The sequence below is a fragment of the Chryseobacterium tructae genome (assembly GCF_030409875.1).
Classification (GTDB): Bacteria; Bacteroidota; Bacteroidia; order Flavobacteriales; family Weeksellaceae; genus Chryseobacterium; species Chryseobacterium tructae.
Genome location: NZ_JAUFQR010000003.1, coordinates 173,015 through 288,357, shown reverse-complemented (window position 1 = coordinate 288,357; position 115,343 = coordinate 173,015). Strand labels below are relative to the sequence as shown.

Below are 115,343 nucleotides of genomic sequence, written 5' to 3'. Positions count from 1 at the left end.
CCAAGGTAGGGTGATATGGGCATCGATATGCAATGAAGCTCCAAACTGTTGTATTTTCATGTTATGAACATCAATCCATTCTGTATGTCTGTTTTCTTCAAGGATTTTGATCACTTGATGTAAAATTTCCGGATCCTGTTCGTCCATAATACCACTCAATGATTTCCGAACGATTTTATAGCCTACAAAGATGATGTAAAGCCCGAACGTTAAAGCTACTACGGAATCCAGCCAGTAGATCTTTGTAAAGTAGACAATAATTAAACTGGCTACTACTCCGAGGGTTGTGACTGTATCAGACTGAAGATGTTTTCCTGAAGAAATAAGAACCAGAGAGTTTTCTCTTTGGCCTTTTTTTATGGAAATATAACCCAGCAGATAATTGATAACAGCAGTAGCAGCAATAATCCAGATTCCCAAATCAATTTTGCTTAGGGTTTTTCCAACAATAAGGCTGTAAATACCCTCATAAATGATCATAAGACCTGCGATGGCAATCAAGGCTCCTTCGATACCGGAAGTAACGAATTCTACCTTTCCATGGCCGTAAGGATGATCTTCATCTTTAGGTTTTGCTGCAAGATGGAGTGAATATAATCCCATAAATGCACTGATAACATTTACAATGCTTTCCATGGCATCGGAGAATACTGCATCAGAATTAGTAAGCTTCCATGCAATGATCTTTCCAATGAAAAGAATAATTCCAAATATGGCAATGATTTTCTGGAATCCTATTTTTTCTTTGTGGGTATTCTTCTGGGTACTCATACTATGTTTGATAAAAAAAAGAATCTCAATTCTGAGACTCTTTTTTATTTTGTTAGTTTATACTAAGTTGTTTGCTACAAGGTATTCTGCGATTTGTACAGCGTTTGTTGCTGCTCCTTTCCTCAGATTGTCTGCTACGATCCAAAGGTTGAGCGTTTTCGGCTGTGACAGGTCTCGTCTGATTCTTCCTACAAAGACTTCGTCTTTTCCTTCTGAATATAATGGCATCGGGTATTGGTTGTTTTTCACATCGTCCATTACGATGACTCCAGGAGTTTCAGATAATATCTTTCTTACTTCATCCAACTCAAATTCATTTTCAAATTCAATGTTTACACTTTCTGAGTGTCCACCCTGAACCGGAACTCTTACTGCAGTTGCTGTTAAATTGAATGTATCGTCACCCAAAATTTTCTTAGGCTCTTTCATCAATTTAATTTCTTCTTTAGTATAATCGTCTTCAGCAAACACATCACAGTGTGGCAATGCATTTTTGAAAATCTGATATGGATATACTTTAGCAGCAGAATCATCACCGTTGATTTCTCCGTTTAATTGGTCAACAGCTGCTTTACCTGTTCCTGTTACAGATTGGTATGTAGAAACAATTACTCTTTTTAAATCATATTTTTTGTTCAAAGGCCCTAAAACCATCACCAATTGAATGGTAGAACAATTTGGATTTGCGATGATCTTGTCTTCTTTAGTCAGTACATCTGCATTAATTTCAGGAACGACTAATTTTTTATCAGGATCCATTCTCCACGCTGAAGAGTTGTCAATTACTGTTACTCCAGCCTCTGCAAATAGAGGAGCAAATTCAAGAGAAGTAGAACCTCCGGCAGAAAAGATGGCAATATCCGGTTTGGCAGCTATAGCGTCCTTCATGCTTACAATCGTAAATTCCTTCTGTTTATACTTCACCTTTTTACCTACAGATTTTTCGGAAGCTACCGGAATTAATTCTGTTACAGGGAAGTTCCTTTCTTCCAAAACTTTAAGCATAACTTGTCCAACCATTCCTGTTGAACCTACTACAGCTACTTTCATTGATTTAATTAAAAATTTTAAGATTAAACTATTTAGAAATTATAATGCATATAATTTCTTTATCTATTTTAAGCCCCAAAGACTCTTGCCCAAGGGAACGCGAATGCAAATAAAGCTACCGCGATTAATCCCATAATGGTAATTCCCAAGGAAATGGTATCGCTTGATTTTACTTTTTTGTTGATAATGGTCATTAATACTGCTGCGATAAGCATAGAGAATGGATGTTCAACATATTGGAATCTTAATGCTGCATTTTTCATTACTTCCCCCATATTTAAGCCTTTGCTAAAAGTAGTCACTAACATAATGATTCCTATCAGAAACTGAACGTGGAAGAAAATCATTGTGAAAAGGGTAGTTTTCTTTAAAAACTTATTTACTTTTCCGCTGAAACCGAACATGGTAGCTAAAAGTGCAATGATAAATAATGCAACCAAAAGAAGTTCGAGATACCCAAATCCTTTGTGGGCACTCAACAAAATCTTGTAAAAATCCATAATCTATTTTTTTTGTACACAAAGATAACAAAAATCCCGGCTCAAAGCCGGGATTCATATTTATAAAATCTAATATTGTGATAATTAGAAGTTGAATGATAAGGTTGCAGTCCAAGTTCTACCGAATCCAAAGAATACCTGGTTAGATGCATCCAATCCTTTGTAGAAGTTTTTAGGATTGTTGATATAAGCATCATATTGTTGTTGAGCCGTAGCTGTAGAAGTAGCTGTAAAATCACCTACTGTTTTAATATGGTTACTTGTATTAGATTCTGCAATATAAGTTGTATCAAACAAGTTATATACATTTCCTCTAATTGTAAAGTACTGCTTATTGTTTAGATTTATTTATAAGAAAGACCTAAATCAAATAAGTTAAAGCTTGGTAATTTTAATGTTCCTCTATTAGCAGCAGCCTGAGTTCTAAAGTTGAAAGCATCTAAACTTGCATATAAATTGTTGGTATTTCTCCATGTAGCATCAAAGCTTAGATTTTTAACAGGTCTTACAGTAAGCCCTAATGAAGCTGTCATTTGAGCAGCATCTCCTACTTTTACTTTATCTAAGTATAATGTAGTTTCGTTGCTTGTACTTCCTGGGAAGTTAAGAGGTAAATTTGTACTGTCTTCAAAAAGAGCTGCAGTTGCATTTCCTTTATAATACCAATCTCCAAGAGAGAACATACCATTAACTGTTAATAGCTTGTTCAGGTTATAGCTTGCATCAACTTCTACCCCCATGTGAACCTCGTTTAATCCGTTCATTTCTACATAGGCTGTTTTTCCTGCTACAACATCTCTTACACCGCTTCTTCTAAGATATCTGTCATCCCAAGAAGTTCTGTAAAGGTTAACGTTAGCATTGAAGTTTGAAGATCTGAATCCATATCCGATTTCTGCACCAAATATTTTTTCATTTTTAAGATCTGAAGAAACAATATTTTCATTACTTCTGTATACTGCATTGAAGAAAGGTTGCTTTTCGTAGTATCCAATATTTCCGAAAACATTATGCTGCTCGTTGATGTTATAGTTAACACCTGCTTTAACATTATATCCAAAAAGATTTTTGAATCCTGTTTTAGTATTCATGATCTCTCCTTTTTTAGATTTTGAAACTCCATCTATAATGAAGTTATCAATTCTTTGGAATCCTTGGTTAGATACTGACCCCTGAATGAATGCAGAGACTTTGTCGCTTGTGTATTCAAACTGACCGAAAGCTCCGTACCAAAGTACTTCACCATCGTTACTATAACCAATTTGATTGTTGATATTATCGATTTTTCCTCCGAATGGGTTCCAGCTAGCTTCTGGCTTAGATACTGCTGTTACTAAGTTAGGTGGAATGTTTTTGTTGTTTTTATCAAGATATCCGCTTGCTCCCAATAAATCAGTTACTGACTGATAGTGGTAACCATAGTAATATCTTGCATCAATACCTGCAGAAAACTTAAATTTATCGTTGATTGTATGATTGAAACTAGAAATTACACCAAACCAGTTGTGTGAGTTGATAGATGCGTTTCTGATAAGAACACCTTTGTCAGGAGTTGAAGCCTGGTTAGCAGCAAAAACATCATCCATATTATACAAACCTGTGGTTTGATTTCTAAAGCTGTTTAAACTTTTTCCATTTGCAGTACCAGTCGTGTTTGTTCCACCACCTCTACCAAAAGATGCATAGAATACTGTATTAAGTTTTGATTTTTCACTCATTGACCAGTCCCAGTTTAGAGACATTACAGGCTTATGGTAATAGTTAACTCTTGTCGCGTATTCTTTTCCATTAAGGTATCCCCAATCTGAGTTATATCTTCTGTTTGGAGTTCCGTCATTATCAGGATTGAATTTTATATAGTCTGAAATAGTAATTGCATATGATCTTTGATTGTGCCATTGAGGAGCACCAGTAATTGTAAACTGGAAATCATGGTTACCGCCCGGCTTTTTATATCCTAATGCAAAATAATAATTGTATCCTTCGAATTTTGTTCCGTCAGCATACATAGATCCTGCAGTTCTACTCATTAAGAATGAAGAAGACCATCCTTTTTCAGATCTTCCGGTATTGTAAGCAAAAAGAGATTTTACATAGTCATTATTTCCAACTGCTAGAGAAACTATTCCACCTTGCTTTTTGTCAGCAGCTCTTGTAAGAATGTTTACAGTACCTCCTACAGAAGCAATTGCTAATTTGGATGATCCAAGACCTCTTTGTACCTGCATTGCAGAAGTTACATCAGATAGTCCAGCCCAGTTTGACCAGTAAACTGATCCTCCTTCCATATCGTTTACAGGCATACCGTTTACCATTACGGCAATATTGTTTTGGTTGAATCCTCTAATATTTAATTTAGAGTCTCCAAAACCACCTCCACCTTTTGTAGCATAAACGGATGGAGTTGTGTTTAGGATCTCAGGAAATTCCTGATTTCCTAATTTTTCAACAATTTGAGCTTCTTTAATTGTTGAAACTGCTACTGGTGTCTTTCTATCTTTAGCGATATCGGCAACACCAGTTAAAACAACTTGTTCAATATCATTGGATTTTGTTTTAACAGTATCCTGAACTTGTTGAGCATAATAGACACTAGCTGTAGATAAAGTAATTACTGCAGAAAGCATCGATTTGTTGATTAATTTCATAATCGTTAGTAATAATTAGATTTAATTTTCTGCAAAATTCGCAAAATATATTTTAACTATTATTAACTCAATGTTAATTTTTAATCAGTCTTAATAATGTTAAGTGTCTGGATGTCAGTAAAATGAATGAAAAACGACTTTTTGTATGAAAAAAGTCATGTTATTGAATTTTTAATAAAGAGGTAGTGTTTTTGTTAAAAATTCAACGCTATTTCACTGCTTTGAGACTCAAATCTATATTCTCAGCCGAGTGTGTTAAAGCCCCTACAGAGATATAAGTTACCCCTGTTGCTGCAATTTTTTTTAGCATATCACGAGTGATTCCACCTGAAGCTTCAGATTCCGTAGAGCCGTTTATCATTTTTACAGCTTGCTTCATGGTTTTAACATCCATATTATCAAGCATGATTCTGTCTACTTTCGCATTGATTGCCTCCTGTACTTCTTCCAAATTTCTGGTTTCAACTTCAATTTTTAACTTTTTCTTGGTTTTTTTAACATAATCCTTGGCCATTTTTACGGCATTGGTAATGCTCCCATTGTAATCGATATGATTGTCTTTAAGCATGATCATATCATAAAGACCATATCTGTGATTGGTTCCGCCACCAATAGCAACAGCCCATTTTTCACACATTCTAAAGTTTGGAGTCGTTTTTCTGGTATCTAAAAGTTTGGTTTTGGTTCCCACTAATCTTGAATCCCAGTCATGAGTAAGAGTTGCAATCCCACTCATTCTTTGCATGCAATTAAGAACAAATCTTTCTGTAGAAAGGATGGATCTTGCACTTCCGGTAACAATCAGAGCCACATCTCCTACTTTACAAGGAGTCCCATCTTTAATGAAAGTTTCAATTTTAAGATTTTTATCAAATGTTTTGAAAATGATTTCTGCTAATTCTACCCCTGCAAGGATACAGTCTTGCTTTACCAACAGTTTTGCACTTTGCTTAAGATCTTCAGGAATTGTGGAAAGAGTAGAGTGGTCTCCGTCCTGGATATCTTCTTCAAGGGCTGTTTTTATAAATGTTTTTAATGCTTTATCTGTAACGTAGGCTGGTCTTTTCATGATGGTATGCTTTTAGGCTAAATCTTTATTGTAAAATGCTCCTTTGTTTTCTGTCATTTCCATAGATTGGATGATGATGAGGTGAGCAACGGTGGTCAGGTTTCTTAATTCTGATAACTGTGGAGAAAGAATAGAGTAGTGGTAGATCTCATCAACGGCTGCTGCAATCTCCTGATGCTTTTGTAAAGCCATATTCAGACGTCTGTTGCTTCTTACAATTCCTACCAGGTCGCTCATCATTTCTTGAAGCTGCTTTCTCAGGTAGCTAACGATGACCATTTCATCCATGATCTTCATTCCTTCTTCGTTCCATTCCGGAACAGCTTTCAAATCATCGAAGTTGAATAGATTTTCATTAAGAAGAGATACCGTCTTCATGGCAGCATTATGTCCGAAAACCAATCCTTCCAGTAAGGAGTTGGATGCGAGTCTGTTGGCGCCATGTAATCCGGAATTGGTACATTCTCCTACGGCAAAAAGATTTCTGATGGAAGATTGCCCGTCTCTGTCTACTTCAATGCCTCCCATAAGATAATGACAGGCTGGTACAACGGGAATTAATTGGGTGAACGGATCAATGCCTTCGTCTTTACACTTCTTATAAATATTCGGAAAATGTTCTAAAAATTTTTCATGATTCATTTCCTTGCAATCTAAACCGACAAATTCGTCTCCGGTAATTTTCATTTCGGCGTCAATAGCTCTTGCAACAATATCCCTTGATGCAAGTTCTTCACGTTCATCATATTTATGCATGAATTTTTCGCCTCTTTTGGTTCTTAATTTAGCTCCGTCTCCACGAACAGCTTCTGAAATTAAAAACAACATTCCATCCATTTTGCTGTACAAAGCTGTCGGGTGGAACTGATAATACTGCATATTGGAAACCATTCCTTTGGCGCGGGCTACAAAAGCGATTCCGTCGCCTGTGGCAATAGTGGGGTTGGTTGTATTTTTATAAACATGTCCGGCACCTCCTGTGGCTACCAATGTGATTTTGGAAGTGATTTTCTTGATAGTTTTGGATTTCTCATCCAGAATATAGGCACCATAGCAATGAATGTCTCCTTCATTAAGTTCTTTTCCCGGAACATGGTGCTGGGTAATGATATCAATTACATAGTGGTGATCCAGAATTTCAATATTGGGACTGTTTTTGGCTGTTTCCAATAATGCTCTTTCGATTTCAAAACCTGTGATATCTTTATGGTGGACGATTCTGTTTTCGGTATGACCTCCTTCTCTTCCCAGAGCGAATTTCCCGTTTTTCATATCAAACTGGGCGCCCCATTCTACAATTTCATTGAATCTTGCAGGAGCTTCTTTTACCACCATTTCCACTACGTCGCGTTTGTTTTCTCCATCACCGGCACGCATAGTGTCTTCTATATGTTTCTCAAAATTGTCATTCTGAAAATCGGTAACTACAGCAAGGCCACCCTGTGCATATTTGGTATTGCTTTCGTCTTCATCAGACTTTGTGACAATAATGATTTTGGCATCAGGGAGTTGTTCAGAAACTTTAATGGCATAGGAAAGTCCGGAAATACCGGAACCGATTACTAATACATCCGCTTTTATCATGTGCTTGCTTTAGGTACAATCATTTAAATATTAAATAAATTTAAACAATTTTTCGTTTGGTTTTCTTACTTTTTTCATATGCTGAAAGGAGTCTTCTTCAGAACGGTAACCTAAAGCGAGGGTAACGGTTACTTTTTCTATTTCGGTGTTGATATCCAAAACTTCTTCTATTACATCCTGTCTGAAGCCTTCCATTGGGCATGAGTCTATATTTTCGATAGCAGCAGCATACATGAGATTGGCCAATACTATATAAGACTGCTTTTCTGCCCAGTTGAAAATTTCATCTTGTGTTTTTTGATTAATATGCTGGCTGATACTGTTTTTGAATGGATTCAGCGTTTCAAGAGGAATTTCTCTTACTTCTGAAATATGTTTAAAGTAACCACGGATGTAGTTTTCCTCAATGACTTTCTTAGAAACAATAACAATCAGATGGGAACAGGTGGATATCTGAGAAGGATTGTAAAAAGCGGGAATCATCTTCTGTTTCATTTCGTGACTTTCAACAATGATAATTTTGTATGGCTGAAGCCCCTGTGAACTGGCAGACAGCTTCCCTGACTCAAGAATATTATGAAGAGTTTCCTGAGGAATAATTTGATTATTAAATTTTTTCACAGAATACCTTCTGCTTAAAGCTTCCAAATAATTCATAGCACAAATTTAAGAATTGAATATGAATAAAGGGTCTTTAAAATGAAATATATCCTGCTAATTTAATGCAAAAATCACCCCGTAAAACGGAGTGACTCTTTTAATATGAATAATGAACGTGTTAATTTCTGTTTTTAACAATAATCCAACCTGCAAAGTTAACTGGAGTGTTATGCCTGTTATCTTCATTCCACGAAATTGAATACCAGTAGCTTCCTGTAGGAACCTTTCTTCCGTTGGCCGTACCATCCCATTTGTATCCATTGGTTTTGTCAGCTTTAAAAACCTGTAAGCCATATCTGTCGTAAATATTCACTTCCAGATTGGGCTTGATAGCGAGTGCGGAATAATCTATCATATCATTGATGCCATCATCATTAGGTGTGATAAGATTAATAAGATTAGGTACTGTGATATTGATTGTAATAGGTTCGCAGTTGTAACTGTCTTTTACATATATTTTAGCAACACCTCGTGTGACATCGGTGAATACATTGGAATCCTGCCAGGTGATCTTATCTGTTGAATATTGATAAGGAGGCATTCCACCATTTACGTTTACGGTGACTGTTCCTCTGGAAATGTCTACACTTGAGATAACAGGGTTCTCTGCGGGAAGTACCATAACAGGCTGTATGGTGAAACAATCTCCGGTTTTTAGTTTTACCCAGTATGTTCCTATTCCTACATTTTTAATGGATTGAGTGGTGGCTCCTGTGCTCCATTCATAGCTTTTGAATCCTGGGCCGGCATCCAGGGTTGTTGTGCTTTCCATACAGATGATTTTATCTTTTAAAACTCTGGATGGTACCGGAGCTTTTACTGTTAATGTAAGCTTGGCAATTGAAAAACATCCGGTTGTGTTGAAAACTTTTACATATGCAACACCATTAGGAGCAATATATCCACTAGGATTATTTATTTCATTGGTTCCGTTAAGAGCGTCAGTTAAAGACGGGTAATATTTTTTTGTAAATCCTGCTGGATTTGGAACAACAGCGGCATTGGTGAGATTAAAAGATGCTGTCAACGGATTGTTCTCAATAAAACATGATTCTATTGGGACATCATAAACGGTTACCGGTGGATGGGTGTTTAGGGTAATTTTGGCTGTGCTAACACATCCTTGTGATGTGATTACTCTTACGTATATTGTCCCGGGAGGAGAGACGTAAGCTGAGGGATTAGGAATCTGATTGGTACTCGCATTCAGATCATATATACTTGGATAGAATTCTTTAGTGACCCCTGTTAAGGTTGTGACCGCAGCTGTATTGAGATCAAATATACCAACTCCACCATTATTATTGTTACATTCGGTAAGACTTGCATCAGTGGCAGCAAACGGAGTAGGTTCCAGTTGTATCACGCCATCTCCATTATCGCAAAGTGTTGAGGTAGGATCTTTGACCACTACTTTAATGGTGGTATTCCCAGTGTACTGGAAGCTGGTAGGAGTAGCAATTGGGGTAGCGCTTCCCAATACGTAATAAGTGAAAGTGTAATTTCCGGGATTATTTACAAATTGTGTATTGTAGGAAGTAAGATCTACGGTTCCGTTTCCTGTGGTAGGATTGGTACACACAAAAGGTTTGATTGTATTATTTAAAATAGGGACTTTATCTACATATACTTTAGCATTTTGAATGGAGTGTCGGGCGCTTGCGCCTCCTGTTGCTGCAGAAAAACCAAAATATCCCTGTGTCATTCCTACAGCATTTCCGGAAGGTGCAAATGACTGATCAACAATAAGTACACCATCTATTTTAATTTTAATGATCCAGCTGGTTGGATTGGAAAGGTCGGTTTCTCCGTTTACTTCCACGTGTTTATAAGTAGCACCCACAAACGGTTGTGTAGGGTTTAAATCTGGAGAATGAAACGTACTTCCTGGAGTGTTATTATATTCTATATTATTTCCGGCAGTATTATTTGTGCCATACAAAACATGTATTTTACTCATTTGGCCTTCTGTAGTGTTGTTGAATATATCAAAACCTACCATTAACCCTGATGCATTAGCTGGGATACCAAGGCCGCCGCCCGATACAAATCCTGTGGGAGGATTAGCAAGATACCAAAATGTAAAGCCATCTCCACGGCCAAACTGTGTGGTTCCATTTCCGTCAATTCTGAAATCAAATTCCACTTTCCACTTGTCACAATAGCTTAAAGTGATGGGGGTAGATAGCTTTATGGCTCCGTACTTGCTTGTCTGATCTGTGGTAAGCCTAATGAAATCTCCGCTTACAATAGCATCTGAAACAAGATCCCAGCCTGTTGTATTTACTGGATTTCCGGTAAGTTGATAGGTCTGTGAAGATGTTTTTTCAGGGAGGCATAATAAAATGCCCAGTAAAATAAAGAGTAGATTTTTTTTCATAGTGGAAGGTTGTGATGTTGCTGCATGTTTAATGTCTTATTCCTGGTTCTTTACCAATACCCAGCCGGAGTATTTCGTTTCGGTGTTGTTTTTATCATTTTCATTCCATGAGATCGTGTACCAATAAGTTGCCGTAGGGATTTTTTTACCATAAGCTCTTCCGTCCCACGTATAGTTTCTTATTTTGCTGGCTTCATAAAGTTTGTTTCCGTATCTGTCGTATACAGTGAAGACTAAGTTTTTTTTGTAAGCCAATGCGGTATAATCAATGAAATCATTTTTATTATCTCCATTAGGTGTAATCGCATTGATGAGGTTGGGGACTGTGATCTGAACGCCCATAGGAGTACAGTTGTAAAAATCTTTAACAAAAACTTTTACTTCTCCTCTGGTTAGTCCGGTAAAAGTATTTGAGGTCTGCCAGTTGACTCCGTTTAAGGAATATTGATAAGGTGATCTTCCGCCTACAACATTTACCGTGATTGTGTTGTTTTGAATATCAATACTTGAGATGACGGGATTAGGAGAGGGCTTTACATATACAGTTTGTGTAGTGACGCAGTTGCCTGTTTTTAATTTAACCCAATAAGTACCTACGCTTACATCTTTTATAGAGGGAGTTGTGTCTCCTGTACTCCATAGGTATTCATCAAAGCCAGGGCCTGCATCGAGGTTGGTTTTGTCTTCTATACAGATCGTTTTATCTATGAGAATTGATGATTTAACAGGAGGAAGTACTATAAGATTGATCTTGGCGACAGCAAAACAGCCGTTAGTGTCTGTTATTTTTGCATAAACGGCAGTGCTTGTTGAAATATATTGATAAGGATTGATGATCTCGTTGGTATCATTAATAGCATTGGCAACTGTGGTGTAATATCTTTTAGTGATACCGGTGGTAAGTGGTGTTACATTAGCTGCTGTTAAATTAAATTCAGCATTGAGTATGTTGTTTTCAATAAAACAAGATTGAATGGTGGCTTCTTTTACTACAGTATCAGGATAAAAGGCAAGAGTAATCTTTGCAGTACCAGTACATCCCAATGGAGTGGTTACTTTTACATAAACCGTTCCAGGGGCGGAAAGATAGTTGTCGGGATTGAGAATTTCATTAGTTCCTGCATTTAGATCATTGAGTGTCTTGTAATAGTTCTTTGTGACTCCGGGAACATTTGTTACATTAGCAGAGTTAAGGTTGAAAATTGCAGTTCCTGCTTTATTGTTATTGCATTGGGTTAATGTTTTATCATCTGCTTTAAAAGCGGCGAGGGTTAATTGAATTTTTCCATCAGGGTTATCGCAAAGTATTCCAGCACTATCTTTGATGACAATGGTTACGGTTGTATTGGTGTTGAATTGATAATTGGCAGGATTGGAAATAGGAGTTGAGCTGCCTTGAGGATAATAAGTGAAGGTGTAGTTTCCGGGATTGGCAACAAACTGAGAATTAAAGTCAGTTAAATTTACACTTCCAAGGCCTGTCGTAGGATTGGGGCAGAAAGATTGGGTTACCAGAGGGGTTAAAATGGAAACTTTATCTGTAAAAATTTTTACATTTTTAATGGAATGTTTAGCGCTTGCAGCTCCTGTAGATGCTGAAAATCCAAATATCCCTGGGTCATAGTAGCTGCTCCGGCTGACGGAGCGAATGATTGCGAGGTAATGGTATTGCCATCTATCTTTACGGTGATGATCCAGTTGGTAGGAACTGTGGGATCAGTTACTCCGGTAACTTCTACATGTTTGTAAGTAGCTCCTACAAAGGGTTGAGTAGAGTTTAGATCAGGGGAGTGAAATGAACTTCCTGCCGTATTGTAATATTCCAGCCCATTGGTGTCTGCTGTATTGGGAACTACTCCGTAGGCAACATGAACTTTGCTCATCAGGCCGCCGCCTGCCATATTATTGTAGATGTCAAAACCTACAATCAGACCCGTAGCATTTTGTGGGATTCCCAGCCCTGCACCTTGTTGACTGGTAACCGGAGGATTAGCGAGGTACCAGAATGCAAATCCATCTCCTTTGCCGGATGAGGTTCCATTTCCGTCAATCCTGAAGTCAAACTCAACCCTCCATTTGTCACAATATTTTAAATTGATGGGATCATTTAGTTTTATGGCACCAGCATTATTGGTTACGTCATCAGTAAGCATGATGAAATCTGTGTTTGCAACTGCACTAGGTACTATAGTCCAACCTGTAGTGTTGATAGGATTTCCGGTGAGTTGATAGGTCTGGGCAAAGGAAGTTCCAGACAAGCATAGCAAAAGAATAGAGAAGTAAAATAATAAAATTTTATTCATTTCACTGGGAATTTAATTCGTGTAAATATATTAAATCCCAATTAAAAAATGGATATTTTATGTTAATTTTGTTAAAAAAATCAATTATTATTCAGAAAATAATATTTTTTAAGATAAAGTAACGAGAGTTGTAGGTGTTGTATTGGATTTTTGTGAATGAAATTAAAAGAGTGAATTGTTTTCTAATCCTTCAAAATAAGTGTCAATCTCAAGATCCGGAGAACTGGCAGCTGCTACTGCTAATTTATCACAAAGTTCATTTTCAAAATGCCCGGCATGGCCTTTCACCCAATGCATAGTGGGGGTATGTTTGTTGTATAGTTCAATGAATTTTTTCCAGAGATCAGGGTTTTTTACATTTTTCCAGCCTCTTTTAATCCATCCGGTGATCCAACTCTGATTGACGGCATCTGCTACATATTTACTGTCCGTGTAAACATGAATATCATTGTCTGTAGATTTCAATTTTTCCAAAGCAGAAATTACTGCCAAAAGCTCCATTCTGTTGTTGGTGGTCTTTCGAAATCCTTTAGAAAAAGTTTTCTGATAATTTTTTTCGGGAACACGCATGAGAATTCCATATCCGCCTTTTCCGGGGTTTCCACTGCAAGCACCATCTGTGTAAATTTCGATTCTCAAACCTGTCTTGTAAAAATTGAATTGTATTAAACTAGTAATATTAAGTTACCCAACAATGGGAAGTATTTTAATGGAGAATTATCTCTTTTAAATATTTAAAAAGGGAAATCATCATCATCATCAAAATCATTCATCGATGATCCTGAAAGCTTTGAGCTGTCGGGAAGGTCAAATGCTGCTCCTGGTTGGATTGTAGTTTTGATTTTGTCAAAACCACTTGGCTCACCAAAGTTAGAAGGGTAGCCGCCTCCCATGCCGCCATCAAGAGCTGCTTCAATATCACCAAATTTTGCAAAATGCTTTAAGAATGATAATCTGACATCAGCCGTCGCACCATTTCTGTGTTTTGCAATAATCAATTCAGCTTGATTTTCTGTAGAGGTTTCTTGTCCTTCTTCATCATTGTCCCATACCGTAATTTTGTAGTACTCGGGTCTGAAAATAAAAGAAACGATATCCGCATCCTGCTCAATCGCTCCGGATTCCCTTAGATCCGAAAGCTGAGGTCTCTTTCCGGGACGCGTTTCCACACTTCGCGAAAGCTGAGAAAGTGCAATTACCGGTACATTCAATTCTTTTGCAATAGCTTTTAAGGAACGTGAGATCATCGAGATTTCCTGTTCACGGTTTCCAACTCCTTTTCCGCCACTACCTGCGGTCATCAGCTGAAGGTAGTCGACCATGATCAGTCTGACACCGTGCTGCATAACCAGTCTTCGGCATTTTGCACGGAAGTCGAAGATGGAAAGTGATGGTGTTTCATCAATATATAAAGGAGCGTTTTCCAGTTCTGATACATTGGAGAAAAGTCTTTGCCATTCTTCATCATCAAGGGTTCCTTTTCTGAGTTTTTCAGAAGAGATTCTTGTTTCGGAAGCAATCATTCTGGTGATAAGCTGTACAGATGCCATCTCGAGGGAGAATAGAGCCATTGGGATTTTGTGACCTACAGCAATATTTCTTGCCATGGAAAGAAGGAATGCTGTTTTTCCCATCGCCGGACGTGCAGCAATAATGATAAGGTCAGAATTCTGCCAGCCTCCGGTTTCTTTATCCACATCTCTAAATCCCGAAGGAACTCCTGAAAGTCCTTCTTTATCCTTTAGAGATTTGATGGTGTCAATAGCTTGTTTTACTAATGAATTAGCGGTATCAAATCCTTTTTTTATAGTTCCGTTGGTGATCTCAAAGAAAGATTGTTCTGCTTTATCCAAAAGTTCAAATACGTCGGTTGACTCTTTGTAGGAAGAATCAATCACATTGGCAGAAACATTAATAAGACTTCTTAAAATGTATTTTTCAAGAATAACACGAACATGATATTCAATATGGGCAGATGAGCTTACTCCCATGGTCAGATCAATGATATAATGATCACCACCTGCCTGGCTTAGCTTGTCATCTTTTTTTAGATTCTGAATAATGGTCATTAAATCTACGGGGTGGTTACCTTCGTAAAGCTTTAATATAGTAGAAAAAATAACCTGATGCCTGGGATCATAAAATACTTCCGGGGTAAGAAGGTCAATGGAATGGTCAAGACCTTTTTTGTCAATCAAAAAAGTTCCGATAACAAGTCTTTCGAAATCCACTGCATTAGGAGGCATTTTTCCATCCGCAATAGAGAGCTCTTTTGCAAAGTTTCCGTGGGTAAGGGATGATAATGTTTCTTTCTGCGCCATGGTGCAAAGATAGCTTATTTAAAAAATATCAAGGAAATAGTATTCAACAAATTATTAGCAGTCTTTGTGGAAATGCGGCTATTAGGGGATTGGGTATGTTGATAAAAAAAATCACCCCAATTGGAGTGATTTTTATGATATGACTGAGAGGTTATTCTCTGTTTTTCAAGATGACCCATCCTGAGAATTTGAAAGGCGTGTTCTTTTTATCGTTCTCATTCCAGGTTAGAGTGTACCAGTAAGTACCAGTAGGTATTTTCTTGCCGGCAATGGTTCCGTCCCATTTGTATCCGTTGGACTTATCGGCCTGGTGAATTTTTACACCATATCTGTCAAAAATACTCAATGTTAGATTTTGTTTCCCTGCAATCGCTGAATAATCCATAATGTCATTAACGCCATCTCCATTTGGTGTAATAACATTTACGATGTTAGGTACCAATACTGAAACTTCAATAGGATCACAGTTATAGGCATCTCTTACATAGATTTTGTAACTGCCTCTAGGAACATTGCTAAATACATTGGAGTCTTGCCATACAACATTATCTATAGAGTATTTGTAATCAGGAGTTCCGCCTATTACATTTACTGTTATTGTAGTCGTTGCTACGTCGATGCTTGCTATAACAGGTTGTTCAGTAGGGTATACTTTTACGGTTTGCGTTGTAACGCATTCTCCGGTTGTTAATTTTACCCAGTATGTTCCTACTCCTGCATTGTTAATACTTTGTGTAGTTGCTCCTGTGCTCCATTCGTACTTTTTGAATCCAGGGCCTGCATCCAGTGTGGTTTTGTCTTCCATACAGATGATTTTATCCTGAAGTACTGTTGATTTTACCGGAGGAAGTACTTTAAGAGTTACTTTAGCAACTTTGAAACATCCTTGCGGGTTATACACTCTTACATATACTACTCCATTGGGAGCAATATAAGTTTAGGATTTGGTATTTCGTTTGTTCCATCTACAGCATCAATCAAAGAAGGAAAGTATTTTTTATCTGTACCTGAATTTTGTGGTACAACCGGAGCGTTATCAAGGTTAAATAAACCTGTAGAAGGGTTTGATTCTATGAAACAAGCTTCTATTGCAGCGTCGTATACTGTAATATCTGGGTAGAACTTTAGTTTAATTTCTGTAATTGCAATACATCCATACTCATTGGTTGCCTTTGCAAAGGCTGATCCTTCAGATGCAACGTACTGATAAGGGTTGGTGATCTCGTTAATGTTATGATCAAGGTCATACATTGAAGGGTAGTACTTCATAACAAGATTAGGGGTTACACCTATAGTTGCAGATGTCAGATCATACATTGCTGTTCCTGCATTGTTGTTATTACATGATGTAAGTGTTGCAGGGGTAAGTGTGAAAGATCTGTCAAAGAAATTGATCTCTCCAAATTTTCTACATTGATTTAAGAAGCTGAGAGGCTTGGTAGGATCAACATAAGAAATGGAATAGGCGTACTTGGTAGTTGTGTTAACCGGGATAGGAGTTGTTATAGGATCGTAATCATTCTGTGCATCCGCTTCGCTATGAAAATATTTTATAACAAAATTAGGGTTGTTATTTCTGATGTGATTAGATAACGTACCAAAATCAAACGTAACAGGGTTACCACAAATATCAATGTTTCCATCATTGTTTGCTCCAGGCTCTAAAAATGGAAAAGGCTGATAGATCTTTAATGAGTTATTGTCAAAAGGTGTAAGTAATGTTGCTGTTCCTCCGAAACTTAGTTTAAAGGAGCAATGTCAGTTGAGAAGTTGTTTAGAAGTAAATGATATACCTCTCCTGGAAGTACGTCAATATATTTAACAAAGCCAATACCGCCAGCGCCTTCTGTGGTTTCTGTTGCGGTCATATTAAGGCCTGTAAGAGGTCTGCTTAGTAAGTTACCCATTCCTGCATAAGAGCATCTCAGAGGGGTTTCTCTAGGGTTGCTGCAGCTGTGATTAGGGCCATACAAGGCGAAGTCATAATCAATGTCATAGGCTTTGGGTCCCATGGGGGTGATCAGGAAGGTTAAGGTTCCTGCTGTTTGTATGCTGAAGGTGAACCAGATGGAGTTACTTTCAGTGCTTAGACAGCCGCTTCCTTCTTTTACACTTCCGCTTCCGTTAGGTTTTAACGAGATTTCTGAATCACTACATATTGGTATAGCGGTGATACAGTCTTGTTGTGCAAAAACCATTTGGGTGATGAAAATTAGAAAAACCAGTAGATATTTTTTCATTTTGACCGATTTAAAATTGAATCCTTAGAGTGAATTATTTGTTGCTTGGGATAAGTTGTTTACCCCATCCCGGTAAAGAACCCGAGGTTGTGAATCCTGTTGCTGCTTTTTGATATTGAACTTCAGCTTCAGCCATATTGCCGGATCTTTCTGCTGATTTTGCTTTTAGGATTGCTAGTCTTGGATTATTTGGGTCAGAATTTTCCGCTTTTGCAATATATTCTGAAACAGATTGTATTGCTTTTGCTGGATTATTGTAGACATTCATTTGTATGCTTCGCAATGTGATGAGACCCAAAAGGATATTGTTTTCTGGGTTTTCCGGCTGGGAAAGTGATACTCCAAGAGCAAATTTTTCAGCTGTGCCAATAGGGTAGATGTCAGAAGCAGCAGATTTTTTTGATAATAATTCCGCTTTAAGATACATAGAAACAGCAGCGTAGTAAAAAGCTTTCCATTGTTCAGAGGTGTTGTTCTCTGTGAATTTCTTAAACAGTTTGTCGTAATCACCTTCAGTATTAACGGTGTTGAGCTGTGTAGCACTTTGTTGTAACGCTTTGTCTGTGAAAGTTTGGGCGCTTACCCATAAGCCCGTCACGAAAAAGCTTAAAATAAGTAAAATTTTATTCATAAAGAAGATATTTGTTACAAATATATGAAATTAATAACGTTTTGGTATTCTGGTTTAGTATATATTTAAAGAATACTATATTTTGTATTTGGATGTGGTATTTTTGGTGGTTGGTTGGATTATGTCAAGATTGTAATGGTTGTTGGATTTTTGGTTTTATTTGTAATTAAATTTGAATATTGTTTTTAGATTGAATAGGTATAAAAATAAAATAAGGATAGAAAATGTTCTATCCTTATTTTGTGTATTTTTGATTTTAATTTGATTTAATTGTTTTTGAATCAATTGGTAATAAGTTTGTTAATATTGCATTTTTCTTAGCTTTGGATTGGTGCTTCCAACAATTAAGGCGATCAGAACGGTCATGCATCCTCCGAATACTACCGAACGTACTACACCTAATGCTTTGGCCATAACTCCACTTTCAAATTGTCCCATTTCATTACTGGACATGATGAATATTGAATTAACACTTAAAACTCTTCCTCTTATATGATCAGGAGTTTTTAATTGTACAATAGTTCCTCTGATCACGACTGAAATACCATCAAGCATCCCGCTTAGCACCAAGAACATAAAAGAAAGCCAGTAAAGTTTCGATAATCCAAATCCGATGATGCAGATTCCAAATCCGGTCACTACAGCAAGTAATACCTTTCCTTGATTTTTTCGTAAAGGAACAATAGATAGAATGGTAATAATACACATTGAGCCAATATCTGAAGCTGCATTCAATAGACCAAACCCTTCTGCCCCGGAATTCAGGATGTCCGTAGCGAATACAGGAATCATAGCTACCGCACCTCCAAAAAGTACAGCAAACATATCAAGGCATAAAGCTCCCAGGATTTCTTTTGTTTTAAAAATATAAGAGATTCCTTCACGCATGCTTTCCACAACATCTACTGTTTCTTTCTTATTTTCTGAATGTTGTTGATTCAGTTGCCAGAAAAAGAGAGAGGCAATAAATATTAACGATAAAATAGCAACCAATGTCCATTGTACTCCTATATATCCAATAAGGATTCCTCCGATAGCGTGTCCGCATACTGAAGAAATAAGGAATGTTGCCTGATTAAGAGTAACGGCATTCGGGAGATTCTCTTTCTTTACAATTTTAGGAATCATAGAAGGAACGATAGGGCCTATAAAAGCTCTTGCAATACCTGTGAAAAATATAACTCCATAAATGTAATAAGTAATCTCGTGCCCTGTAAAATGCATTTGAACATTAAAAAAAGCAGGAATTAAAAGCAATCCGATCAGAAATACATAAGCATAATTACAGATGAGTAATAATCTCTTTTTTTCATTCATATCTATAACATGGCCAGCGTATAAAGCGCAGCTCACTGCCGGAATTACCTCTGAAAGCCCAATAAGCCCAATTGAAAAAGGGTCTTTGGTTAATTGATATACCCACCATCCTAATAAGGTAGCAAGCATTCTGAAGGCTAAAACAATAAAAAATCTCCCAGTGAGAAGATTTCTGAACTCAACATTTTGTAAGGTTTGTAACGGGGTAAAGGAAATCATGAACAAAAATAGCCCTAAAAATTTATTTAGGGCTATCTGTATGTCGTTTTTTAAAAGATATATTAAATATATATCAAAAGATAAAATCTATTTTAGTCAGCTCTTGAAGAACTGATCACAATGGCAGCAACTCCTGCCGCACCAATAAGAGTGGCACCTGCTACAATTCTTGCTTTTCTTCTGTCTTTCACTGCAGCCACATTGGATTTAGGGATAACTACTTCTGTACTGTCTTTTTTTCCAGCTGTACCTACAAGGTTATCTCCAACAATGTTTCTGAATAATATTTTTTGTTTCGGAGATCCGTCTCTCATAGTAACTTTGTAAATCTTTCCGGCTTCCAGGTTGGAATAATTATTTTTTGAAATATCTTCGCTATATTTTGTTGTAGCGCAAGAGGTAATCACAAATAAAGACGTTAATAAAGATGATTTCAACAGTACAGATGCTTTCATTATTTTCGTTTAGTTTTTCAAATTTATAATTTTTTTCGAATATACGTTTTCGGAATTGAAAAAATATCTTTAAAGTTTGTAAATTTCTAATAAATCTGCGATATTTCTGTCGTTAGCCAATCTTGGGGTCTTATTTTGACCACCTAGTTTTCCCTGAGATTTTGCATATTCATGGAACGCATTCTTCTTAAGTCTAGTGATATGAAGCTTTTGTAAAATATTTCCGGAAATCAGATCATCATAATATGTATTCTTATTTCTAAGCTGCTGATCCAGCTCATTTCTGAAGGTTTCCAAATTTTCAGGATCTTTTTCAAATTCAATCAGCCATTCATGATAAGGAAGTCCTTCTGTTGGGTTTACCTGTGGAGCAAGATGGAATTCTGTAATTTGGGCAGGATATTTTTCAAGAGTTGCTTTCAAGGCTTCCTCTACTTCGAACGCAATTACATGTTCTCCAAATGCAGAAGTGAAATGTTTCGTTCTTCCGCTTACCAAAACTCGATATGGTTTTTTATCAATAAACCTGACAACATCGCCGATGGAGTAAGCCCACAACCCGGAATTGGTGGTAAGAATCAATGCATAGTCCTTATTAAGCTCAATTTCTTTTAATGGTAATCTTCTGGCATTGGGTTTTCCATACTCTTCTAATGGAATAAACTCATAGAAAATACCATGATTGGTAAGTAACAAAAGTCCTTCTTTTGTATAATCATCCTGAAAAGCAAAGAATCCTTCAGATGCAGGAAAAGTTTGAATGATGTCTACCTTTCCGCCTAATAGATCTTCCATTTTATCACGGTAAGGTTCATAATTTACACCACCCGTTACAAGGAGTTGCAAATTAGGAAAGAGTTGTTTTATCTTTTTTCCATGTTTCTCTGTTAGTTTCTCAAAATACATGATCAGCCAAGGAGGTATTCCCGAAATTAAAGTCATATTCTGACTTTCCGTTTCTTCAACAATCTTATCTACTTTAGCTTCCCAATCTTCCATGATATTGGTTTCCCAACTTGGTAGTCTGTTTTTTTGAAGATAATTAGGAATGTGATGGGCAACAATTCCGGAGAGTCTTCCGGTTTTAATTCCAAAAACTTCTTCTAATTCCGGACTTCCCTGTAAGAAGATCATTTTTCCATTCACGAAATCTGCATTATTCTTTTTGCTGATATAATGAAATAGGGCACTTTGTGCTCCGGCAATCTGATAAGGCATTCCTTCCTTAGATATAGGAATGTATTTTGAACCAGAAGTCGTCCCTGAAGTTTTGGCAAAATATTCAGGGGTATCTGTCCAAAGAATATTTCCCTGCCCTTTTTTTACCCTTTCAATGTATGGTTTTAAATCTTCGTAGTCGGCAATAGGAACTTTTTCCTGAAAATCCTTTACAGAGCGGATGTTTTCAAAATCATGTTCTCGCCCAAAAAGAGTTTTCTGAGCTGTGTTGACAAGAGAAATCAATAGATCCTCTTGGTTTTTTTCTGCGTTTTTTTTGAATTCCTCCGCCTTTTGGACATGTTTTTTTGCCCAGATAAGTGCCACATTTTTCTTGAAGAAGTTTAACATGCTTCAAATTTATAAATAAGTAAAGAATTGTGGAACCATTTTTAGCAGGTATGGCATAAAAAAAACCGATGAAACGAATCCATCGGCTTTTCTCGAAATTTGATTATGAAAATAACAACTATATGTTAATGTTATGCTTTATTTGTTTTCTTTGTATCTCTTGTCCGGAGTACCATCTTTTTTCAGATGCTTATTATCTTTGTATCTCTTATCCGGAGTACCATCTTTTTTCATTTTAGCTGCTGGTTGAGCTGGTTTTACCTCTGCTGGCTTAGCTGTTTTAGTCGCCATAGGCTTAGCTGCTTTTACTTCTACAGGTTTAGCTGCTTTAGCAGTAGTTTTTACAACCGGAGCGTGAGGTGTGCTTGTAGCGGGAGCAGTCTGCTGAGCAGTAGCAAGGCCTAATCCTAAGATTAATGACATTGCTGATAATAATTTTTTCATAGGAATACTGTTTATTTTTTGTTGAATAAAGATATACAAAAAGCAGGCTAGAAATTTTGGTTTTTTAAACTTAACTAAAGTTTATTACAGCTTAAAAAAAAATTAAAGCAATTTTCTAAATAATAAAAAAAGCCTGCTTTCCGATTGGGAGAACAGGCTTTTACATCAATAAGAGATGGTTTAACGAGTACAGTTGGCTGTCCATGTTTTGCCATCCTGGATGTATAAAATTTTCAATGTATTATTATCAATTCTAATATAAGATGTCGCAGTAGATCCCACCATAACTAAGGTATGATCTCCTTGTTGGCTAAACTCTACTCCGTTTAGACTTGGAATACCGTTTGAGAAGGTAAAGTTATACTTTGTGCCACTGGCAATCTTCGTTACAAATACACTTCCGTCGTTAGTACTTGTATTGGTGGAGCCACCATCATTATACGATACGCTTCCTTTATAGGTTCCGGCAAAAAAGTCATTGTCTACAGGGTCGTCATCCTTGCTGCACGACCAAAAAGATAATGCTGTAAAAACAAACAGCATCAAAACTCCTAAAATTTTCATTGCTTTTTTCATAATACTACTTTTAATGTTTGGTTGATTTAAAGTCCCAAACACTATGCCATGAGAAAATATCTGTTTTTTTTTAACAGGTAATTAAATAAATTAGTAAAAAATTAAGATTTAAATAGCTAAGTGGTTCATTTTAAATCTGAAAGTTCCTGTTCTTTAGGCTCGGAGAAAAAATATCCTTACCTTTGTAAAGTATTTAAACGGTTTCGGAAAACTCCCGAAATCGCTTTTGTCGTTTATACCATTACTATTTATGCAGTTAAAATCCATCAATGAAAAGTTTCTTCCGAATCTGATGCAAAAAGAATTCGGGAAAGAAATTTTTACTCAGTTAGAAAATAGTCAGCATATTGCCGTGAAAGGAAGCGCGGGATCTTCCGTTTCTGTTTTTGTCGCTGAACTTTTTTTGGTTCAGAAAAGAAATATTCTTTATCTGGTAGATGATAAAGAGGATGCATTGTATGCCAATACCGAAATGGAAGATCTGCTTGGAAAAGATAAAGTATTGTATTTTCCGGCGACTCACCTTGAGCCTTATCAGGTAGAGAAAACACAAAATGCGAATCTTGTACTAAGGACAGAAGTTCTGAATAAGATCAATTCAGGGAGATCTCCAAAGGTTATTGTTGCTTATTCAGGAGCTTTATCCGAAAAAGTATTGAAGAAAGAAGATTTCAAAGCGATTTCTCATCATATAAAAGTAGGAGATCAGTTAGATTTTGATTTTGTAGACGAATTGCTTACTCATTACCATTTCCAACAGACCGATTTCGTCTCAGAACCTGGCGAGTTTTCTGTAAGAGGAGGGATTGTAGATGTCTTTTCTTATTCCTATGAAAAACCTTACAGGATTACCTTTTTTGGAAATGAGGTAGAAAGCATTAAGACATTTGATATAGAAACCCAGCTTTCAGTAGACAAAGTGAAAGATTTTCAATTGGTGTCCAATATGAATTTTTCGGTAACGGGAACCAGAGTTTCATTACTGCAATTATTGCCTAAAGAAAGTTATGTGATTTCTAAAAATGGGATGGTGGGAATGCAGAAGATTAAATCATTCTATGAAAAATCCCTTGAAAAATATGACACGCTAAGTAAAGATATTTCACATAGAGCTCCACAGGAACTTTTTATTTCCGATCAGGAATTTTTATTTGATTATAAAAAATTTAAAACGGTTGATTTCGGAAATATAGTCCTGGAAGGAGTGAAAGAAATTGCTGAAATTAAAATGGAACAGCTTCCACAACCTTCTTTCCATAAAAACTTCGAACTCTTGATCGAAGATATTGAGGAAAAACAGAAAGACGGATTCGATACGTGGATTTCCTTTTCAACGGAAAAACAAAAAGAAAGACTGGAGTCTATTTTTGAAGAGCTTGAACATGAGCTTCCTTTTAAAAGTTTTAAATCTGAACTGCATGAAGGATTTGTAGATAATGGACACAAACTGTTAGTATATACTGATCATCAGATTTTTGATCGTTATCAGAGATATAAAGCTAAAAATACCTTTGCAAAATCAGAACAGCTTACTTTGAAAGATCTGATGTCCTTGAAAATTGGGGATTATATTGCTCATATCGATCATGGAATCGGGAAGTTTATGGGATTGGTGAAGGTAAATAATGATGGGAAAATTCAGGAATGTTTTAAACTGACCTATAAAAACGGTGATTTATTATATGTAAGTATTCATTCGTTACATAAAATATCAAAATATAATGGGCCGGATGGAAGAGAAATTGTTTTGAGTAAGCTAGGTTCTCCAACATGGAAATCTCTAAAACAGAAAACCAAAGCTAAGGTAAAACAGATTGTATTTGACCTTATTCAATTATACGCTCAAAGAAAAACGGCAAAAGGATTTGCTTATACCCCAGATTCTTATCTGCAGAATGAGCTGGAGGCAAGCTTTATTTATGAAGACACTCCGGATCAGGAAAAAGCTACTGTAGATGTGAAAAAAGATATGGAAGCGGATACCGTAATGGATCGTCTGGTTTGTGGAGATGTAGGTTTCGGGAAAACGGAAGTAGCAATCCGTGCTGCATTTAAAGCTGCAACAGATGGGAAGCAGGTAGCCGTGCTTGTTCCTACTACTATTTTGGCATTTCAACACTATAGAAGTTTTAAGGAAAGGCTTAAAGATTTTCCAGTCAATGTTTCTTATGTCAATAGATTCAGGACAGCTAAGCAAAAGTCTGAAACTCTGGACAACCTTAAGAATGGTAAAGTAGATATCATTATTGGAACCCATCAGTTGGCGAGCAGTTCCGTTAAATTTAAAGATCTTGGATTATTAATTATTGATGAAGAACATAAGTTTGGTGTTTCTGTGAAGGATAAGCTAAAGACGCTGAAAAATAATGTGGATACTCTTACACTGACCGCAACCCCAATTCCGAGAACATTGCAGTTCTCATTGATGGCAGCAAGGGATTTATCAGTAATTAAAACCCCACCACCCAACAGACAGCCGGTAGATACACAGTTGGTAGGATTCAACGAAGAAATAATTCGTGATGCTATTTCCTATGAAATTCAGAGAGACGGACAAGTGTATTTTATCAATAACAGAATTGAAAACCTTAAAGATATTGCCGGGCTTATTCAGCGTCTGGTTCCAGATGCCAGAGTCATCACAGGGCATGGTCAGATGGAAGGGAAGCAATTGGAAAAGAACGTTCTGGATTTCATGGAAGGGAAGTATGATGTACTTGTTTCTACCACTATTGTAGAAAGTGGAGTAGATGTTCCGAATGCAAATACCATTTTTATTAATGATGCTCAACGATTTGGAATGGCAGACCTTCACCAGATGAGAGGAAGGGTAGGGCGAAGTAACAGAAAAGCTTTCTGTTATTTAATCACTCCTCCTTATGATATGATGACTTCTGATGCCAGAAAGAGATTGGAAGCCATTGAACAATTCTCTGATTTAGGGAGTGGTTTTCAGATTGCAATGAAGGATCTTGAGATTCGGGGTGCTGGAGATTTGTTGGGAGCAGAACAAAGTGGTTTTATCAATGAGATGGGATTTGAAACCTATCAGAAACTGATGCAGGAAGCGCTTGAAGAATTGAAAGATGATGTTGATTTCGAAAATCTATTTGATAATGAAGAAGATAGGCAAAAGCTTTTCAAATCTGTAAAAGATGTCAACATTGATACAGATCTTGAATTAATGCTTCCCGATTTCTATATTTCCAATACGGAAGAAAGATTGTTGCTGTATCAAAAAATAGCTGAGATCAATAATGAAAAAGATCTTCATCAGTTTGAACTTGAATTGATAGATAGATTCGGTGCATTGCCGAAAGAAGCAGTCAATTTATTGAAAAGTGTTTCTTTAAAATGGCTAGCTGCAGATATTGGTTTTGATAAAATTGTGATGAAAAATGGGGTCTTTTTAGGCTACTTCCCAAGTAATCCTCAGGATAAATTCTATCAGACTGACAGATTCAGACATATTATTAATTATTTGACAAGAAATCCTGCCGAAGCACAGCTTAAGGAGAAATCCGGTAAGGAAGGAAATCAATTGATGATGAGAAAAGAAAGAGTGAAAAACGTAGATGAGGTAAATATTCTATTAAAAGCTATCATTGAGCATAATTAAAACATAGTCTATAAAAATTAATAAGTTTCTGTAAATAATGCTTAAACCATGTAAAAAAGTAAATTTTTACATGGTTTTTTTATGATTGTTATCATGTTTTTTGCTTGTAATATTCCTTTTTAAGAGAATTACCCTTATTTAAGCATGTCTGAAGTCACTTCTTAATGAGAAAATACTATTGAGTAAACTGCGGTGCATAAGTGGTTTATACGTTTTTTATATTTTAATCTCTTTTAAAAAAAATATAAATGTAGAAATAATTCTACTTTTTTATATAAATAATTCTATCGTGTAATGTGTTTATTTCTATAGGTTTAACTGTTGTGCCCGGGATTTTTTCGATTCGTAATTTGTACATTTGCAGTCCTTATTATGAAAAAAATTATTTTTAGTTGTGTAGTTGGACTTCTATCTTTCTATGCCAACGCACAGGTGGGAATCGGGACCACAAAGCCAAAATCAATGCTCGATGTGAATGGAAAAACTACTTTGAGAAGAGAACTTAGAGTGGGGGGAACTTCTACTACAACGGGAAATGCAGGTCTTAATGGACAGGTATTAGTATCCCAGGGAGAAGGAAAAGCTCCTGTTTGGAAATCATTAACTCTTACTTTTATGGAAGAAGGTCAGTATAACTGATCAATTCGTATTTATCATCTGATCAGGTAGGAATTACAGGGCTTTCTAACACTGTTAAGGGTGATGGTGTTGCTAGAAATAGTGTTGGAGATGACATCAATGACACTTCTAAAGGTAAATGGGTGAAAATTGATGGTCTTAAAAATACATTTACTATTAAAAATGGTAAAAACAGGCTTACTTATCAGTTCCAGACCGGAATTGAAATGAAAGCTCCCCAATCTACTACTTCAGAAAATATTCGTTTTGCGTGCGCTGTTTTTAGAAATGATAGACTGGTAGCGATGCGTCCTGATAGAGTAGCTTCCACTAATAATAGTGGGAAAGCAGGAATTCAGGATTATATTTTTACTCTTAATTATACGGAGCTTAACGTTCCTGTTGGAGTACAGAATCTTGAAATTGCATGCAGAAAGATCAGTACCTCAAATGTGAATTCTCAATTTGCTATAGGTCGTGATGTTCAAAGTTCTAATGGAGCGTCCAATGCATTTACATTAGAATCTAATATGAAGATTGATGTCATTGAGTATGTAACTTATAAATCCAATTAAGACGAACTGATGAAAAATATATTATCGACTTTATTTCTTGCCTCGGGACTGATGCTTTCTGCCCAAGTGGGTATTAATACTGAATCTCCAAAAGCAAAGCTAGATGTAAACGGAGACCTAAATTTAAGGGAAAAAATTGCTGTACTTGACGCTACAGATAATAGCCTTTCTTTAGGAAATAATGACCAGTTATTAGTTTCTCAAGGGGAAGGATATGCTCCTATTTGGAAAACTCTTCGTATTCCTGAATATGAACCGAATAAATTTTATTTGATCTTTAATAACTCCTTTTCAGACAAAGTTGGGGTTGATTTTACATTTAGTGAGCAACCTCCATCAACGAATACGGGTAAAGCAGCAGCTTTTGTGAAAGGAGCTGATTTTTCTACTCTTACTGCATTTAAAAAAATTACAGGTCTGTCTCAGAAAATCCAGGTTTTCAGTACTGAAAGCAAGGCGTATTTTCAGTTTGAGACGGTAGTGCAAGCCAATTTTGCTGCCAATGGAAATCCTGATACCTCAATAGATTATGCCTGCGGTATTTTTGTAGATGATAAACTGATCAGTTTGAGACAGAATAATCTGAAAGCAAGTAGTGCACAGTATACCTTCCTTACCCATAATCAAATCGGAATGATTACCAATCTTTCCAAAGGAGAGCATATGGTGAGTGTAGGATGCTCAAGAATTTCATCCTATGGAGATGCCCAAAACAGAAAATTGGCTATAGGAACAAATACAAGTACCAACCTTAATAGCTTTATTACTCAATCATCTTTGAAAGTAGATGTATATGAGATTCCACAAGTGTTTAACACGATTATAAAGTAAAAACCAACTATGAAAAAAATATTTTTTGTTCAATTTTTATTAATTATTGGACTTATGGAAGCGCAGATAGGTATTAATACTCCAAATCCTGTTAATAAGTTAGATGTAAATGGAGATATCAATGTAAGAAAAGAACTAAGAACTAATGGTACTGATCTTTTGAAAGGATCTGCAGGTAATAGTGGAGATATCTTTCATAATAATTCGACAATGCCAGCAAATGACTGGAAAAATATTAAAATAGCTGATGGACAGGGAAGTATGTCTCTGTTTTCTATTAATACGGTTGCAGATCAAACAGGAGTTGCATTTTATAGTAATGGGAACCCTGTACCATACAATGAAAATGATGATTTGACGAGCAGCTGGACCGTGATCCCTCAAGCTGTGGATACTTTTTCTGTAACAAATGCGATCAATAAAGTAACATTTTCATTTCAAACTACTGCTCAAAAAGCGAATAATGGTACATCTTCTGCAGGTTTTGCCTGTGGTGTATTTGTAGATAATAAACTGAAAGCAGTAAGAGCTGACGTATTGCAGGGTGATAGTGGGGCTTATAAGATCTTTAATCTTAATGCAACACTTGAGAATCTTACCCAAAAAAACAAATATTCGGTAAAGTAGCCTGCACAAACAGAACGTTGAATAATAATGCACTTGGAATAGGTACAGCAGTAGATACTGCAGCGCTTAATGCTGATATGGCTCAATCTGTTTTAACTACATCTGTATTGCAACCTTATTAATTTTCATATCGATATAATAAATAGGAATCTAAAAACGTTATGTTTTTAGATTTTTTTATTTATTTGCTATATTCTTTGTGAATTTACAGGTTTGAATACTCTGTATTGTGTAAAATTGAATTATATTTGAACAAATTAAAAATATATGGTAAAAAACTATTTTCTTAAAGTATTCGCTGGTATTACTCCTTCCGGGCTGCTGGCTTCATCTTATACAGGACAAAAACTTCGAAAACAGATCAAATTTTGATGACAAGTCTCAAAATCTGATGTTTACCTATAAAAATTATAGGCAGACTTTTATTGTTAATCTTATCAGAATATAAATAATCATATAATTTCTTTGCAAAAAAAAATTATATTTGTCAAAAAATAATCAATTACCAGGAAATGAAACAAATTTTCTATATTATCTTATTAATTGCAGGCTTTTCTTCAATACATTCCTGCAAAGATTTATTGGATGAAGATGGGAATCCCCTTTTGGATCTGAATAATACAGAAGGACTGAGTGGTCCAAGAGCTTTATATAAAGAAATTACAGATAAAGGCACCATTGCAGAATATCAGTATAGCGGGCTGCTTGTAAGCAAAGTGATCACAGATAGCGCTTCTATTACAGATATCATGTATAGTGGTGATAGAATCAGTCAGATTAATTTTAGAGGTTTTCTTGATCTTGACGGAAATGGTAAACTGGATAAAGACAGTATATCTTATAACCGTCAATTCAATTATGGGAATAATAGCAGATTGCAATCAATTTCTGAAACACGTTCTGTTTTCAGAAGACCAGCACCGGTTCCGCCTTCTACTAAACCAGGTCCACAAACTTTATTGGCTGAAGAAAGATATATTTATACTTTAACATACAATACGGGAAGCTCAAAACTGGAAACGATCACTATGATAAAGGGACTAGAAAAAGGAGGTGCTCAAATTAAGTATACAGACTATTCAAAAACAGATTATACCTATGCAGGAGATAATGTGTCTAAAGTGCTTAGAGTGTATGGCCCAATAACATCTAATAATCCAGATGTCTTCGGAACTCCTACTGAAAAATACAGCTATGAGTATTATGCTTATGACCAACAGATCAGCCCTTTTACATTATTGCCAAATACGTATAAAATTTCAAGGCTGTTATCTACTGCACGTAATGATAAAGAAAGTTTAATTCTATCTCCTAATAATCCTAAGAGATGGTCGGTAACAGATATTACAGTACCTATTCCGGTACCTATTGTACAGAGTACAAATTATGTATATGATCCGCAAACTTACATGACAAAAGGATATGGAATCAACTATATTTATAAACCACAATAGAATAGTTTTTTAACAATATTTAAACTCAATCTTCCTAAGGTTGAGTTTTTTATTTTTTATGCCTTAATTTTGCAAAAAATTTCTGATGAAATATTTAATCGTTGGGCTTGGAAATAAAGGCTCAGAATATGAAAATACACGACACAATATAGGCTTTAAAATTGCTGAGAAAATAGCAGAAACACTTGATGCATCATTTAATACTGCTAATTTTGGCTGGATGGCAGAAGGGAAGTATAAAGGGAGGAAAGTTTTTGTTCTTAAACCGGATACCTATATGAATTTATCAGGGAATGCAGTGAGATACTGGATGCAGAAAGAAAATATTCCTTTAGAAAATGTACTCATTGTAACGGACGATTTAGCATTACCTTTCGGAACTTTAAGAATGAAAGGTAAAGGCTCTGATGCTGGCCACAATGGGCTTAAGAATATTAATGAGGTATTGCAAACCCAGAATTATGCAAGGCTTCGTTTTGGTATTTCAGCGGATTTTACTGCAGGACGCCAGGTAGATTACGTATTAGGAACATGGAATGAAGAGGAAACTGAGAAGCTTAAGGAAAGGATAGAAACTTTTTCTAAAGCCAGTCTTTCCTTTGTATTTGCAGGAATTAGTAATACAATGTCCGGATTTAATGGGAAGTAGATTACTGTTGCATTATTTCGGTTTTATAAAATAAAGGCCATCGGATGTCCGATGGCCTTCTGTTATGCATTTAAATTAATTTCCAATCAATTTATCTGAGCTATTTTTTAGTAAATAGCTAAATAGGGTTCTTGATTATTTTATAACCAGTTTACGGCACCTGTTTCAACATCATAGTTAGCTCCAACGATCTTAATTTTACCTTCTTCTTCAAGTCTTTTAAGGGTTGAACTTTGTTTACGAATGTCTTCGATGGCACTTTTTACATTCTGGTGGTTAAGTCTTTCTAAAAGAGAACTGTTTTTTGATGAACGTTCTTCATTTTCTTCAATTACTTCATTGATAATTGGGTCAAAATGATTGATAAGGTGGTTTAGGTTATCCATTCCCATTCCTTCAATTTGTGCTGCATCAAGACCTCCTTTCAGAGCTCCGCATTTAGTATGTCCTAACACTACGATGAGTTTAGAACCTGCTACGTTACAGCCAAATTCCATAGAACCAAGGATATCCTGGTTTACAAAATTACCGGCAATTCTGATACTGAAAACATCTCCCAATCCCTGGTCGAAAATCAATTCTGCAGAAGTGCGGCTGTCTATACAGCTTAACACTACTGCAAAAGGCCATTGTCCTTCGCGGGTTGCATTTACCTGCTCCAAAAGGTCTCTGTTGGCTTTAAGATTATTAACGAACCTTTGGTTTCCTTCCTTTAAAAATTCTAATGCTTTTTCAGGAGTAATGGTAGACTGAGTTTCGTATGTATGTGCTTTCATATAATTTTAATTGTTTGTTGAATTGTTAAGTTTAAAATAATTGTTTTGAGCTTACATAGCTCTTTTGTGAGTAATCAAAATGTGAGAATCCTGGCTTCTTTCATAATCTTTGTATGATGTTTTAAAGCCTAGAAGTTCTACATTGATATCTTCTTCTTTTGCACGGATATTGGCAAAATCCTGAATCATTTCCAGTACATCTGTTGTGATGTATGAAGTTTCTCTTGCATCGATAATTACCGTAGAGTTAGATTTTATGTTTTTTAGTGTTTTTTTAATGGCGGCTTTGTTTAAGAATGAAACTTCTTCAGCCAGCTTTATTTTGATCCCATCCGCATCATCCAGTTTCTCTCTGCTCAGATAATAAGCTCTTTTCATATTTCCCTGAAGGATATAGAATACAGAAATGGCAAGACCAATTCCTACTCCTTTTAACAGGTCGGTGGCTACAACAGCTACAACAGTTGCAACAAATGGTACAAACTGGAATTTTCCAAGATGCCAGAAATGTTTGAAGGTAGCAGGTTTCGCCAGTTTATATCCTACCAGGATCAATACAGCAGCAAGGGTTGCCAATGGGATCAGATTCAGAATGAATGGAATCGTAAGTACACATACTAACAAAAGAACACCGTGGATCATTGCTGATGATTTAGACGTTGCTCCGGCGCTTGCATTCGCAGAACTTCTTACTACTACAGACGTCATAGGAAGTCCACCGATAAACGAACTTATCAGGTTTCCAATTCCCTGCGCTTTAAGCTCAAGGTTAGTGTCAGTAATTCTTCTTTGCTTATCTAATCTGTCTGAGGCCTCAATACAAAGTAATGTTTCGATAGAAGCTACAATGGCAATAGTGGCTCCTACGATCCATACTTTAGGATTGGTAAATCCTCCGAAATCCGGCATTGTAATCAGATTCTTAAAATCATCCAGTGATTTGGGAACGGGTAGTGATACCAAATGTTCTGTACCAATAGCTAAAGCACTTCCTGATAATTTGAACATTTCATTTAACAATATTCCGATCACTACTGCGACTAATGCTCCTGGAAGCATTTTCATTCTTTTAAGAGCCGGAATTTTATCCCAGGCAATAAGGATTCCCACAGAGACTAGTGTGACAATAATAGCTCCAATGTGAATGGCTCCAAAGAGTTCTGTAAAATATCCAAAATTCAATCCGTTACTAAAAAGAGACTGATTCCCTTCGTAATCTTTATCGAATCCCAATGCATGGGGAATTTGTTTTAAAATAATAATGATACCTATGGCAGCCAACATTCCTTCAATAACGTTATTGGGAAAATAATTGGAAATACTACCTGCTTTTACAAAACCTAAGACCAATTGAATAAGACCTGCAATGATTCCGGCACATAAGAACAGTTCAAATGCTCCAAGGTCGGTAATGGCAGTCAATACAATAGCAGTAAGACCTGCAGCAGGCCCGGAAACTGATATGTTTGAATTACTAAGAAATCCTACCACAAGACCCCCTACGATTCCGGCAATAACTCCAGACAATGGTGGTGCTCCAGATGCTAAAGCGATCCCTAAGCACAAAGGTAGTGCTACTAAGAATACAACGAGCCCGGAAGGGAAATTCTCCTTGATTCCTCCTAATAATGATGTTTTTTTCATGATATTTTTGAAAATATTATAACCGATTTATTTATTCTTAAATAATCAATTATAAAAGATTGGAAAATTAATTTTAAAGCATAAACAGCTTACTCAGTACCTGAAAAAGGTATGAATAACTATAAAAAAATCTAACTACTACTTTAAAATTAAGCTTCCGGAGGCGGAGAAAATATGGTAAGTAAAGGGGATAGATGAAAAGAATCATCTACCAGTACAAAAGACATAGACTGAGGTGCAGGCTCAGAAAACTTCAGATAGTCGAAAACATCCAAAGGTTTTGGAATTGTCTTTTCATACACAATAAAGGATGAAGGGTGAGAATGCGGCTCTTCTTCATTGATTATTATATTCGTTCTAAGAATGTCCCAGCCTGCCACCGCAGCAATGCTTGGCAGCGCTGTAAAATTCAGAAAAAACGTTAATACAATAATACTCCAGAATTTCATTTTACATTCTTTTTTGGAAAGACTATTTAGTCTTTCTGCTCATTACCCAATCGGAACCGGTAAGGTTGTAGATCTTTTGGATGTCTTTTAGAGTTTTCTCAAAGTCAATCTCTAGATCAATGATTTTACCTGTTCTAAGGTCAAATACCCAGCCATGTACAATAGGTTGTTCTTCTAAAATATACCTTTCCTGTACACAAGCCATTTTAATTACGTTGATGCATTGTTCCTGAACATTAAGCTCAACAAGCCTGTCATAGCGCTTATTTTCATCTTCGATAGAATCAAGCTCTGCTTGGTGTAATCTGTAAACATCACGAATATTTCTCAACCAAGGATTCAATAATCCTAAATCCTGAGGCGTCATCGCTGCTTTTACACCCCCGCAATTGTAATGCCCACATACGATAATGTGTTTTACTTTAAGATGCTCTACAGCATATTGAATAACTGCTGTGGAACTCATATCTAAAGTATTGACAACATTGGCGATGTTTCTGTGAACAAATACTTCTCCCGGTTTTGCACCCATCAATTCTTCCGCTGTAGCTCTACTGTCTGAACATCCTATATAAAGATAATCAGGGTGTTGAGTTTTTGCCAGATCATGAAAGAAGTTGGGGTCTTGTGCAATTTTAGATTCTACCCATTTTCTATTGTTCTCGAAAATAACTTCGTACGATTGTGACATAATTTTAAATTTTTTTAAAAAAGGTTTATAATTATTTATTTCGTTTAAATTATTTTCGAAATCAATAGACCGAATCAATAATTATGCAAAAATATACTTTTTGCAGAAAAACTATCCACTTTTAACAAAGTTTAATATTAAAATATGCTTAAAATCATATCTAATATCCCTATATACTTTGCTTTATAGTGAATGAAGGCTTCTCAATAATCCAAACGTTTAAAAAACTAAGCTAAAATTACAAAGTAAAAATCATAAAATAGACTCTGAAGATTAAAATATTTTTAAATTTTTGCATTCTCCAAAGAAAGCAGATAACCTATTAAAAATAAATAGTCATTACTGTGGAAAAAATGAATAATTTAAATCCCTGATTTTAATTTTATAGTTTGAATGGCTGATTTTGACTTGGGAATATTGTATTGGGCAGGAGTTTTTATTGCCTTTTTTTCATCTTTTCTGATATTGGGAAAACGGAAGAAGAAAACACAAGATTTTCTTGTGGCAATTTGGTTTTTGATTATCGGAGTTCATCTGATTTTTTTCGTGTTATTGCGTTCTGGGGGATATTTAAAATACCCTTGCCTTATTGGATATGAACTGATTTTTCCCTTCTTGCATGGGCCTATGCTATATTTGTATATCTTATCAGCAACAGGTAGAAATCTGGGTAAAAAGGTTTGGCTGTTACATTGGATTCCTGTTCTGATGATCTTTATGATTTTGTTTCAATTTTTAATGCTGTCTCCCCACGAGAGAATGATGGTTTACCAGAATAAAGGGAAGGGATATGAAACATTAAGTGATGTACTCAAATTTTTAATGAATCTTTCGGGTGTATTGTATGTAAGCCTTAGCCTACTAGCTATTAGAAAATATAAGCAGAAAATATCTGACCAATACTCTAATATTGAAAAAATTAATCTGAATTGGTTATACTATTTAATTACCGGAATTGCCTTCATCTGGATTGCCGTTATCTTAAGAAATGATATCCTTATTTTTTCCATGGTTGTTCTGTTTATTCTGGTAGCTGCTTACTTTGGAATCAGCCGTGTAGGTATTTTAGATTTATCTGCTTTAGAAAATGTTCCGGAGGAGAAGAGTTCTGATAATGAAGTGATAAAGTATCAGAAGAATTCTCCGGGAGACGATGTGATCCAAGCTATTTATCATAAGCTTATTGATAAGATGGAGCATGAGAAATTGTATACAAATCCAGAACTGAATCTAAACCATGTAGCAAAAGTCCTAGATGTGCATCCTAATATATTATCTCAGGTGATTAATTCAGTGGAAGGGAAAAATTTTTATGATTATATCAACCGACAACGGATTGAAGAGTTTAAAAGAATTGCTGTACTTCCCGAAAATCAAAAATATACAATTCTTTCTCTGGCATTGGAAAGTGGGTTCAATTCTAAGACTTCATTTAACCGGAGTTTTAAAAAATATATGGATTGTTCACCAAGAGAGTTTTTAAAGAGTCTGAATTCTGATATAGAATAGGGTTTTTTTTCTAAGTGTTTGTTGTATAGTGTTTTGTAATATGTTCCACCTTTCATTTTGGAATAGTTGAGTTGTTTTTTTGCCGCATTTTTGCAAGAAATTGAACAATCTTATGAAACAATTCTTATTTGTTCTTATCTGTATTCTTGCATTGATAATAGGGCTGTATCCTTTAATTTATGTTTTCGTTGAACACAAATACACTTTTCTAGGATCTAAATCTTCGGAAGTTCTCCAAAACCAAATCTGGAAACTTGCTTTTTTTTTACACATTTTTTTTGGTGGAGTCTCTCTCTTTATTGGCTGGCGTCAGTTTGGCAATCAGTTTCGAAATAAGCACCTGAAACTTCATCGGATCATCGGGAAATCCTATGTCTTTTCTGTATTGATAAGCTCGGTTGCTGCAATCTATATGGGAATATATGCTAATGGAGGAATGATATCATCCATAGGATTTATCACTCTGGGATTGGTATGGTTCATCACTACGTTGTCGGCAGTTATTCAAATTCGAAAAGGAAATGTGGTGATGCATAGACAACTTATGATTTATAGTTATGCGTGTACCTTTGCTGCGGTAACACTACGACTTTGGTATCCCTTGCTAAAAAGTATTACCCAAGATTCAGATACCTCTTATCTTGTGGTAGCATGGCTATGTTGGCTTCCCAATTTGTTGGCAGCTTATCTTATTAATAAAAAAATTGAAGCCAGTTAAAGAACTTTGTTGTTAATGTAGCCGTACGTGGCTTCTAAGCTAGGATATACTTTACCTGGATTTCCCATGACCATAGAGTTTTCGGGTACATCAAAATTGACGTATGCATTGGGAGCAATTAGTACGTTATCTCCTATATTCACATTGCCAACAATAACCGCGTTAGGGCCTATCCATACTTCATTTCCGATAACAGGATAGCCTTCGTTTTTCCCCCGGTTTTGCTGTCCAATAGTGACACCCTGTGCAATATTACAGTTTTTACCGATTTTAGTTTTAGGATTAATGACCAAGGCTCCCCAATGTCCCAGATACAATCCTTCCCCAATTTGAGTTTCAGGATAGATCTGGAAGCCATATTTTATCTGGTAATGCCTTAAAACAAATTTCCAAAATAGCCCCGAAATAGTTTTTTTCTGATATTTCTGAGCTTTCCTGAAAATGTAGAGATAATGAAGATTAGGATTAATGCATTTTTTCCAAATCTCAAAAGTAGAAAGCCATTGTCCGCTTTCTCTATAAAAATCTTTCTGTATCGTTGTATACTCTGGCATAGTACAATATCTTATACATGATCAATAATTTCCTGAAGATGAGCCACCGATTTGTCAAGTACAAACGGTAGATCTGTTTGTGCTATTTCCTTCTCGTATTGTCCGGCAAGATCTCTATTGGTAAGGAATTTTTTCATTCCTTCATAAATTCCGTCTTCTGAATTGGGAGTAATAATACCTAGTTTCCCATCCTGAAGCAGATCTTTTATTCCTGAAACATCAGTAGAAACAACAGGTTTATTCAAAATAAGTGCTTCAGCAATAATGGTAGGAAATCCTTCATGTCGGGAGGACATTACATAAAAGTCTGATTTTTTAAGATAAGGATAAGGATTGCTTCTAAAGCCAAGCATTTTTACCGTCTCCTGAAGCCCAAGTTGATGAAGCTTTGTCTGGATATTTTCAAAATCAAACCCATCACCGATAATAATGATTTGATGGTTCAGTCCCTCATCCATTAATTTTTTATGAACATCCAGAAGCCTATCATAACCCTTTTGGGGATATACCGTACCTATGGTTACAAAGGTTGGAAGATCTTTAGAAAAGGGATAATCATTAATCTCAATTTCAGCCTTTTGCAGAGTGTCTTGTGAATCGATAGGATTGAATATTTTAACAACAGCCTGTTTTTCTCGGTCATCATGTGCCAGCTTCTGCATTTCTTCTTTCAGTTTATTGGAGATAACAAGTATTCTGTCAAACTTAAAAAGTTGTCTGATGACATCCGGAGTATATTCTTTTAGGTTAAAAATATCATTCTGAATCCAGATGATTTTTTTAGAATCCTTTTGTGGGCTGGATAGCAGTTCTTTGTACATTCCATGAATAGCTGCTATTTCTACGTCGTATTTTTTATTCTTTAGTACAAATGTATAGAGAAGGAAAGGGAACCACAGAAACATTTTCTGATAAAGGACTCTGAATGCTTTTACCGGAATTTCATGAGGTTTGTTGGTGGTGATCATTTCTCCTTTCAAAAGATAATGTAAATTTACCCATGATGGAACTTCCTTGATGTACATTCCTGTATAGAGATTGATCAATAAATCAACTTCATATTTGTCTTCAGGAAGGTTTTTAAGAAAATTTACTAAAACTTTTTCTGCACCACCATGGCGGAGGGATCCAATGCGTATAAGAATCTTTTTTTTCATTCAGAGGTCTTTATATTCCACAAAAAAATAATTACCGGATGTTTCATGATCAATAAAAAAACAATTTTTTAGTAAAGATTTTCTGTTATGCACTCCAAAGATTTTTTTGGGATGCCTTACAAAAATATAAAAAAAACGAAGCTTCAGTCCAGAAAGAATATAAAATATTGTTAAACAAAGGATATTTTGAAGGAAGTATACCGGAATGATGGGTAGTGGAAAATTGTAATGCTAATAAAAAGACAGCATATCTTATTTCAGAAGACAGGTTTATTTGATCCTTCTTGCTTTCTTGTATTTATGAGGAAGGTTTGCTTTGATATATTCATCAAGCTTTTTACGGTCTTTTTCAAGCTCTCTTGGGTAATCAGGATTATTTTTCAAAACAATATCACCATAATCCTCAATGGTACAAAGAAACTGAGCGGGATTGCCGATAAATACAGTATTATCAGGCATCGATTGAGATAAAACAGAGTTTGCTCCAAGGATGCAGTTGTTCCCAATCTGTACATCCTGCGTAATAACACAGTTGATTCCTATGGTACAATTATTTCCGATTTTAATTCGACCCATAATTCTGGCATCCTCATATCCGGGAAGTTTTCTCAGAAGAGTAGTTGTACCACCATGGTTAACGAATCTTACTCCGGCAGCTATATTGACATCATGACCAATTTCAATAAGATAAGGCTCTGTACCAAAATAAATTTTGTCAGGCATATTGAAATTTTTCCCTACTTTCATACCACGATATTTTGCCACCTCCAAACTCGCCTTATTTAAAAAGGTATGGTAGGTAGAATGTATTTTCAGTACTATTCGGTATATGAAGATCATTATTGTAAATTTGTTTTTTACTTTTGCAAAGAAAAAGAATTTATATGATAAAAGTTTCCAAAATAGAATATTATTTGCCGGAGCTGGTGCTTACCAACGAGGATTTGGAAAAAGAGTTCCCTGAATGGAGTTCCGAAAGAATCCAGGAGAAAGTAGGTATCACACAACGCCACATTTCATCAGAAAACGAAACAGTACTGGATCTTGCCGTGAGATCGTCCGAAAAAATATTTGAGAACTATGACAGAAATAAAATAGACTTTATTCTCTTCTGTACCCAAAGCCCTGATTATTTCCTTCCCACAACAGCCTGTATTTTGCAAGATAAACTTGGTTTGAGAAAGAATATCGGTGCTATGGATTTTAATCTTGGATGTTCAGGATTCGTATATGGATTAGCATTTGCTAAAGGATTGATCGCTGCAGGAATTGCAGAACATATTTTATTGGTTACTTCAGAAACTTATACCAAACATATTAACCCTAAAGATAAAGGAAACCGAAGTATATTCGGGGATGCCTCTGCTTCTGCAATCATTGAAAAATCAGAAACAGGACATGATTATAAATTCTGCCTGGGAACAGACGGTAGTGGCGCTGAAAATCTTATTGTTAAAAAAGGAGCATTCAGAACTGATTTTGAACTGAACTCAGAAAATGAATTTGCACCGGAAAACCTTTATATGAACGGCCCCGAAATCTTCAATTTTACGATTGAAAATATTCCGGGACTGGTAAAAGAAACAATGGAAGTGAATGGATTAACGATGGAAGATATTGATCACTTTGTTTTTCATCAGGCCAACTCGTTCATGCTGAACTATTTGAGAAAAAAGACCAAAATCCCGACAGAAAAGTTCTATATTGATATGGAAAAAACAGGAAATACCGTCTCTGCAACCATTCCAATTGCTCTGAAAAATATGATGGATAAAGGAATGTTGAAAGAAGGAGATAAGGTTTTACTGGCAGGTTTTGGAGTAGGATATTCCTGGGGAGCAACGATATTGGAAATTTAATTATAACATCATAAATAAAAAATATATGAAGACATCCGTTTTTTTGGAAAAATTACAAGAAGAATTAGAAGAAGATGAAACGCTTACATTAGATACGAATCTGAAAGCATTAGAAAGCTATGACTCTATCAGCTTACTTTCCGTTATCGCTTTTGTAGACGAAAATTTCAATAAAAAAGTTGATACAAAACATTTTAAAGACATTGAAACGGTTTCAGATCTAAGAGATCTTATTGGTAAAGAAAACTTTGAAGATTAATGAATCAGTTTTCATTAAAAGATAAAATTATTCTTATTACAGGGGCTTCTTCCGGGATCGGGAGAAGCTGTTCTGTAGAATGCAGCAAGAGTGGGGCAAATCTCATCCTTATTGCAAGGAATGAAGAAGAGCTACAGAAAACAGTCTCTATGCTGGCTCAGGATACTCAAGTAGAAACTATCATTGCTGATATTGCTCAGTGTGAGAACCTTGAAGAGCTGATCGCTGAAAAAGTTTCGGTATTGGGTAAGGTCTCAGGCTTTATTCACTGTGCAGGTGTTGAAAAGACATTGCCGCTTAAAAAACATACCCCGCAGCTATATCACGATATTTTTGCCGTGAATGTTATTGCCGGATTTGAAATTGCCAAGATTTTATCCCTTAAAAAATACAAGACCGAAACAGCTAGTTTTGTATTTATTTCTTCCGTAGCAGGTATGGTGGGAGAAATTGGGAAAGCTGCTTATTCTTCCAGTAAAGGAGCTGTTATTTCAGGAGCACGTTCTATGGCTATGGAACTTTCCAGAAGCAATATACGGGTAAATAGTATCAGCCCTGCCATGGTCAATACTCCAATCTTGGAAAAAATGTTTGAAAATATTGGGGAAGCTGCTGCTGAGGAAATCCTTAAAAAGCATCCACTTGGAATCGGAAAACCCGAAGATGTGGCGAATGCTTGTATCTTCCTGCTTTCTGATGCTGCAAGATGGATCACAGGTTCTAATTTGGTAGTAGACGGCGGGTACTCTGCTCAGTAATTATTTTTGATAAAGATTTTCGATGATCTCTTCAACGGTGTTGAAAATCTTCTGATTATCAAATTGATCTTCTATGGTTTCCAGGTTTTTTCTGATATGAGCGATAAGTTCAGTATCTGTCAGAAATGTTTTCATGGCTTCATACATTTCATTCGTGTCATAATTGATGAGGTATCCGGTTTCTTTATCTCTTATCATTACTCCTACATCTCCGGTATCCGTAGCGATAATAGGAGTCTGAAGGATCAATGCTTCTGCCACTACTAGCGGCCACGCCTCTGATTCGGAGGAAAGAATGAAGTAATCTGCATTCTTTATGTAAGGATAAGGATTCATCCTATTGCCCAATAGCATAAAGGTATTCTGTACGTTATTAGCCTGAATTTGTTCTGTCAGGTTTTTCATCTCTTCACCGTTACCAACAATCACAATACTGTGCTTAAATCCATCATCAATCAGTTTTTTGTGAGCATCGATAAGTTTATGATACCCTTTTCTGGTGTGAAGACGACCTACGGAAACAAAAACCGGCCCTTGTGGAAAATCTTGTATTTTTTCTTCTGCTTTCTTTTTGATTTCCTCAATAGGAATCGCATTAATGACTACACTTTCTGCCGGATATTGCAGATCCGGATAAGATAGGTGCATAATGTCTTTGATCTTTTGAGAACAATAGATCATGTGGTCAAACTGTGGAAAGTTTTTAAGAATATCCGGAACCAAAGGCTTCATTCCAGGGATATTGATTTCGGAATGAAACCATCCTATTTTTTTGGAAGCGTGATTGCTGGAATTGATAACCGATGAGAAGGCGGCATAGGTGGGAGCAATCTCGATATCAAATTTTTTATTTCCCAGAATATGATCCGATACTGTATGGTCTTTTAATGCCTTTGAAAGTTTTAGTCTTCGGCGAACAAGCTGAAGCTTATGAACAAGAGGATTTTGAGAGAAGCTTTCTTTTCCTTCCGTTAGATACACTTTTTTTACATGCTTTGGAAATTCATCCTTCAGTTCACCCTGATTCAGGTTGAGGCAAACCGTAATGTCAAACTTATCAGGATTAAGATTGTTAAGCATACTTAATATTACTTTTTCTACTCCTCCCATTTCCATAGAACGGTGTCTGAAAAGAACCTGTATTTTTTTGTTTTCTGACATTATCTGAAAAGTTTTTGTAATGTAATGACTATATTTTTCTTTATCCTGTACCAAATTCCATGCTGATATTCCAACAATGCGAAAATCTCCTGATGAGTGGTGTATTTTTCCGGAATCTTTTTCCCATTGATGCTGGTGAGGTTTCTTCTCTTCATAGTTGCCAAAACAACCTGAGCAAAGTAATCATACGATTTTCCTTTGTTGTCGTTTTGAGAAATACCTCCGGAATGGGCTCTGTAAAGATAATTGGTATCCTCTATAAAATAAACATCACCTTTTTCATACATTTTGAGGTACAGATCCTGATCTTCTGCAATCCTTAATTCCGTATTCATCTTTTCTGTTTTTTCATAAACATCCTTTCTGAACGTTACAAAATGATTGATCTGATTGGGATAATTAAAGAAATAAGGGTCCCCATTCCTTACCTGCATGGCAGATTTAAAAGGGGTAATAGGTTTCAGATCCTTGTCACATCCCATAAAACGGGAATAAGTAAGGACTACTTTTTTTTTATTTTTAAAAATCTGTATTGCCTTTTCGATAGCTGTAGGAAGTATGGCATCATCAGGGTCTACAAAACCACAGATTTCTCCGGTAGCCAATTCTATAAGTCTGCTTTTGGTAACACCGACACCGCTGTTTTTTTCATTTTCAAAAAACTTGAATCTTTCATCTCCTGCAATAAGAGCTTTTACTTGTTCTCTTTCATTTTCTGAAGATGCATCATCTACTACAACAGCTTCCCAATCTGGGTAGGTTTGTTTTGTAAGGGAATCGTAACAGTCCCTAAACAACGCGGCATTATTGTAATGAGCAATAAGTACGGAAAACTTCATATTGTTTTTATAATGAGTGTTGATCATTTATTCCTGTCTGATAATTACAGTACTTTGCATTTTTATCAGGTATTGCAGACGAATACTTCAGGAAATATACGGAAAGAAAATTGTTCATTGAAAAATGAAATTCTGATGACAAACTGGCATTTTTCATAATAGGGATAGAGGCAATGCTTTTTTTTCACTTGGGTTACACAAATATAATCTGTTTTTATATAAATGAAAAAAAAATCTTTATTTTTGCTTTATTAAAGGCAACACAGTGAGTGAAATAACAAGAGTTCTCAAAACATTTATCGGATATCTGAAAAGACCCGACCTTTATCCGGAACTGGGCCGGAAAATTATTAAAAATACTGTTAACAGAGGCAATGCCTTTAAGGGAAAGGAAAAGACCAATTCCTGGGCAGCTGGAAGAGCAGTATCACAGAAAGAAGCAGTTTTAAAGTTGTTTGGACTTGAAATAGATGCTTTTCGTAATGATTATCAAGATATTTTGGCTACAGCAGCACAAAGAGAAAAGGATTGTCCCGTGAAAATGGGTGGGCCTGGTGCTTTGGAGCTGATCTATTATGCATGTGAGTTTGCTAATGCTCAGCATGTTGTGGAAACAGGAGTTGCATATGGATGGTCTTCATTGGCTTCCCTTTTATCTCTGGTAAAAAGAAACGGAACACTGTATAGTTCAGACATGCCATATCTTGCTCAGGATGGAGACCAATATGTAGGATATGTAGTCCCTGAGACTCTTAAAGGCAATTGGAAATTATTCCGTTTTGCAGATAGAGAATCCTTACCAAAGATCTTTTCTGAAAGTGCTACGTTTGACGTTCTTCACTATGACTCTGACAAGAGTTATAATGGAAGAATGTGGGCTTATGATGAGCTTTACAGCCATTTAAGAAAAGGAGGTGTTTTCATCAGTGATGATATTGGTGATAATTCTGCTTATCAGGATTTCTGTGAAAAGAATAATATAGAGACTACGGTAGTAGAATACGAAGGAAAATACATTGGTGTTTTCATTAAATAGTTTTTTAGAAAGATAATTATTGATCTCTTTTCTAATGCATTTCAATGAAAATAATATTAGCTCTTTAGTTGAAGATTTCTGGATGAAAAAATGTGCATATAAAATGTATAGTACAGTTGTTTAAGCGGTTTTTATGAAAATAAGCCAGATTACATTTACCAGATTTCTTGCGGCTATGGCGATTGTTATTTCCCATTTCAATAAAGATCTGTTTTTATATAAAATTAATTATATATCCAATATATTCCTGAAAGCTAATGTAGGAGTGAGCTACTTCTTCATTCTTTCAGGTTTTATTATGATTGTGGCTTATCACAAAAAAAATAGAATCGAATATTTTGATTACTATAGAAATCGGTTCGCCAGAATCTACCCTTTGTATGTATTGGGACTTTTGTTGTATTTGGTAACCCGATATTCCAATTTCAGTATCTATAAAGGTTTTTTGTATTTGTTTGGACTTCAGAGCTGGATTCCCGGTGAGGCGATGATCCTGAATTTTCCCGGGTGGTCTATTTCGGTAGAATTTCTATTTTACCTGTTGTTTCCTTTACTGTATAATTATTTTTATTCCAAAGGAAATAAAAGTATTTGGGTAGTAACGGTTATTATCTGGATCATGACCCAGGTATTTTGCAGCCTTTATGTAGATTCTTCTTATTATAAAGGGCCACATACAGAAAGCCACGAGTTATTGTACTACTTTCCACTGATGCATATTAATGAATTCCTGGTTGGGAATCTTGCAGGATTATTTTTTGTGAAGAACTCAGGTCAGAAGAATTATGATGTACCGGTAATTATTATCTTCGGGCTCATATTATTGTCATTGATTTTTCTTCCATGGTTTTATCATAACGGATTGATGGCATTACTTTTTATTCCGCTCATTGTTTTAATCTCTAAAAATAACGGAGTTTTGACGAAGGTATTTTCTTTGAAACCTCTGGAATATCTTGGGGAGGCTAGCTATGCTGTATATATTACCCATATTCCTGTTCTTTACATTCTGAGAGAAGTGGTAGGTAAATATAATTTTTCCATTGACACTGTATTCGGGATTTATATAATCGTTGTTATCCTGACTTCTATTTTGTTTTATCAATGTATTGAAAAGCCATTAAGAGATTATCTGAAAAAGGTGAATATCAGATAAAAATCTTTATTTTTGTAGCAAAGCAACACAATTATGGAAATGAAAATTGTTCCCAATACCTATATTTCAGATGATGATCTGATACAGAAATTTACTTGTTACGAATATTATAAAAAAGGGCTTTCAGCTGAAGAAGAGGATACATTGATGTTTTAATAAAAAGAATATTTATGTATAAAACATTTTCGGAGCTTAAAAAAGAACTTCGTAAAGATTCCAAAGAATTAAAAAAAATAAAGATTGCCCTGTTGGGTGATACGGCAACTCAATTCCTGAATGTTGCTTTAAAAGGAACAGCAATAGGCGAAGGTTTTGAGTTTGATATTTTTGAGGCTGATTTCGGTCAGATCTCCCGCCAGATTCTGGATCCAACATCTGAATACTATGAGTTCAATGCTCATTATACGATTATTTTTGAATCCTCGCATAAGTTGTTGGCTCAATATTACAAATCATATGATCCACAGGTTTGTTTTGCAGAAAATAAGCTTGCTTATGTGACAGAGTTATATCAAACGATACAGGAACGAAGCAAAAGCAGGGTAATCTACTGTAATTTTCCATCGATCAATAATCAGGTTTTTGGAAACTTTTCCAATAAGGTAGAATCTTCATTCGTTTTCCAGCAGAATAAACTTAATTATCTTCTTTCGGCAGAAATTGCTTTTAAAAATGATAATTTTTTTATTGCTGATCTGGTTTCCATTCAGAATAAATGGGGAAGAGATTTTATGTTTTCTCCTAATATCTATGTGAATACGGAAATGGTGCTGTCTCTTGATATACTACCTATTGTAGCTCATCATATTACCGGAATTATTTCATCACTGGAAGGAAAATTTAAGAAATGTCTGATTCTTGATCTGGATAATACTACCTGGGGTGGGATTATTGGTGATGATGGTCTTGAAAAAATACAGATCGGAAGTTTTGGGATCGGAAAAGCATTTACAGAATTTCAATATTGGGTGAAGGCGCTTCAGCAAAGAGGAATAATCCTTGCGGTCTGCAGTAAAAATGATGAAGATAAAGCCAAAGAACCTTTCGAGAAACACCCTGATATGGTTCTAAAGCTTGAAGATATTGCTGTTTTTGTAGCCAATTGGGAGAATAAGGCGGATAACATCAGGAAAATTCAGGGAATTTTGAATATAGGATTAGATTCTATGGTGTTCCTGGATGATAATCCGTTTGAAAGGAATATTGTAAGAGAAAACCTGCCTGAGGTTTGTGTTCCGGAACTTCCGGAAGATCCGGCAGAATATCTGGAATACCTTTACAGCTTAAATCTTTTCGAAACAGCAAGCTTTTCAGAAAATGATACTGAAAGAACGAAACAGTATCAGGTAGAAGCTCAAAGGGCTGTTGATGTAGAGCGATTCACCAACGTTGAAGATTTTCTAAAGAGTCTTCATATGGTTTCTGATGTTCAGGCATTCAACAATTTTTCAAAACCGAGGGTTTCACAATTGACACAACGTTCTAATCAGTTTAATCTGAGAACAGTACGGTATACAGAACAGGATGTTGAAGAATTGATGAATTCAGATACTCATTATACCATTTCTTTTACTCTTGAAGATAAGTATGGTGATAATGGACTGATCTGTGTAATTGTTCTTGAAAAGAAAGATCAGGAAACGCTCTTCATAGATACATGGCTAATGAGCTGCCGTGTTCTGAAAAGAGGAATGGAAGACTTTACTTTAAATACAATCATAGATACAGCCCGTAAAAATGGATATAAATATGTAGAAGGAGAGTTTATTCCAACGGCTAAAAACCAAATGGTGATGAACCATTATGAAGGACTGGGTTTCACTGAAAAAGATGAACGATGGGTACTGGATGTAGAGAAATACGAAAACAAACAAGTATATATAAATCATAAACTATAAAACATATTACAAACTATTATGAACAAGGATGAAATTTTAATTAAACTGACTGATATTTTCCGTGATGAATTAGACAATAATGAAATTGTATTGACTCCAGAACTACAGCAGAAGATATTGAAGAATGGGATTCACTTTCTCATATTCAGTTAATTGTAGCGGTAGAAAAAGGCTTTGGAATCCGTTTTACTTCATCGGAAATCAGAAGCTGGAATGATGTAGGTGAAATGATAGACTCTATAACTTCTAAATAACAACTGTTGTATGCTTCTTAATTCATACAGCTTTATATTATTCTTTATTGCGCTTTATTTTATTTATTATCTAAGCGGGAAAACCTCAAAGATCCAAAATATCATTCTGCTTGTGGGAAGCTATGTCTTTTATAGCAGTTGGAGCTGGGAGTTTTTATTTTTATTGATGGCTACAACAGGGGTTACCTATTTTGTTGGAAATAAAATAAAATCTGCTTCAAAAGATACCTCTAAAGTATGGTGGCTGAGGTCAGGGGTTTTTATTGTCCTGATTCAGCTTTTATATTTTAAATATTTTAATTTTTTCATTGAGAACTTCAATGATTTCCTGCATCTTTTTGGAGTTGAAAATCAATTAGGAGTATTGAAAATTATCCTTCCGATAGGGATCAGTTTCTATTCGTTTAGAATGATAAGCTATTTGTTGGATATCAGAAATAATAAATTGAAGGAAATTCCATCTCTGTTGGATTATGCGGTTTTTATTGCCTTTTTTCCATGTATTATTGCCGGGCCAATCGACCGAGCTACCCCATTTTTGAAGAATCTGAAAATAAAAAGAGAATTTTCTTCCCCTCAATTTACAGATGGATTGAAACAAATTTTATGGGGGCTTTTCAAGAAGCTGGTAGTAGCAGATAATATTGCAGGAATTACCTCTCCGCTATTTGAGTCTTATCATACCTTAAATGGAAGTGCTTTATTCGTTGGGGCAATATTATATTTTATCCAGTTGTATTCAGATTTCTCAGGATATACAGATATGGCAATAGGGATTTCCAAGCTGTTAGGGATTAAAATTCAGCCTAACTTTAATTATCCATTGTTTGCTCAAAATGTGGCTGATTATTGGAGAAGATGGCATATTTCTTTAACCTCCTGGCTTACTGAATACGTTTTCACTCCTTTATCTATTCATTTCAGAGATTATGATAAATATGGATTGATTATGGCCATCATTATTAATTTTCTGGTGGTGGGCTTCTGGCATGGGGCAGAATGGCATTATATTGTTCACGGGTTGGTAAGCGGAATCATGTTTATTCCATTGATTTTGAGTGGGAAAATGAATAAAAAGGTGAAAACATCTAACAACTTCATTCCAACAAAAGACGAAATAAAGAATATTCCGGTAACGTTTGTTCTTTTTACTCTATTAATGATTCTTTTCTTTTCAAAAGATATGGAAATGGCTGCGAAATATTATCAGGGAATTTTCTCATTATCATTTTTCCAGTTGCCCAATTTTCCAATCCAAAAAGAAGTTATATTGGTAATGGTATTTATGGTATTGCTGGAATGGGGGAACCGGGATAAAGAATATGCCATTAAAGAGATTTTTGTAAAGAGAAACATTGTTTTACGATGGGGCTTTTATTATATATTGGTGTTTTTAGTTTTTCTGTTTTATATTGCTCCTAAAGGGTTTATGTATGCTATGTTTTAGCAGATTAACGGAAATAATAGGAAGAACTTAGTAAGCTCCGGCATAATTTGAATTATGAAGAAATCACTTTTAAGATTGGCGATGTTTTCTATACTACCTTTGTTGGTATTAGGATATGCCGTCTATTTTTTAACACATAATACTGATGATTTTTATAAGAGGTTTACATCTCCTCAGCAGAACTCTTTTATATTGGGGAGTTCCAGAGCTGCGTTGATGGATCCTTTCATCATGGATCGTATTTTACATCCAAAATATCCCAATACGGCTATATATAATTATTCCTTTACGTGGGCACATTCCCCTTATGGACCTAAATATCTGGAGTCTATTGAGAAAAAAATAAAGCCAGAAACAAAGGATGGTGTTTTTATTGTAACAGTTGAGCCTACAGCTTTAATGGTTGACAAAAAGAAACCGGATAGTCCGGAATTTTATATTGAAAATGATAAAAGCGTTGCAAAGACTTCTATGGTGGCTATCAGTCCCAATATCGAATATCTGTTTGAAAGTTACGATCCATCCATTACCAATGAGCTCAATAAAAAAATACTACCTCCTAAAAACGTAGTGGGAGTTTCTACGATCCTGGACAACGGAAAATATGATTTGAAAATCATAAAAAAGGTTGCACCGGAAAAGCAGGAGATGTCCAACAAAAAGAATATGATAAAATTTCAGGAAAGGATTGACGGATTGAAAGTGTCTGAAAATAGAATTCTTTATCTTGAAAAAACAATTGAGTTTCTTAAGCAACACGGAAAGGTGATGGTCATAAGAATGCCTGTTAATAAAGCACCTTATTCAATAGAAGAAAAAGCATTTCCGGATTTTGATAACCGTATGGAAGCTGTTGCCTTGAAAACAAAAGTCTCCTATATCAATTATAATAAATTGGAGAATAGCTACCAGTGGCTGGATGAGGTTCATTTGGATAAAAAATCTGTGGAAGCTTTTTCGGGAGTTGTAGCAAGGAATGTTTTATCTCATTGAATAATGCCGAGGTTATTTTAAGCGGTTGAAAGTAGATTATTTTTAGAAAAAAAAGATAATATATAAGGTTTTAGTAATAAGAATTGTAAATTTAATTTCAGAATTTACTGAAAGTGTCAGGAGAGTAATTAAGATCAGAAAACAAATCGTGTAACCTAAAACACTTACAATGATTGAAATAATAAATATTCCCCCATTAATAAAGAGTATTCCATCGGAGAAAGACTTAATATTTGTATTTTTTTGTAAAAAGAATCATATGAAAGTAGAAACAATCGGTTTCAGAGAATTGTTATAATCCATATCTTCTAATTACTATGTTATTCAATTCAATAGGATTTCTTATTTTTTTACCAATAGTATTTTGTCTTTATTGGTTTGTTTTCAATAGAAAATTTCAGGAACAGAACAGGTTGCTGTTATTGGCCAGCTTTTATTTTTATGCCTGTTGGGATTGGAGATTCCTTTTTTTGCTAATGTTTTCTATCGGATTGGATTATTTATCAGGAATTAAAATTGAGAACAGTAAGACGAATCGGGAAGCTAAATTCTGGCTTACTTTAAGTATTGCTATCAATCTAGGCTTTCTAGGATTCTTTAAATATTATAATTTCTTTGTGGAGAGCTTTGCAGATCTTCTTAGCGGTTTTGGTTTTAAGGTCAATGTTTGGCTACTCAACGTTATACTTCCTGTAGGAATTTCGTTTTACACATTTCATGGGCTCTCTTATGTGATTGATGTCTATAAAAAAAGAATAAAAGCAGAAAGAAGCTTTACAGACTATGCTGTTTTTGTAAGTTATTTCCCTCTTCTTGTAGCGGGTCCTATCGAAAGGGCAACGCATCTTTTGCCCCAGATACAGCGGGAAAGAGTTTTCAATTATGAGCAAGCTGTAGATGGAATGCGGCAGATTCTATGGGGATTTTTCAAAAAAATGGTTATTGCAGATAACTGTGCTCCGCTGGTGAACGAGATATTTAATAATTATCAAACGGAAAGTCCCGGAACTCTTGTGATAGGAACTGTATTGTTTGCTTTTCAGATCTACGGAGATTTCTCAGGATATTCAGATATTGCACTGGGAGTTTCAAGATTATTTGGGATTGAATTGTTGAAAAACTTTGCATTCCCTTATTTTTCCAGAGATATTGCCGAATTCTGGAGAAGGTGGCATATTTCGCTTTCTTCCTGGTTTAGAGACTATTTATACATTCCATTGGGTGGAAGTAAAGGCGGGATTTTGATGAAGATCAGGAATACATTTATTATTTTCCTGGTTTCGGGGTTCTGGCATGGAGCAAACTGGACATTTATGATCTGGGGAGGACTTAATGCTCTGTATTTTATGCCTTTACTGATCATGAACAGAAATCGTCAGAATATAGAAGTTGCTGCCCAGGGAAAATTTTTACCCTCTTTTAAGGAGTGTTTTCAGATGCTGCTTACTTTTTTGATCACCTGTATCGCCTGGATTTTTTTCAGGGCAGAATCTGTAACACAGGCGATTCATTACATCGGAAGAATCTTTAGTCGTGAATTACTTTCTATTCCACATCCATTGCCGATAAAAGTATTAGCATTGATAGGATTTATGCTAATTGTAGAATGGATCAACAGGGAGAGGTTTCACGGATTGGAAATTAAAAGATTTGGCTCATGGATAAGGCATATTTCTTATCTCGTTATTATTTATATCATTCTCCGTTATGCCAACTTCGGGAATAATGAATTTATTTATTTTCAGTTTTAGCATGAAGAAGTTTTTAATTAAAATAGTGCCTTATTTTGTTGCTGTACTTATTGTATTGGCCATTCTTGGTTCTTTTGCAGATGGGAATACAGATGATAATTATATGCATTTTGCGGTTAAAAAACCACAGAATATGATATTGGGAGATTCTCGTGGCTCTCAGGGAGTGGTTCCGGGAGTATTGAAAAATAAGCTTTCCACAAATTTTGATAATTTTTCTTTAAATATTGTAGAATCACCCTATGGACAGATCTACTTTAAAGCCTTAAAAAGAAAATTAGATCCTGAAACCAAAAATGGAATTTTCATTTTGACCGTAAGTCCATGGAATCTATCACTAAATAAGAGTATCAAAGAAGAAAAAGATTTCCCTGAAGAACACTCTCCATTGAATGATATGTTTTTTTATGATCAGTCTCCTAATTATGAATATCTGCTAAAGCATTATACACGAAGCTGGTTCAAGATTTACACCGAAAGAGCAGAACTGGGACGATCCAATACTTTTCTTCATCAAGATGGATGGCTGGAAGTAAATATCAATATGCATAGAGACTCTGTAGCAGTGAGAACAAATAAAAAAGAGCTTTTTTATAAGGATCTGGCTAATACGGTAGAGCTTTCACCGGAGCGTATCAAAGCTATCAATGAAATGATTAATTATCTAAGAACAAAAGGTAAGGTTTATCTGGTTCGTCTTCCTACATCAAAAGGACTCATAACTATTGAAAATCAAAAGTATCCTTCTTTTAATAAATTGCTTAAGGATATGGCAAGGAAGCAGAATGTGAAGTTTTTTGACTTCTCAGAAAATTACTCAGAATATAATTATACGGATGGAAACCATTTGTATAAAGAATCAAGTAGAAAGATTACGGGCCGCATTGCAGATTCTATTCTTGCAAGCAGAGGGAGATAGGGGGTATAACTTACAATAAATTATTCCTGAAATTAATGTTATAAATTCCAGATCTGATGCTTTTGTAGTCTGTTATAAGATATTTCATGATCATCCCCCATTTTTTTGAATTGGAAGCATTAGCGATCTGAAAACTTCTGTACATTCTTTTGATATGAAGCTTTATATGTTCAGGAAGAGTAGGTTCATTTTCTGCCCAGATATCTACTTCTTTCCATAAAAGAACGCGCGTTGTAGCCGGATTTACTTTTTTAGAATCTACCTGAGTAATTCTGTTGTCTTCATGTACACCACGTATAGCCACAGCTTTGTCTAAAATTCCGGGATATAGATTAAGGTAATAAGATAGCCTAAACAGAAATTCTGTATCCTGATGTAGTCGTAAGCTAGCTTTAAATAAAGGATCCATTTTTTTAATTAAACAATCTTTACGGATCGTTAAAGCATCTATACTGAATAAGCCAAAGCTGCCCAGCATATAGATTTGCCCAGGGAAAACATCTTTAGGCTCATGTCTTTTATAAACAGTAGTTAGCCGGTCTCCAAATAAAGAATAATATTGTTGTTTCGCCTTTTCAGTATAATAATGAACACCAAGTGCACCATATACACCTTCTACTTCTGGCTTTTTGAAAAGTTCTCTTTCAGCATCAAATCTATTGGGAAGAAAATAATCATCCGCATCCAGAAAAGCAATAAAGTCTCCGGTAGATTTTTCTATTCCTAAATTCCTTGTAGGTCCTGCGCCATGATTTCCTTTATCAGTATGTTGATAAAGTTTTACCCTGGCATACTTTTCTGCAAGCTGCTGACAAACCTCCAATGCATTATCAGGTGATTTGTCTTCAATCAGGATGATTTCATAGACATCATCGAATTGCAAAGCAGATTCCACCGCCTGGGAAACATATTTTTCGGCGTTGTAAACGGGAATAATTACTGAGATTTTCATTTTTTGTCAACTTAATTTTTTTATACCATTCGTGTGTGTAAAAGCTTTGCAAGATAATCAATTATAAAGACTTATGTCTAAATTTTTTTATGGAAAAAAAGATATATTGTTTCTTTAATTTTTGATTCAAAAATTCTGCCGAATTAAAGGAAATAAATGATTTTAACAGAAATTTTTAATGCATTCTTTTTTTGATTTTGTGTTTTAATTTAAGTTGTAATCTATGGTTGTAGTTTTTAAGAGATTAATGAATGTCTGAAATTAATATTATATAGTCCAGACCTTATGCTATGATAATCGGTAAAGAAGTTTTTATGATCATTCCCCATTTTTTTAGCAAAGGAGCTTTTGCAATTTCAAAGCTGCGGTGCATCCTTTTAATGTGAATCCTGACATCTTCGGAAATCTCGTTTTCAGTCTGCGACCAAAGATCTACTTCTTTCCAAAGTATAGCCCTTGATACTGCAGGATTTATGACACGTAGATCTACTTTTGTGATTCTATTATTCTCATGTACCCCTCTTATAGCTATTGCTTTATCTAGAATTCCAGGATAAAGATCGAGATAATAAGAAAGACGAAATAGAAATTCCGTGTCTTCATGAAGTCTTAAATGAGGTTTGAATAATGGTTTTACTTTATTCATTAAAGACTCCCTGCGTACTGTTAAGGTATCAATACTAAACAGTCCAAAACTTCCCAACATGTGAAGCTGTCCCGGAAAAACATCTTTGGGTTCGTATTTTTTATAGACTGTGGTTAGCCTGTCTCCAAATAACTGGTAGTATTGTTCTTTGGCTTTTTCAGAATAGTAATGTACTCCAAGGGCTCCATAAACTCCTTCGACTTTTGGATCCTTAAATAATTCCTTTTCAGCATCGAATCTATTGGGTAGGAAATAGTCGTCTGCATCGAGAAAGGCAACAAAGTCACCGGTTGATTTTTCTATTCCCAAGTTTCTGCTTGGGCCGGCACCATGGTTTTCCTTATCCGGGTGCTGGTAGAGTTTTACTTTTTCATGTTTTTCGGCTAGCTGGTGACATATTTTTAATGCGTTGTCCGGGGACTTATCTTCAATCAGAATGATTTCGTGTACTTCATCAAACGGAAGAACAGAGTCTACTGCCTGAGAAACAAACTTTTCTGCATTATAAACGGGAATAACTACTGAGATCCTCATTTCTTCTCCTTTTTACAATAAATTTAGAATTACAATTGCGTTTTATTAGTACCTTTTGAATTCGAAATTTAAGCTTTTAATTTTATTTTAAGGTATTAAGATTTTGTTTTTTTCTATAAAATGGCCGACACACACCATAGATGTAATCACAGCAGTGATTTATGTCAAAAAATTCTTCATTTTAAAGTGAAAAAATAAAATAAAATCCTCTTTTGTGGGAATTATTATTGCTGGTTTTGGAAAAGAAAAGCCCAATACATATTATGAATGAGAATAGGTGAATCTATACTTTGTTTTTAATATATTAGGGTTTTTAAAAATAGCAGCCAACAATCCCATTGTTTTTGATACTCCTTTTTTTCCTGAAAGTTCGAATGCTTTTTTCTGAAGATAGATGTGCTGCGCCACATCTGTTTCAAGAGCTAGAGTAGTAGACCATTCGTAAAGGGAATTCCAAAAAAGAAACTGTCGTTGATTATATTGTGGAGAATACTTTATTATTTTGGTGATCCTGTTATCATCATGCATTCCTCTCATAGCCACCGGGAGATCTATAATGCCGGATTTTAAATGACATTGATGGGCGAGTTTAATAATAAAATCTGAATCCTGATGAAGGCGAAGAGCTTCATTAAATCTTAATTTTTTAGATTCAAGCGAATGTCTTCTCACGGTAAGAGCATCTAAAGTAAAAAATGAACCAAAGACTCTGGAAGTAAGTCCTAATAGGCCTCTGAACACTTCATTGCCTTCTGCTGCATAATTAACAGTTAAAAGTTCACTATCATTGATATTGGATATAAACTCTTCCTTCCCTTTTTCAGTTAAATATTCCGTGCCAATGGCATTAAAAACACCGTCTATTTTTGGATCTTTAAAAAGTTCTTTTTCAGCAGTAAACCTATTAGGTAAGAAATAATCATCTGCATCCAAAAAGGCTATAAAATCTCCGGTTGCTTTTTCTATTCCCAAGTTTCTACTGGCTCCGGCACCATGATTCCCTTTATCCGGATGTTGGAAAAGTTGTACCCGATCATATTTTTGGGCTAGCTCACGACATACCTGAAGAGCATTATCAGGAGATTGATCTTCTACCAAGATGACTTCATAGACTTCATCAAACTGTAAAGTAGATTCTACAGCTTTTGATATATATTTTTCTGCATTGTATACAGGAATAATTACGGAAATCTTCATGTTATCTATTGGAGTAAGTGAAACGGTATTTGGTCTTTAATATTTCTGGGTTTTTAAGGACTTCTCCTAAAATATTAAAGTATTTGAGAAGGCCTTTCTTTAAGGACAGATCAAATGATTTATAAAGTAAATAGATTCTTTTTCTGGGTTCTGTGGGAATCTGATTGGAAATCGCCCATTGATTGAGAGATTGCCATAAAAGAAACTGTCTCTGGTTATATTGCGGAGAATATTTTACAATTTTAGTGATCCTGTTATTGTCATGAATACCTCTCATAGCAACAGCTTCTGTGATATTTCCTGTTTTTAAATAACAATGATATGCGAGTTTGATAATGAAATCTGAGTCCTGATGTACACGAAGATCCTTATTGAATCGTATATGGTGAGACTCCAGAGAAATCTTTCTAATCGTAAGTGAATTGAGATGGAAAGAAGTACCGAAAGTTTTAGTTGATAGGCTTAAGAGTCCTTTAAATACTTCTTCACCCTCGGCAGGATAATTAACTGTACTTAGGGATATTTCTTTAAATTTAGATTGAAACTCTTCTTTCCCTTTTTCTGTTAAATATTCAGTACCAATAGCATTGAATACCCCATCTATCTTTGAGTCTTTGAAAAGCTCTTTTTCAGCATCAAATCGATTAGGAAGGTAATGATCGTCTGCATCAAGAAAGGCAATAAAATTACCTGTGGCTTTTTCTATACCAAGGTTTCTTGATGCTCCTGCACCATGGTTTCCTTTATCCGGATGTTGGAAAAGTTTTACTTTACTATATTTTTGAGCCAGTTCGCTGCATATCTGAAGTGCATTATCTGGTGATTGATCTTCTACTAAAATTACTTCAGAAACTTCCTCAAACTGTAAAGCAGATTCTACAGCTTTTAAAATATATTTTTCGGCATTGTATACGGGAATAATTACGGAGATCTTCATGAACCTAAAGGGGAGTAATAATTAAGTTATCATTAACGAACAATTCCTGTTCGATAGCAAAAAATTCTTTTTTATGTACTCTGCTGTATACTTTAAACTGATTATCAAAAAAGAACTGAAGCAAGTCCTTAGAAGTATGCTCTCCCTGTTCATCAATAGCAGCCGGACAAAATTCCATAAATAAAATAGGTCTGTTTTTTAGGAAGATATCTTTGTTTTCCAGAATGACAACCGCTTCATATCCCTCAACATCCATTTTCACAACATCAAACTTAGCATCAGATATCATTTTTTTAAGAGGCTCTATCTGAACATTGATCAATTTTTTTCCAGGATTCTTGCTTTCAATAAATGAGCTCATTCCTGCATGTCCTGCAACATAATTAAATGACTTTACTTCTGAAGAACCTCCAATAGCTGTATTGAAGAGCTTAATGTTTGTATAATTGTTTTTTTTGATACTTTCGTTAAACTCATGATAGACATCGGGAATAGGCTCAAATGAATAGACCTGTTTACAATAAGGAGCTAGAAGTAAACTATGTTGCCCAATATTGGCTCCTATGTCCAACAATACTTTGTCTTGGGTAAGAACAGATCTTATATCATCAATAATATACTTCTCATAGATGCCATTTTCAAAAATATACAGATCAACAAAACCAAACTTTTTATTAAGATAAATCCTGGTTTTTCTGTTATTATAATGAATGGTGAAAAGTTTACGGTTATCAAGATAGGAAATGTTCAGCTTTCTTTTGATGAAGCTGATAGGTGTTTCTTTAAATAAGATACTATGAAGGGATCGCAAGTAGTTAGGCATATGAATTTTTTTTAGGCTTTGTGTTTAAAAATAATTATTGAATTATAAATATGATTTGTTATTATCCGCCCATAAAGCAAGTTGTAATAGATTCCAATGTCTCTCATCCTTGTCAAGGAAATTTTGAGCAGCTTTGAAGTCTATAAAATTAAATACCTTATGATTAGGGTCTTTTAACAGATCATTTGAAAAATTCATCAGGTTTTCTTCAGCAAACCAGCTTTTTACCCCAAGACCAAATCCTTGTTTATGACGTTTTCTGATTGTTTCCGTCCAGTAAGAACCCATGGCTTCACGTAGGATAATTTTATCATTATTATCATTAAGCTTCAGCTGATCAGGTAATTGGATGCAGAATTCTGCAAAGTCCAGATCCAGAAATGGTGTTCTTACTTCAAGAGAATTGGCCATCGCCATTCTATCTGATTTTACCATCATATTAGCTGGAACATAATTCTCCAGATCTACTCTCATAATATCGTTTAAGGAATCAGGATCGGGAGTAAAGCTATACGTTTGCAGATAATCAGATGAAACCCCTAAAAGATCACGCTCTTTCTTATTGAAGGCGTTCCTCACATCATTCAGATGGAAATCCATAATGGATGAAAATTCCATGTTTTTCCGGGTAAGGAATGAAGTTGGTTTTATTTGCTGATAGAGTTTTAACCCAAACTGAGCAATGATATTTTTATAGCTGAAATGTTTCTTTAATTTATTTTCAACGGTATAGAAATGGTACCCTCCAAACAATTCATCGCCTACATCTCCAGATAATACAACGGTAAGGTTCTTTCTTGCGGCTCTGCATATTTCATAATGAGGAATAAAGGAAGCATCTGCAAAAGGCTCATCGAAGAACGGCGATATTTTTAAAAGGGAGGTCACAAGATCAGATTTCTTCTCATGAACTTCAATGTGGTTGGTTTTGTATTTGTCTGCAATTTCCTTTGCATATTTCAGTTCGTTGTCTTTATGATCATATCCGAAACTGATCGTAGTCTGATGGGGTAAAAATTCATCTACCAATGCTACAACAGATGAGGAATCTAATCCTCCACTCAGGAAACTTCCTACTTCTACATCTGCGATAAGCTGTTTCTTGACCGCATTTTTCAATAGATACAAAAACTCTTCCTTAGCATCGGAAAGGTTGATGGCTCTATCTTTTGCAGGGATGCTATAGTAGCGAGAAACCGTAAATTTTCCATCTTTCCAAACAAGTTGATGGGCTGGTGGAAGTGTATAAATGTTGTTATAAATACTCTGATGAGAGCTTACATATCCATATTGAAGATAATGGGAGAGAGCCTGTGAACTTACTTTGGGCTGAATAAGTCCTGAAGCTAAAATGGCTTTAATTTCTGAAGCAAAAATAAATTCATTGTTTTTACCGATGGCATAATAGAAAGGTTTTTCTCCGAAACGATCTCTTGCACAGAAAAGCTGTTGTTTTTGTTCATCCCAAATAGCAAATGCAAACATCCCGGGAAGATCATGGATGAGGTTTTCCTGTTTTCTCTGATACATGGCAAGAATGACTTCAGTATCAGAACCTCCATGATAAGGATATTCTGCATATTGTTTTTTGATGTCCTGATAGCCATATATTTCACCATTGAGAACTATACATTCATTTTTGGTATTGGAAAACATAGGTTGCTTCCCATTGTCAGAAAGATCTATAATGGAAAGTCGGCGGTGGCCTAGTGCGGCATTATCATAAAATTCATAGTGAGAAGAATCCGGGCCCCGGTGCACCAGCGAATCTGTCATCTTTCGGATTTCTTCCTGGTAATTTCTGGCATTACTGCTTATAATTCCCGCTATTCCACACATAATATTTTATTTTTCATCATTAATTTTCACTTTTTGTACAGCTAATTTACGATAGATTCAGAAAACTAGACCCTGGTTGGGTCAATTGGTTTCGTAAGCTGTTTATCTTTTCACTATCTCGCGCTATTTTTTTATACTTCAGAGATAATTCTTTGTACTTGCTGATATTTCCTGTAACCAGATTTTTAAACATACTTTGTTTTAATGCCTTCTTTTCTTGTTGTAAAGCGTTAGGAAGGCTAGGATTCAGCGTGTTGATCTCGATACGGACATCTTCGTATTTGGTAAAATCTATTTTGTGAAGCAGCTGTACACCATCATGAACTACTTTACTCCCTGGAACCAGCAGTACTTTCTTTTGATGAAAATGAACCCTGTTCACATATTCATCATCTTCTCCATAATGGAAAAAGTAAGGGTTGAAACCGCCTATCGTTTCTATTGTTTTCTTTGGCAGCAACCAATGAGCAGCATTTACAAAATGAATTTCGTAATAAGGCTTTAAAGTCTGAAAATACAGATCAGAGATCATTCTTGTTTTTTCGTAGTTCTTGGCAATATACTGATCTAAGAAAATATCAAGATATTTTTCAGAGCCATCAATATGAATAGGGCTTATGATACCAATTTCGTCTTTGTTGGGATGGCTATTATATACTTCAAGCATTTTTTCCATGCTGTTTTCATACAGCCATGCATCCTGATTCATCAAATAGAAGAACTCTGCCCCGTTTTTATAAGCTTTCTCAATCCCTATATTATTGGCTTTTCCAAATCCAAGATTAGATTCAGACTGGGTGAGATCTACTTCAGGGAAATGCGTTTTTATGTATTCCTGGGTTCCGTCTGTAGATCCGTTATCTATGACGATACATTTTATGGGAACAGACGATTTTCTTAAACTGTTAAAACACCGTTCCGCCCATTTCATGGCATTATAGGTAACAATGATAATATGAATCTCAGGCATTTTTTATTTTAATATTATTTGAGGACTGATGAAGCGCCCATATTTTAAAGCAAATTAGTGATTCTAAAATACAAAAAATAGTACAGACGTTTAAGAAGGTCATCAAACATGGAGAAAGTTAAGAATCCCTGAAGGATCAACATCATTCTCCAGGAAAGATTAAATAAAATTAATATAACAGCAGTGATTTCCTGTTTTCTGCTTAGAACAGCCTTTGCTTCCAAGGCAAGGAATATTGTTAAAAGTGAGAAGAAAATATTCACCCATCTTCCCCAATCCACTGCCATATAGAACAATGGAATTAAAAACAGGATCTGTATAATCAGGAATATTTTATTAATTTTAACTTTATTGAATTTGCAATATAAATACACCGTTAATGCTCCTAACAATATACTTATTCCGTAAGTTTGATAATCGTAAGGGTGAGACTTGTAATATCCCAGAACATCATAGTTAGGACTATAATCAAAAATACCCATTTCTTCAAGCGTTAATCCGTGGGCTTTAAAGAATGCCACTGTATTGTCTGTCTTTAAGGTGACTCCAAACTTATAAAGATAGATCAAGATGATGAGAGCTGGTAGGAACTGATAGAGCACAATCCTTTTAAGCTTATCGGAAGGAAGTCCTTCATTTTTTGTAAAGTAGGCTAATCCCACAAATGGTAAATAAAAGAAGGTAGCTTCATGGGATAGCATGGAGATAATGATAAAGAAGGTGATCGTGATATCTTTGATTATGACTTTTGAACGCAGACACAGAATGTAGACAAGATACATAAAGAAGATAAGCATTTCCTTTCGTGTGGCAATATTGGGATCTTTTACCATCATACCAAAGCCTGTGGGAAGCAGAATTAAAGCGATGACAAATAGATTGTTCTTTTCATTCCAAAAGAGTTTGAACAAAAGATAAAAAATAGCAGTATATAGTAATGCAACAAATGCAAATACAATATATTCAAGATTAATTTGGGTAAGTTCATTGATTCCTATAAACAGAGTACCAAAGAGACCTCTTCTTTTGAAGCCCCCGTCCTGATAGTTGATGATCCAGTCTCCGAAACACCAACCGCTTTTTTTAACGATAATAAGGGTATAAGAGGTTGCAATACTTACACAGTAGTAGACTGAAAATATTAAACCTATTATGTAATTAATTATTTTTGTTTTCATGTTCATGTTCTAAGCGGGATTGAGCCTGTTTATTTTAAGAGATTTTAAAATAGATAAAGTAATTTCGTTTTTATGATTATTTGTTATCAGATTTTCAGATGATATTTTAATCAATAAAAATCTTTTTAAAAGTATCCATCACCGGATGAGGTAGGAATTTTTCATAAAGTTCTTTTGCGGATAAAGTGAGGTCTGCATCCAGAATAATATCCTGCAATTCCTTACTGTCATTATAATAATAAGCCTGATCCTGTAAATGAGTGATGTGGGCTTTTTCCGGAGGATTGGCAAAAGCAATGACAGGTTTTCCCATGATGGCAAATTCAGCTACGGTAATTCCAAAAGTTTCTCCTCTTTCACGGGCATGAAGCAAGGCATTACAGGTATTGATGAATTTCTGCTTCATGATAATATCTGAACTTGGCGGAAGAAATATAATGTTTGAAGGAACGGATTTCCACCACTTCTTTTTAATGAACGGATCTACACCCATAAAAATGAAATAGACATCCTTATATTTTGATGCAATCTTTTCAATGGTCTTTTGGGCAAAAAGAATATTAAAGCTGATATGACCGCCATAATAACCGAATACTTTTGCCTTTGGAGGAATATTGAATTCTGCTCTCAGATCCTCATGGGTTTGGGAATCAAAATTGACCATGTGGGGAACATAAGGATATTTTGAACCCGTCATTTCCTGGCTCAGCCACTCGGAGACATAGGCGTAAACATCCCCGTGAGGCTCAAAATGTTTGAAAACACTGTGTATTGCAGATTTACATTCCTTAGTATCTATACCATCTATATTACCGTTTTTAATAGCATAAAAAAGGTCTATATTCTGCTCACGGATCAGCTGATCTACTTCGCTGAAGTCTGAATAGCCGTGTACACGGAATCTTTTTTCAAATTTTTCAACACCCAGCGGATGGTTGGTCTTTGAATTTTTATTGTATACAATGATAGACTCATTTCCCAGATATCTCTCATTGAAATCTGCATAATCATATACTGCTATGGAAGTTCCTCTGTAATTGAGTTCATCCTCATGGAAAAGAATTTTCATCTTGCTTGTGTTATTTAAATATTTTTTTTAATCTCCCTATTATTTTCTGAATAATGGTTTTCTTCGGATATTTGGTGAGATCATTATGTTTAAAAAGTCCTTCTCCCTGTGCGATTCTGAAGTTTTGCTTTACCCACCAGGCGGCAATATTTCTTTCCAGTGACGCTGTTTCTCCTGAGAAAGGAATAATGGTCTCAAGCAAGAAGCTTTTCTTCACAAGGTATGGGTTATTAGTCCAGTTGGCCCATCGCGAGGTGGTCACAAAATATTCGCCCTGCTTTTGTATCTTGTCCGGGAATTCTGAGGCTGGGTCAAGCCAGTGCAGAGATTCCAGAAGATGAGGTGAAGTACACTCGTGCCAGTCATCATAGTAATCGAGCTCATTTCCTTTATGTCTGATTGAAATAAGAGGGTAGCCAGGTGTATTCCTGCTTCGGTAGCGAACTACATCAAAACCGTTGTCAAGCATTTCCAGTCCACTTTTGAGACGTGAAAATGCAGTTTCCTTATTTTCAATAAGCTCAAAATCATGCTCCAGAAAAAGAATATTTTCACAAACTGCATTTTCTGCCAATGTTTTCATCCCTTTTCCGATGCCGATATTATCTTTTAGTCCTATGTATCTGATATTGTACTGATCTGCCAGCTTTTTGTCAGATTCACTTACTTCCTGAAAAAGAATGACAATATCATCAACCATGTTCAGAAGACCATACTTCTGATAGGATTTCAATGTGTTTCTCAATGTTTTCCCTGTTTTCCAGGAAAGAATACAAATACTGATAGGGAGTGATTTCAAAGGATTAATTTTTATTTGCTACATTATTCATCAATTCGATTACTTTCTTTGTATAACTTTCCCAAGTTTGATCTTTTACCAGTTCATGGGCTCTTAAGCATAGTTTTGTATACTCGTCATCGTTCATCATAAGAATTGTTCGGATACTATCTACAATATCAATTACTTCAGTGTTTGAAGATAAATACCGAAGTCATTTTCCTCCCCATAATCTAAAGCAAAGGCTTCATAAGGTTTTATAATGATAGGCGTGTAGTAAAACATACATTCAATCGTACTAGAATATGCAGCCCAAATTTCGGATGGATTTACTAAAATTTTTGCATTAGTAATAAGATCATAGTATTGGATATTCTGTTCCGGATCTCCCTTATCCAAATATTCATAACAAATTATATTTCGATCTGTATCTTGTAACAACAATCTGTCTTTAGGAATATTAATAATATTTAAAGTTAAATTGGGGAAATCTTTCTGTAAAATTCTAACTGCTTCTACCAACTTTCTTGCCCCTAATAAATATTTCATCGATCCAATAAGCAGCAGTTGTTGTGAATTTTTTTTCTTATCTAAAATTTCTTGAACAGTAGGCTTATTAAAGTTTAGATCATTAACAACATTACTGCCGAGGTGATGTACTTGTTTACCATGGCGTTCAGAAATTATTTTTTGTGCATCTTTAAAAAGTGAAACTACTAATTCGGAATTGTTGAACGCTTCATGCTGATATTTGATAAACCATTTTTCAAAGAAATAGGGTTTTCTCTTTAAGCGATCTAAGATCACCATGTCATAACTCCAATCGTGAAATAGTAGCGATGGTGTGTTATTGAACTTATTATAAAAATCGAAAGTCAACAAAATAACAAAATAAAGATCCGGATTATTTTTTACAACCTTTTTGATCTTTTTATAAGCTAATATCCTTGCGATAGGAGTTTTAATAAATTCATATTGATGATTTGGAAAAAATCGGGATAAAATTCTTCCCGGGTATTTATTCCATAATGTTTCGTATTTCGGTGAGGGCGATAGATCTACACGCAGGAGTTCATATCCCTGCATTTTTAAATTTTCAGAAAAAAGGAACGGCACATTAGACCAGGCTTTTGGAGAGTTTGAATCTCCATAACAAACAAAAAGAATTTTTTTACTCATTTAGAAATTTTTAGATATTTAAAAATGGGTGTGAAGAGTTGATGATTTTTTGACGATGCTCATGAATTTCCTGTAAGCGAGGTAAAAAATACTTATTCATTTCACGTTGCTCAATACGTTCTTTTGTATAACCTTTTAATGCGAATTTATAAAAATCCCATAATAACTGTTTTTTTATTTTTACGGGATCAAAATCAAAGGCAGGATTCATAAATTCGGTTTGTTTTTGTAACCTCAATGAAAGCCATTTTTCTTTATAAGCGGCTTCGGGACTTTGAAAAGCTTTATGCTGTTTAGTATCATGAACTACAAGGCTATCCAGGCAAAGTATAACTTTCTTTTTATTATAAACAACACGATTTAAATAGTCATAGTCTTCACCATAATGGAAATAAAACGGATTGAAACCACCAACGGTTTCAATGGTAGACTTAGGTAATAACCAATGTGCAGCGTTTACAAAATCTATTTCGTACCATTTATTTAGCTGTTTTAAAAATAGGTCAGAAATTAAACGGTTTGTTTTGGCATATTTTCCCAGATAATTTTCAAAATGGGAATCTAATTTTTTTTCGCTTCCGTCTAAATGCATCGGGCTTAAGATACCGAGTTGTTCTTTGTTGGGATGGCTGTTGTATACTTCCAGCAATTGTTCCATACTGTCTGGGAAAATCCATGCATCCTGATTCATCAAATAAAAGAAATCGGCTCCTTCTTTATACGCTTTTTCAATACCAATATTATTGGCTTTACCAAAACCTAAATTTTCCGAAGACTGAATAAAATCAACTTCAGGAAAGTTTATTTTAATATACTCTTGAGTACCATCCGTGGAACCGTTATCAATAACGATTGTCTTTACTGGAATGTTGGAATCTCGTAAACTTGTAAAACATCTTTCTGCCCATTTCATGGCATTGTAAGTAACAATAATTACATAAAAATTAGCCATCTTAAATATACTTTCTGGTTAATGTTTCTAAATAGCTCTCTGGTGTTTTTCCAGAGAAAAAAGCCATGATATCTTCATCAAAATCTACTTTGTAGAAATCACCTTCATGAGCTTCAGTATAAAGTCCTTTTTTATCTGTTTCTTTTTCAATAGCACTGATGATTTCCTTTAAATCGTAATAATAAGGAAAGGAGAAATTGATAGTTTTATTATGGGAATGCAGACCATGAGATTCTACAAATCTGGAGATATCTTCAATGTCTAAAAGAAGTCTTCTGGCTTTCAGATGCAGGGTAAATTCATTATGGTTTGTAATCTGTGTCTTCAGAAAGTTGAAAAGCGTGTTGGGGTTTCCACCTTTTCCTACAATATTTCCTATTCTTAAGATGAGGTAATGATCAACATTATTTTCTATATAGTTTTCGATTTCTTTTTTATGGAGGACATAGGGGCTATTCTGCTTTGATTGGTCATGGATACTGAGGGTAGAAAAATAAATCAGTTTCTTTTCTCTGTTATCTCCATAGACCGTTTTTAAAAGAGAAAACTCTCTTTCAAATTCTGAATCTCTAGTTTCCAGTGAATTAGATACTCCTGAAGCAAAAAAAACTATATCTTGTCTGTCATAAGATTTTACAGCATTTGCTATAATACCGTTGCCAATAATCATACCTTAGTTGTTTCATTAATTGTGTTATAGGGGAACAATATTCCATATCTGAAAAAAAATCATTTCATTCAGATACTCAAATATATGAATAGTATTTCATTTTGTTGGGGTAACCGGCCTTCTCTTCCTTTTTTCTCATCGGTTGAAAAGATTAAAAATTTTATTTGCCCAAACATACCTCTTACTGTTGAGGATGCTTTTCAAATGTTGATTATTATCGTAGAGCTTCTCAAAACTACCGAGTTCCTTTGTGAAATACTCGATGTGTTTTCTGTACACAATATTGTGGGTTACCATTTTCTTCATGTCTCCGTTATCAGAGATCATGTCTTTAATCATAGAGTTTTCTTTGATCCTGTAATAGAAACAAATTTCTTTGATTTTATACACTTTACCTCCGTTTTTAAGAATGGAGATCCAGAATTCCCAATCCTCCAGGCCATAAATAAGGCTGGTATCATATCCGCCGGCTTTTTCCCAATCTGTTCTTTTAAAAAATGCCGTACAAAAAATAACATTTCTTACGGCTAAAGCTTGTGGAGTATATTCGGGCAGAATCCATTTTTCATTTTCTGTACCAAATTTTTCAGCTTCACAATAAATGACAGTGTACCCATTGCTGAATTCTTTCTCAGCCAGTTCCAGATAGGCCGGAGATATTTTATCATCTGCGTCTAATGGTAAAATCCATTCTCCTTTTGCAACAGCTATTCCAGCATTTCTTGCGGAAGATAAACCTCCGTTTTTCTTATCAACATACTGAAAACGGGTATCTTTTTCTACCCATTTTCTTGCAAGATCCTCAGTATTGTCTGGAGAACCATCATTGACAATAATACATTCCCAGTTTTGATAGGTTTGCTGAAGTACAGATTCAAGACATTCATCAAGATAAACAGCCTGATTGTAGCAAGGAACGATGATGGAAATTAAAGGATTCATTTTAGATAATTTTCTTTAATATCTTATACAAAGAAAAAGGAAGCTTCTTCCTTATGGCGAAGTCCAGTTTTTTTGAACGAAACGGATAGGCATGGTAGGCATTGGTATATTCCTCAGGAAGTTGTGCTCCTGACTGATATAATTTCTGAGTAATATAATTGATGCTTCCTCTTGAAACTCCTTTTTTATCAAACATCATCTGCAGCAAAGCCGCTTCCATTTCAATTCTGTCAGCTTTTACTTTGGATATATTATCGGTATGCAGTCTATAATAAGCCAGCTTTTCCGGGATATAAGCGATGAGATATTTTTGGCTGACCTTTAGCCATCGGTAATAGTCTTCTATAATAAATTGTGCATCATATTTGCCCGTCTCCCTTACGACATCTGTTCTTAATAATACCGTTAAAGCTGCAATTCTGTTCCCTTTCAAGAGCTCTTCATTGAAAATACGAGGATCTATTTTGCCTAAAGCATCATAGTCTGCAATATCCTCAATGATTTCACTGTCATTATTCACAGCATGCGTGTGAGAAAAAGACATTCCGTATTCATTTCCTAATCTTTCTAATGTAGAAACTGATTTTTCAATAGATTCCGGGTGCAGAAAATCATCGGCTGCTATGATTTTTATATATTTTCCTTTGGCCAGATCCATACATTCATTCAGCATGGTTGGCAGGCCTGTATTTTTAGTATGGAAGTTTTTTTCTGCAGGATAGTTATTTTCCTGCAGCCACTGTTCAAAAACTTCTACTGAATGATCTGGGGAAGCATCATCCCCTACAATCAGCTGAATGTTTTTGTAGGTTTGACTTTTTATGCTGTCCAGGTTTTCTTTTATGAATTGAGAATGATTATAGGAAACTACAACCACTGTTACTAATGGCTGTTCCATTTAAAATTCGTTTACCGTTTTAATAATGGTTTGTATTTCTTCTTCTTCTAAAACTGAGGAAATCGGAAGGCTTAAAACTTCTGCATGAATTTTTCACTGATCGGGAAAGACAGATCATTCCACTCTTTGTAGGCTTCCTGCTTGTGAGGAGGAATAGGGTAGTGGATGATAGTTTGTATTCCATGTTCCGTAAGATAAGCCTGAAGTGCATCTCTTCTATGAGTTCTGATAACGAAAACATGCCATACATGTTCATGTTCATTTTCAGGATATTCAGGAAGGATGATATCAGGGTTGGTGATTTCATTGATGAATCTTTTCGCAATAATTCTCCTTGCGTTATTTTCGTCATCAATATATTTAAGTTTGATGTCTAAAACAGCGGACTGTAGCTCATCAAGTCTGGAATTTAATCCTTGATAAATGTTTACATATTTTTGGTTAGAACCATAGTTAGCCAATGCTCTGATGGCCTTTGCAAGTTCATCATCATTGGTCGTTACAGCACCTGCATCTCCTAATGCTCCTAGGTTTTTCCCAGGATAAAAGCTAAATCCAGCGGCATCTCCTAGATTTCCGGATTTTATGCCGTTCCATTCTGCTCCGATGGTTTGAGCATTATCTTCAATGATTTTTAAATCATGTTTCTGAGCAATTTCTTTAAGCTGTTCCGAGAATACAATTCTTCCCTGAAGATGAACAATAAGAATTCCTTTTGTTTTTGATGTAATCTTTTCTTCAATTTTAGCAATATCAATATTGTATGTATTGATTTCTGGCTCTACCAGGACTGGAACCAGTCCGTTATCAGAAACAGCTAATATAGAAGCGATATAAGTATTCGAAGGAACAAGAATTTCGTCTCCGGGTTTCATAATTCCTAGTTCTATATAAGCACGAAGAATGAGACGCAACGCATCCAGTCCGTTCGCTACGCCAATGGCATGTTTTGTTCCTATATATTGAGCTAAATTACTTTCAAAAGCTTTGGTTTTTTCTCCTAAAAGATACCATCCAGATCTGAAAGTTTGAAGTAAGCTATCCTCTATTTCTTGTTGATATTTAAGATTAACTTTTTGTAAATCAAGAAACTTTATCATTCTTATTATTCTTTAAAAATTTTGCAGGGTTTCCAACCCATATTTCGTTATCAGGAACACTTTTAGTAACCACGCTTCCGGCACCGATTAATGCATTTTCGCCGATGGTGATTCCTGCTAAAATAGTAGCATTGGCACCAATGGAAGCTCCTTTTTTTACCAATGTTTTCTCCAGTTTGAATTCTTTATTCTTAGACTTTGGAAAAAGATCATTAGTAAAAGTTACATTAGGCCCTATAAATACATTATCTTCAAGGTCAACACCATCCCAGATCTGAACTCCGGGTTTTATCGTAACATGATCTCCAATGGTAACATCATTTTCTATAAGTACCTGACAATTGATGTTGCACCCATTGCCAATTTTTGCTCCTTTTAAAATGACACAAAACTGCCATACAAAAGTTCCTTCACCTATATTTTGAGATTGTACGTCAGCTAAAGGATGTATCATTTTTTGTGGTTTTTAAAATCTTCAAAATCTCTGAAATAATCATCTTCTTCGTAAAGTTCAGATGCCAGACATAAAAGAACAGCATTGTGACTGAACTTAATGTCTCTCCAGATTAATTCCGGAATATAAAGTCCTTTGGAAGGCGAGTCTAAAATGAATGTAGCCTCATTACCTTCCAAATCCTGGGTATTGAATTCTATGGTGCCCGAAACTGCAAAGATAACCTGCTGCAGTTTCTTATGGGCATGTCCTCCACGGATTACATCTTGAGGGGTAAAATAAGTCCAGTAAACTCTGTTGATGGAAAAAGGAACATTTTTTTGAGCTTCAGCTACAGTAATATATCCTAATTCCGGAGATCCGATCTTTAAAAAATCTATAATATGCGGAGTCATAATCTTTTAATTTATATATCTATTAGGACTCGTTTTTAGTCCCTTCAATTCCATACGAATTTTGTATTTTCTTTCCATCTTCATCCAAAGAATATAGAAGTACTTTCTGATTGCCTTTTACTACACTTACTTCAAATGGAACAATATTGACCACATCAATATGATCAGGAAGTCCAAGGTAAAGAGTATAGCCTTCGACAAATTTTTCATTTAATTCATCAACACTTATATTGATGGTTGGGTTGAATGTTTCTACAGAAACCCTGTTTAAAGTTGTACCTACCAGTTTGGTTTGTAATGGGCTCATTCCTTTTCTAAAGAGTTTATGCTGTAATGCATGTCTGAACACATTTTCTTCTAAAGTAATCGGGTTGTGATAAGGTATTTTTTCTAAAACTTTTAACAAATGTTTAGCGTTGTATACCGTTCCGTCAACTGAAAAAGGATAAGACCAGTGCGTAATATTTTTATCCGCATAGTAATCCCATTCATAATGATTGCCTTTTTTCTGAATATAATCGGGGAAACCTTCAATATTATCACCTACATACATTCTGTAAGATGAATTTTCAGGATCTTTTTTAAATTCTGAAAGAACTTCTTCATCCAGAATTACATCATTATAAAAGACCCCATCATCAGTATTGAACATAACCAACTCATGTTTGGTCTTTCTTAGTAATCCTGAAGCAGCCCTTTGAAGTTATCACCTTGTTTATTCTTTAGATTTTTCTCTAGAAAGAATTTTAAATTTTTTTTGTTGGTAAGTGTTTTGAAAAAAGCGGAATCAAACCATATTTCTTTTCTTTCTTCAAAACAAATATTGGGATAGTTTTTATACTTTTCAATTAATTTTTTATACCCTAAATGATGATTTCCGGTAGTGTGATATAAAATAACCGTCTCATAATCATCTATCTTGATTTTTTTTAAAATAGTACTTAGCAGATAATCTACCTGCATTGCACGGTTATATGAAAAGATAATATTTAAAAGCATGATGAATTATTTTGAAATGATGAGTACTGAAAAGTTATAATTTTTTGATTTCCGAAACAATAGCGGGTGAAATTACACCGGGTGATTTTTTGATGTCACCGAATTGATTTCTGATTCCATTGATCTCAAAACCAAAAGATTGAGTTTTGAATGCAATCTCAGAACGGTTTATTCCCCAGAACATATCAAAATAATAAGAATCTTCATTCAATATATTAGCAGGAATATCAAAGCTCATAGAATACGCACCAGGTTCTCCGTTTTCGCTAATCATAAAACCATTACTCATTACAATTACTTCATGTGAGTTTTTCACATAAAACGAAAGATCTACAGTAGCATTTTGAATGGTACTTATAAAATCTATTTTTATTTTTACTCCTGAATTGATATTCAGGACATTTCCTTGAATAGGTGTTGCCGAATAAGCCTGAACTTTAATTTTTTCATTACCTATTTCGAAATTATCTCTTGGGGCTTCATAATGGGAGATATATGAATTCTTACGTTGATATTCAATAATACATTTATCCTTATCACCTTGCATTACTACAGATCCTTTATCTAAAAGAATAGCACTGTTGCAAAGTTCATTAATAGCAGCCATATTGTGACTTACAAAAAGTACCGTTCTTCCTTGCCCCTTTGTTACGTCACCCATTTTTCCAAGACATTTCTTTTGAAACTCAGAGTCTCCTACTGCAAGCACTTCATCTACAATCAGAATTTCAGACTCAAGGTGAGCCGCCACAGCAAATGCCAGACGAACATACATTCCTGAAGAATATCTTTTCACTGGAGTATCAATATATCTTTCAACTCCAGAGAAATCTACGATTTCATCAAATTTTCGGGTGATTTCTTTTCTGGTCATTCCGAGAATAGCACCATTAAGATATACATTTTCACGCCCTGTCATTTCAGGGTGAAATCCTGTTCCTACTTCCAGCAATGAGGCAATTCTTCCCTGAGTATAAATCTTTCCGGTTGTTGGTTTGGTTACTTTACTTAAAAGTTTGAGTAAAGTAGATTTGCCAGCACCATTTCTTCCTATAATTCCTACAGCATCTCCCTGTTCAATCTCAAAATTGATATCACGGAGTGACCAAACATATTCAGAATCTCCTTTTGTTGTTCTGTCATTCGTTTCACCAATTTTTAGATAAGGATCTTCTTTCCCTCTTACTTTATGCCAGAATCTGTTAAGGTCATGGGAGAGAGTCCCCGTTCCCACCTGTCCCAGACGGTATTGTTTTGATATGTTTTCTGCTTTTAAAGCCAGCATGTTTTGATTGATTTTAGATTAAAGATAACAGTTAAATCTTATACGGTGTCCATAAAGGTCTTTTCAACCTTATTAAAGATCAGTATTCCCAATAGCAAAAGAATAAGAATCAGAACTGTGCTGATTCCCAGCATTAATGGCGAAAAATCACCTACGCCAAGCCATGCATACTTAAAACACTCGAAAATCCCCGTAAGCGGATTATAGTAAGCAAGCTTTTTGAATCCTGCCGGAAGGGAAGATACCGGATAGATAACCGGAGTAGCATACATATATAAACTGACTCCAAATCCCAAAAGCATGCTCAAATCTTTATATTTTGTAGTAAGTGCCGAAAATATCATACCTACTCCTAACGCAAAAAAGGCCATCAGTATAATCAGAAAGGAGTCGCAAGAATCCAGATATTAGGTTGCACCTTTCCCTGGCTCAGATAATAAGCCCATGCAAGAAGGAATAGAAGGAATTGTACTCCAAAACGCATCAGGTTTGAGATGACAACTGAAAGTGGCGTTACCAGTCTTGGGAAATACACTTTTCCGAAAATGGTTGAATTCCCTACAAAGGTACTGGAAGTAGTCAGCAATGAAGCTGAGAAGTAATTCCAGAGAGTTACACCAGACAGATAAAATAAAATAGGGGGTGCACCATCTGTAGGAAGTTTGGCAATCGCTCCAAAAACAACCAGATAGACTATTGTTGTTAAAACCGGGTTAATAAAAAACCAGATTGGCCCCAAAATGGTTTGCTTGAAGCTCGATATGAAATCTCTTTTTACAAACATGTAAACAAGATCCTTATACCGCCATACTTCTTTGAGCTTTAAATCAAATAAAGAATGATTCGCTTCAATTGTTTCTGTCCACTTTTGCTGTGGTTCATTCATCTGTGTAAGTTTTTGCAAATTTATAATAATTAATTCTTACCGGATTTCTTAGTCTGTAAATTATTGTTTACATAAAACTAAAAAATATCAACTAATATATTGATATTTGTTATTATAGGCAAAAACTATTGGCTGTAAAGCCAATAGTTTGCAAGGTTTATAAATAGTAAGTCTATTGACCAACGAGTTGTTTCAAATATTGACCATAGCCACTTTTTCCATATTTTGCTGCCGTTTCCAATAATTTTTCCTCATTGATGAATTTATTCCTAAAAGCAATTTCCTCAATACATCCAATCTTGAAGCCTTGCCTTTTTTCAATAACACTTACAAATTCCGAAGCATCATTAAGGGAATCAAAAGTTCCGGTATCCAACCAAGCGGTACCTCTGTCCAAAACACCTACTTCAAGTTTTTCATTTTTTAGATAAACGTTGTTAATATCTGTGATTTCTAATTCTCCTCTTGCGGATGGTTTTATGTTTTTAGCAATTTCTACCACATTATTGTCGTAAAAATAAAGACCCGGTACCGCGTAATTTGATTTTGGTTTTAAAGGCTTTTCTTCAATAGAAACAGCCTTGAAGTTATCATCAAATTCTACAACTCCATATCTTTCAGGATCTGCAACGTGATAAGCAAAAACAACGCCTCCATTAGGGTTTGTTTTATTTTTTAATAAAGTCCCCATTTCAGAACCATAGAAGATGTTGTCTCCTAAAACAAGAGCTGCCGGATCATTACCTATAAACTTATCCCCTAGAATAAAGCTTGTGCCAGACCGTCTGGGCTTGGTTGTACAATATATTCTATATTACAACCAATCTGAGAGCCATCACCTAATAGTTTAATGAACCCAGCCTGATCATGTGGGGTTGTAATGATCAGAATATCCTTAATTCCAGCTAAAAGTAAAGTGGATAATGGATAATAGATCATCGGTTTATCATAAACAGGCATTAGCTGTTTGCTTACGGCAATAGTTAGAGGGTAAAGTCTTGTTCCGGATCCTCCGGCTAATATTATTCCTTTCATCTTTTTTATTTTATATTCTGTGATTGGCAATACTAATTGTACTGATTTTCATAGTATTTTTGGTAATCTCCGCTGGTTACATTCTCAAGCCATTCCTTGTTCTCAAGGTACCAGTCTATGGTTTTTCCTAATCCTTCTTCAAATGTTACGGAAGGCTTCCATCCCAAATCCTTATTTAATTTAGTGGCATCAATAGCATAACGTTTATCATGCCCCGGTCTGTCTTTGACAAATGTGATCAGTTTTTCAGAATAGCCTTCAGGTTTTCCAAGTTTAGCATCCATCTGTTTGATTAATTCTTTAACCAAATCAATGTTCTGCCATTCATTGAATCCTCCTATATTATAAGTTTCTCCGGTTTTTGCTTCGTTGAAGATCTGGTGTATTCCTTTAGCATGATCAATTACAAATAACCAATCTCTTGTATATTTTCCATCACCATAAATAGGCAAAGGCTTTCATTAATAATATTAGAGATACAAAGGGGAATTAATTTCTCAGGGAAATGATTGGGTCCATAATTATTGGAACAGTTAGATACAATAAATGGCATTCCATATGTATTTCCATAGGCTCTAACCAGGTGGTCTGAAGCTGCTTTTGAAGCAGAATATGGAGATTGAGGATCATAAGAAGTCGTTTCAAGGAAAAAACCTGTTTCTCCTAAGCTTCCATATACTTCATCCGTAGAAACATGATAAAAAAGGTTTGTTCTTTTTTCATCAGGGAATCTTCCGTGGGTATGATCTGGATTTAAGATCCAAAACTCCTTACAGAGATTAAGAAGATTGGCAGTACCATTTACATTCGTGTTGATAAATGCCATCGGATCGGTGATACTTCTGTCAACGTGACTCTCTGCAGCTAAATGTACAACCGCATCTGGGTTGTATTTTTCAAAAACCCTTCTTAATTCTTCAGGTTTTGTAATATCTGCTTTTTCGAAAACATAATTAGGTTCATTTTCAATATCCTTAAGGTTTTCCAAATTTCCAGCATAAGTAAGAGCATCAAGATTGATGATCATACTTTTCGGATTGTTTTTTACAAATTCTCTTACAACATGGGATCCAATGAATCCTGCTCCTCCCGTAATAATAATATTTTTCATTTCTTTATTTTGTAATTGTCTTTCTACCTATACTTTTATAATAAAACCCATTTTGTTCAGGGATTTCAAGCGGATACATATTTCTACCATCAAAAATCACCTTATTTTTCATTTTTCTAGCCATAAGCTCGAAATTAGGATTTTTGAATTCTGGCCATTCTGTAGCAATAAATAAGGCATCTACATCTTCCAGTGCATCATACATTCCTTTAGCATATTGGATTTTATCACCCAATAGTTTTTGGACATTATTTTCAGCAACAGCATCATAAGCTACAATTTTTGCGCCTTTTTCTAATAAAAGGGCAATATTGTCTAAAGAAGAGGCTTCTCTAATGTCGTCTGTGTTAGCTTTGAAGGCTAATCCCCACATGGCAATTTTTTTTCCAGCAACATTTCCGCCAAAATATTTTTCAATTTCAGAAACAAGAATAACCTTCTGAGATGTATTTACATTTTCTGTAGCCTCTAGAATCTGGAAGTTGAAATCCTCTTGTTTTCCCGATTTTATAAGGGCTTTTACATCTTTAGGAAAACAGCTCCCGCCGTATCCAATGCCTGGGAATAGAAATCGGTGTCCGATTCTGTCATCACTTCCCATTCCTAATCTTACTTTATCTACATCAGCACCTACCTTTTCACAGTAATTAGCGATTTCATTCATAAAGGTAATCTTTACTGCAAGGAATGAGTTAGCGGCATATTTTGTGAGTTCGGATGATTTTTCATCCATGAAAATAATAGGGATTCCCGTATTGGTAAATGGCTGGTATATTTTAGCCATAATTTCTTTTGCCTTTTCAGAGCTTGCTCCAACCACTACCCTTGAAGGATTCATTGAATCTTCAACAGCAAAGCCTTCTCTTAAAAATTCGGGATTAGAAACAACATCAAAAGGGATGTTTGTTTTAGATGATATAGCTTCTCTTACTCTGTCTGCAGTGCCTACAGGAACAGTGCTTTTATTGACAACAACCTTGTATTCGGTCATCATTTCTCCAATGTCATTTGCGACCTTTAATACATAAGAGAGATCTGCTGAACCATCCTCACCCGGAGGAGTAGGTAAGGCCAGATAAATCACCTCACTTTTGTCTAAAGCTTCTTTTAAATTGGTAGTGAAAAATAATCTTTCAGATTGGATGTTTCTAAGGAACATCTCTTCAAGGTTCGGCTCGTAGATGGGAACAATGCCGTTTTTCATGCCTTCTACCTTTTTTTCATCAATATCAACACAGTATACTGAATTGCCAAGCTCCGCAAGAGTAGTTCCTGTAACTAACCCTACGTAACCTGTTCCTACAATCGTTATATTCAAAATGTTTGTTTTTTAAATTCAAAGACAAAAATAATAAAAATACCTTCACTTACTTGTTTAATTTAATGTAAATGAATTTCGTTCTATTTGCTTGATAATAAGATAATTTTGCATTTTTGGAAAAAAAGCGTATATTTGCAATGGATTTACGGAAAAAATGGGAAGGCTTCGCAAGAAAGCCTTTTTTCGTACTGTAAATCAAGATAAAAGAATGTATGGAGTTTAAAAAAAGAATTGAAGAATTATTAAATGAATTCCTTGAGAACAGAGAAGATCTTTTTCTTATTGATCTTAAGATCTCTGCAGGGGATGATGTTACAGTGATTTTAGATGGTGATAATGGAGTTTCTTTGCAGGATTGTCTTGATGCAAGCCGTGCCATAGAATTTAATATGGATCGTGAAGAACACGACTTTAGCCTTCAGGTAATGTCTGCGGGATTAAGCGAGCCATTAGTAACACCAAGACAGTTCAATAAAAACATAGGAAGAGAGATTGAAGTGATGCTGGAGGATTCTTCTAAAATAGAAGGGGAATTGTCAAAAGTAGACGAAGAGAAGATCACTCTTGTTTTACGTTACCGTAAACCGAAAGATATCGGAAAAGGAAAGGTGGATGTGGAAGAGGAAAAAGAAATTCCTTACACTGAGATCAAAAAGGCATTAGTAGTAATTAAATTTTAAAAAAGAAAAAAAAATAGATGGATAATATAGCGTTGATTGAATCCTTTGGTGATTTTAAAGACGAAAAAGGGATCAGTAAGATTGATCTTATGGCAATTATTGAAGATTCACTGAAGACACTTTTGAGAAAAAGATTCGATTCAGATGACCATTTTGATGTAATTGTAAACCCGGATAAAGGAGATTTTCAGATATTTTTAAATAAAACAATTGTAGAGGACGAAATGTCTGAAGATGATGATTTGGAAATTGAAATTTCTGAAGCAAAGAAGATTGATCCTACCTTCGAAGTAGGTGAGGACTTTACAATGGAAATTCCTGTTGCACAGTTGGGAAGAAGAAATATTCTTACCTTAAAGCAAATTCTGGCTACAAAACTTCAAGAGCATAACAATGCTATGCTGTACGAACAGTTTAGAGATAAAATTGGTGAAATCGTTGTCGGTGAAATTCACCACATCCGTCACAAACATGTAATTTTGTTAGATGACGAAGGAAACGAATTCATTTTACCAAAAGAAAACCAGATCCCATCCGATTTCTTTAAAAAGGGTGAGAATATCAGAGCTATTGTTGAGACAGTAGATTTTAAAGGTTCAAAACCGCAGATTATTATTTCCAGAACTGCACCTAAATTCCTAGAGAAATTATTAGAGCTGGAAATTCCTGAAATCCAAGACGGAACGATTATCTTGAAAAAGGTAGTGAGAATTCCTGGAGAAAAGGCGAAAATTGCAGTAGATGCTTATGATGACAGAATTGATCCTGTAGGAGCTTGTGTGGGGGTTAAAGGATCCAGAATTCATGGAGTAGTAAGAGAGTTGAAAAATGAAAACATCGATGTTATTCAGTGGTCTAAAAACCCTGAAATTTTGGTGAAGAGATCTTTAGGTAATATTACTATTAATAAAATTGATATCAACGAAGAGGCAAACTATGCATTAGTGTATACTCCAGTTGAAGAGATTTCTAAAGTAATCGGAAAACAAGGGCAGAATATCAGATTGGCTTCTTGGTTGACAGGATATGAAATTGATGTTTACAGAGAGTCCAGCGAGGATGACGATGTTGAATTGAGAGAATTCAATGACGATATTGAGCAGTGGATTTTGGATGAATTTAAGAAAGTAGGACTTACAACTGCAAAATCAGTACTTGATAAAGAAACTGAGAGTCTTTTAAATATGGTTGACCTTGAAGAAGAAACAATTGAAGAGGTTAAGCGTATTCTGAGAGAAGAATTTGAAGATTAAGATGTAAATAAATCTTAATAAACAGTGAAAAGGAAATACTTTAATTTTAAAAATTAAAAAACAGTAAATAATATAGATGCCAAAAATTAGATTAAATAAAGCGGTTAAGGAATTCAACATCTCGATGTCCAGATTAGTAGAGTTTTTACACTCAAAGGGTTTCGAGGTTGAAGGCAATCCTAACGCTCAATTGGAAGAATCGGCATATTCTGCATTGGAAGCTGAGTTTGCTAAAGATGGCGAACAAAGAAAAGCTTCCCATGAGGTGGTGATCACTAAAGTTCCGGAAGAAAAACTGGAAATTGAAGAGAAGAAAACCCCTGAAGTGATAAGAGCTAAAGCAAACAAACCAGAAACTAAAATTTTAGGTAAGATAGATTTAGAACCTACTAAGCCTGAAGTTGAAGAAACCCCTGCAGCTCCTGTAGCGACACCGGTGGAAGAAAAGAAAGAAGAAATTGTGAAAGAAGAACCGGAAGTAAAAGCAGCTCCTGAAAAGCAGGAATTTAAAGTTTTGGATAAAATTGATTTGTCTCAAATAGAATCTAGAAATAGACCTGTGAAAAAAGACAAGCCAAAAATGGAGGAGAAAAAAGAAGAAGCAAAACCGGTTGAACCTGTAAAAGAAACTCCAAAACCAGTGGTAGAAGAGAAAAAAATAGAAGCTCCAAAAGTGGAAGCTGAACCTGAAAATCAGGAACCTCAAAAAATTGAAACTGTTTATCAGAAACTGGACGGTCCTAAGATCGTAGGTGAAAAAATTGACTTAACTCAGTTTGCACCAAAACCAGGAGCTGGTGCTAAAAAGAAAAGAAAGAGAATTGAAAAGCCAGGTGGTCAGAATAATAATCAAGGCCAAGGTGGAAATAATCAAAACTCTGGAAATAATAACCAAGGTGGCCAGGGTGGAAACCGTCCGCACAATAATAACAATGGTGGTGGACAAGGTGGAAACCGTCAAGGACAAGGTGGACAAGGAAATCGCCCACCAGGTCAAGGTGGCCAAGGTGGAAACCGTTTCGGAAATAACCAAGGTGGAAACCGTCCAGGTGGCCAAGGTGGTGGATTCAAGAAAGGAGGTCAAAACAACAGACCTGGTCAAAGAGTTATGCCAGTTGAATTAACTGACGAGCAAGTTAAAAACCAGATCAAGGAAACCTTAGAAAAACTTACCAATAAAGGAGGTAAATCTAAATCTGCAAAACACAGAAAGGATAAAAGAACTTACCGTAGAGAACAGGATGAGCGTCAACAAGAATTTGAAGCACAGGACAGAACACTGAAGGTGACAGAATTTATCACAGTAGGTGAATTAGCAAGTTTAATGAACGTTTCTCCAACTGAAGTTATCTCTGCTTGTTTCTCACTTGGGGTAATGGTTACTATGAACCAAAGATTAGAAGCTGATACCTTGTTATTAGTAGCAGATGAATTTGGGTATAAAATTGAATTCTCAGATGCTGATCTTGAAGAAAGTGATGCTGAAGATGAAATCGATAACGAAGAAGATCTAGTTACTAGAGCTCCAATTGTTACTGTAATGGGACACGTTGACCATGGTAAAACATCATTACTTGACTACATTAGAAACAAATGTAATTGCAGGTGAATCCGGAGGAATTACTCAGCATATTGGTGCTTACAATGTTAAACTTGAAAACGGACAGAGAATTACATTCTTAGATACACCAGGTCACGAAGCCTTTACAGCAATGAGAGCTAGAGGTGCTCAGATTACCGATATTGCTATTATTGTAATTGCAGCAGACGACGATGTAATGCCTCAAACGAGAGAAGCTATTTCTCACGCACAGGCAGCAGGTGTACCTATGATTATTGCATTGAATAAGGTTGATAGACCAAATGCAAATCCTGATAATATCCGTCAGCAGCTTTCAGGGATGAATATCCTTGTAGAAGAATGGGGAGGGAATGTTCAGGCTCAGGAAATTTCTGCGAAATTTGGTAATAACATGGATATTCTATTAGAGAAAGTATTACTTCAGGCAGAAATGCTTGATCTAAAAGCTAATCCTAGTAGAAATGCTCAAGGTGTTGTTATTGAAGCTTCATTGGATAAAGGAAGAGGATATGTTGCCACTATGTTAGTGCAGGCAGGAACTCTGAAAGTTGGAGATTATGTAGTTGCTGGTAAAAATCATGGTAAAGTAAAAGCCATGCTTGATGAAAGAGGACGAAATCTTTCGGAAGCAGGGCCATCTATTCCTGTAACAATCTTAGGCTTGGATGGGGCACCTACAGCAGGTGATAAATTCCGAGTATATGCTGACGAAAGTGAGGGTAAAACCATTGCAAATAAGAGAGAACAACTTCAGAGAGAACTTTCTATCAGAACGAAAAAACATACAACGCTTGAAGAATTGGGTAGACGTATTGCTTTAGGAGAATTCAAAGAATTGAATATTATCCTTAAAGGTGACGTGGATGGTTCAGTGGAAGCATTGTCTGATCAGTTACAAAGATTATCAACAGAAGAAATCAGCGTGAAAATTCTTCACTCAGGTGTAGGACAGATCACTGAATCTGATATCAACTTAGCAGCAGCATCAGATGCTATTATCATTGGATTCAACGTAAGAGCTGGTGCTAATGCAAAAGAACTTGCAGACCGTGAGGAAATTGAAATCAGAACATATTCTGTAATCTATAAAGCAATTGATGAAGTAAAAGAAGCAATGGAAGGAATGCTTTCTCCAGAAATTCAGGAGCAAGTAATTGGTAATGTTGAAATCCGTGAGGTATTCAAGATTTCTAAAGTTGGTTCAATTGCTGGTTGTATGGTTCTTACCGGAAAAGTAACAAGACAATCTAAGGTACGTTTGTTGAGAGATGGTATTGTGAAATTTGATGGCGAGCTTGAAAGCTTAAAGCGTTTCAAAGATGATGTGAAAGAAGTAACAAAAGGTTACGAATGTGGTCTGAACCTTAAAGGATACAATGATATTGAAATCGGAGATATTCTTGAAGTTTATGAAGAAGTAGCAGTTAAGAAAAAGCTGAAATAATATTCAGATAAATAGATAAAAATAAGCCGTCTCATTGAGACGGCTTATTTTGTTTATGTGCTTTTTGAATTTGATATTATGCTTAGGAATTTATATTCCTTATTGTAAAAATTCTAAATATAAAATTTCGTTTTTTAATGCTTATTTATTTGATGAAAATAAGATTGACTTACCGTTTGTAGTGTGTTAAAATCTTTTTTATGAGTGGTTTAAGATATAATACAGAAAATGAGTGGCTTGGGATTTTATTGAATAAGTCTAAAAAAATATACTCAAATATATAAAAGTTTATAGCTTGCCAAAAACTATTAATATTTTTATAAATAAAGATGTATTTGGTTGAAAATTAGCGCTATTGTAATTTAGATTTATTATAAATAATTTTTTTTTCATCGAATTATTAATTGTTAAATCGCTTTTTAAAACGCTTATTTTATTTTTTGTTAAATAAAGTGGACTTAATATTGTGAATCTTTTTGTTTATAAGGGGTTCTGTCTATGAGATTGTGAATGAAAATGGACTTTGTTTATACATGAAATTTGCTAGTGTTAATATTTATTAACATATTTGCGACTAAAATATATTAAAATTTGTTAATATGAATGTTAAACTACGTGTATTGAGCGTTGGAGCATTGTTCTTTATAGGACAGGCTGTGTCTGCTCAAAAAGTTAAGAAAGATACTACGGCTAAAGAAACTCAGATTGACGAGGTTGTGATGGTTGGGTATGGAAAGCAAAAGAAGACTGACGTTACGGGTGCTATTACAACCGTTAAGAGTGAAGTTTTGCAAGAGCAGCCGGTTGCATCCGTTGAATTAGCCTTACAAGGAAAAGCTCCTGGGGTTCAGGTAGCAAATACAGGTGGACGTGCCGGAAATAATACCAAAATTAGTATTAGAGGAAATGGATCATTAAGTGCATCCAATAACCCTCTTTATATCATTGATGGGATTCCTCAGGAATCATTAGGAAACCTTGCTCCGGAAGATATCAGTAGTATGGAAATCTTGAAAGATGCAGCTTCTGCGGCGATCTATGGTTCCAGAGCCTCAAACGGGGTTGTATTGGTTGAAACAAGGGCTGGAAGATATAATGGAAAACCTAGTGTTTCTTTTTCATCATCTTATGGTATTCAGGAAGTGATCAAAAGACCGAGGCTATTGAATGCTCAACAGTATAAGCAGGTTCATGACGTAGCAAGACAGAATTATCTGAATGATATTGCAGCAGGTATTTTACCAAAGCCTGCTAGCCAAATTGGATTAACACCAATGACAGATACTGGGATAAATACAGACTGGATGGACTACGTTTTACAAACAGGTGCCATTACAAATAATCAGATAAGCTTTACTGCGGGTGGGCCAATGTCTAAAATGTATTTCTCTGCCTCTCATATTGGGCAAGATGGTATTATCATCGGGGATAATTATGAAATATCAAGAGCAAGATTGAATGTTGAACAAAAGTTTGCCGATAATTTTAAAATTGGTGTAAATTCATATTTTACCTACTCAAAAGCGGTTCCAGTTGCAGATGATAATGATACTTATCAGCCTTATTCCAATGCAATGAGTGCCCCTCCAAACATGGCTCCATATGGTGCTAATGGTAAACCTAATAGATTTAGTTTTAACAATCCTCTATTTGCATACGAACGTCAAGTTTGGGACAAATGGCAAAATATTGGGGCTAATTTCTTCGCGATCTATAACCCTATTAAGGAAATTACTTTAAAAACCTCAATCAGTGGTAATATTGCATCTGAGAGATATAGCAGATTTGATGCCCCTAATACAAGAAGAGGAGAAAATGCTGGAGTACCATGGGGGTATGGCCTGTATAGAACAAGAAATAACAGAGATTATTTGATCGAAAATACGGCTTCTTATGATAAGGGGTTTGTAGATAATAGACTAAAGCTAAGTGTTTTAGTTGGGCAGTCGTTCCAGAATTGGCAATATGAAGATTCTTTTGTTCAAGGTGAGAATTTCCCATCTAATAGCTTACCGTGGTTAGTTTCTGCGGCAACAATTAACAATGGAAGAAGTTATATGATCTCTATGTCATTAGCATCTTTCTTCGGAAGAGCTCAGTTGACTTGGGATAATAAGTATAACTTAATGCTATCAACCAGATATGATGGTTCTTCAAAATTTGCAAAAGGTAATAAGTGGGGTAATTTCCCAGCAGCTTCACTTGGATGGACTGTATCAAATGAAGAATTCTTCAAAGTTCCTTTTATCAATGAATTGAAGTTGAGAGCTTCTTATGGTCTTACTGGAAACCAGACTGGTATTCCTTATTCAGGAGGACTTAACCTTATTGCTGCAGGACAGAATCATAATCAAGAGCCTGGAACAGCTGTTACAGAAATGTATAACCCTAATTTAAAGTGGGAAAAAGGTAAATCTTTTGATGCAGGTATGGATATATCCATGTTCAACAAAAGAGTTAACTTGACGGTAGATTACTATAATAAAACTACATCAGATTTATTGTATAGACTTCCAGTTCCTCAAGAGTCAGGATTTAGTAGTATGTTAAGTAATATTGGATCTATTAATAATAAAGGGATTGAAGTTAGCTTAGATACAAAAATTATTAAAGGAGAGAGATTTAAGTGGGATTTTGCTGCTAACTTCTCTTATAATAAGAATGTTGTAGAAAAGATTGGAACAAAAACAGGACAGTTTACAACAGGTTTTGATGCAATCGTAAAAGAAGGAGAACCTTTAGGATCATTCTTCTTTATTGAAGCTTTAGGAGTGGCTAAAGAACGCTATGAATATAAAGATCAGAGTGGTAATGTAACAAAAGTTGTTCAGGCTGGGGATATGATCTATAACGACATCAATGGAGATGGAATAATTGACTCTAGAGATAGAAAAGTATTTAATGGAGGTATTGCTCCAATTTATGGAGGTATTTCTACTAGATTTAGTTATGACAGATTAGATCTTTCCATTAATGCTCAATATTCTATTGGAAAAAAAGTATATGCATTGTATAAAGAAAGTCAATTAAATGGAGGTTCTATAGGCTATCCATCGTTCTCTGCGAATATGGTTGCAGAAGAAATGAATTATTGGACACCTAACAATACAAATACTAATGTTCCTCGCCCGCATTTAGCAGGAGCTGTTGCATCTTGGAATAATCAAAGATCTTCAAGATTCTTGGAAGATGCTGATTACTTAAGAATTACAGACATTACAATTGGGTACAATTTTGACAAAACTCAATTAGGTTTTATCAAATCAATGAGAGTATATGCTCAGGTAAGAAATCCATTTACATTTACTAAGTATTCAGGGGTAGATCCAGAAACGTACTATGTAGACCAAACTGCAGTGTCTAATCAGAGTACAGCAGATACAAGTAAAATAACGTCAGGATTTGATCTAAATGGTATTCCAAATGTGAAGGTATATAGTTTAGGGTTAAATGTTAACTTTTAATTAGAAAGAAATGAAAAAAATAAGTATATTATTACTAGCATTTGGGCTATTAGTAAGTTCATGTGAAAAAGCATTGGATATTCAGTCTGAGGTAGCTTTAGATGCTAACTCTCCCCTATCTTCAGATGATGTTGATAAGTTATTAATTGGTGCTTATAGTAGTGTTATGAAACCAAATGATTATGGTTTCTTCAATATTATGGCTCCGGAAATCTTAGCTCAGGATAATCTTGAACCAGTTAAATTTCAGTGGGTTCAGGTTAAGTATATGTATGAACATACGACACCTCCAGGAGATATTCTATTAACTTACTTATATAAAGATTTTTATAAATCAATTAATAGAGCAAACACGGTAATAAGAGTATCAACAGCTTCTAATGCTCAAAAAGGAAAAGCAAGATATGTGAGAGCATTATCTTATTTAAGATTATATGATTTATATGAGGGTGTTCCATTGGTTAATGAAACTTATGATGGTAGTGCAATCAAAGCTTCTTCTCCGAAAGACGTTTTAAATTTTATTATCAATGATCTAAAATTTGCAAAAGATAATATTGAGCCTTTCAATGCCAATGATCCTAAAGCTCTTTTAAAACCTACAAAAGAAGCTGCTATGGCTCTTCTTGCTAGAGTTTACAGAATGAATGGAGATATTCAAAATGCAGGTCTTGAAGCTGAAGCATTGATTAAGAGTGGTAAGTTTGCTATTTCAGATAATCCTAAAGATCTAGATGCTGAAACCATTCTTAAGTTTAAAGGAAATAGAGCTGAGGAAAACGGATCTTGGGGTTGGATCTTAAGTTATGACGCAAGCACGTGGAACTGTTTTGCAGCTTCTCAAAGCCTTTTAAACTTGTTAGGAACGAATGATACTAGAAAAGTTTTATTTGATTTTGATGAGGCTCCATCTACTGGAAACTTTGTTTTCTCTAATAAATATAGTAGATCTGATGATTCTGATCTTTTGATCTCAAGAATCCCGGAAATGTATTTAATTTCTGCAGAAGCTGGAAATGCTAATAGATTAACAGAATTACAAACTAAAAGAAATTCAACTCTTTCTTTAGATAATGAAAGAAGATTGGAATTATCTTTTGAGTGGGTAAGATGGTCTGATCTTAAGCTTAAAGGAGAAAAGTATAAACTGCCTTTCCCTCAGGGAGCTGTAGATGCTAATGAACTTTTAGGACAATAATTTCCAAAATTATAGTAATATTTAACATATTATATATAGAACCCCTGCATATAGCAGGGGTTTTTTATTTACTATTATTTCTTATTTTTGCTGTACAATAATGAATAATGAAGTATATCCTTTTCATAATCACTTTCTTCGGCTTCGCTGCCCATGCACAAGTTGTTACAACAGAAGAAGCTCAAAAAAATAAAAAGTCGGGAGACACTCTGGTCATAGATTCCGGAAAGAAAGATTCCTTGATAATTTTTAAACCTACCATCAATGATTATCTGTATCAAACTCAATTTTCAGAAAAGAAAGTTTTTGATACGGTAATGACTTTTGATAAAACTTATATCTTTTCACAATATAATAACAGAGACAACTTCGGAAGAATACAACCTGCCAATATTGGTTCGGGATTCAATCCGCTTGTATTTGAAGTGAATGCAGAACAGAACTTATCTTTATTACCTTCCAATAAATCTTATCTGATCTTGGGAGCAAATGATGTAAAGTACTATGATGTGAAAACACCTACTGCCACATTCATTTATCATAATGCGATGAGAAACGGAGCGGCACTAAATTCTACCTATACTCAAAATATCGGAAAAAGATTCAACTTTGCAATTGAATATATGGGACTTCGTTCACAAGGTCTTTACAGAAATTCATTAGCAGCGAACAATAATACCATATTCTCGGGACACTATGTTTCAAAAACTGGAAAGTATGAGCTTTTTGCGCACTACCTTCATCAGAATGTCAACAATCAGGAAAGTGGTGGAATTACTGAAGATAATCTATTCCAAAGTGGAGACAGTAACTATAAGAATAGACAAAATGCACAGGTGAATTTATCTTCCACAAGTTCACAATTTGCCTATAGAAGATATTATCTGAGTCATCAGTTTACCCCTTTCGATGCTGAAAAATTTCCTTTCAGTATCAGACATACAATTTCTCATCAAGGGAATAAATATTACTATAACCAAGATGCGCTAGAAACATATTGGTATAAGGCTCCTACAGAGTTAGTGAATGGAATGCCTTGGACAACGAAAAAGTATTCAAGCAATCTGAGTAATACTTTGAGTTTGGTTTTTAATAATGAAAAATTCAAATTAGATGCAGGGGTTCGCTATCAGATGATTAAATTTGGGATAAGAGATATGGTTGTTCTTAATAACGTTCCTATTCCTGGTGAGCTTAAAGAAAGCAGAATTGGAGCCGTAGGGAATTTAGAGGTGAAACTTTGGGATAAAGTACAGTTGAATTCATTCCTTGAGTTCTCCAACGGAAGCGAGTTTAAAAGTTATTTAAAAACGACCAATAATCTGAAGTTTGAGCCCATAAAAGACTACTTTGTGAATGCAAAAGTGAATTTCCAAAGTGCTTATCCATCATTCAACTATTTATTGAATACTTCAGTTTATAATAAATTTAATTATTATCTTGAAAATGCAAAGAATCAATCAGTGATGGAATTAGGTGGAAGTATCAATTTAAAATGGTTTAAAACAGAGCTTTTTGCCAACTACTTCAGAATTGATAACTATACTTATTTTGATAACAATGCTGCTCCTAAGCAGAGTGAAAACTCATTGAGTATTTCTCAGGTAGGAGGGGATGCTACTTTTAGCTATGGTAAATTCCATTTGAATACAAGACTGCAGTTCCAAAATGCATTAACCAATAAAGATCTTCTTCCAATGCCAAGCTTTGTGGGAAGAGCAAATTTCTTCTACCAAACGCAGGCATTTAAAAAAGCAGCAGAAATTCAGGCAGGACTTAAAGTATATTATTTCTCTAAATTTAACTCCAGAGAGTATTTTCCGGTTCTTAACGAATATGTTCTTCCTGGCACGAATTCATTCTCCATCGGAGGGCAGCCAATTGCTGATCTATATATTAATATGAAGGTGAAAAAAATGTTCTTTTTCATAGAAGGGCAACAGATAGGAACCTTTATTTCAAATAACAAAGCTTATGCATTTCCACATTATCCAGTGTATGATTTCAGATTGAATATTGGAATTTTGTGGTATTTGTTCAACTAAAAACTACATACAGGTTGAAAACAATTAACAAAATATCATTTAATGATATAGAAAGCATACCTCAATTAGTAAAAGATTTTTTGAATCAGAATATTGAGGGTTTTGAAGATAAAACATTTTCTGTAGAGCACTTCAGCCAGCAGATCCACTTAAAGAAAGATTCTTTCTCTTCAGAGCAGAGGAATATCTTGTTTAATGTATTTGATCAACAGTTATCAGATCTTAATCTTTCTTCAAAACAGAAAGATAATCTTGAAAATCTGAAGCAACCCAATACTTTTACCATTACAACAGGCCATCAACTGAATTTGTTTTCCGGTCCGGTTTTTTTTGTGTATAAAATTTTGCAAACCATTAAAACCTGCACCTATCTTAAAGAACATTTTCCGGATTTTAATTTTGTTCCGGTATATTGGATGGCATCAGAAGACCATGACTTTGCAGAGATCAATCACTTTAAGACAGAGAATAATTATTATGAAATCAATGAGAAATCCGGTGGCCCTGTGGGTAGGATTCAGATGAATGATAATTACTTTATCTCTGAATTTGAAAAAGAATTCAAAGATTCTGTTTTTGGAACAGAATTGATTTTAATGTTGAAAGAAGCCTATAAGATTGGAAATACTTTGACACAGGCTATCCAGATTTTGGTTAATCGTCTTTTTTCAGAATTTGGATTATTGATGCTGGATGGGGATTCGAAAGAGCTTAAAGAACAAATTAAAGAGGTCTTTAAAGATGAGCTGCTTCATTTTAGTTTACAGAAAAACTCAAAAGATAAAGTCAATTTCCTGACCGAGAAATATGGAAAAGTTCAGGTGAACCCTCGTGATATTAATCTTTTCTATCTTTCCGAAACAAGAGACAGAATTGATTTTAACGGGCAGAAATATATTGTTGTAGATACGAATATTCAATTCACAGAAGAAGAGATCATTGCAGAACTTGAAAACCATCCTGAAAAATTCAGTCCAAATGCATTAATGCGTCCTGTATATCAGGAAAAGGTAATGCCCAATCTTGCCTATATCGGAGGAAATGCTGAAATTATGTATTGGCTGGAGCTCAAAGACTATTTTTCAAAAATCAATATTCCTTTCCCTATTTTGATTCCAAGAAACTCTATGCTTTTCCTAAAAGAGAAAACATTGAAGAAAATTGAGAAACTGGAGCTTAACATAGGAGATTTTTTCCAGAATTTTACAGTAATTACCAATCAAAAGATTTTAAAAGATAATCCTATTTTAGAATTATTGGATAAGAAAGAAGATATACTGGTTAGTAATTTTGCTGAATTAAGAGCATCTGCTGAAACCACTGAGAAATCCTTTGGGAATATGGTAAAAGCAGAAGAAGTGAGACAGCTGAAATCATTTAAAAGGATGAAAAAACGTCTTCTTCATGCTGAAAAAATAAAGCAGAACGAATTGCTGGAAAGACTTGAAAATCTGTTTTTAGCTGTACACCCTTCTAAAACGTGGCAGGAAAGAGTTTTTAATTTTAGTGTATTCTTTTCGGATGAAGGCTATGCATGGCTTGAAAATTGTTTGGAAGAGATGGTGGTTCAAGATTCCAAATTAATAATTGTTGCCATTTAATTTTAAAGAAGTATTTTTGTAAATTATAATTATCGAATATGATAAAGAGGTTTTTTATTCTATCCAGTTTATGTATGGTTTTGGGAGTTTCAGCCCAAAAATCGCATACCGTTGTACAAGGTGATAATCCTTACAACATTGCAAAGAAGTATGGAATGACTGTAGATGAATTGCTGAAACTAAACCCTAAGCATAAAGATGGCAAGTTGGCTATTGGAGATGTTTTAACCGTAAAAACAGAAAAAGCAGTAACTCAGGTTGCTCCTAAAGCTGTTGTCCCTGAAAAAGTAGGTACGATTGCGGGAACTTCGGTTGGTAAAATTATTTTACAGCCTAAGCAAACCATCTATGGAATTACAAAACAATACAGAATCTCTGAAACAGACCTGAGAAAGCTGAACCCTGAATTGGATTCTCATATGAAAATTGGAGATGAGATCACATTACCTCTTGCCAGCATCAAAAAATATGGTGGTGATCAGCCCATTGTAACAGCCACAAAACCTGTAGAAGCTCCTGTAGAAAAAACAGAAACTATTACAGCTACAGCTGCATTAGAAGGCGAAAATTATGTGATACAGGCGAAAGATAATTATTACAGAATTACAAAACAGTTTGGAATCAGCCAACAGGATCTTTATACCCTAAATCCAGGATTGGAAGAAAAAGGTTTAAAACCTGGTGATACCATCAAAATAAAAAGATCAAATACAGAACCTGTAGCTGAACCAGTCAATTCGAAAACGAAAATGGATTCAGGGAATGAGAAATCTTCAACAGTTTCTAATAATGTAGTAGTTGGTGATGACTATGTTACCTATACTGTTCAGCAAGGAGATACTGTATTCTCAATTGTGAATAAGTTTGGAGTAAGTATCGATGAATTAATCGCTCTTAACCCCGATCTTTCCAAAGGATTGAAATCAGGAATGGTTTTAAAAATCAAAAAGCAGGATCCGGTATACGTTAAGAAAAGCGGTGATGCACTAAGTGTGGTATTGATGCTTCCTTTCGGATACAGTACTAATGAAACACAGTACAGAGGAATGGCTCTTGACTTTTTAACGGGAGCTAAGCTTGCTATTGAAAGAAACGCAAGAGGAGGGCAAAAACTGGATATCAAAATTGTAGATTCTGGAAATGAAGCTTCTTTCAAAAACTCTTTAACACAGATTAATCCGGAAAATACAGATCTTATTATTGGGCCATTCTTTAAGTCCAATGTAATTGATGTACTAGATTTTACTAAAAATCAAAAAATTCCTGTCGTAGCACCATTTGCTAATACACCGGAATTATACAACTATAATAATTTGATTATTGTTGAAACGAATAATCAGACCTATGCAGATAAAATTGTAGAAGAAGTAAAAGCAGTTTATTCAGATCAAAAAATATATGTAGTAGCTGACGCTAAAAAAGAAAATGCAAACTACATCAAATCAGGGCTTGAAAAAGCAGTGAAAAATCCTAATATCGTTATTGTGAATTCTCCGGCAGAAATTCAATTAGATCAAAATATGATGACAGGACAATCTGCTCCGGTTATCGCTGTTTTAGCCAATGATGAAATGGGAGAAACTTTTGCCAACAGAATGATTGCTATTTCTAAAGAAGTACATGGGGTAAAGGCATTTAGTATGTTCTACTCTCCGGTTTTCGAAAAGAAAGTAGACGACTTGAGCCAGGCAAGCCTGGTATATCTGATGGACAGAAAGATCAATACAGATGGTAATTTTGAAAAAGAGATTCTAGCCGCTTACAAGAGCAAATATTGCAAGACTCCTCCAAAATATGCGATCGTAGGTTTTGATGTTGTTAATGATATGTTGACAAGAGAAAATAAAAAAGGAGAAATTTTCAAACAAATGAATAAGGTGCAGACTCAGCTTGCCACCAAATTTGAGTTTGTAAAATCTAAAGCCAACGGAGCTTATGTAAACACGGGTTACAGAGTAATTAGGTTGGTACCTTAAATGATTTATCTTCGTTTAAAAGAATATTGTTAACATTATAGTTATATTTGCATAATATTTAATTCAATACATGAAAGCACTTGTATTTCCAGGGCAGGGTTCTCAGTTCGTAGGAATGGGACAAGAATTGTATGATTCTAGAAAAGATATTAAAGATCTGATGGAATCTGCCAATGAAATTTTAGGTTTCGACATTCTTTCCATTATGTTTAACGGAACGGATGCGGATCTTAAAAAAACAGAGGTTACCCAGCCTTCAATTTTTATACATTCAGTAGCAGCATTAAAAGCAGTAAACGGTCTTGGAGCTGAAATGGTAGCAGGGCACTCTTTAGGAGAGTTCTCAGCATTAGTAGCTAACGGCGTTTTATCTTTTGATGATGGCTTGAAATTGGTTTCTGAAAGAGCTAAAGCGATGCAGGAAGCTTGTGATGCAAATCCAAGTTCAATGGCAGCTATTCTAGGTCTAGAAGATGCTAAGGTTGAAGAAATCTGTGCGCAGATCAATGGTATCGTGGTTCCGGCAAACTATAACTGCCCAGGTCAATTGGTCATCTCAGGTGAAACTTCTGCAGTAGAAGAAGCTTGTGTAAGATTAAAAGAAGCTGGAGCAAAAAGAGCTTTATTGTTACCTGTAAACGGAGCTTTCCATTCACCATTGATGCAGCCCGCTCAGGAAAGATTAGCTGCTGCTATCGAAAATACGAAATTCAGAAAAGCTACTATTCCTGTATACCAGAATATTACCACTACAGCAGTTACAAATCCTGATGAGATCAAACAAAATCTTATCGATCAGCTTACTGGACCCGTAAAATGGACTCAGTCTGTACAGAATATGATTAAAGATGGTGCCTCTAACTTCATAGAAGTAGGGCCAGGAAAAACTCTTCAAGGATTGATCAAAAAAATTGACAGTTCAGTAGATTCTGCTTCTGCCATCTAATTAATACAATATGAACGCGATATTTTCACCGGGCAAGCTTATGCTTACTTCAGAATATTTCGCAATCGATGGAGCTCTTGTCTTAGCGGTACCAACCAAGCTGGGACAAGAGTTTTTCTTTGAAGAGAAAGATGATAGCCAATCTTTGATTCTCTGGGAAGCCCTCCATCAAAACAAACCTTGGTTAAAAGCTGTCATTGATTATGAAAATTGGCAGATTCTCGAAACCAATATTCCATCAAGCGCTGAATTCATTTTAAAGACATTAAAGAATGTTCAGCAGCTTTCTGCTACAAAATTCAAAAACGATTATACTTACCTTTTAAAAACTAATCTCCAGTTTCCCGCTGATTTTGGGCTAGGAAGCAGTTCTACTTTAATGAACAATCTTGCAGAGTGGGCGCAAATAGATCCTTTTCATTTAAATACAATCAGTTTAGGGGGCAGCGGTTATGATATTGCTGTCGCAAAAGAGAAATCTGCCGTTCTTTTTCAGAGCAAACCTGAGATTAAATATGAGAAAGCAGATTTTAATCCATCTTTTAAAAATGAATTGATCTTTATCCACTTAAATCAGAAACAAGATAGCAGGGAAGGAATCAATCTTTATAAATCGAAAAAGAAGTCTCAGGAATTGGTGGATGAATTTTCAGAAATCACAAAGAAAATTTTATTATGCAATGAATTGGAAACTTTTTCTGAATTAATGATGATTCATGAACGTAAAATCTCCGATTTTATTGAAATTCCTACAGTTAAAGAAAAAATGTTCTCAGATTGTCCTGTATTTGTCAAAAGTTTGGGCGCTTGGGGCGGAGATTTTGTGATGAGTGCCAAATTTGGGGGCTTCAAAGACTATTTTTGGGAGAAAGATTTTACAACTATTTTTGAATGGTCAAATTTAATTGATTTATAATCAATATTTTACAGGTCTGTTTTTTTATTTGTCATTCTGACTTATATCAGTATATTTAAACCACCTTTAACAAATAATTAATATTATTTTTGTTGAAGTCAATAAAGAAATAGAAAATATAAGTAAAATGAAAAACACTAAAATCATCCAGGATTTAGAGAAATTAGGGATTAAAGGAAACTATGAAGTAGTGTGTAATCCTTCTTATGAAGAATTATATCAGGCTGAAGTTTCTCCTGAAAATCAGGGGTTTGAGAAAGCGGAACTTACGGAATCGGGCGCGGTATCAGTAAAAACAGGAATTTTCACAGGTCGTTCACCTAAAGACAGATATATTGTTCAGGATGATGTTACAAGAGATACAATTTTCTGGGATGGTAAAGTAAACTTACCAACAACGTCGGAAATTTTCGGGTCTTGTAAAGAACTAGTGATGACTCAGCTTTCAGAAGCTAAGAAAATTTATGTAGTAGATGCTTTCTGTGGAACAAATGCAGATACAAGACTTAAAGTAAGATTTATCATGGAAGTAGCATGGCAGGCGCATTTTGTTACCAACATGTTTATCCGTCCTTCTCACTATGAGCTTGAAAACTTTGGCGAACCAGATTTCACAGTAATCAACGGTTCCAAAACAACAAATCCTAACTGGGAAGCTCAAGGATTGAATTCTGAAAACTTTGTCATGTTCAACCTTACTGAAAAACTTCAAATCATTGGTGGTACTTGGTATGGCGGTGAGATGAAGAAAGGTATGTTTGCAATGATGAACTATTACCTTCCATTAAAAGGTATGGCTTCTATGCACTGTTCTGCAAACGTAGGTGAGAAAGGTGATGTAGCTTTATTCTTTGGTCTTTCAGGAACAGGAAAAACTACGTTGTCAGCAGATCCGAAAAGGTACCTTATCGGTGATGACGAGCACGGATGGGATAATAACGGAGTATTCAACTATGAAGGAGGATGCTACGCTAAAGTAATCGACCTATCAGAAGAAAAAGAACCGGATATCTTCAGAGCGATCAAAAGAGATGCACTTCTTGAAAACGTTGTAGTGAACAATGGACAAGCAGATTATACTGACGGGTCTATCACTGAAAACACAAGAGTTTCTTATCCAATCTATCATATCAACAAAATTGTATTACCATCTAAGGCTGGTCATGCGAAGAAAATCGTTTATCTTTCAGCAGATGCATTCGGAGTACTTCCTCCGGTTTCTATCCTGAACGAAGATCAGGCTCAATACCACTTCCTTTGCGGTTATACTTCTAAATTAGCAGGGACTGAAAGAGGAATTACTGAACCTCAGCCATCTTTCTCTCCGGCATTTGGAGAAGCGTTCCTTACATTACACCCAACAATGTATTCTAAAACATTGATCGGAAAAATGAAAGAACACGGAGCTAAAGCTTATTTAGTAAATACAGGATGGAATGGTACTGGTAAGAGAATTTCTCTAAAAGATACAAGAGCAATCATTGATGCAATCATTGACGGATCTATCGATAACGCTCCTAAAACTCAGGTTCCAATCATGAACCTTGAGATTCCTACTGAACTTCCAAACGTTTCTACAGGTATCCTTGATCCTAGAGATACGTACGAAAATACTTCAGAATGGGAAGAAAAAGCAAAAGATCTTGCTTCAAGATATATCAAAAACTTCGAACAGTATTGCGGTACTGAAGAAGGGAAGAGACTAATCCCTTCAGGACCTCAATTGCAAGAGCAAACTATCTAATCAGATAAAGTACAAATAGAAAGCCTCATCATTGATGAGGCTTTTTTATTTTTACTCTCGCTGATTAAGCTGATTTTACAGATGTTTGGGGAAAAATATGAAACCCTATAAAAATAAGATCTGCGTAATCTGCTAAATCTGCGAGCAAAATATTTATATATTATAAAATCTGAAGATTCATGATTTGATTATTTCAAACTCAGGATTGCCAATCTGTATCCATCCATCCCAAATCCGGATAAAACGGCATCGGTATTGGCTGCTGTAACGGATTTCTGTCTGAATTCCTCCCTTTTATAAATATTGCTGATATGAACTTCTATTTTTGGCTTTCTAATATTCTTCAGACAGTCAGCGATCGCATAAGAATAATGGGTAAAAGCCCCTGGATTAATTACAACAGCATCAAAATCATCTTCCTGAAGCCTGTTGATCAGTTCGCCTTCAATATTGGATTGATAATAACTTAATTCATGAGTGTGAAACTCAGATTTTAAGTTTTCCAGATATGTTTCCATAGAAATATTTCCGTAGATCTCAGGTTCCCGGGTTCCTAAAAGATTTAGGTTTGGCCCATTTATAATCAAAACTTTCATTCTATAAAATTAAAAAGTTTTTTCAATTAAAGGTTAAAAACTTTAGAATCTCTTGTGTTTTTGTAATTATAGTATTGATAATGATATTTGTCATGTTTAATAAAATGATAATCGTTATAATTCCTTTTTGTGGAGGGTTTTAATAAAAACTTATGTTAATTTTTGAAAAATTATCATGAAAATCTATAAGTCTACTTGTTTTATAGACTAAAAGTTTATAGCTTTGCAACCATATTTCGATCGGCTTATAAAGAAAGATGGAGGGAACTGACCCTACGAAGTCTTGACAACCTGCATTGTGTAAGGTGTTACATTCAGCCTTTAAAGGAAAAATAAGCATTTGGTTTATCGTATTTATCGATGCCCTTTGCTGACTTTTCGGTAAAGGGCAAAATTTTAATATATGGTAAACAAAATTGATTATGATTAGTAAAAATTTATTCAATTCTAAAATTTGGATTCCGTCAGTTGCTGCCTTTTTTCTAGGGGTGGTAAGTGTAAACGGACAGAATTCCAAACCTAAAAAAGATACTCTTAGAGAAAAAGAAATTGATGAAGTGGTTGTAGTAGCCTATGGAAAGGCAAAAAGAAACAGCTATACCGGATCAGTAGCAACAATTTCCAGCGATAAAATCAATAACAGACCCGTAACCAATGTTACGAAAGCATTAGAAGGACAAGTTCCCGGAATTCAGGTTACGGGTGCTTCAGGGCAGCCTGGAGCTACCGCTACCATCCGAATCAGAGGAGTAGGCTCGGTAAGTGCTTCCAGTGAACCTCTATATGTTGTAGATGGAATTCCTTTTGATGGAAATATCAATGGAATCAGTCCTAATGATATAGAATCCATCAGTGTACTAAAAGATGCCACTGCAAGTGCTTTGTATGGTTCAAGAGGGGCAAACGGAATTATTATCGTTACTACAAAGTCTGGTAAAAAAGGTGAAGCAAGAGTCAACTTTAATATAAGTCAGGGATTCTCAGGCAGAGCAGTAAAAGACTATGAACAAGTAAATACTGATCAGTATTTCCAATTATACTGGGAGGCAATGAGAAACGGATATCAGTCTGGTTCAATTTCAGCTCAGCAGGCAGCGCAGATGGCGACGGATAATATTATTTCTAATTTAGGGATTAATCCTTATGGAGCTAATTATCCAAAACCAATAGGCACTGACGGAAAGTTATTACCGGGAGCAAGAGCTTTATGGAATGATGACTGGAGAGATGTTTTACAAAGAGTGGCTTCCAGAAATCAGGTAGATCTTGATATCAGTGGTGGAAGTGAGAAAAGCAATTATTTCTTTTCATTAGGATATTTGGACGATAAAGGAATGGCGATTGAGTCAGGGTTTAAAAGATATAATACAAGGTTAAAGATTAATTCAGAAGTTAAAAAGTGGCTGAATGTTGGGGTGAACCTAAGTTATACCAACAGTATTCAGCAGGCTCCGAGTTCTTCAGATTCTAAGGCAAGCAATATTATTCAGGCTGCGAGAGCGATTCCATCTTTCTATCCATACTTGAAAGAAATCCTGACGGTTCTTACGTATTAGACGCTGACGGAAACAAAGTATATGATTTTGGGAGATACAGACCTACGGCAGCACTTCAGAATCAGAATTTAGCGGCAAGCTTACCATTGGATAAGAATGAAAATAAGATTGATAACTTTTCAGGAAAAGGTTTTATGGAATTAACATTCCTTCCGGAATTGAAATTTAGATCAAGCTTTTCTGTTGATTTGGTGAACTATAATGAACATTATTATACGAATCCGCTTCTTGGCCAAGGAAAGAGACCGGAGGATCTGTAAGAAAGACCAATAGCAGAACGCTTTCCTATACCACCAGTAATATTCTTACCTATGATAAGAGGTTTGGCAGGCACCATATTAATGTGTTAGGTGGACATGAATTTTACAAATATGACTACCAGATTATTTCTGGAAGCAGACAAGGGTTTTCATTGCCTAATTACTATGAACCTGATGCCGCTTCTTTATTGGTAGATTTCGGAGGAAACAGTGATAAGTTAAGCTTATTAAGTTTCCTTGGAAAAGTGGAATATGACTTTGATAATAAATACTTCTTATCCGCATCAACAAGAGCAGATAGCTCTTCAAGATTTTCAAAAAATAACAGATGGGGAACATTTTGGTCTGTCGGCGGATCTTGGAAACTTTCAAACGAAGAGTTTGTTAAAAACCTGAATTTCTTTAATCTATTGACGTTGCGTGCAAGTTATGGTGGACAAGGAAATGACAAATTACAAAAGCCAAATGGTTCAGCTCTTTATTATGCTTACCAGGAATTATATAAAGATTCACCGCTTGCTGGTGAACCCGGAAAAACATTAGAAAAAGTAGGTACTCCTAATCTGATATGGGAAACGAACCTTAACCTGAATGTAGGGTTGGAGTTTGCGATTCTTAATAACAGGATTAAAGGTAATGTAGAGTATTTTGAAAGAAAAAGTAAAAACCTGTTGTTTAACGTACCGGTGGCTCCGTCCTTAGGAATTAGTGACTATCCGGCCAATGTAGGAACCATAAAGAATACTGGTTTTGAATTTTCATTGTTTACTACACCTATTAAAACGGAAGATTTCCAATGGAATGTCGATGTTAACCTAAGTACTTTAAATAATAAAATCACAAAATTACCTAACGGGCCACTTGTGATTGGAACGACTAAGCAATTGAATGTAGGAGGTTCTGTTTATGATTTTTTTACATTCAGGAATGGGCAGGGGTAGACCCAAGCAACGGAAAGCCATTATGGAAGACCATTACGAAAGATGCTAATGGAAACCAGGTAGAAGGAACAACATCCGAATATGCTAAAGCTACAAAAAAATATTGCAAGGTTCTGCTTTACCTAAGCTAACAGGAGGTGTGAGTACGAGTATCAATTATAAAAAGCTTTGATTTTTTTCAGCGCTGTTAACATTTAAAAATTGGTGGGAAGATTTTTGGATTCAGATTATGCTTCCATCTTACATAGCGGAAAACTTAGGCGGACGTGCATGGGGAACAGAAATGCTGAACAGATGGACTCCGGACAATCCTTATACAGATGTTCCTGCTTTAAAACACGAAAACCAACAACTGGACATCAACGTCTACAAGATTCCTTTATTCAGGGACGTATGCAAGACTTAAGAATGTAAGTTTAGGATATACGCTTCCATCTGATTATTTTGAAACATTAGGATTGAAAAAGTTCAGAATTTATGTTCAGGCAGAAAATCTTCTGACCTTCTATAAACATAAAGGAATGGATCCTGAGCAGGCATTGGATGGGACAACTTATTTCAGGTATCCGGCAATGAGAACGGTCACTTTTGGTCTTCAGGCAACTTTCTAACTTTTAAAATTTAAACAATGAAAAATTTAAAATATTTATCTTTTGCTTTAATAGGATTATGGTCGCTTACAAGCTGTGAGAGTGAAATGGATACCGCTCCTACAGATCAAGCTACCAGTGAAGAGGTTTTCAAAACAGCTGAAAGTGCGGAAACGGTAATCAACGGAACATGGGCAAAATTCAATAATGACGGGACTACTTTTGCGAATATTGGATATTCTACTGTTTTAAGAGCAAGTGATGCGATGGGAAGCGATGTAGCTGTATTAACTAATAAATATGGTTTCGCATCTACCTACGATTTTACGGAAATGGTGAATAGTACAGTTTCTCGCCCATTATTTATCTGGACAATGTTGTATTCCACCATCAATAATATGAATAATGTTATTGCGAAAATTGATGCAACGGAAGGAAGCCAGGCAAAAAAAGATCAGGTAAAAGGTCAGGCAAAAGCATTGCGTGCTTTCTGTTATCTGAATATTGCCAGCTTTTATCAATTCAGTTACCTTAAAGATAAGAGTGCGTTAACGGCTCCGATCTATATAGAGCCTTCAACAACAAGTAGTATAGCAAAGAAGAAATCCAGTCTTGAAGATATTTATACTTTGATTAAAAGTGATCTTACGGATGCAGATAATTTGTTAAAGAACTATACAAGAAATTATAAAGATAAGATCAACCGTAACGTTGTAAACGGTATCCTGGCAAGGGTTTATCTGAATACAGGAGAGTGGAGTAAAGCTGCTGTTGCGGCAAAAACGGCAAGAGAAGGTTTTCCTTTGATGGCTCCGGAAAAGTATAAAGATGGATTCAATGATATTAATAATGAAGAATGGATCTGGGGAAGCAGACAAACTCAGGAACAATCTGATGGGAGCTATGCTTTCCACTATCTGGATGTGTCTTCATCAGGAAGTTATTATTACAGCTTTATGGCAGATCCTTACTTTCAGAAATTGTTTGATACCAATGATATCAGAACTCAATTGTTCTCATGGGATAATCTTCCATCAAGAGAAGGGTTGTTGAGATATGCTAAATTTAAATTTAAGTCAACACTTATTGCAGATATTGTCTATATGAGAGCTGCTGAAATGTATCTGATTGAAGCAGAATCAGAAGCAAGAAATGGGAATGTAACTCAGGCAGTAACGGTTTTAAATCAATTAAGAGCTGCAAGAAAGGCTAACGCTTACACAGGTTCATTAACACAAAATGATGTAGTGAATGAAATCTTGATTGAAAGAAGAAAAGAATTATTTGGAGAAGGATTTTCTCTTTCAGATATTATCAGAACACAGGGAACAGTGGTGAGAAAACCATTTGTAGATACAGAAGGAAAGCCGATCAAAGTTCAGATTACAACCTCTAATGGAACGATAAAAACAGTAGATGGAAAAGGTCATACGGTTTTTGATTTTCCAAATAAGACTCAGTTTGTTCCGAACAGTTCTTATTATTTATTCAGTATTCCATTGAAGGAGATTGAAAATAACCCCAATTTATAATCTACAGTCCAATAATTAGATTTGATTTTTTAGCCACCGCTTTTGCGGTGGTTTTTTTGTATTGAATTGTTATACACCTTGAGAAAAAGTAATACAGATCCCACTTTCATCAAAGAGTCCATTTTCTGATAAAATAAAATCAAATTCTTTATCTGGAAATAGATGATAAAGTCTCATCTTCCAAAATTCCAGAATATATAGTCCTATCTTTTTCTGAGCTTCCGGTTCGTGAGATTTGATGTCTTCAGAAAAATAAAATACATCCGAGATAGAAAGATTATTTATATATTTTTCCCTTCCCTGCGGGGTATTGTCAAATCTGTTTTCTTCTTCCTGACCATATCCATTAAAATGTGAAAGTAAGTAGATATTGCTGTTAACCTGAACAAATCAGGACTCATTACCTTCATGACAAATAGTATTTGTTCGACGGTTAAAGTGTATCCAATGTATGCTAAGTCATATTCTAAATCGTTTCCTTCTATAGTTCCTTTGTGTATCATCGTGACCTTAAAAAAATATTTTCAAATATAGGTAACCGTTTTTCATAAGCAGCATTAATGAATACTTTAGATTGAAATATAATATTAAAATGGCATCTGTTTTGGAGAATGTAATAATTCAATCAAGAGGATTCACCCATTTTAGAAAAAAACTTTACCTTTGTAGCAATGAACCTGTTAAGATGGATACTGGCAATTTATTTCATGGCGTTATCACTGATGCCATGTGAAGACGTATCTCATCCATTAAATTCGGGCAACAAAAAAATTTCTTTAAGTATTTCTGAGACTCATTCTACTGACAAAGGAGATATTTGTTCACCATTATGTGCTTGCAGCTGTTGTCAGATGACGGTTTCAGCATTTAAAATGGATCCCTTATTGGAGATTCCGGAACAGATTCCTGCTTATTTTTCAAAGAAGATCTTATTTCATAAAAACGACTTTGCTTACCAGATATACGATCCTATCTGGCAGCCACCCAAGATTTAATTTTATTGACTGTTAGAAAGTTATGCTTTCTACGCCTGCGTGAAACTTTGCAATACCATTGCAGAGGTTTTCATGATATTTTTGCTGCAGTATTCTATACTGTACGCCTATATTTTCAATAAAATTCAATAAAATCGTGTTAGATAAAATCATAAATTCAGTATCAAGAACAAGGCTGTCATTGGTATTATGACCTTGGTGTTGGTTATTTGGGGAACATGGAGTGCAACCAAATTGCCTATAGATGCCGTACCGGATATTACCAACAATCAGGTTCAGATCATTACTGCATGTCCTACATTAGCAGGGCAGGAGGTAGAGCAATTGGTCACCTTTCCCATTGAACAAAGTATAGCCAATGTTCCGGATATTCAGGAAACAAGAAGTATTTCAAGATTCGGACTGTCTGTTATTACCGTAGTGTTCAAAGAAAATGTGGATGTTTACTTTGCCAGGCAGCTTATCAATGAACAGCTGAAAAATGCTGTGGAAGAAATTCCCAAAGGAGTTGGTACTCCTGAATTAGCGCCCGTAAGTACAGGTCTTGGTGAAGTATACCAATATATTCTTCACCCTAAAAAAGGAAGTGAAAAGAAATATAATGCCAAGGAACTGAGAACGATGCAGGACTGGATCGTTAGAAGACAGCTTAACGGAACTCCGGGAGTCGCTGAGATCAATAGTTTTGGAGGCGAATTAAAACAATATGAAGTGGCTATTGATCCCAACCGATTAAAGGCAATGGGAACAAGTATTACCGAAATATTTACAGCCCTTGAAAAAAATAATCAAAATACAGGAGGAGCTTATATTGATAAAAAGCCCAATGCTTACTTTATCCGTGGAATCGGACTGGTAACTTCCCTGGAAGATATTAAAAATATTGCCGTTAAAAATGAAACCGGAAGCGTTCCAATTTTCATCAAAGACGTTGCTGATGTTCGTTTTGGAAGCGCAATGCGTTATGGGGCTTTAACCTATGATGGAAAAGTGGATGCTGTAGGTGGAGTAGTGATGATGCTTAAGGGAGCAAACAGTAATGAAGTGGTGAGCAATATCAAAGCGAAATTCCTACCATTCAGAAGTCATTGCCTGATGATGTGGTGATAGAGCCGTTTTTAGACAGAACAGATTTGGTAGACAGAGCAATCAATACTGTTGAAAAGAACCTGATCGAAGGAGCTCTGATCGTTATTTTCGTCCTTGTCGTTTTCCTTGGAAACCTTAGAGCTGGGCTTATTGTGGCGTCAGCCATTCCGCTTTCCTTGTTATTTGCTTTAGGAATGATGAATGTTTTTGGAGTAAGTGCCAACCTGATGAGTCTTGGAGCTATAGACTTTGGATTAATTGTAGATGGAGCAGTCATCATTGTTGAGGCAACACTCCATCATTTAGGTGTAAGAAAATCAATGCGGACTTTAACACAGTCTGAAATGGATGAAGAAGTATTCCTTTCTGCCTCAAAGATCAGAAGTAGTGCCGCTTTCGGGGAAATCATCATCCTGATTGTATATATCCCGATTCTTACTTTGGCTGGTGTAGAAGGAAAAATGTTTACCCCAATGGCAAAAACGGTTGGATTCGCCATTCTTGGAGCATTGATTCTTTCCCTGACTTACATTCCGATGATGAGTGCTTTATTCTTATCTAAAAAAGCATCACACAAAGAAACTTTCTCTGATAAGATGATGAATTATCTTCAGAAAATTTATCAGCCATTATTAAAGAAAGCCATTAAAGTAAAATATATTATTGTTTCAGCAACAGCCGCAGTTTTTTTGATTGCAGGATTTGTCTTCAAAAATATGGGGGGTGAATTTATTCCCCAATTGCAGGAAGGCGACTTTGCTTTCCACTGTATATTACCACAGGGAAGTTCACTCAGCCAAAGTATCGAAACCTCAATGCAGGCTTCCAGATTGATCAAACAATTTGATGAGGTGAAAATGGTTGTTGGAAAAACAGGATCTGCCGAAGTTCCTACAGACCCGATGCCGCCTGAAGCCACCGATATGATTGTAGTATTGAAACCACAAAGCGAATGGAAGACTAAAAAATCGTACAATGAGCTGGCGGATGAGATCAGTGAAAAACTGGAAACCATTCCCGGAGTGTTTTTTGAAAAAAACCAGCCTATTCAGATGCGTTTTAATGAATTGATGACAGGGATAAGACAGGATGTTGCCGTAAAGATATTTGGAGAAAACCTGGATTCATTGGCGGTGTATGCTGATAAGGTTGGAAAGATCATTCAGACCGTGGATGGAGCAACGGCTCCTCAGATTGAAAGGGTAAGCGGCCTTCCGCAGATCAACGTACAATATGACAGAACAAGAATTGCCAATTACGGGTTAAATATAGAAGATGTCAACAATGCGGTAAGTACAGCCTTTGCAGGAAAATCTGCCGGACAGGTTTTTGAAAACGAAAGACGCTTTGACTTGGTAGTTCGTTTAGACAGTCTTCACAGAACTGATATTTCTGATGTGAATAACCTGATGATCACCTCAGCTACAGGAGCTCAGATCCCGTTGTCACAGGTTGCGAATGTGAGTTATAAACTTGGTCCTGCACAGATCAGCCGTGAACAGGGAAAACGAAGAATCGTAATAGGATTCAATGTGAAAGGGCGTGATGTGGAAAGTGTGGTCAAAGATATTCAGACCAAATTGAATAAAGTGAAATTACCATCCGGATATTACTTTACCTATGGCGGACAGTTTGAAAATCTTCAGGAAGCCAGCAAGCGTCTGATGATTGCTGTTCCGGCTTCATTGCTGCTTATTTTTATGCTGTTGTATTTTACATTCAAATCATTCAAGCAAGCCGCCCTGATCTTTACAGCCATTCCGATGAGTGCTATTGGAGGAGTATTTGCGCTTGTTGTGAGAGATATGCCATTCAGTATCAGTGCCGGAATCGGATTTATTGCCCTCTTTGGGGTCGCGGTTCTTAACGGAATTGTACTGATCGGAACCTTCAATCAGCTTGAAAAAGAAGGCGAAAACGATATTTTAAAACGAGTTTTTGAAGGGACAAAAACCAGACTAAGACCTGTTCTGATGACCGCAACCGTAGCTTCCCTCGGATTTTTACCAATGGCCATTTCTACAGGAGCAGGAGCAGAAGTACAAAAGCCTTTGGCAACTGTAGTTATTGGTGGATTGGTAACGGCTACATTCCTTACATTATTTGTGCTGCCAATGTTATATATTATTTTTAATACAAAGATTTTGAAAAGAAAAAATAATAATATGCAATCATTTACCATCGTTCTTGTATTGGGATTAATGATGCTTGGACAGACTTTTAAAGCGCAGTCCAGACCTATTTCTGCTGAAGAAGCAGTGCAGATGGCAATCAATAATAATCTGACCTTACAATCAAAAGATTTAAGCATTAAGTCAGCAGAGGCTCTGCGTCCAACGGCTAAGGAGCTTCCCAAATTAAGTTTTGATGCCCAGCTGGGGCAATACAACAGTCCAAAATTTGACCAGTCTTTTGCCATTTCACAAAGTATTCCTTTCCCGACTTTATTTAAAGCCAGAAAAGAACTCATTAATGAAAATATTAAAAGCAAACAGATCGATAAAGAGATTACGACCAATGAATTGATAAAAGACGTTCGTACTTATTATTATCAGATTGAATACCTTCAGTACAATAAAGAAAAACTGACCAGTCTGGCTGGTTTTTATGAAGAATTTATCAGAATTGCAACGGTGAGATTTAAAGCAGGGGATATCAAAAAAATTGAGATCAATACTGCAGAAACTCAAAAAGGGGAAATTGATTTGCTATTGAGACAAAATGAAGTCTATCTGAACAATGCCTATAAAAATTTGAAAACCCTTCTGAATACTTCAGAGAATCTCGAAGTACCATTCAATACCAACTATGAACCTTTAAAAGCCGAAAATGTCTTAGACAGTATGGTTGTAGCCAATAATCCTACCGTAAAAGCTTTCTATCAGGAAATGGAAATAGCGGAGAAGAATAAAAAGGTTGAAAAAGCTACAGGGTTACCCGATTTTAGTTTGGGATATACCAACCAGTCATTGATAGGTCTTCACACCATCAACGGGCAGGAGAATTTTTATGGTTCGGGAAAACGTTTTCAGTCAGCAACAGTAGGTGTGGCCATTCCATTAACCTTTGGAGCTACAAAAGCCAGAATGCAGGCATTGGAATATGATAAACTGGTAGCAGAAACGAATGCGAAAATGCAAAAGAAACAGCTTACAGCCCAATTGGAAAATGCTTTCAATCAGTATCAGCAGGATATCCAACAATATGATTATTACACCAATCAGGCATTACCCAATGCTGAGAAAATTGTAAAAGCAGCTCAGTTAGGATATAAAACAGGAGAGATTTCCTATGTAGAATATCTTTTTGCTCTGCAAACGGCAACGAATATTCAGTTAAAATACCTGGAATCTATTCAGCAGGTGAACCAAGCTGTAGTAACCATTAATTCAATCATTAATAAATAATATGAAGTCGATTGTGTACGACCTTAGACTCAATAAAAATTCAAATATGAAACTCAAATATAACATCATAGCCCTTGTATTCATTTCTCTGTTCGCAGTAAGCTGTGGGAAAAAAGAAGCAGCCAAAGAAAAAGCTCCTGAAAAGACAGAGCAGAAAGAACAGGCACATGAAGAAGAACCGCAAACCATTGCTTCCCTAACGGAAGAACAAATGAAATCTGTAGGTGTTGCATTGGGATCGGTAGAAATGAAAGAACTGACCTCAACGATTAAAGCCAATGGTCTTTTGAGTGTTCCTAACAGCAATAAAGCAACCATCACTTCTTTGTACGGGGGAATTATTAAAACCATAAACATTCAGGTAGGAAGCATTGTAAAAAAAGGACAGGTAATTGCCACTATTGCCAACCCGGAATACATACAGCTTCAGGAGGATTATTTAACCACCAACAGCAGAATTACTTATGCTGAACAGGAATTCAGAAGACAAAGAGAGCTTTTTGATAATGATGCAGGGGCTAAAAAGAATCTTCAGAATGCTGATGCTGAATTGAAAACCCTAAAAACGAAAAGAGCCTCTCTTTTAAAGCAGCTTCAGATGATGGGAATCAATCCCGGAAATGTAAACAATGGTAATATGAGATCCGGTTTGGTCATTACAGCTCCAATCAGTGGTACCATTAGTGGAATCACTGCACAGATTGGAAGTTATGTGGATATTTCTTCTCCTGTGGCCACGGTAATTGATAACGGTTCTATTCACCTGGATCTTCAGGTGTTTGAAAAAGATCTTCCAAAAATGAGAGTAGGGCAGATTGTTCATTTCAAACTGACGAATAATCCTGAGACAGAATATGATGCCAAGATTTACAGTATTGGATCCTCTTTTGAAAACGAAAGTAAAACCATTTCAATGCACTGCGAAGTGATTGGAAATAAAACGGGATTGATTGATGGAATGAATATCACAGGGATCGTAAGCCTTGATAAAAGTGTTACACCTGCAGTTCCTACAGAAGCTATTGTAGAAGCAGACGGAAAATTCTATGTCTTTATTCAAACCGATAAAAAAGCAGAGGAAGAACATGATGAAAAAGGAAAACCTCATCCGAAAACTTTAAACTTCGAGAAAATAGAAATCGTGAAGGGAACTTCAGATATGGGCTATACTGCCATTACCCCTGTTGGGAATATTCCGGACAATGCTAAAATTGTAGTAAAAGGAGCCTTTTTTGTGAATGCTAAACTAGTAAATTCAGGAGAACACGAACACTAATGGAGGTGATTGGGATCAATAAAATGTCGATTTTTATACGTAAATTAGAACTGTTTACGGACTTATTATAAAAACCGACTGAGGAAAGTAAAGATTATCTTACAATGTCATTTGAATGTTTTTTTGAATAAAAATATCAGATGTTTTTGAACTATAAAATCTTTGATTTTCACCTTATGTGAACTTTATAAGGTTTCATTTTATACTTGCTTAAGTGAACTAAAGTGTTTAGAATAAAAGCTTTTGTGACTTTTGTGGTTAAAAAAATAATGTTTTTATACTATGTAATACATGACCTATTATGCTATTAAACAAAAAAATATCAGTCTGGTATTTCATCCGTGAAATAAAATCTCAAATTCTGTTTATAGGAATATTTGCGGTAGCCATCGGACTTTTGGATATGCTGCCATGGTTTCGGAAAATTTCACTTCCATTGAATATCCCTGCACTTTTAGGAACAGCAGTATCATTACTACTGGCATTCAGAACCTCCCAATCTTATGAAAGATGGTGGGAAGCAAGAACGGTTTGGGGTGCTATTGTGAATGATTCCAGAAGCTTTGTAAGACAGGTCATCCAGTTTTTACCCGCTGAAGATCATAAAACGGTTAGAGAATTTGCAGAACGGCAGATCATCTGGACTTATGCTTTGGGAGAATCATTGAGGAAATTACCTTTTTCAGATAAAGTTCAGAACTATTTGAATGAAAATCAAATCAAAGCTGTTAATATTCCCAATGCTCTTCTGGATGCACATTCAAAGCAACTTAAAGAAATTGGATCTTCAAAATTGACAGATTTTCAGCAAATGCAGTTGAATGATATGGTGACAAGACTTTGCGACAGCATGGGGAAATGTGAAAGATTAAAAAATACCGTTTTTCCAAGAGCTTACAGCATTCTGGTTCATACCTTAATCTATGTATTTGCAATAATACTTCCATTTGGACTGGATGATTCTCAGCTGATTGTAGAGATTCTCGTTACTTTCCTGGTTCCGATTGTATTCATTGCCATAGAAAAAACTTCCATTATGATGCAGGATCCATTTGAAAACAGACCTGTGGATACTCCGGTGACTTCTCTGGCTCAAACCATAGAAATCAATATCAGACAAATGATAGGAGAACAAAACGTGCCTTTGAAAAAAGAAAATACATCTTATTATGAAATGTAAATAAGCCATTAACTATGGAAAATACCCAAACACAAATACAAACTCCCTCCGCAGCAAGCAGACATAAAAAAAAACTTGCTGATCGTACTTTGCCTTAGCGGAACCTATCTTATTGCTGAGGTCATAGGCGGAATTGTAACTAACAGTCTTGCATTATTGGCAGATGCTGCTCACATGCTGACTGATGTAGTAGGACTCTTGCTGGCATTTATAGCCATAAAAATAGGCGAGAAAAAAGCAGATCCTTCCAGAACGTATGGATATTATCGTACCGAAATATTAGCAGCAGTTATCAATGCTGTCGTTTTGTTGGGAATTTCGATATATGTACTGTTTGAAGCGTATAAGCGATTTCAGAATCCGCCGGAAGTACAGAGTAAATCTATGTTGATTGTAGCAGGAATTGGGTTATTGGTCAATATTGTCGGGATGATGATTCTTAGAAAAGATTCAGAAGGAAGTTTGAATATGAAAGGCGCTTATTTTGAAGTACTTTCCGATATGCTGACTTCCGTAGGGGTAATGATTGCTGGTATTATTATGCTGACAACAGGCTGGTATTATGCCGATCCATTGATTTCAGCAGCGATTGGATTATTAATATTCCCTAGAACATGGAGACTGTTAAAAGAAGCAATCAATGTATTATTAGAAGGAACTCCGGCGGATGTGGATATTCATACATTAAGAAAATCATTGGAGCAGGTTCAGGGCGTGAAAAATGTGCATGATCTACATGTATGGTCACTGACTTCAAGTGTCAATGCGATGAGTGCTCACGTGGTTAAAGATAACGGAGTTTCCCAGAATCAATTGTTAAAAACACTGACAGATACCACTGTTGAAAATTTTAAAATAAACCATACAACATTTCAGATAGAGGAAGAAGGGTACGAAGAAAATGAAGTACATCTGTAATATTTTAAAAGACTAAAAATGAAAAAAGATATAGAAAACAAACTCATCGATAAAAATACCAAGCCTACCAGTATGAGGATTTTGGTGTATGATTTTTTAAGCTCACAAGACGCAGCATTGTCTTTGTCTGAAATAGAAAATCACTTTGAGAATGCAGACCGAATTACCATTTACAGAACATTAAAAACCTTTGAAGAAAAGGGAATCGTTCACAGCATCCAGGAAAATACCACCACAAAATACAAGTTATGTGATGACGATTGTGATGAAAAAACACATAAAGACTGGCATCTCCATTTCTATTGTAAAATATGCAAACAGACCACCTGTAAAGAGGATATTTCCTTTCCGGAAATATACAAACCAATTTCCGAATTGATGAAATAAGACTCTTTGCTAAAGGAATCTGTGAAAATTGTCTTGAAAGTTTGCAATAGCATTGCATCAGTCTCACCCTTACATTTGTATAAAAATATCAGTTATGGAAAAATGCTGTAGTACAACCCCGGAAAAAGATCCGAAAGGACATACTCATAATCATTCAGAAGGAGATGGGCATAACCATGACCACGATCATGATGACCATGGTCATTCTCATGACACTGGCGATCAGACCACCTTTCAAATGTTTTTGCCCGCGATTATATCTTTTGTGATCTTATTATTAGGAATTGCTTTTGATAACTATATAAAACCAGCATGGTTTACTGGCTGGGTACGATTAGTATGGTTCCTGGCAGCTTATATCCCTGTGGGATTCCCAGTATTGAAAGATGCTTTTAAAAGCATTATGAAAGGTGATGTCTTTTCAGAATTCTTTCTGATGAGTATTGCCACCATTGGAGCCTTTGCGATCGGAGAATATCCTGAAGGAGTTGCGGTAATGCTTTTTTATGCAGTAGGAGAGGTTTTTCAGTCTATGGCGGTAACCAGAGCGAAAGGAAATATCAAAGCTTTATTAGATCAACGACCTGATGAGGTTACTATTATGGAAAATAATCAGCCTAAAACCATTAAAGCTAAAGAAACCAAAATAGGAGATGTGATCCAGTTAAAACCTGGTGAAAAGCTGGCACTGGATGGAGAACTGATTTCCGATTCAGCTTCATTCAATACCGCAGCTTTGACCGGGGAAAGTAAACCGGATACCAAAAATAAAGGTGAAGTTGTTTTGGCGGGGATGATTAATATGAATAGTATTGCTTTGGTAAAAGTAACTACTGCTTATGAAGACAGTAAATTAAGTAAAATATTGGAGTTGGTTCAAAACGCAACCGCTCAGAAAGCGCCTACAGAATTATTCATCAGAAAATTTGCAAAAGTATACACGCCGATTGTCGTATTTCTGGCGATAGGAATTACTTTCTTGCCTTACTTCTTTGTCAGCGATTATCTGTTTAGAGATTGGTTGTACAGAGCATTGATCTTCCTTGTAATTTCATGCCCTTGTGCCTTAGTAATTTCTATTCCGCTAGGATACTTTGGAGGAATCGGAGCAGCCAGTAGAAACGGAATTTTATTTAAAGGAAGCAATTTTCTCGATAGCATTGCAGAGATTCAGAATGTAGTGATGGATAAAACCGGAACCATGACGGAAGGAGTTTTCAAAGTTCAGGAAGTAAGCATGAGCTCTGAATTCAATAAAGATGAAATCATGCAGTTGGTCAATCTGCTGGAAAGTAAAAGTACACACCCGGTAGCTACTGCCATTCACAATTATGTAGGAGATATTAATTATTCCATTCCGATGGATGATGTAGAAGAAATTGCAGGTCACGGATTGAAAGCAGCAGTTAATGGAAAAGAATTGCTGGTAGGGAACTTTAAATTAATGGATAAATTCAATATCAGCTACGATATCAATCATGCTAATATTGTGTATACCCTTATTGCTGTTGCGTATGATAAAAAATTCGCAGGATATATTACCATCGCAGACAGTATTAAAGCAGATGCAAAAGAAACCGTTGATAATCTTCACAAAATGGGAGTGAAAGCTACTATGTTGAGTGGAGATAAAGGAACCGTAGTAAAATATGTAGCCGATCAGTTGGGAATTGATAATGCATTTGGAGATCTTCTTCCGGAAGATAAAGTGAATAAAGTAAAAGAGATCAAAGCAAAAAATCAAACCGTTGCCTTTGTAGGGGATGGTGTGAATGATGCTCCGGTAGTTGCTTTAAGTGACGTGGGAATTGCAATGGGAGGTTTAGGAAGTGATGCTACGATTGAAACTGCGGATGTCGTTATTCAGGATGATAAACCAAGTAAAATTCCAATGGCGATCAATATTGGTAAACAAACGAAAAAAATTGTTTGGCAGAATATTATCCTGGCCTTTGCGGTAAAAGCAGTTGTACTTGTACTTGGAGCAGGAGGTCTGGCAACGATGTGGGAAGCCGTTTTTGCAGATGTTGGAGTTGCTTTGCTGGCAATCTTAAATGCAGTAAGAATTCAGCGAATGAAGTTTTAAAATTGAATAACATACAACTATATTATATTAATGAAGGCTCTGCTGGTTACAGCGGAGTCTTTTTTATAAATATTAATAAAATGTTTGTTGGAATACGCAAGGGCGCAAGGCTTTTTGAATATATACTGTTTTTAAGGCGCAAGAAAATCAAAGATTTTCGGTACTAATTTGTAATTATTTTGTTTGAACCGTTCAGTATAAACCTATAAGGTTTTAACAACTTTTTCCATGAAAATGATCTTAGCCACAAATAAGCAGTCTCTAATTTTATCGCAGATAAAATCCTAGCGTCTTAAAAATATTAGTCTTTTAAAAATTCTTAGCGCCCTTGCGCATTCCAACAGCAATAGCAACAAAGAAAAAGCCCTGCCGAAAAACAACAGAGCTTAACAAGATTAAACTTTTATAAAGAACTAAATTTTCTGTTTTGATAAGGCAAAGAAATCAAAATCCTCTTTTCCAATACTGAATTGATGTTCTCCAACTTTGGAAAAACCGTTTTTATCATAAAACTGTAACGCTCTCTCATTGGAGTTTAAAACGGATAACCAGATATGTTTCTGACCAGAATTTTCGAAAGAAGCCATTAGTTCATCCATCAATGCTTTTCCTGCTTTTTTCTCCAAAAATTCTTTAAGAACGTAGATCTTCTGTAGTTGAGAAACATCAGCTGAATCAATAAAATCAGTAGGTGAATTCACTTTTAGTTTTGCATATCCAATTGGAAGTTCATTCCAAAAGGCCATCCAGAATTTATTATTAGGATTTTGTATACTGCTCCTGATTTTATCAACACTGAAGGTTCTTTCAAAATAATCAAACAAATCTTTTGGATCCCGGAAGTGTTCCGAGAATGTTTCTGTGAAAGTTAACCTTCCCAGCAATGCAATATGTTGGGCATCTTCTGCAGTAGCGGTTCTTATCTGGATCATGATATAGATTCTGAAGCCTTGTAATCAAAGTTCGTTATAATATGAGAATGATAACAGATACAGTTTTATTAATTTTATAGGTAACAGATTGTTGTAAAGAGATAAGAACTCTCGCAGATTTTGCTGATTACGCAGATTTTTATCCACAATCATCTGTGCGATCTGTCATTAATTATTTTGCCACGAATGCACGAATAGAAAGATTATACTTTAGAATATTTTCTATGTACCCTTTAGTTTGTAAAAAGAAATTAAGTTTACAAAATAAAAGCATTCACAAGAAACAGGGTGAACCATTATGTGTCCAAGGATTCGAGGCCTATACATAGATTATGAACCCTGTTTCTTTGAGAATAAGGTCATTATAGAAATTTAGGTTCGAGACCTATTATCAAGGGCTTAGACACGATTCTCAATGTGAATGATAACCTCAAAAAAAGTTATGAGACAAAAAGTACGTTATCGGCATTGATATTTCCAAATCAAAAATTAGATTGTGCTATAATGGATTCTGAGTATAAGATCCAATGTGAGCAGATCATTCCCAACACAGAGAAAGGAATATCTTCATTTTTTTGAAAGGTATTTTTAAAGCTTCTGAAAAATAACCAAAGAAGACCTTTTGATTTGCTGCGAAAAATACTGGAATTTATAACCGACCATTAGAGAAGTTTTTGTTCAAAAATCAGAGTATCTGCTTTTGGGTGGAACATCCTGTTAAAAATCAAAAAAAGCAGCCAGTGATTTAAGAGGAAAAAGATGATCGAAAAAGATGCCAGAAGAATTGCAGAATACGCTGTTCGCTATCACGATAAAATAATGCCTTATGAGGAATCAGAGGAAGTTATACAACGAATGAACGTGCTGGCTAAATCCCGTGATACTTTACTATTGCAAAAAACGGCTTTGGAAAATCAATTAAGGGAAGCCAAAAGTCACGATGTGTATGTGTTTAAGCTATTGACCCAAGCCTTTTCAAAAACGCTGAAAACTCTTACCACATCTATAAAAACAATAGAAAATCAGCTTTCAGAACTTATGGAAATCCAAGATGAGATTAAGAAAAACAAAGAACTTTTGATTTCCATTCCTGGAATCGGAACTCAATGTGCTCTTAATTTGATCATCATTACCAATAACTTCAAATCGTTTGATAATGCTAAACACCTTGCTTGTTATGCAGGAGTTGTTCCGTTCAAAAATCAATCAGGAACCATCGTAAAAAAAGAACGTGTATCGAAAATGGCGAATCAAAAACTGAAAAAGCTGCTTCATTTATCTGCCATGGCAAGTATACGAGCAGACAAGGAATTAAAGACCTATTTTCTGAGAAAAGTAGAAGAGGGTAAAAATAAAATGAGTGTTCTTAATGCTATAAGAAACAAATTAGTACATCGAATAATGGCCGTAATCAAACGAAAACAGCCATTTTTTCCAAAAGAAGAATTTTTATCAATAAAAAACACTTATAATACTTGCTTATTAACATAGAAATCTATGTGGTTAGAAAAAATTTAAACCACATAGACACATAGGTTGTAAGCCAAATAAATTTATTCGTGCATTCGTGGCCATTAATATCCAGCATTCATGTTTATAGCAGATAAAGTCTTCGTACGTTAAAGACGTAATCTTAAAAGCTCTCTGTGGCTTTATGTATT

The 115,343-nt window shown here is 35.4% G+C and carries 99 protein-coding genes, 7 pseudogenes and 1 riboswitch (1 of these 107 cut by a window edge); of the genes and pseudogenes, 46 read left to right on the top strand and 60 right to left on the bottom strand.

All coding sequences use genetic code 11. The annotated features are described in order from the left end of the window. The 22 genes and pseudogenes from QWZ06_RS25025 to QWZ06_RS24925 form a co-directional block, all read right to left on the bottom strand. On the bottom strand, positions 1-771 hold the 5' portion of the coding sequence (locus tag QWZ06_RS25025; RefSeq protein WP_290301851.1) for a cation diffusion facilitator family transporter. It extends 228 nt beyond the left edge of the window; only the first 771 of its 999 coding nucleotides appear in the window; its start codon is at positions 769-771; its stop codon lies beyond the left edge, outside the window. Between the two features lie 57 nt (positions 772-828). Next, positions 829-1,821: an aspartate-semialdehyde dehydrogenase gene (locus QWZ06_RS25020; protein WP_290301850.1), complete on the bottom strand. Its 993-nt coding sequence runs from the start codon at positions 1,819-1,821 to the stop codon at positions 829-831. Positions 1,822-1,889: 68 nt separating this feature from the next. Next, positions 1,890-2,321 (bottom strand): hypothetical protein, encoded by a 432-nt coding sequence (locus QWZ06_RS25015; RefSeq protein WP_290301849.1) that lies wholly within the window; start codon positions 2,319-2,321, stop codon positions 1,890-1,892. 84 nt (positions 2,322-2,405) lie between these two features. Then, positions 2,406-4,969: pseudogene (locus QWZ06_RS25010) on the bottom strand (TonB-dependent receptor). 208 nt (positions 4,970-5,177) lie between these two features. Continuing rightward, a complete protein-coding gene (gene nadC / locus QWZ06_RS25005; protein ID WP_290301847.1) occupies positions 5,178-6,038 on the bottom strand; it encodes a carboxylating nicotinate-nucleotide diphosphorylase in 861 nt (286 codons plus the stop codon). Between the two features lie 12 nt (positions 6,039-6,050). After that, entirely contained in the window at positions 6,051-7,622 is a 1,572-nt protein-coding gene (gene nadB, locus QWZ06_RS25000; RefSeq protein WP_290301845.1) for an L-aspartate oxidase, read from the bottom strand. A gap of 30 nt (positions 7,623-7,652) precedes the next feature. Then, positions 7,653-8,279 carry an NAD(P)H-dependent oxidoreductase gene (locus QWZ06_RS24995; RefSeq protein WP_290301843.1) on the bottom strand — a complete coding sequence of 209 codons (627 nt, stop codon included), beginning with the start codon at positions 8,277-8,279 and terminating at the stop codon, positions 7,653-7,655. A gap of 121 nt (positions 8,280-8,400) precedes the next feature. After that, positions 8,401-10,662: an FIDD domain-containing protein gene (locus tag QWZ06_RS24990; protein ID WP_290301842.1), complete on the bottom strand. Its 2,262-nt coding sequence runs from the start codon at positions 10,660-10,662 to the stop codon at positions 8,401-8,403. Between the two features lie 36 nt (positions 10,663-10,698). Then, on the bottom strand, positions 10,699-11,706 hold the full coding sequence (locus tag QWZ06_RS24985) for a T9SS type B sorting domain-containing protein (protein WP_290301840.1): 1,008 nt from the start codon (positions 11,704-11,706) through the stop codon (positions 10,699-10,701). 18 nt (positions 11,707-11,724) lie between these two features. Then, positions 11,725-11,865: pseudogene (locus QWZ06_RS28335) on the bottom strand (hypothetical protein); the annotation flags it as partial. Between the two features lie 347 nt (positions 11,866-12,212). Beyond that, positions 12,213-12,965: an L-type lectin family protein gene (locus tag QWZ06_RS24980; RefSeq protein ID WP_290301839.1), complete on the bottom strand. Its 753-nt coding sequence runs from the start codon at positions 12,963-12,965 to the stop codon at positions 12,213-12,215. A gap of 162 nt (positions 12,966-13,127) precedes the next feature. Further along, positions 13,128-13,604, bottom strand: a complete 477-nt coding sequence (rnhA, locus tag QWZ06_RS24975; protein ID WP_290301837.1) for a ribonuclease HI — start codon at positions 13,602-13,604, stop codon at positions 13,128-13,130. 95 nt (positions 13,605-13,699) lie between these two features. Further along, positions 13,700-15,286, bottom strand: coding sequence for a replicative DNA helicase (gene dnaB / locus QWZ06_RS24970; RefSeq protein WP_290301835.1), 1,587 nt, complete (start codon positions 15,284-15,286; stop codon positions 13,700-13,702). 151 nt (positions 15,287-15,437) lie between these two features. After that, positions 15,438-16,187: a T9SS type B sorting domain-containing protein gene (locus QWZ06_RS24965; RefSeq protein ID WP_290301833.1), complete on the bottom strand. Its 750-nt coding sequence runs from the start codon at positions 16,185-16,187 to the stop codon at positions 15,438-15,440. Positions 16,188-16,198: 11 nt separating this feature from the next. Beyond that, entirely contained in the window at positions 16,199-16,603 is a 405-nt protein-coding gene (locus QWZ06_RS24960) for an FIDD domain-containing protein (protein ID WP_290301831.1), read from the bottom strand. A gap of 422 nt (positions 16,604-17,025) precedes the next feature. Continuing rightward, on the bottom strand, positions 17,026-17,526 hold the full coding sequence (locus QWZ06_RS24955; RefSeq protein WP_290301830.1) for a hypothetical protein: 501 nt from the start codon (positions 17,524-17,526) through the stop codon (positions 17,026-17,028). A 34-nt stretch (positions 17,527-17,560) separates the two neighbouring features. Next, complete coding sequence (locus tag QWZ06_RS24950) at positions 17,561-18,157, bottom strand: tetratricopeptide repeat protein (RefSeq protein WP_290301829.1); 597 nt, start codon at positions 18,155-18,157, stop codon at positions 17,561-17,563. 300 nt (positions 18,158-18,457) lie between these two features. Then, entirely contained in the window at positions 18,458-19,693 is a 1,236-nt protein-coding gene (locus tag QWZ06_RS24945) for an MFS transporter (RefSeq protein WP_290301828.1), read from the bottom strand. A 92-nt stretch (positions 19,694-19,785) separates the two neighbouring features. Further along, on the bottom strand, positions 19,786-20,148 hold the full coding sequence (locus tag QWZ06_RS24940) for a hypothetical protein (RefSeq protein WP_290301827.1): 363 nt from the start codon (positions 20,146-20,148) through the stop codon (positions 19,786-19,788). 69 nt (positions 20,149-20,217) lie between these two features. After that, on the bottom strand, positions 20,218-21,717 hold the full coding sequence (locus QWZ06_RS24935) for a GH3 auxin-responsive promoter family protein (protein ID WP_290301826.1): 1,500 nt from the start codon (positions 21,715-21,717) through the stop codon (positions 20,218-20,220). 138 nt (positions 21,718-21,855) lie between these two features. Further along, entirely contained in the window at positions 21,856-22,161 is a 306-nt protein-coding gene (locus QWZ06_RS24930; RefSeq protein ID WP_290301825.1) for a hypothetical protein, read from the bottom strand. A gap of 180 nt (positions 22,162-22,341) precedes the next feature. Further along, positions 22,342-22,737, bottom strand: a complete 396-nt coding sequence (locus QWZ06_RS24925; protein WP_290301824.1) for a hypothetical protein — start codon at positions 22,735-22,737, stop codon at positions 22,342-22,344. A 250-nt stretch (positions 22,738-22,987) separates the two neighbouring features. Between QWZ06_RS24925 and mfd the strand changes: the two genes are divergently transcribed. From mfd to pth, 7 genes are all read left to right on the top strand, one after another. Next, positions 22,988-26,356, top strand: a complete 3,369-nt coding sequence (gene mfd / locus QWZ06_RS24920; protein WP_290301823.1) for a transcription-repair coupling factor — start codon at positions 22,988-22,990, stop codon at positions 26,354-26,356. A gap of 372 nt (positions 26,357-26,728) precedes the next feature. Beyond that, positions 26,729-26,995 carry a hypothetical protein gene (locus tag QWZ06_RS24915; RefSeq protein WP_290301822.1) on the top strand — a complete coding sequence of 89 codons (267 nt, stop codon included), beginning with the start codon at positions 26,729-26,731 and terminating at the stop codon, positions 26,993-26,995. A 122-nt stretch (positions 26,996-27,117) separates the two neighbouring features. After that, positions 27,118-27,549: a hypothetical protein gene (locus tag QWZ06_RS24910; RefSeq protein WP_290301820.1), complete on the top strand. Its 432-nt coding sequence runs from the start codon at positions 27,118-27,120 to the stop codon at positions 27,547-27,549. 9 nt (positions 27,550-27,558) lie between these two features. Next, the gene (locus tag QWZ06_RS24905) at positions 27,559-28,380 is read left to right on the top strand and encodes a hypothetical protein (RefSeq protein ID WP_290301819.1); all 822 of its coding nucleotides are present in this window, start codon (positions 27,559-27,561) and stop codon (positions 28,378-28,380) included. Between the two features lie 9 nt (positions 28,381-28,389). Then, positions 28,390-29,007, top strand: coding sequence for a hypothetical protein (locus tag QWZ06_RS24900; RefSeq protein WP_290301818.1), 618 nt, complete (start codon positions 28,390-28,392; stop codon positions 29,005-29,007). A 512-nt stretch (positions 29,008-29,519) separates the two neighbouring features. Continuing rightward, positions 29,520-30,461 (top strand): hypothetical protein, encoded by a 942-nt coding sequence (locus QWZ06_RS24895; RefSeq protein WP_290301817.1) that lies wholly within the window; start codon positions 29,520-29,522, stop codon positions 30,459-30,461. 85 nt (positions 30,462-30,546) lie between these two features. Then, positions 30,547-31,110: an aminoacyl-tRNA hydrolase gene (pth, locus tag QWZ06_RS24890; protein WP_290301816.1), complete on the top strand. Its 564-nt coding sequence runs from the start codon at positions 30,547-30,549 to the stop codon at positions 31,108-31,110. A 140-nt stretch (positions 31,111-31,250) separates the two neighbouring features. Here the strand turns inward: pth and QWZ06_RS24885 are convergent, their stop codons facing one another. The 4 genes from QWZ06_RS24885 to QWZ06_RS24870 form a co-directional block, all read right to left on the bottom strand. Further along, on the bottom strand, positions 31,251-31,886 hold the full coding sequence (locus tag QWZ06_RS24885) for a carbonic anhydrase (protein WP_290301815.1): 636 nt from the start codon (positions 31,884-31,886) through the stop codon (positions 31,251-31,253). Between the two features lie 51 nt (positions 31,887-31,937). Beyond that, the gene (locus QWZ06_RS24880) at positions 31,938-33,530 is read right to left on the bottom strand and encodes a SulP family inorganic anion transporter (RefSeq protein WP_290301814.1); all 1,593 of its coding nucleotides are present in this window, start codon (positions 33,528-33,530) and stop codon (positions 31,938-31,940) included. Positions 33,531-33,679: 149 nt separating this feature from the next. After that, a complete protein-coding gene (locus QWZ06_RS24875) occupies positions 33,680-33,979 on the bottom strand; it encodes a hypothetical protein (RefSeq protein WP_290301813.1) in 300 nt (99 codons plus the stop codon). A 22-nt stretch (positions 33,980-34,001) separates the two neighbouring features. Next, on the bottom strand, positions 34,002-34,670 hold the full coding sequence (locus tag QWZ06_RS24870; RefSeq protein ID WP_290301812.1) for a carbonic anhydrase: 669 nt from the start codon (positions 34,668-34,670) through the stop codon (positions 34,002-34,004). Between the two features lie 393 nt (positions 34,671-35,063). On the opposite strand from QWZ06_RS24870, the gene QWZ06_RS24865 reads away from it, so the two are divergent. After that, a complete protein-coding gene (locus QWZ06_RS24865) occupies positions 35,064-36,179 on the top strand; it encodes a helix-turn-helix domain-containing protein (protein WP_290301811.1) in 1,116 nt (371 codons plus the stop codon). A gap of 112 nt (positions 36,180-36,291) precedes the next feature. Next, a complete protein-coding gene (locus QWZ06_RS24860; protein WP_290301810.1) occupies positions 36,292-36,897 on the top strand; it encodes a DUF2306 domain-containing protein in 606 nt (201 codons plus the stop codon). On the opposite strand, the gene QWZ06_RS24855 is transcribed toward QWZ06_RS24860, so the two are convergent. From QWZ06_RS24855 to QWZ06_RS24845, 3 genes are all read right to left on the bottom strand, one after another. Next, the gene (locus QWZ06_RS24855) at positions 36,894-37,451 is read right to left on the bottom strand and encodes a serine acetyltransferase (RefSeq protein WP_290301809.1); all 558 of its coding nucleotides are present in this window, start codon (positions 37,449-37,451) and stop codon (positions 36,894-36,896) included. The two genes, QWZ06_RS24860 and QWZ06_RS24855, sit on opposite strands and share 4 nt — an antisense overlap. An 11-nt stretch (positions 37,452-37,462) precedes the next feature. Then, positions 37,463-38,608, bottom strand: a complete 1,146-nt coding sequence (locus tag QWZ06_RS24850; RefSeq protein ID WP_290301808.1) for a glycosyltransferase — start codon at positions 38,606-38,608, stop codon at positions 37,463-37,465. A gap of 270 nt (positions 38,609-38,878) precedes the next feature. After that, a complete protein-coding gene (locus QWZ06_RS24845) occupies positions 38,879-39,355 on the bottom strand; it encodes an acyltransferase (RefSeq protein WP_290301807.1) in 477 nt (158 codons plus the stop codon). A gap of 137 nt (positions 39,356-39,492) precedes the next feature. Here QWZ06_RS24845 and QWZ06_RS24840 point away from each other — a divergent pair, with 137 nt between their 5' ends. The 3 genes from QWZ06_RS24840 to QWZ06_RS24830 are packed head-to-tail and all read left to right on the top strand — an operon-like array spanning position 39,493 to position 41,484. Next, complete coding sequence (locus QWZ06_RS24840) at positions 39,493-40,467, top strand: 3-oxoacyl-ACP synthase III family protein (protein ID WP_290301806.1); 975 nt, start codon at positions 39,493-39,495, stop codon at positions 40,465-40,467. Positions 40,468-40,492: 25 nt separating this feature from the next. Further along, positions 40,493-40,726 (top strand): phosphopantetheine-binding protein, encoded by a 234-nt coding sequence (locus QWZ06_RS24835; protein ID WP_160137063.1) that lies wholly within the window; start codon positions 40,493-40,495, stop codon positions 40,724-40,726. Then, positions 40,726-41,484 carry an SDR family NAD(P)-dependent oxidoreductase gene (locus QWZ06_RS24830; RefSeq protein WP_290301804.1) on the top strand — a complete coding sequence of 253 codons (759 nt, stop codon included), beginning with the start codon at positions 40,726-40,728 and terminating at the stop codon, positions 41,482-41,484. Before QWZ06_RS24835 ends, QWZ06_RS24830 begins: the two co-directional genes overlap by 1 nt. Here the strand turns inward: QWZ06_RS24830 and QWZ06_RS24825 are convergent, their stop codons facing one another. Together QWZ06_RS24825 and QWZ06_RS24820 are read right to left on the bottom strand one after the other, a co-directional pair. Further along, complete coding sequence (locus tag QWZ06_RS24825) at positions 41,485-42,645, bottom strand: glycosyltransferase (RefSeq protein WP_290301803.1); 1,161 nt, start codon at positions 42,643-42,645, stop codon at positions 41,485-41,487. Further along, a complete protein-coding gene (locus QWZ06_RS24820; RefSeq protein ID WP_290301802.1) occupies positions 42,645-43,484 on the bottom strand; it encodes a glycosyltransferase family 2 protein in 840 nt (279 codons plus the stop codon). The genes QWZ06_RS24825 and QWZ06_RS24820 overlap by 1 nt, the downstream gene beginning before the upstream one ends. Positions 43,485-43,749: 265 nt before the next feature. Between QWZ06_RS24820 and QWZ06_RS24815 the strand changes: the two genes are divergently transcribed. From QWZ06_RS24815 to QWZ06_RS24775, 9 genes are all read left to right on the top strand, one after another. Next, positions 43,750-44,520 (top strand): class I SAM-dependent methyltransferase, encoded by a 771-nt coding sequence (locus QWZ06_RS24815; RefSeq protein ID WP_290301801.1) that lies wholly within the window; start codon positions 43,750-43,752, stop codon positions 44,518-44,520. A 133-nt stretch (positions 44,521-44,653) separates the two neighbouring features. Next, entirely contained in the window at positions 44,654-45,676 is a 1,023-nt protein-coding gene (locus QWZ06_RS24810) for an acyltransferase family protein (RefSeq protein WP_290301800.1), read from the top strand. A gap of 33 nt (positions 45,677-45,709) precedes the next feature. Then, positions 45,710-45,832: a hypothetical protein gene (locus tag QWZ06_RS24805; RefSeq protein WP_290301799.1), complete on the top strand. Its 123-nt coding sequence runs from the start codon at positions 45,710-45,712 to the stop codon at positions 45,830-45,832. A 14-nt stretch (positions 45,833-45,846) separates the two neighbouring features. After that, positions 45,847-47,574, top strand: a complete 1,728-nt coding sequence (locus QWZ06_RS24800; RefSeq protein ID WP_290301798.1) for an HAD-IIIC family phosphatase — start codon at positions 45,847-45,849, stop codon at positions 47,572-47,574. 18 nt (positions 47,575-47,592) lie between these two features. Continuing rightward, entirely contained in the window at positions 47,593-47,727 is a 135-nt protein-coding gene (locus tag QWZ06_RS24795) for a hypothetical protein (RefSeq protein ID WP_290301797.1), read from the top strand. A gap of 111 nt (positions 47,728-47,838) precedes the next feature. Further along, the gene (locus QWZ06_RS24790; RefSeq protein WP_290301796.1) at positions 47,839-49,275 is read left to right on the top strand and encodes an MBOAT family O-acyltransferase; all 1,437 of its coding nucleotides are present in this window, start codon (positions 47,839-47,841) and stop codon (positions 49,273-49,275) included. A gap of 54 nt (positions 49,276-49,329) precedes the next feature. Next, positions 49,330-50,268, top strand: a complete 939-nt coding sequence (locus QWZ06_RS24785) for a hypothetical protein (RefSeq protein WP_290301795.1) — start codon at positions 49,330-49,332, stop codon at positions 50,266-50,268. 317 nt (positions 50,269-50,585) lie between these two features. Then, complete coding sequence (locus QWZ06_RS24780; RefSeq protein ID WP_290301794.1) at positions 50,586-52,019, top strand: MBOAT family O-acyltransferase; 1,434 nt, start codon at positions 50,586-50,588, stop codon at positions 52,017-52,019. Position 52,020: 1 nt separating this feature from the next. Then, positions 52,021-52,938, top strand: a complete 918-nt coding sequence (locus QWZ06_RS24775) for an SGNH/GDSL hydrolase family protein (protein WP_290301793.1) — start codon at positions 52,021-52,023, stop codon at positions 52,936-52,938. A 10-nt stretch (positions 52,939-52,948) separates the two neighbouring features. On the opposite strand, the gene QWZ06_RS24770 is transcribed toward QWZ06_RS24775, so the two are convergent. The 27 genes and pseudogenes from QWZ06_RS24770 to QWZ06_RS24645 form a co-directional block, all read right to left on the bottom strand. Further along, a complete protein-coding gene (locus QWZ06_RS24770) occupies positions 52,949-53,890 on the bottom strand; it encodes a glycosyltransferase family 2 protein (protein ID WP_290301792.1) in 942 nt (313 codons plus the stop codon). Positions 53,891-54,173: 283 nt separating this feature from the next. Continuing rightward, complete coding sequence (locus tag QWZ06_RS24765; RefSeq protein ID WP_290301791.1) at positions 54,174-55,070, bottom strand: glycosyltransferase family 2 protein; 897 nt, start codon at positions 55,068-55,070, stop codon at positions 54,174-54,176. A gap of 261 nt (positions 55,071-55,331) precedes the next feature. Then, a complete protein-coding gene (locus QWZ06_RS24760) occupies positions 55,332-56,267 on the bottom strand; it encodes a glycosyltransferase family 2 protein (protein ID WP_290301790.1) in 936 nt (311 codons plus the stop codon). 1 nt (position 56,268) lies between these two features. After that, positions 56,269-57,204: a glycosyltransferase family 2 protein gene (locus tag QWZ06_RS24755; RefSeq protein WP_290301789.1), complete on the bottom strand. Its 936-nt coding sequence runs from the start codon at positions 57,202-57,204 to the stop codon at positions 56,269-56,271. 4 nt (positions 57,205-57,208) lie between these two features. Then, positions 57,209-58,027, bottom strand: a complete 819-nt coding sequence (locus QWZ06_RS24750) for an FkbM family methyltransferase (protein ID WP_290301788.1) — start codon at positions 58,025-58,027, stop codon at positions 57,209-57,211. 42 nt (positions 58,028-58,069) lie between these two features. Beyond that, positions 58,070-59,866 (bottom strand): asparagine synthase (glutamine-hydrolyzing), encoded by a 1,797-nt coding sequence (asnB, locus tag QWZ06_RS24745; RefSeq protein WP_290301787.1) that lies wholly within the window; start codon positions 59,864-59,866, stop codon positions 58,070-58,072. A 46-nt stretch (positions 59,867-59,912) separates the two neighbouring features. After that, positions 59,913-60,836 carry a glycosyltransferase family 2 protein gene (locus QWZ06_RS24740; protein ID WP_290301786.1) on the bottom strand — a complete coding sequence of 308 codons (924 nt, stop codon included), beginning with the start codon at positions 60,834-60,836 and terminating at the stop codon, positions 59,913-59,915. A 44-nt stretch (positions 60,837-60,880) separates the two neighbouring features. Next, positions 60,881-62,014 (bottom strand): hypothetical protein, encoded by a 1,134-nt coding sequence (locus tag QWZ06_RS24735; RefSeq protein WP_290301785.1) that lies wholly within the window; start codon positions 62,012-62,014, stop codon positions 60,881-60,883. 106 nt (positions 62,015-62,120) lie between these two features. After that, complete coding sequence (locus QWZ06_RS24730; protein ID WP_290301784.1) at positions 62,121-63,083, bottom strand: glycosyltransferase family protein; 963 nt, start codon at positions 63,081-63,083, stop codon at positions 62,121-62,123. A gap of 10 nt (positions 63,084-63,093) precedes the next feature. Continuing rightward, positions 63,094-63,882, bottom strand: a complete 789-nt coding sequence (locus QWZ06_RS24725) for a glycosyltransferase family 2 protein (RefSeq protein ID WP_290301783.1) — start codon at positions 63,880-63,882, stop codon at positions 63,094-63,096. A gap of 4 nt (positions 63,883-63,886) precedes the next feature. Continuing rightward, positions 63,887-64,012, bottom strand: coding sequence for a hypothetical protein (locus QWZ06_RS24720; protein ID WP_290301782.1), 126 nt, complete (start codon positions 64,010-64,012; stop codon positions 63,887-63,889). Between the two features lie 32 nt (positions 64,013-64,044). Further along, positions 64,045-65,040 carry a glycosyltransferase family protein gene (locus QWZ06_RS24715; protein ID WP_290301781.1) on the bottom strand — a complete coding sequence of 332 codons (996 nt, stop codon included), beginning with the start codon at positions 65,038-65,040 and terminating at the stop codon, positions 64,045-64,047. Positions 65,041-65,050: 10 nt separating this feature from the next. After that, positions 65,051-65,992 (bottom strand): glycosyltransferase family 2 protein, encoded by a 942-nt coding sequence (locus QWZ06_RS24710; RefSeq protein ID WP_290301779.1) that lies wholly within the window; start codon positions 65,990-65,992, stop codon positions 65,051-65,053. A gap of 1 nt (position 65,993) precedes the next feature. Continuing rightward, on the bottom strand, positions 65,994-66,662 hold the full coding sequence (locus QWZ06_RS24705; RefSeq protein ID WP_290301778.1) for an NAD-dependent epimerase/dehydratase family protein: 669 nt from the start codon (positions 66,660-66,662) through the stop codon (positions 65,994-65,996). Positions 66,663-66,797: 135 nt separating this feature from the next. Continuing rightward, the gene (locus tag QWZ06_RS24700; RefSeq protein WP_290301776.1) at positions 66,798-67,604 is read right to left on the bottom strand and encodes a glycosyltransferase family 2 protein; all 807 of its coding nucleotides are present in this window, start codon (positions 67,602-67,604) and stop codon (positions 66,798-66,800) included. Position 67,605: 1 nt separating this feature from the next. Continuing rightward, positions 67,606-68,502, bottom strand: coding sequence for a glycosyltransferase family 2 protein (locus tag QWZ06_RS24695; RefSeq protein ID WP_290301775.1), 897 nt, complete (start codon positions 68,500-68,502; stop codon positions 67,606-67,608). A 71-nt stretch (positions 68,503-68,573) separates the two neighbouring features. Next, on the bottom strand, positions 68,574-69,602 hold the full coding sequence (locus QWZ06_RS24690; protein ID WP_435384144.1) for a DegT/DnrJ/EryC1/StrS family aminotransferase: 1,029 nt from the start codon (positions 69,600-69,602) through the stop codon (positions 68,574-68,576). Then, on the bottom strand, positions 69,586-70,056 hold the full coding sequence (locus QWZ06_RS24685) for an acyltransferase (RefSeq protein ID WP_290301774.1): 471 nt from the start codon (positions 70,054-70,056) through the stop codon (positions 69,586-69,588). Before QWZ06_RS24685 ends, QWZ06_RS24690 begins: the two co-directional genes overlap by 17 nt. Next, entirely contained in the window at positions 70,053-70,451 is a 399-nt protein-coding gene (locus tag QWZ06_RS24680; RefSeq protein WP_290301772.1) for a sugar 3,4-ketoisomerase, read from the bottom strand. The genes QWZ06_RS24685 and QWZ06_RS24680 overlap by 4 nt, the downstream gene beginning before the upstream one ends. Before the next feature lie 22 nt (positions 70,452-70,473). Further along, a complete protein-coding gene (locus tag QWZ06_RS24675) occupies positions 70,474-71,103 on the bottom strand; it encodes a hypothetical protein (RefSeq protein WP_290301770.1) in 630 nt (209 codons plus the stop codon). A 23-nt stretch (positions 71,104-71,126) separates the two neighbouring features. Beyond that, a complete protein-coding gene (locus QWZ06_RS24670; RefSeq protein WP_290301769.1) occupies positions 71,127-71,450 on the bottom strand; it encodes a hypothetical protein in 324 nt (107 codons plus the stop codon). A gap of 34 nt (positions 71,451-71,484) precedes the next feature. Further along, positions 71,485-72,735 carry an ABC transporter ATP-binding protein gene (locus QWZ06_RS24665; protein ID WP_290301767.1) on the bottom strand — a complete coding sequence of 417 codons (1,251 nt, stop codon included), beginning with the start codon at positions 72,733-72,735 and terminating at the stop codon, positions 71,485-71,487. Positions 72,736-72,773: 38 nt separating this feature from the next. After that, entirely contained in the window at positions 72,774-73,106 is a 333-nt protein-coding gene (locus tag QWZ06_RS28055; protein ID WP_353960035.1) for an ABC transporter permease, read from the bottom strand. Between the two features lie 8 nt (positions 73,107-73,114). Continuing rightward, on the bottom strand, positions 73,115-73,621 hold the full coding sequence (locus QWZ06_RS28050; protein ID WP_353960034.1) for an ABC transporter permease: 507 nt from the start codon (positions 73,619-73,621) through the stop codon (positions 73,115-73,117). A 172-nt stretch (positions 73,622-73,793) separates the two neighbouring features. Beyond that, positions 73,794-74,656: pseudogene (rfbA, locus tag QWZ06_RS24655) on the bottom strand (glucose-1-phosphate thymidylyltransferase RfbA). 32 nt (positions 74,657-74,688) lie between these two features. Next, positions 74,689-75,767: pseudogene (gene rfbB / locus QWZ06_RS24650) on the bottom strand (dTDP-glucose 4,6-dehydratase). A gap of 4 nt (positions 75,768-75,771) precedes the next feature. Next, positions 75,772-77,085, bottom strand: coding sequence for a UDP-glucose dehydrogenase family protein (locus QWZ06_RS24645; RefSeq protein WP_290301766.1), 1,314 nt, complete (start codon positions 77,083-77,085; stop codon positions 75,772-75,774). Between the two features lie 215 nt (positions 77,086-77,300). On the opposite strand from QWZ06_RS24645, the gene rimP reads away from it, so the two are divergent. The 11 genes and pseudogenes from rimP (at position 77,301) to pckA (ending at position 95,937) form a co-directional block, all read left to right on the top strand. After that, entirely contained in the window at positions 77,301-77,768 is a 468-nt protein-coding gene (gene rimP, locus QWZ06_RS24640; RefSeq protein ID WP_290301764.1) for a ribosome assembly cofactor RimP, read from the top strand. A 17-nt stretch (positions 77,769-77,785) separates the two neighbouring features. Beyond that, entirely contained in the window at positions 77,786-79,021 is a 1,236-nt protein-coding gene (gene nusA, locus QWZ06_RS24635; RefSeq protein WP_160137027.1) for a transcription termination factor NusA, read from the top strand. Positions 79,022-79,097: 76 nt separating this feature from the next. Beyond that, a pseudogene (infB, locus tag QWZ06_RS24630) lies at positions 79,098-82,047 on the top strand (translation initiation factor IF-2). 599 nt (positions 82,048-82,646) lie between these two features. After that, the gene (locus tag QWZ06_RS24625) at positions 82,647-85,511 is read left to right on the top strand and encodes a SusC/RagA family TonB-linked outer membrane protein (RefSeq protein ID WP_290301762.1); all 2,865 of its coding nucleotides are present in this window, start codon (positions 82,647-82,649) and stop codon (positions 85,509-85,511) included. Between the two features lie 10 nt (positions 85,512-85,521). Beyond that, positions 85,522-86,709 (top strand): RagB/SusD family nutrient uptake outer membrane protein, encoded by a 1,188-nt coding sequence (locus tag QWZ06_RS24620; RefSeq protein ID WP_290301761.1) that lies wholly within the window; start codon positions 85,522-85,524, stop codon positions 86,707-86,709. Between the two features lie 107 nt (positions 86,710-86,816). Continuing rightward, positions 86,817-88,754: a putative porin gene (locus QWZ06_RS24615; RefSeq protein WP_290301760.1), complete on the top strand. Its 1,938-nt coding sequence runs from the start codon at positions 86,817-86,819 to the stop codon at positions 88,752-88,754. A gap of 14 nt (positions 88,755-88,768) precedes the next feature. Then, positions 88,769-90,355 carry a bacillithiol biosynthesis cysteine-adding enzyme BshC gene (gene bshC / locus QWZ06_RS24610; protein WP_290301759.1) on the top strand — a complete coding sequence of 529 codons (1,587 nt, stop codon included), beginning with the start codon at positions 88,769-88,771 and terminating at the stop codon, positions 90,353-90,355. Between the two features lie 38 nt (positions 90,356-90,393). Further along, a complete protein-coding gene (locus QWZ06_RS24605) occupies positions 90,394-92,331 on the top strand; it encodes a LysM peptidoglycan-binding domain-containing protein (RefSeq protein WP_290301758.1) in 1,938 nt (645 codons plus the stop codon). A 70-nt stretch (positions 92,332-92,401) separates the two neighbouring features. Further along, complete coding sequence (gene fabD, locus QWZ06_RS24600; RefSeq protein WP_290301757.1) at positions 92,402-93,277, top strand: ACP S-malonyltransferase; 876 nt, start codon at positions 92,402-92,404, stop codon at positions 93,275-93,277. A 10-nt stretch (positions 93,278-93,287) separates the two neighbouring features. Further along, positions 93,288-94,193, top strand: a complete 906-nt coding sequence (locus QWZ06_RS24595; protein ID WP_290301756.1) for a GYDIA family GHMP kinase — start codon at positions 93,288-93,290, stop codon at positions 94,191-94,193. Between the two features lie 127 nt (positions 94,194-94,320). Beyond that, entirely contained in the window at positions 94,321-95,937 is a 1,617-nt protein-coding gene (gene pckA / locus QWZ06_RS24590; protein ID WP_290301755.1) for a phosphoenolpyruvate carboxykinase (ATP), read from the top strand. 188 nt (positions 95,938-96,125) lie between these two features. On the opposite strand, the gene QWZ06_RS24585 is transcribed toward pckA, so the two are convergent. Then, positions 96,126-96,533: a type II 3-dehydroquinate dehydratase gene (locus QWZ06_RS24585; RefSeq protein ID WP_290301754.1), complete on the bottom strand. Its 408-nt coding sequence runs from the start codon at positions 96,531-96,533 to the stop codon at positions 96,126-96,128. Between the two features lie 242 nt (positions 96,534-96,775). Continuing rightward, a riboswitch (SAM riboswitch) is annotated at positions 96,776-96,872 on the top strand. An 83-nt stretch (positions 96,873-96,955) separates the two neighbouring features. On the opposite strand from QWZ06_RS24585, the gene QWZ06_RS24580 reads away from it, so the two are divergent. The 13 genes and pseudogenes from QWZ06_RS24580 (at position 96,956) to QWZ06_RS24520 (ending at position 112,750) form a co-directional block, all read left to right on the top strand. Continuing rightward, on the top strand, positions 96,956-98,089 hold the full coding sequence (locus QWZ06_RS24580) for a TonB-dependent receptor plug domain-containing protein (protein ID WP_290301753.1): 1,134 nt from the start codon (positions 96,956-96,958) through the stop codon (positions 98,087-98,089). A gap of 86 nt (positions 98,090-98,175) precedes the next feature. Further along, complete coding sequence (locus QWZ06_RS24575) at positions 98,176-98,349, top strand: hypothetical protein (RefSeq protein ID WP_290301752.1); 174 nt, start codon at positions 98,176-98,178, stop codon at positions 98,347-98,349. 83 nt (positions 98,350-98,432) lie between these two features. After that, on the top strand, positions 98,433-99,290 hold the full coding sequence (locus QWZ06_RS24570; RefSeq protein ID WP_353960033.1) for a SusC/RagA family TonB-linked outer membrane protein: 858 nt from the start codon (positions 98,433-98,435) through the stop codon (positions 99,288-99,290). Positions 99,291-99,519: 229 nt separating this feature from the next. Continuing rightward, positions 99,520-99,696, top strand: a complete 177-nt coding sequence (locus QWZ06_RS24565) for a hypothetical protein (protein WP_290301751.1) — start codon at positions 99,520-99,522, stop codon at positions 99,694-99,696. Positions 99,697-99,748: 52 nt separating this feature from the next. Beyond that, the gene (locus QWZ06_RS24560) at positions 99,749-99,901 is read left to right on the top strand and encodes a hypothetical protein (protein ID WP_290301750.1); all 153 of its coding nucleotides are present in this window, start codon (positions 99,749-99,751) and stop codon (positions 99,899-99,901) included. Positions 99,902-99,918: 17 nt separating this feature from the next. Further along, positions 99,919-101,412: a RagB/SusD family nutrient uptake outer membrane protein gene (locus tag QWZ06_RS24555; protein ID WP_290301749.1), complete on the top strand. Its 1,494-nt coding sequence runs from the start codon at positions 99,919-99,921 to the stop codon at positions 101,410-101,412. 671 nt (positions 101,413-102,083) lie between these two features. Further along, on the top strand, positions 102,084-102,407 hold the full coding sequence (locus QWZ06_RS24550) for a DUF6660 family protein (RefSeq protein ID WP_290301748.1): 324 nt from the start codon (positions 102,084-102,086) through the stop codon (positions 102,405-102,407). A 136-nt stretch (positions 102,408-102,543) separates the two neighbouring features. After that, positions 102,544-106,903 (top strand): annotated as a pseudogene (locus QWZ06_RS24545) (CusA/CzcA family heavy metal efflux RND transporter). 46 nt (positions 106,904-106,949) lie between these two features. After that, the gene (locus tag QWZ06_RS24540) at positions 106,950-108,179 is read left to right on the top strand and encodes an efflux RND transporter periplasmic adaptor subunit (protein ID WP_290301747.1); all 1,230 of its coding nucleotides are present in this window, start codon (positions 106,950-106,952) and stop codon (positions 108,177-108,179) included. Between the two features lie 301 nt (positions 108,180-108,480). Next, positions 108,481-109,359, top strand: coding sequence for a bestrophin family protein (locus QWZ06_RS24535; RefSeq protein WP_290301746.1), 879 nt, complete (start codon positions 108,481-108,483; stop codon positions 109,357-109,359). Positions 109,360-109,373: 14 nt separating this feature from the next. Further along, positions 109,374-110,277, top strand: a pseudogene (locus QWZ06_RS24530) (cation diffusion facilitator family transporter). Between the two features lie 18 nt (positions 110,278-110,295). Then, entirely contained in the window at positions 110,296-110,664 is a 369-nt protein-coding gene (locus QWZ06_RS24525) for a Fur family transcriptional regulator (RefSeq protein WP_435384143.1), read from the top strand. A gap of 94 nt (positions 110,665-110,758) precedes the next feature. Beyond that, entirely contained in the window at positions 110,759-112,750 is a 1,992-nt protein-coding gene (locus QWZ06_RS24520; protein WP_290301744.1) for a heavy metal translocating P-type ATPase, read from the top strand. A gap of 413 nt (positions 112,751-113,163) precedes the next feature. Here the strand turns inward: QWZ06_RS24520 and QWZ06_RS24515 are convergent, their stop codons facing one another. Further along, positions 113,164-113,682: a GNAT family N-acetyltransferase gene (locus tag QWZ06_RS24515; RefSeq protein WP_290301743.1), complete on the bottom strand. Its 519-nt coding sequence runs from the start codon at positions 113,680-113,682 to the stop codon at positions 113,164-113,166. Positions 113,683-114,441: 759 nt separating this feature from the next. On the opposite strand from QWZ06_RS24515, the gene QWZ06_RS24510 reads away from it, so the two are divergent. After that, positions 114,442-115,173, top strand: a complete 732-nt coding sequence (locus QWZ06_RS24510; RefSeq protein WP_290301742.1) for a transposase — start codon at positions 114,442-114,444, stop codon at positions 115,171-115,173. Positions 115,174-115,343: the final 170 nt, after the last annotated feature.

Bases quoted from the DNA above. Each gene is read 5' to 3' on its own strand.
- QWZ06_RS24940 (WP_290301827.1), bottom strand. From the start codon at position 20,148: ATGAAAGCATCTGTACTGTTGAAATCATCTTTATTAACGTCTTTATTT.
- QWZ06_RS24685 (WP_290301774.1), bottom strand. From the start codon at position 70,056: ATGATACATCCTTTAGCTGACGTACAATCTCAAAATATAGGTGAAGGA.
- QWZ06_RS24995 (WP_290301843.1), bottom strand. From the start codon at position 8,279: ATGAATTATTTGGAAGCTTTAAGCAGAAGGTATTCTGTGAAAAAATTT.
- QWZ06_RS24875 (WP_290301813.1), bottom strand. From the start codon at position 33,979: ATGAAATTCTGGAGTATTATTGTATTAACGTTTTTTCTGAATTTTACA.
- QWZ06_RS24990 (WP_290301842.1), bottom strand. From the start codon at position 10,662: ATGAAAAAAAATCTACTCTTTATTTTACTGGGCATTTTATTATGCCTC.
- QWZ06_RS24880 (WP_290301814.1), bottom strand. From the start codon at position 33,530: ATGAAAAAAACATCATTATTAGGAGGAATCAAGGAGAATTTCCCTTCC.
- QWZ06_RS24525 (WP_435384143.1), top strand. From the start codon at position 110,296: ATGAAAAAAGATATAGAAAACAAACTCATCGATAAAAATACCAAGCCT.
- QWZ06_RS24980 (WP_290301839.1), bottom strand. From the start codon at position 12,965: ATGAATAAAATTTTATTATTTTACTTCTCTATTCTTTTGCTATGCTTG.
- pckA (WP_290301755.1), top strand. From the start codon at position 94,321: ATGAAAAACACTAAAATCATCCAGGATTTAGAGAAATTAGGGATTAAA.
- QWZ06_RS24770 (WP_290301792.1), bottom strand. From the start codon at position 53,890: ATGAAAATCTCAGTAATTATTCCCGTTTACAACGCCGAAAAATATGTT.
- QWZ06_RS24585 (WP_290301754.1), bottom strand. From the start codon at position 96,533: ATGAAAGTTTTGATTATAAATGGGCCAAACCTAAATCTTTTAGGAACC.
- fabD (WP_290301757.1), top strand. From the start codon at position 92,402: ATGAAAGCACTTGTATTTCCAGGGCAGGGTTCTCAGTTCGTAGGAATG.
- QWZ06_RS24730 (WP_290301784.1), bottom strand. From the start codon at position 63,083: ATGAAAATTCTTTTCCATGAGGATGAACTCAATTACAGAGGAACTTCC.
- QWZ06_RS24755 (WP_290301789.1), bottom strand. From the start codon at position 57,204: ATGAAGATCTCCGTAATTATTCCCGTATACAATGCCGAAAAATATATT.
- QWZ06_RS24900 (WP_290301818.1), top strand. From the start codon at position 28,390: ATGAAAAAAATATTTTTTGTTCAATTTTTATTAATTATTGGACTTATG.
- pth (WP_290301816.1), top strand. From the start codon at position 30,547: ATGAAATATTTAATCGTTGGGCTTGGAAATAAAGGCTCAGAATATGAA.
- QWZ06_RS24790 (WP_290301796.1), top strand. From the start codon at position 47,839: ATGCTTCTTAATTCATACAGCTTTATATTATTCTTTATTGCGCTTTAT.
- QWZ06_RS24710 (WP_290301779.1), bottom strand. From the start codon at position 65,992: ATGGCTAATTTTTATGTAATTATTGTTACTTACAATGCCATGAAATGG.
- QWZ06_RS24760 (WP_290301790.1), bottom strand. From the start codon at position 56,267: ATGAAGATTTCCGTAATTATTCCTGTATACAATGCAGAAAAATATATA.
- QWZ06_RS25020 (WP_290301850.1), bottom strand. From the start codon at position 1,821: ATGAAAGTAGCTGTAGTAGGTTCAACAGGAATGGTTGGACAAGTTATG.
- QWZ06_RS24555 (WP_290301749.1), top strand. From the start codon at position 99,919: ATGAAAAATTTAAAATATTTATCTTTTGCTTTAATAGGATTATGGTCG.
- QWZ06_RS24700 (WP_290301776.1), bottom strand. From the start codon at position 67,604: ATGAATCCTTTAATTTCCATCATCGTTCCTTGCTACAATCAGGCTGTT.
- QWZ06_RS24915 (WP_290301822.1), top strand. From the start codon at position 26,729: ATGAAAAAAATTATTTTTAGTTGTGTAGTTGGACTTCTATCTTTCTAT.
- QWZ06_RS24775 (WP_290301793.1), top strand. From the start codon at position 52,021: ATGAAGAAGTTTTTAATTAAAATAGTGCCTTATTTTGTTGCTGTACTT.
- QWZ06_RS24695 (WP_290301775.1), bottom strand. From the start codon at position 68,502: ATGGAACAGCCATTAGTAACAGTGGTTGTAGTTTCCTATAATCATTCT.
- QWZ06_RS24960 (WP_290301831.1), bottom strand. From the start codon at position 16,603: ATGTATGATCTGACATCTGCAACTATAGGTGTAACCCCTAATCTTGTT.
- QWZ06_RS24800 (WP_290301798.1), top strand. From the start codon at position 45,847: ATGTATAAAACATTTTCGGAGCTTAAAAAAGAACTTCGTAAAGATTCC.
- QWZ06_RS24785 (WP_290301795.1), top strand. From the start codon at position 49,330: ATGAAGAAATCACTTTTAAGATTGGCGATGTTTTCTATACTACCTTTG.
- QWZ06_RS24810 (WP_290301800.1), top strand. From the start codon at position 44,654: ATGAAAATAAGCCAGATTACATTTACCAGATTTCTTGCGGCTATGGCG.
- QWZ06_RS24540 (WP_290301747.1), top strand. From the start codon at position 106,950: ATGAAACTCAAATATAACATCATAGCCCTTGTATTCATTTCTCTGTTC.
- QWZ06_RS24550 (WP_290301748.1), top strand. From the start codon at position 102,084: ATGAACCTGTTAAGATGGATACTGGCAATTTATTTCATGGCGTTATCA.
- QWZ06_RS24870 (WP_290301812.1), bottom strand. From the start codon at position 34,670: ATGTCACAATCGTACGAAGTTATTTTCGAGAACAATAGAAAATGGGTA.
- QWZ06_RS24625 (WP_290301762.1), top strand. From the start codon at position 82,647: ATGAATGTTAAACTACGTGTATTGAGCGTTGGAGCATTGTTCTTTATA.
- QWZ06_RS24845 (WP_290301807.1), bottom strand. From the start codon at position 39,355: ATGAAAGTAGGGAAAAATTTCAATATGCCTGACAAAATTTATTTTGGT.
- nadB (WP_290301845.1), bottom strand. From the start codon at position 7,622: ATGATAAAAGCGGATGTATTAGTAATCGGTTCCGGTATTTCCGGACTT.
- QWZ06_RS24925 (WP_290301824.1), bottom strand. From the start codon at position 22,737: ATGAAAAAAGCAATGAAAATTTTAGGAGTTTTGATGCTGTTTGTTTTT.
- QWZ06_RS28055 (WP_353960035.1), bottom strand. From the start codon at position 73,106: ATGGCCTTTTTTGCGTTAGGAGTAGGTATGATATTTTCGGCACTTACT.
- QWZ06_RS25015 (WP_290301849.1), bottom strand. From the start codon at position 2,321: ATGGATTTTTACAAGATTTTGTTGAGTGCCCACAAAGGATTTGGGTAT.
- QWZ06_RS24825 (WP_290301803.1), bottom strand. From the start codon at position 42,645: ATGTCAGAAAACAAAAAAATACAGGTTCTTTTCAGACACCGTTCTATG.
- mfd (WP_290301823.1), top strand. From the start codon at position 22,988: ATGCAGTTAAAATCCATCAATGAAAAGTTTCTTCCGAATCTGATGCAA.
- rimP (WP_290301764.1), top strand. From the start codon at position 77,301: ATGGAGTTTAAAAAAAGAATTGAAGAATTATTAAATGAATTCCTTGAG.
- QWZ06_RS24905 (WP_290301819.1), top strand. From the start codon at position 27,559: ATGAAAAATATATTATCGACTTTATTTCTTGCCTCGGGACTGATGCTT.
- QWZ06_RS24715 (WP_290301781.1), bottom strand. From the start codon at position 65,040: ATGAGTAAAAAAATTCTTTTTGTTTGTTATGGAGATTCAAACTCTCCA.
- QWZ06_RS24950 (WP_290301829.1), bottom strand. From the start codon at position 18,157: ATGAATAAAATTTTACTTATTTTAAGCTTTTTCGTGACGGGCTTATGG.
- QWZ06_RS24720 (WP_290301782.1), bottom strand. From the start codon at position 64,012: ATGATGAACGATGACGAGTATACAAAACTATGCTTAAGAGCCCATGAA.
- QWZ06_RS24690 (WP_435384144.1), bottom strand. From the start codon at position 69,602: ATGATAAAGTTTCTTGATTTACAAAAAGTTAATCTTAAATATCAACAA.
- QWZ06_RS24735 (WP_290301785.1), bottom strand. From the start codon at position 62,014: ATGAAAACAAAAATAATTAATTACATAATAGGTTTAATATTTTCAGTC.
- QWZ06_RS24675 (WP_290301770.1), bottom strand. From the start codon at position 71,103: ATGTTCAATACTGATGATGGGGTCTTTTATAATGATGTAATTCTGGAT.
- QWZ06_RS24795 (WP_290301797.1), top strand. From the start codon at position 47,593: ATGAACAAGGATGAAATTTTAATTAAACTGACTGATATTTTCCGTGAT.
- QWZ06_RS24895 (WP_290301817.1), top strand. From the start codon at position 29,520: ATGAAACAAATTTTCTATATTATCTTATTAATTGCAGGCTTTTCTTCA.
- QWZ06_RS24930 (WP_290301825.1), bottom strand. From the start codon at position 22,161: ATGAAAAAATTATTATCAGCAATGTCATTAATCTTAGGATTAGGCCTT.
- QWZ06_RS24605 (WP_290301758.1), top strand. From the start codon at position 90,394: ATGATAAAGAGGTTTTTTATTCTATCCAGTTTATGTATGGTTTTGGGA.
- QWZ06_RS24885 (WP_290301815.1), bottom strand. From the start codon at position 31,886: ATGAAAGCACATACATACGAAACTCAGTCTACCATTACTCCTGAAAAA.
- QWZ06_RS24750 (WP_290301788.1), bottom strand. From the start codon at position 58,027: ATGCCTAACTACTTGCGATCCCTTCATAGTATCTTATTTAAAGAAACA.
- QWZ06_RS24620 (WP_290301761.1), top strand. From the start codon at position 85,522: ATGAAAAAAATAAGTATATTATTACTAGCATTTGGGCTATTAGTAAGT.
- QWZ06_RS24840 (WP_290301806.1), top strand. From the start codon at position 39,493: ATGATAAAAGTTTCCAAAATAGAATATTATTTGCCGGAGCTGGTGCTT.
- QWZ06_RS24955 (WP_290301830.1), bottom strand. From the start codon at position 17,526: ATGAAAAAATATCTACTGGTTTTTCTAATTTTCATCACCCAAATGGTT.
- QWZ06_RS24680 (WP_290301772.1), bottom strand. From the start codon at position 70,451: ATGACTCCGCATATTATAGATTTTTTAAAGATCGGATCTCCGGAATTA.
- QWZ06_RS24705 (WP_290301778.1), bottom strand. From the start codon at position 66,662: ATGATTATTGGCAACGGTATTATAGCAAATGCTGTAAAATCTTATGAC.
- QWZ06_RS24820 (WP_290301802.1), bottom strand. From the start codon at position 43,484: ATGAAGTTTTCCGTACTTATTGCTCATTACAATAATGCCGCGTTGTTT.
- QWZ06_RS24860 (WP_290301810.1), top strand. From the start codon at position 36,292: ATGAAACAATTCTTATTTGTTCTTATCTGTATTCTTGCATTGATAATA.
- QWZ06_RS24935 (WP_290301826.1), bottom strand. From the start codon at position 21,717: ATGTTAAACTTCTTCAAGAAAAATGTGGCACTTATCTGGGCAAAAAAA.
- QWZ06_RS24595 (WP_290301756.1), top strand. From the start codon at position 93,288: ATGAACGCGATATTTTCACCGGGCAAGCTTATGCTTACTTCAGAATAT.
- nusA (WP_160137027.1), top strand. From the start codon at position 77,786: ATGGATAATATAGCGTTGATTGAATCCTTTGGTGATTTTAAAGACGAA.
- QWZ06_RS28050 (WP_353960034.1), bottom strand. From the start codon at position 73,621: ATGAATGAACCACAGCAAAAGTGGACAGAAACAATTGAAGCGAATCAT.
- QWZ06_RS24535 (WP_290301746.1), top strand. From the start codon at position 108,481: ATGCTATTAAACAAAAAAATATCAGTCTGGTATTTCATCCGTGAAATA.
- QWZ06_RS24515 (WP_290301743.1), bottom strand. From the start codon at position 113,682: ATGATCCAGATAAGAACCGCTACTGCAGAAGATGCCCAACATATTGCA.
- QWZ06_RS24580 (WP_290301753.1), top strand. From the start codon at position 96,956: ATGATTAGTAAAAATTTATTCAATTCTAAAATTTGGATTCCGTCAGTT.
- QWZ06_RS24565 (WP_290301751.1), top strand. From the start codon at position 99,520: ATGCTTCCATCTTACATAGCGGAAAACTTAGGCGGACGTGCATGGGGA.
- QWZ06_RS24945 (WP_290301828.1), bottom strand. From the start codon at position 19,693: ATGATTTCCTTTACCCCGTTACAAACCTTACAAAATGTTGAGTTCAGA.
- dnaB (WP_290301835.1), bottom strand. From the start codon at position 15,286: ATGGCGCAGAAAGAAACATTATCATCCCTTACCCACGGAAACTTTGCA.
- QWZ06_RS24740 (WP_290301786.1), bottom strand. From the start codon at position 60,836: ATGCCTGAGATTCATATTATCATTGTTACCTATAATGCCATGAAATGG.
- asnB (WP_290301787.1), bottom strand. From the start codon at position 59,866: ATGTGTGGAATAGCGGGAATTATAAGCAGTAATGCCAGAAATTACCAG.
- QWZ06_RS24850 (WP_290301808.1), bottom strand. From the start codon at position 38,608: ATGAAAAAAAAGATTCTTATACGCATTGGATCCCTCCGCCATGGTGGT.
- QWZ06_RS24765 (WP_290301791.1), bottom strand. From the start codon at position 55,070: ATGAGGATCTCAGTAGTTATTCCCGTTTATAATGCAGAAAAGTTTGTT.
- QWZ06_RS24835 (WP_160137063.1), top strand. From the start codon at position 40,493: ATGAAGACATCCGTTTTTTTGGAAAAATTACAAGAAGAATTAGAAGAA.
- QWZ06_RS24855 (WP_290301809.1), bottom strand. From the start codon at position 37,451: ATGCCAGAGTATACAACGATACAGAAAGATTTTTATAGAGAAAGCGGA.
- QWZ06_RS24670 (WP_290301769.1), bottom strand. From the start codon at position 71,450: ATGCTTTTAAATATTATCTTTTCATATAACCGTGCAATGCAGGTAGAT.
- QWZ06_RS24805 (WP_290301799.1), top strand. From the start codon at position 45,710: ATGGAAATGAAAATTGTTCCCAATACCTATATTTCAGATGATGATCTG.
- QWZ06_RS24510 (WP_290301742.1), top strand. From the start codon at position 114,442: ATGATCGAAAAAGATGCCAGAAGAATTGCAGAATACGCTGTTCGCTAT.
- QWZ06_RS24865 (WP_290301811.1), top strand. From the start codon at position 35,064: ATGGCTGATTTTGACTTGGGAATATTGTATTGGGCAGGAGTTTTTATT.
- QWZ06_RS24830 (WP_290301804.1), top strand. From the start codon at position 40,726: ATGAATCAGTTTTCATTAAAAGATAAAATTATTCTTATTACAGGGGCT.
- QWZ06_RS24615 (WP_290301760.1), top strand. From the start codon at position 86,817: ATGAAGTATATCCTTTTCATAATCACTTTCTTCGGCTTCGCTGCCCAT.
- QWZ06_RS24520 (WP_290301744.1), top strand. From the start codon at position 110,759: ATGGAAAAATGCTGTAGTACAACCCCGGAAAAAGATCCGAAAGGACAT.
- nadC (WP_290301847.1), bottom strand. From the start codon at position 6,038: ATGAAAAGACCAGCCTACGTTACAGATAAAGCATTAAAAACATTTATA.
- QWZ06_RS24780 (WP_290301794.1), top strand. From the start codon at position 50,586: ATGTTATTCAATTCAATAGGATTTCTTATTTTTTTACCAATAGTATTT.
- QWZ06_RS24665 (WP_290301767.1), bottom strand. From the start codon at position 72,735: ATGCTGGCTTTAAAAGCAGAAAACATATCAAAACAATACCGTCTGGGA.